Source organism: Paenibacillus sp. 37 (assembly GCF_008386395.1).
In the GTDB taxonomy this organism is placed as follows: Bacteria; Bacillota; Bacilli; order Paenibacillales; family Paenibacillaceae; genus Paenibacillus; species Paenibacillus amylolyticus_B.
The window spans coordinates 2,476,231-2,591,573 of the sequence record NZ_CP043761.1; the positions used below are offsets into that span (position 1 = coordinate 2,476,231).

General features: G+C 45.6%; 112 protein-coding genes and 1 other annotated feature (2 of these 113 only partly in view). Of the genes, 110 read left to right on the top strand and 2 right to left on the bottom strand.

Going from position 1 to position 115,343, the window contains the following annotated elements; translation table 11 throughout:
* Positions 1 to 1,175 carry the 5' portion of a YifB family Mg chelatase-like AAA ATPase gene (locus tag F0220_RS11160; RefSeq protein WP_105598202.1) on the bottom strand. 436 nt of this gene lie to the left of the window's left edge, so 1,175 of the gene's 1,611 nt are visible here — the first part of the coding sequence; its start codon is at positions 1,173 to 1,175; its stop codon lies beyond the left edge, outside the window.
* Positions 1,176 to 1,654: 479 nt separating this feature from the next.
* On the opposite strand from F0220_RS11160, the gene F0220_RS11165 reads away from it, so the two are divergent.
* The 105 genes from F0220_RS11165 to F0220_RS11680 all read left to right on the top strand — a co-directional run bounded on the left by F0220_RS11165 (position 1,655) and on the right by F0220_RS11680 (position 109,311).
* Positions 1,655 to 2,110 (top strand): MarR family winged helix-turn-helix transcriptional regulator, encoded by a 456-nt coding sequence (locus F0220_RS11165; RefSeq protein WP_036609387.1) that lies wholly within the window; start codon positions 1,655 to 1,657, stop codon positions 2,108 to 2,110.
* A gap of 243 nt (positions 2,111 to 2,353) precedes the next feature.
* Entirely contained in the window at positions 2,354 to 3,514 is a 1,161-nt protein-coding gene (sucC, locus tag F0220_RS11170) for an ADP-forming succinate--CoA ligase subunit beta (protein WP_036609384.1), read from the top strand.
* 63 nt (positions 3,515 to 3,577) lie between these two features.
* Positions 3,578 to 4,507, top strand: coding sequence for a succinate--CoA ligase subunit alpha (gene sucD / locus F0220_RS11175; RefSeq protein WP_036609382.1), 930 nt, complete (start codon positions 3,578 to 3,580; stop codon positions 4,505 to 4,507).
* Positions 4,508 to 4,751: 244 nt separating this feature from the next.
* Positions 4,752 to 5,882: a DNA-processing protein DprA gene (dprA, locus tag F0220_RS11180; protein ID WP_105598204.1), complete on the top strand. Its 1,131-nt coding sequence runs from the start codon at positions 4,752 to 4,754 to the stop codon at positions 5,880 to 5,882.
* Between the two features lie 116 nt (positions 5,883 to 5,998).
* Entirely contained in the window at positions 5,999 to 8,098 is a 2,100-nt protein-coding gene (gene topA / locus F0220_RS11185; RefSeq protein ID WP_091017309.1) for a type I DNA topoisomerase, read from the top strand.
* Positions 8,099 to 8,154: 56 nt separating this feature from the next.
* Positions 8,155 to 9,498, top strand: coding sequence for an FADH(2)-oxidizing methylenetetrahydrofolate--tRNA-(uracil(54)-C(5))-methyltransferase TrmFO (gene trmFO, locus F0220_RS11190; protein ID WP_370511405.1), 1,344 nt, complete (start codon positions 8,155 to 8,157; stop codon positions 9,496 to 9,498).
* Between the two features lie 26 nt (positions 9,499 to 9,524).
* Positions 9,525 to 10,067, top strand: a complete 543-nt coding sequence (gene hslV / locus F0220_RS11195) for an ATP-dependent protease subunit HslV (protein ID WP_076208907.1) — start codon at positions 9,525 to 9,527, stop codon at positions 10,065 to 10,067.
* 116 nt (positions 10,068 to 10,183) lie between these two features.
* Entirely contained in the window at positions 10,184 to 11,584 is a 1,401-nt protein-coding gene (hslU, locus tag F0220_RS11200; protein WP_036609375.1) for an ATP-dependent protease ATPase subunit HslU, read from the top strand.
* Between the two features lie 981 nt (positions 11,585 to 12,565).
* Positions 12,566 to 12,973 (top strand): flagellar basal body rod protein FlgB, encoded by a 408-nt coding sequence (flgB, locus tag F0220_RS11205; protein ID WP_036670359.1) that lies wholly within the window; start codon positions 12,566 to 12,568, stop codon positions 12,971 to 12,973.
* 6 nt (positions 12,974 to 12,979) lie between these two features.
* On the top strand, positions 12,980 to 13,429 hold the full coding sequence (gene flgC / locus F0220_RS11210) for a flagellar basal body rod protein FlgC (protein WP_017689191.1): 450 nt from the start codon (positions 12,980 to 12,982) through the stop codon (positions 13,427 to 13,429).
* Positions 13,430 to 13,487: 58 nt separating this feature from the next.
* Positions 13,488 to 13,799 (top strand): flagellar hook-basal body complex protein FliE, encoded by a 312-nt coding sequence (gene fliE, locus F0220_RS11215; RefSeq protein WP_017689190.1) that lies wholly within the window; start codon positions 13,488 to 13,490, stop codon positions 13,797 to 13,799.
* A 137-nt stretch (positions 13,800 to 13,936) separates the two neighbouring features.
* Positions 13,937 to 15,520: a flagellar basal-body MS-ring/collar protein FliF gene (gene fliF / locus F0220_RS11220; RefSeq protein ID WP_091017304.1), complete on the top strand. Its 1,584-nt coding sequence runs from the start codon at positions 13,937 to 13,939 to the stop codon at positions 15,518 to 15,520.
* Between the two features lie 11 nt (positions 15,521 to 15,531).
* On the top strand, positions 15,532 to 16,548 hold the full coding sequence (fliG, locus tag F0220_RS11225; RefSeq protein WP_047842476.1) for a flagellar motor switch protein FliG: 1,017 nt from the start codon (positions 15,532 to 15,534) through the stop codon (positions 16,546 to 16,548).
* Positions 16,541 to 17,404: a FliH/SctL family protein gene (locus F0220_RS11230; protein ID WP_091017302.1), complete on the top strand. Its 864-nt coding sequence runs from the start codon at positions 16,541 to 16,543 to the stop codon at positions 17,402 to 17,404. Before fliG ends, F0220_RS11230 begins: the two co-directional genes overlap by 8 nt.
* Positions 17,391 to 18,710, top strand: a complete 1,320-nt coding sequence (gene fliI / locus F0220_RS11235; protein WP_036609365.1) for a flagellar protein export ATPase FliI — start codon at positions 17,391 to 17,393, stop codon at positions 18,708 to 18,710. The genes F0220_RS11230 and fliI overlap by 14 nt, the downstream gene beginning before the upstream one ends.
* Before the next feature lie 11 nt (positions 18,711 to 18,721).
* On the top strand, positions 18,722 to 19,174 hold the full coding sequence (gene fliJ, locus F0220_RS11240) for a flagellar export protein FliJ (RefSeq protein ID WP_036670362.1): 453 nt from the start codon (positions 18,722 to 18,724) through the stop codon (positions 19,172 to 19,174).
* Positions 19,175 to 19,217: 43 nt separating this feature from the next.
* Positions 19,218 to 20,159, top strand: a complete 942-nt coding sequence (locus tag F0220_RS11245) for a MotE family protein (protein ID WP_091017300.1) — start codon at positions 19,218 to 19,220, stop codon at positions 20,157 to 20,159.
* A gap of 39 nt (positions 20,160 to 20,198) precedes the next feature.
* Positions 20,199 to 21,587 carry a flagellar hook-length control protein FliK gene (locus F0220_RS11250; RefSeq protein WP_105598205.1) on the top strand — a complete coding sequence of 463 codons (1,389 nt, stop codon included), beginning with the start codon at positions 20,199 to 20,201 and terminating at the stop codon, positions 21,585 to 21,587.
* Positions 21,588 to 21,606: 19 nt separating this feature from the next.
* The gene (locus tag F0220_RS11255) at positions 21,607 to 22,164 is read left to right on the top strand and encodes a flagellar hook capping FlgD N-terminal domain-containing protein (protein WP_047842480.1); all 558 of its coding nucleotides are present in this window, start codon (positions 21,607 to 21,609) and stop codon (positions 22,162 to 22,164) included.
* On the top strand, positions 22,161 to 22,544 hold the full coding sequence (locus tag F0220_RS11260; protein WP_047842481.1) for a TIGR02530 family flagellar biosynthesis protein: 384 nt from the start codon (positions 22,161 to 22,163) through the stop codon (positions 22,542 to 22,544). The genes F0220_RS11255 and F0220_RS11260 overlap by 4 nt, the downstream gene beginning before the upstream one ends.
* 81 nt (positions 22,545 to 22,625) lie before the next feature.
* Entirely contained in the window at positions 22,626 to 23,441 is an 816-nt protein-coding gene (flgG, locus tag F0220_RS11265; protein ID WP_091017297.1) for a flagellar basal body rod protein FlgG, read from the top strand.
* Positions 23,442 to 23,509: 68 nt separating this feature from the next.
* Positions 23,510 to 23,731 carry a flagellar FlbD family protein gene (locus F0220_RS11270; protein WP_017689179.1) on the top strand — a complete coding sequence of 74 codons (222 nt, stop codon included), beginning with the start codon at positions 23,510 to 23,512 and terminating at the stop codon, positions 23,729 to 23,731.
* Complete coding sequence (locus F0220_RS11275) at positions 23,731 to 24,192, top strand: flagellar basal body-associated FliL family protein (protein ID WP_105598206.1); 462 nt, start codon at positions 23,731 to 23,733, stop codon at positions 24,190 to 24,192. Before F0220_RS11270 ends, F0220_RS11275 begins: the two co-directional genes overlap by 1 nt.
* Positions 24,193 to 24,232: 40 nt before the next feature.
* On the top strand, positions 24,233 to 25,231 hold the full coding sequence (gene fliM, locus F0220_RS11280) for a flagellar motor switch protein FliM (RefSeq protein WP_074094566.1): 999 nt from the start codon (positions 24,233 to 24,235) through the stop codon (positions 25,229 to 25,231).
* Positions 25,221 to 26,495 carry a flagellar motor switch phosphatase FliY gene (gene fliY / locus F0220_RS11285; protein ID WP_105598207.1) on the top strand — a complete coding sequence of 425 codons (1,275 nt, stop codon included), beginning with the start codon at positions 25,221 to 25,223 and terminating at the stop codon, positions 26,493 to 26,495. Before fliM ends, fliY begins: the two co-directional genes overlap by 11 nt.
* A 28-nt stretch (positions 26,496 to 26,523) precedes the next feature.
* Positions 26,524 to 26,889: a response regulator gene (locus tag F0220_RS11290; RefSeq protein WP_017689175.1), complete on the top strand. Its 366-nt coding sequence runs from the start codon at positions 26,524 to 26,526 to the stop codon at positions 26,887 to 26,889.
* 11 nt (positions 26,890 to 26,900) lie between these two features.
* On the top strand, positions 26,901 to 27,437 hold the full coding sequence (locus F0220_RS11295) for a flagellar biosynthetic protein FliO (RefSeq protein WP_091017292.1): 537 nt from the start codon (positions 26,901 to 26,903) through the stop codon (positions 27,435 to 27,437).
* A complete protein-coding gene (fliP, locus tag F0220_RS11300; protein WP_036609355.1) occupies positions 27,434 to 28,189 on the top strand; it encodes a flagellar type III secretion system pore protein FliP in 756 nt (251 codons plus the stop codon). The genes F0220_RS11295 and fliP overlap by 4 nt, the downstream gene beginning before the upstream one ends.
* A gap of 25 nt (positions 28,190 to 28,214) precedes the next feature.
* The gene (gene fliQ, locus F0220_RS11305; protein ID WP_017689172.1) at positions 28,215 to 28,484 is read left to right on the top strand and encodes a flagellar biosynthesis protein FliQ; all 270 of its coding nucleotides are present in this window, start codon (positions 28,215 to 28,217) and stop codon (positions 28,482 to 28,484) included.
* 10 nt (positions 28,485 to 28,494) lie between these two features.
* Entirely contained in the window at positions 28,495 to 29,283 is a 789-nt protein-coding gene (gene fliR, locus F0220_RS11310) for a flagellar biosynthetic protein FliR (protein ID WP_017689171.1), read from the top strand.
* Between the two features lie 23 nt (positions 29,284 to 29,306).
* Positions 29,307 to 30,389, top strand: a complete 1,083-nt coding sequence (gene flhB / locus F0220_RS11315) for a flagellar biosynthesis protein FlhB (protein ID WP_188310541.1) — start codon at positions 29,307 to 29,309, stop codon at positions 30,387 to 30,389.
* Positions 30,390 to 30,414: 25 nt separating this feature from the next.
* Complete coding sequence (gene flhA, locus F0220_RS11320; RefSeq protein ID WP_091017288.1) at positions 30,415 to 32,448, top strand: flagellar biosynthesis protein FlhA; 2,034 nt, start codon at positions 30,415 to 30,417, stop codon at positions 32,446 to 32,448.
* Positions 32,445 to 33,797, top strand: a complete 1,353-nt coding sequence (gene flhF / locus F0220_RS11325; protein ID WP_091017286.1) for a flagellar biosynthesis GTPase FlhF — start codon at positions 32,445 to 32,447, stop codon at positions 33,795 to 33,797. The genes flhA and flhF overlap by 4 nt, the downstream gene beginning before the upstream one ends.
* The gene (locus tag F0220_RS11330; protein ID WP_149846520.1) at positions 33,794 to 34,681 is read left to right on the top strand and encodes a MinD/ParA family protein; all 888 of its coding nucleotides are present in this window, start codon (positions 33,794 to 33,796) and stop codon (positions 34,679 to 34,681) included. Before flhF ends, F0220_RS11330 begins: the two co-directional genes overlap by 4 nt.
* 32 nt (positions 34,682 to 34,713) lie before the next feature.
* Positions 34,714 to 36,156, top strand: coding sequence for a protein-glutamate methylesterase/protein-glutamine glutaminase (locus tag F0220_RS11335; protein ID WP_149846521.1), 1,443 nt, complete (start codon positions 34,714 to 34,716; stop codon positions 36,154 to 36,156).
* A 32-nt stretch (positions 36,157 to 36,188) separates the two neighbouring features.
* Positions 36,189 to 38,261, top strand: coding sequence for a chemotaxis protein CheA (locus tag F0220_RS11340; RefSeq protein ID WP_149846522.1), 2,073 nt, complete (start codon positions 36,189 to 36,191; stop codon positions 38,259 to 38,261).
* A 41-nt stretch (positions 38,262 to 38,302) separates the two neighbouring features.
* The gene (locus tag F0220_RS11345; protein WP_036609340.1) at positions 38,303 to 38,764 is read left to right on the top strand and encodes a chemotaxis protein CheW; all 462 of its coding nucleotides are present in this window, start codon (positions 38,303 to 38,305) and stop codon (positions 38,762 to 38,764) included.
* Positions 38,765 to 38,774: 10 nt separating this feature from the next.
* Complete coding sequence (locus F0220_RS11350) at positions 38,775 to 39,395, top strand: chemotaxis protein CheC (RefSeq protein ID WP_091017763.1); 621 nt, start codon at positions 38,775 to 38,777, stop codon at positions 39,393 to 39,395.
* Positions 39,388 to 39,885 carry a chemotaxis protein CheD gene (locus tag F0220_RS11355; RefSeq protein WP_017689162.1) on the top strand — a complete coding sequence of 166 codons (498 nt, stop codon included), beginning with the start codon at positions 39,388 to 39,390 and terminating at the stop codon, positions 39,883 to 39,885. Before F0220_RS11350 ends, F0220_RS11355 begins: the two co-directional genes overlap by 8 nt.
* 4 nt (positions 39,886 to 39,889) lie before the next feature.
* Positions 39,890 to 40,333 (top strand): hypothetical protein, encoded by a 444-nt coding sequence (locus F0220_RS11360; protein WP_105598211.1) that lies wholly within the window; start codon positions 39,890 to 39,892, stop codon positions 40,331 to 40,333.
* A 15-nt stretch (positions 40,334 to 40,348) separates the two neighbouring features.
* Positions 40,349 to 41,137, top strand: a complete 789-nt coding sequence (locus F0220_RS11365) for a FliA/WhiG family RNA polymerase sigma factor (protein ID WP_017689160.1) — start codon at positions 40,349 to 40,351, stop codon at positions 41,135 to 41,137.
* A 62-nt stretch (positions 41,138 to 41,199) separates the two neighbouring features.
* Positions 41,200 to 42,609, top strand: a complete 1,410-nt coding sequence (locus tag F0220_RS11370; RefSeq protein WP_105598212.1) for a flagellar assembly protein A — start codon at positions 41,200 to 41,202, stop codon at positions 42,607 to 42,609.
* A 52-nt stretch (positions 42,610 to 42,661) separates the two neighbouring features.
* A complete protein-coding gene (locus tag F0220_RS11375; RefSeq protein WP_036609332.1) occupies positions 42,662 to 42,976 on the top strand; it encodes a hypothetical protein in 315 nt (104 codons plus the stop codon).
* Between the two features lie 65 nt (positions 42,977 to 43,041).
* Entirely contained in the window at positions 43,042 to 43,626 is a 585-nt protein-coding gene (locus F0220_RS11380) for a hypothetical protein (RefSeq protein WP_105598213.1), read from the top strand.
* A 3-nt stretch (positions 43,627 to 43,629) separates the two neighbouring features.
* Entirely contained in the window at positions 43,630 to 44,256 is a 627-nt protein-coding gene (locus F0220_RS11385) for an endolytic transglycosylase MltG (RefSeq protein WP_105598214.1), read from the top strand.
* 294 nt (positions 44,257 to 44,550) lie between these two features.
* A complete protein-coding gene (gene rpsB, locus F0220_RS11390) occupies positions 44,551 to 45,249 on the top strand; it encodes a 30S ribosomal protein S2 (RefSeq protein WP_047842496.1) in 699 nt (232 codons plus the stop codon).
* Between the two features lie 115 nt (positions 45,250 to 45,364).
* Positions 45,365 to 46,015 (top strand): translation elongation factor Ts, encoded by a 651-nt coding sequence (tsf, locus tag F0220_RS11395; protein WP_036609326.1) that lies wholly within the window; start codon positions 45,365 to 45,367, stop codon positions 46,013 to 46,015.
* Positions 46,016 to 46,247: 232 nt separating this feature from the next.
* Positions 46,248 to 46,976, top strand: coding sequence for a UMP kinase (gene pyrH / locus F0220_RS11400; protein WP_017689153.1), 729 nt, complete (start codon positions 46,248 to 46,250; stop codon positions 46,974 to 46,976).
* The gene (gene frr / locus F0220_RS11405) at positions 46,976 to 47,530 is read left to right on the top strand and encodes a ribosome recycling factor (RefSeq protein WP_091017272.1); all 555 of its coding nucleotides are present in this window, start codon (positions 46,976 to 46,978) and stop codon (positions 47,528 to 47,530) included. Before pyrH ends, frr begins: the two co-directional genes overlap by 1 nt.
* Positions 47,531 to 47,619: 89 nt before the next feature.
* On the top strand, positions 47,620 to 48,387 hold the full coding sequence (locus tag F0220_RS11410; RefSeq protein WP_017689151.1) for an undecaprenyl pyrophosphate synthase: 768 nt from the start codon (positions 47,620 to 47,622) through the stop codon (positions 48,385 to 48,387).
* A 16-nt stretch (positions 48,388 to 48,403) separates the two neighbouring features.
* Positions 48,404 to 49,198, top strand: coding sequence for a phosphatidate cytidylyltransferase (locus F0220_RS11415; protein ID WP_105598215.1), 795 nt, complete (start codon positions 48,404 to 48,406; stop codon positions 49,196 to 49,198).
* A 70-nt stretch (positions 49,199 to 49,268) separates the two neighbouring features.
* A complete protein-coding gene (locus F0220_RS11420) occupies positions 49,269 to 50,408 on the top strand; it encodes a 1-deoxy-D-xylulose-5-phosphate reductoisomerase (RefSeq protein ID WP_105598216.1) in 1,140 nt (379 codons plus the stop codon).
* Between the two features lie 113 nt (positions 50,409 to 50,521).
* The gene (rseP, locus tag F0220_RS11425) at positions 50,522 to 51,793 is read left to right on the top strand and encodes an RIP metalloprotease RseP (RefSeq protein WP_091017268.1); all 1,272 of its coding nucleotides are present in this window, start codon (positions 50,522 to 50,524) and stop codon (positions 51,791 to 51,793) included.
* 62 nt (positions 51,794 to 51,855) lie between these two features.
* Complete coding sequence (gene proS, locus F0220_RS11430; protein ID WP_091017266.1) at positions 51,856 to 53,310, top strand: proline--tRNA ligase; 1,455 nt, start codon at positions 51,856 to 51,858, stop codon at positions 53,308 to 53,310.
* Positions 53,311 to 53,653: 343 nt separating this feature from the next.
* A complete protein-coding gene (locus F0220_RS11435) occupies positions 53,654 to 57,973 on the top strand; it encodes a PolC-type DNA polymerase III (protein WP_105598217.1) in 4,320 nt (1,439 codons plus the stop codon).
* A gap of 256 nt (positions 57,974 to 58,229) precedes the next feature.
* On the top strand, positions 58,230 to 58,691 hold the full coding sequence (gene rimP / locus F0220_RS11440) for a ribosome maturation factor RimP (RefSeq protein WP_091017262.1): 462 nt from the start codon (positions 58,230 to 58,232) through the stop codon (positions 58,689 to 58,691).
* Between the two features lie 123 nt (positions 58,692 to 58,814).
* Positions 58,815 to 59,912: a transcription termination factor NusA gene (gene nusA, locus F0220_RS11445; protein WP_062833827.1), complete on the top strand. Its 1,098-nt coding sequence runs from the start codon at positions 58,815 to 58,817 to the stop codon at positions 59,910 to 59,912.
* A gap of 25 nt (positions 59,913 to 59,937) precedes the next feature.
* A complete protein-coding gene (gene rnpM / locus F0220_RS11450) occupies positions 59,938 to 60,243 on the top strand; it encodes an RNase P modulator RnpM (protein ID WP_017689143.1) in 306 nt (101 codons plus the stop codon).
* Complete coding sequence (locus F0220_RS11455) at positions 60,236 to 60,565, top strand: L7Ae/L30e/S12e/Gadd45 family ribosomal protein (protein ID WP_017689142.1); 330 nt, start codon at positions 60,236 to 60,238, stop codon at positions 60,563 to 60,565. Before rnpM ends, F0220_RS11455 begins: the two co-directional genes overlap by 8 nt.
* The gene (infB, locus tag F0220_RS11460; protein WP_105598218.1) at positions 60,558 to 63,140 is read left to right on the top strand and encodes a translation initiation factor IF-2; all 2,583 of its coding nucleotides are present in this window, start codon (positions 60,558 to 60,560) and stop codon (positions 63,138 to 63,140) included. Before F0220_RS11455 ends, infB begins: the two co-directional genes overlap by 8 nt.
* A 25-nt stretch (positions 63,141 to 63,165) precedes the next feature.
* A complete protein-coding gene (gene rbfA, locus F0220_RS11465; protein ID WP_017689140.1) occupies positions 63,166 to 63,525 on the top strand; it encodes a 30S ribosome-binding factor RbfA in 360 nt (119 codons plus the stop codon).
* Between the two features lie 19 nt (positions 63,526 to 63,544).
* Positions 63,545 to 64,522 carry a DHH family phosphoesterase gene (locus tag F0220_RS11470; RefSeq protein ID WP_105598219.1) on the top strand — a complete coding sequence of 326 codons (978 nt, stop codon included), beginning with the start codon at positions 63,545 to 63,547 and terminating at the stop codon, positions 64,520 to 64,522.
* Positions 64,516 to 65,439, top strand: coding sequence for a tRNA pseudouridine(55) synthase TruB (gene truB, locus F0220_RS11475; RefSeq protein WP_076318528.1), 924 nt, complete (start codon positions 64,516 to 64,518; stop codon positions 65,437 to 65,439). The genes F0220_RS11470 and truB overlap by 7 nt, the downstream gene beginning before the upstream one ends.
* 70 nt (positions 65,440 to 65,509) lie before the next feature.
* Entirely contained in the window at positions 65,510 to 66,448 is a 939-nt protein-coding gene (locus F0220_RS11480) for a bifunctional riboflavin kinase/FAD synthetase (protein ID WP_374954376.1), read from the top strand.
* 47 nt (positions 66,449 to 66,495) lie between these two features.
* Positions 66,496 to 66,630, top strand: a complete 135-nt coding sequence (locus tag F0220_RS33235; protein WP_256719971.1) for a hypothetical protein — start codon at positions 66,496 to 66,498, stop codon at positions 66,628 to 66,630.
* Positions 66,608 to 66,877, top strand: a complete 270-nt coding sequence (rpsO, locus tag F0220_RS11485; protein WP_036609297.1) for a 30S ribosomal protein S15 — start codon at positions 66,608 to 66,610, stop codon at positions 66,875 to 66,877. Before F0220_RS33235 ends, rpsO begins: the two co-directional genes overlap by 23 nt.
* 259 nt (positions 66,878 to 67,136) lie before the next feature.
* Positions 67,137 to 69,239: a polyribonucleotide nucleotidyltransferase gene (gene pnp, locus F0220_RS11490; RefSeq protein WP_091017255.1), complete on the top strand. Its 2,103-nt coding sequence runs from the start codon at positions 67,137 to 67,139 to the stop codon at positions 69,237 to 69,239.
* Positions 69,240 to 69,414: 175 nt separating this feature from the next.
* Positions 69,415 to 70,410, top strand: a complete 996-nt coding sequence (locus F0220_RS11495; RefSeq protein ID WP_091017253.1) for a polysaccharide deacetylase family protein — start codon at positions 69,415 to 69,417, stop codon at positions 70,408 to 70,410.
* A gap of 99 nt (positions 70,411 to 70,509) precedes the next feature.
* Positions 70,510 to 71,793: a M16 family metallopeptidase gene (locus F0220_RS11500; RefSeq protein WP_105598220.1), complete on the top strand. Its 1,284-nt coding sequence runs from the start codon at positions 70,510 to 70,512 to the stop codon at positions 71,791 to 71,793.
* The gene (gene dut, locus F0220_RS11505) at positions 71,753 to 72,199 is read left to right on the top strand and encodes a dUTP diphosphatase (protein WP_017689132.1); all 447 of its coding nucleotides are present in this window, start codon (positions 71,753 to 71,755) and stop codon (positions 72,197 to 72,199) included. Before F0220_RS11500 ends, dut begins: the two co-directional genes overlap by 41 nt.
* Before the next feature lie 157 nt (positions 72,200 to 72,356).
* Complete coding sequence (dpsA, locus tag F0220_RS11510; RefSeq protein WP_076208873.1) at positions 72,357 to 73,256, top strand: dipicolinate synthase subunit DpsA; 900 nt, start codon at positions 72,357 to 72,359, stop codon at positions 73,254 to 73,256.
* The gene (locus F0220_RS11515; RefSeq protein WP_062833836.1) at positions 73,253 to 73,849 is read left to right on the top strand and encodes a dipicolinate synthase subunit B; all 597 of its coding nucleotides are present in this window, start codon (positions 73,253 to 73,255) and stop codon (positions 73,847 to 73,849) included. The genes dpsA and F0220_RS11515 overlap by 4 nt, the downstream gene beginning before the upstream one ends.
* Positions 73,850 to 74,225: 376 nt before the next feature.
* Entirely contained in the window at positions 74,226 to 75,443 is a 1,218-nt protein-coding gene (gene dapG / locus F0220_RS11520; RefSeq protein WP_017689129.1) for an aspartate kinase, read from the top strand.
* A 47-nt stretch (positions 75,444 to 75,490) separates the two neighbouring features.
* Complete coding sequence (gene dapA, locus F0220_RS11525) at positions 75,491 to 76,369, top strand: 4-hydroxy-tetrahydrodipicolinate synthase (protein WP_091017250.1); 879 nt, start codon at positions 75,491 to 75,493, stop codon at positions 76,367 to 76,369.
* Positions 76,370 to 76,844: 475 nt separating this feature from the next.
* Positions 76,845 to 78,524 carry a ribonuclease J gene (locus tag F0220_RS11530; RefSeq protein ID WP_076208870.1) on the top strand — a complete coding sequence of 560 codons (1,680 nt, stop codon included), beginning with the start codon at positions 76,845 to 76,847 and terminating at the stop codon, positions 78,522 to 78,524.
* A gap of 221 nt (positions 78,525 to 78,745) precedes the next feature.
* Entirely contained in the window at positions 78,746 to 79,519 is a 774-nt protein-coding gene (locus F0220_RS11535; RefSeq protein ID WP_146117090.1) for a ClpP family protease, read from the top strand.
* The gene (locus F0220_RS11540) at positions 79,516 to 79,746 is read left to right on the top strand and encodes a YlzJ-like family protein (RefSeq protein WP_105598221.1); all 231 of its coding nucleotides are present in this window, start codon (positions 79,516 to 79,518) and stop codon (positions 79,744 to 79,746) included. The genes F0220_RS11535 and F0220_RS11540 overlap by 4 nt, the downstream gene beginning before the upstream one ends.
* Positions 79,747 to 79,836: 90 nt before the next feature.
* On the top strand, positions 79,837 to 82,572 hold the full coding sequence (locus tag F0220_RS11545) for an FtsK/SpoIIIE family DNA translocase (protein ID WP_105598222.1): 2,736 nt from the start codon (positions 79,837 to 79,839) through the stop codon (positions 82,570 to 82,572).
* Between the two features lie 198 nt (positions 82,573 to 82,770).
* Positions 82,771 to 83,598 carry a spore cortex-lytic enzyme gene (gene sleB / locus F0220_RS11550; protein WP_091017245.1) on the top strand — a complete coding sequence of 276 codons (828 nt, stop codon included), beginning with the start codon at positions 82,771 to 82,773 and terminating at the stop codon, positions 83,596 to 83,598.
* A gap of 126 nt (positions 83,599 to 83,724) precedes the next feature.
* The gene (gene yfmF / locus F0220_RS11555) at positions 83,725 to 85,005 is read left to right on the top strand and encodes an EF-P 5-aminopentanol modification-associated protein YfmF (protein WP_091017243.1); all 1,281 of its coding nucleotides are present in this window, start codon (positions 83,725 to 83,727) and stop codon (positions 85,003 to 85,005) included.
* A 3-nt stretch (positions 85,006 to 85,008) separates the two neighbouring features.
* Positions 85,009 to 86,289 carry an EF-P 5-aminopentanol modification-associated protein YfmH gene (yfmH, locus tag F0220_RS11560; RefSeq protein ID WP_105598223.1) on the top strand — a complete coding sequence of 427 codons (1,281 nt, stop codon included), beginning with the start codon at positions 85,009 to 85,011 and terminating at the stop codon, positions 86,287 to 86,289.
* A 1-nt stretch (position 86,290) separates the two neighbouring features.
* Entirely contained in the window at positions 86,291 to 87,061 is a 771-nt protein-coding gene (gene ymfI / locus F0220_RS11565) for an elongation factor P 5-aminopentanone reductase (protein WP_076326809.1), read from the top strand.
* 163 nt (positions 87,062 to 87,224) lie between these two features.
* The gene (locus F0220_RS11570; protein ID WP_017689119.1) at positions 87,225 to 87,488 is read left to right on the top strand and encodes a DUF3243 domain-containing protein; all 264 of its coding nucleotides are present in this window, start codon (positions 87,225 to 87,227) and stop codon (positions 87,486 to 87,488) included.
* A gap of 197 nt (positions 87,489 to 87,685) precedes the next feature.
* Entirely contained in the window at positions 87,686 to 88,453 is a 768-nt protein-coding gene (locus tag F0220_RS11575; protein ID WP_036609270.1) for a DUF3388 domain-containing protein, read from the top strand.
* Between the two features lie 66 nt (positions 88,454 to 88,519).
* Entirely contained in the window at positions 88,520 to 89,581 is a 1,062-nt protein-coding gene (locus tag F0220_RS11580) for a helix-turn-helix domain-containing protein (protein WP_105598224.1), read from the top strand.
* A gap of 37 nt (positions 89,582 to 89,618) precedes the next feature.
* Entirely contained in the window at positions 89,619 to 89,819 is a 201-nt protein-coding gene (locus tag F0220_RS11585; protein ID WP_133384340.1) for a hypothetical protein, read from the top strand.
* A gap of 155 nt (positions 89,820 to 89,974) precedes the next feature.
* Complete coding sequence (locus F0220_RS11590) at positions 89,975 to 90,466, top strand: YajQ family cyclic di-GMP-binding protein (RefSeq protein ID WP_047842512.1); 492 nt, start codon at positions 89,975 to 89,977, stop codon at positions 90,464 to 90,466.
* A 319-nt stretch (positions 90,467 to 90,785) separates the two neighbouring features.
* Positions 90,786 to 91,373, top strand: coding sequence for a CDP-diacylglycerol--glycerol-3-phosphate 3-phosphatidyltransferase (gene pgsA / locus F0220_RS11595; protein WP_017689114.1), 588 nt, complete (start codon positions 90,786 to 90,788; stop codon positions 91,371 to 91,373).
* Between the two features lie 107 nt (positions 91,374 to 91,480).
* On the top strand, positions 91,481 to 92,737 hold the full coding sequence (locus tag F0220_RS11600) for a competence/damage-inducible protein A (RefSeq protein ID WP_091017238.1): 1,257 nt from the start codon (positions 91,481 to 91,483) through the stop codon (positions 92,735 to 92,737).
* Between the two features lie 242 nt (positions 92,738 to 92,979).
* Positions 92,980 to 94,044, top strand: a complete 1,065-nt coding sequence (gene recA, locus F0220_RS11605; RefSeq protein ID WP_091017235.1) for a recombinase RecA — start codon at positions 92,980 to 92,982, stop codon at positions 94,042 to 94,044.
* Positions 94,045 to 94,340: 296 nt separating this feature from the next.
* The gene (locus F0220_RS11610; RefSeq protein ID WP_091017233.1) at positions 94,341 to 95,078 is read left to right on the top strand and encodes a regulatory protein RecX; all 738 of its coding nucleotides are present in this window, start codon (positions 94,341 to 94,343) and stop codon (positions 95,076 to 95,078) included.
* A gap of 310 nt (positions 95,079 to 95,388) precedes the next feature.
* Positions 95,389 to 96,930 carry a ribonuclease Y gene (gene rny / locus F0220_RS11615; RefSeq protein ID WP_036609258.1) on the top strand — a complete coding sequence of 514 codons (1,542 nt, stop codon included), beginning with the start codon at positions 95,389 to 95,391 and terminating at the stop codon, positions 96,928 to 96,930.
* 154 nt (positions 96,931 to 97,084) lie between these two features.
* The gene (locus tag F0220_RS11620) at positions 97,085 to 97,879 is read left to right on the top strand and encodes a TIGR00282 family metallophosphoesterase (RefSeq protein WP_017689109.1); all 795 of its coding nucleotides are present in this window, start codon (positions 97,085 to 97,087) and stop codon (positions 97,877 to 97,879) included.
* 117 nt (positions 97,880 to 97,996) lie between these two features.
* Positions 97,997 to 98,257 carry a stage V sporulation protein S gene (locus F0220_RS11625; protein WP_007430104.1) on the top strand — a complete coding sequence of 87 codons (261 nt, stop codon included), beginning with the start codon at positions 97,997 to 97,999 and terminating at the stop codon, positions 98,255 to 98,257.
* Between the two features lie 86 nt (positions 98,258 to 98,343).
* On the top strand, positions 98,344 to 99,345 hold the full coding sequence (locus F0220_RS11630) for a dipeptidase (protein ID WP_374954378.1): 1,002 nt from the start codon (positions 98,344 to 98,346) through the stop codon (positions 99,343 to 99,345).
* A 193-nt stretch (positions 99,346 to 99,538) separates the two neighbouring features.
* Entirely contained in the window at positions 99,539 to 100,111 is a 573-nt protein-coding gene (pduL, locus tag F0220_RS11635; RefSeq protein WP_017689107.1) for a phosphate propanoyltransferase, read from the top strand.
* Positions 100,112 to 100,422: 311 nt separating this feature from the next.
* A complete protein-coding gene (miaB, locus tag F0220_RS11640) occupies positions 100,423 to 101,979 on the top strand; it encodes a tRNA (N6-isopentenyl adenosine(37)-C2)-methylthiotransferase MiaB (RefSeq protein ID WP_105598225.1) in 1,557 nt (518 codons plus the stop codon).
* 300 nt (positions 101,980 to 102,279) lie between these two features.
* The gene (locus F0220_RS11645; protein WP_197997748.1) at positions 102,280 to 102,693 is read left to right on the top strand and encodes a YlbF/YmcA family competence regulator; all 414 of its coding nucleotides are present in this window, start codon (positions 102,280 to 102,282) and stop codon (positions 102,691 to 102,693) included.
* 209 nt (positions 102,694 to 102,902) lie between these two features.
* Positions 102,903 to 103,307, top strand: a complete 405-nt coding sequence (locus F0220_RS11650) for a PaaI family thioesterase (RefSeq protein ID WP_091017230.1) — start codon at positions 102,903 to 102,905, stop codon at positions 103,305 to 103,307.
* A 78-nt stretch (positions 103,308 to 103,385) separates the two neighbouring features.
* Positions 103,386 to 104,189: an NUDIX hydrolase gene (locus F0220_RS11655; protein WP_036609248.1), complete on the top strand. Its 804-nt coding sequence runs from the start codon at positions 103,386 to 103,388 to the stop codon at positions 104,187 to 104,189.
* A 68-nt stretch (positions 104,190 to 104,257) separates the two neighbouring features.
* Positions 104,258 to 104,815, top strand: coding sequence for a cysteine hydrolase family protein (locus tag F0220_RS11660; RefSeq protein WP_091017228.1), 558 nt, complete (start codon positions 104,258 to 104,260; stop codon positions 104,813 to 104,815).
* 199 nt (positions 104,816 to 105,014) lie between these two features.
* On the top strand, positions 105,015 to 106,469 hold the full coding sequence (locus F0220_RS11665; protein WP_091017227.1) for a nicotinate phosphoribosyltransferase: 1,455 nt from the start codon (positions 105,015 to 105,017) through the stop codon (positions 106,467 to 106,469).
* 428 nt (positions 106,470 to 106,897) lie between these two features.
* Positions 106,898 to 107,551, top strand: coding sequence for a hypothetical protein (locus F0220_RS11670; RefSeq protein WP_105598226.1), 654 nt, complete (start codon positions 106,898 to 106,900; stop codon positions 107,549 to 107,551).
* Between the two features lie 111 nt (positions 107,552 to 107,662).
* On the top strand, positions 107,663 to 108,682 hold the full coding sequence (locus tag F0220_RS11675) for an oxidoreductase (protein ID WP_105598227.1): 1,020 nt from the start codon (positions 107,663 to 107,665) through the stop codon (positions 108,680 to 108,682).
* A 116-nt stretch (positions 108,683 to 108,798) separates the two neighbouring features.
* Positions 108,799 to 109,311, top strand: coding sequence for a hypothetical protein (locus tag F0220_RS11680; protein ID WP_143786531.1), 513 nt, complete (start codon positions 108,799 to 108,801; stop codon positions 109,309 to 109,311).
* A gap of 68 nt (positions 109,312 to 109,379) precedes the next feature.
* On the opposite strand, the gene F0220_RS11685 is transcribed toward F0220_RS11680, so the two are convergent.
* On the bottom strand, positions 109,380 to 109,898 hold the full coding sequence (locus F0220_RS11685) for a MogA/MoaB family molybdenum cofactor biosynthesis protein (protein WP_091017221.1): 519 nt from the start codon (positions 109,896 to 109,898) through the stop codon (positions 109,380 to 109,382).
* A 171-nt stretch (positions 109,899 to 110,069) separates the two neighbouring features.
* Between F0220_RS11685 and F0220_RS11690 the strand changes: the two genes are divergently transcribed.
* From F0220_RS11690 to F0220_RS11710, 5 genes are all read left to right on the top strand, one after another.
* Positions 110,070 to 111,188 (top strand): CobW family GTP-binding protein, encoded by a 1,119-nt coding sequence (locus F0220_RS11690; RefSeq protein ID WP_105598229.1) that lies wholly within the window; start codon positions 110,070 to 110,072, stop codon positions 111,186 to 111,188.
* Positions 111,189 to 111,261: 73 nt separating this feature from the next.
* Positions 111,262 to 111,597 (top strand): four-helix bundle copper-binding protein, encoded by a 336-nt coding sequence (locus F0220_RS11695; RefSeq protein WP_105598230.1) that lies wholly within the window; start codon positions 111,262 to 111,264, stop codon positions 111,595 to 111,597.
* 179 nt (positions 111,598 to 111,776) lie between these two features.
* Positions 111,777 to 112,069: a binding site (T-box leader), on the top strand.
* Positions 112,070 to 112,133: 64 nt separating this feature from the next.
* Positions 112,134 to 113,864, top strand: a complete 1,731-nt coding sequence (gene argS, locus F0220_RS11700; protein ID WP_105598231.1) for an arginine--tRNA ligase — start codon at positions 112,134 to 112,136, stop codon at positions 113,862 to 113,864.
* Between the two features lie 5 nt (positions 113,865 to 113,869).
* Positions 113,870 to 114,925, top strand: coding sequence for an ATP-binding cassette domain-containing protein (locus F0220_RS11705; protein WP_105598232.1), 1,056 nt, complete (start codon positions 113,870 to 113,872; stop codon positions 114,923 to 114,925).
* On the top strand, positions 114,922 to 115,343 hold the 5' portion of the coding sequence (locus F0220_RS11710) for a hypothetical protein (protein WP_105598233.1). Its footprint extends 289 nt past the window's final position; 422 of the gene's 711 nt are visible here — the first part of the coding sequence; it begins with the start codon at positions 114,922 to 114,924; the stop codon falls past the right edge of the window. Before F0220_RS11705 ends, F0220_RS11710 begins: the two co-directional genes overlap by 4 nt.

Consider the following 115,343-nt stretch of genomic DNA (forward strand, 5'->3'; position numbering starts at 1 on the left):
CGTTGCTCCTCCGAATGAGCGGACAAATATCCGCAGGGACAGGGATTCATGGAACATGCAAGCATGAACTGGGCCGGAAAGGTGAATGCAGCGCGAGCCCGACTAATTGTCACTGTGCGATCCTCTAACGGCTGCCTTAATACCTCCAGCACTTGGCGCTGGAATTCAGGTAATTCATCCAGAAACAATATGCCCCGGTGGGCAAGGCTCACTTCACCCGGTTTCGGGATACCACCGCCTCCAATCAGACCAGAAGTGGATATTGTATGATGAGGCGAGCGAAAAGGTCTGTCTGCAATCAGGCCTTGAGGCGCTTCTTTCAATTTGCCTGCGGCACTTAATACTTTGGTGACTTCCAATGCTTCATCTTCTGACAAAGGAGGAAGGATGGAAGGCAGACGTTTGATTAACATCGTTTTGCCCGTGCCTGGCGGTCCAACGAGCAATATGTTATGCATGCCTGCTGCTGCAATCATAAGCGCGCGTTTTACATGATGCTGCCCCAGAACATCGCTATAGTCATCTGCAAATAATGGTGTTTGTCTTGGCTTCCTATCCGCCATCTTATGAGTCATATCCGTTATAGGAGCAGCGAGGTGTACATAATTTTTCAACACGACTGGTCCTGCATTCGAATTATTTGGTATCCTCACTGAACTAGCGGGTTGATCTGGGTTTTCTGGAGCAATATCTTGTAAATGACGAATGCCAAACACCTGGATACCTCGAATCAGTGACGCTTCCTCCACGTTATCCAAAGGCAGGAGCACGGACGTAAAGCCTTGTCGTTTGGCCAGATCCACCATGGATAAAATGCCGGGCACGGACCTGATCGAACCGTCCAACGCCAGTTCGCCAACCACTAGTGTCCGTTCCTTGGGAGGGAGTACAAGCTGGCCGCTTGTCATGAGTAAACCAATAGCAATAGCTAGGTCAAAGGAGGATCCCTCCTTGCGCAGATCAGCGGGGGCCAGATTGATTGTGATCCGCTGTAAAGGATACTGATATCCGCAGTTTTTAATCGCTGCACGGACACGTTCAACGGCCTCACGAATGGCTGAATCCGGTAATCCGATGATGGACGTCTGTGGCAGACCATTGGATAAATCGGTTTCCACCTCGATCAGAACGCCATCGATTCCGTACAAACACGCACTGTGCAATTTTCCGTACATAACAAAGAAACACCTCACTCGATTCTTGACTCCGCATAATACGGGTCAGTCTACGAATTAAGGTGCTTCCTCAGCTTCTACTAAGCATTTTATATAAAAGGAATCATGGAGTCAACCTGTCATTGTCATTGCCGCAGTCATCTTTCCTGATCCCTGAATTTTATTTCTGGAAGGAAATCATTAAATTACTTTGGCGAAAATGGTTACGTATAAACTTTCATTATGTTTATTAGATTTGACTCGAGAAAGCGTGGATCTGTTCGATGGACTTATCTATTATTGTTGTTAAATCATGGGGATGAACTGCTGATTATCTAATCATATTTATGTTTTACACAATCTAATTTATCATAATTAAATTGATTAGTAAAATCATTTGTGCTCAATTATTCTGTTTTTTTTCTATTTTGTGATAGTATAGAACTATAGTTCCTGTGTTATAAGGAATAGAATGCACAATAGGCAGGTGAGAAAGACATATGCAGACTGACAGTTTGAAGCTGGATAACCAATTATGCTTTGCCATATATGCTTGTTCACGTGAGATTACGAAGATGTACCAGCCTTATCTGGAGGTGCTCGGCGTAACGTATTCCCAGTATTTGGTGTTGATGGTTTTGTGGGAACGTGAAGAATGTACGGTTAAAGAGATCGGGGAGGCTCTCTATCTCGATTCGGGAACGTTGACACCCCTTCTCAAACGTTTGCAGTCAGCAGGACTTATTAATCGCGAACGCTCGGCTCAGGATGAACGAAAAGTATTAATTACACTAACCGACTCGGGCCGTGAGTTGCGGAACAAGGCATTATCCATACCTGAATCCATTCAGGGAGATGCGTGTTTGAACAGTACAGAGTTTGAAACATTGCTGGGTCAGTTCAAAGGATTGCTGGAGAAAGTTCACGAAACCAACACGAACGCAGCCAAAAAATAAAATGTAGTTTTACATCAAGGAAACCTCAGTTTTTAGCTGAGGTTTTTTCCATATATACCCAAGCATTCACAATATGGGATCATACTCATATCAAAATACTGTCTATTAAACATTAATTTTTTAAGGAAAGCGTTTTAAAAACGTGTTACAATGAATTGGGTTTAAGTGAAAATAGTCAACATTTGTCTTTTGTTAGTCTACCAACCCGCCTTGTTGCAGTCATGTTGATAGGAGGATTCGAGAATGAATATCCATGAATATCAAGGAAAAGAAGTACTGAAACAGTATGGAGTTACCGTTCCAAACGGAAAGGTTGCTTATACAGTCGATGAAGCGGTTGCGGCCGCAGAGGCATTGGGCAGTCCGGTGACTGTTGTTAAAGCACAAATTCACGCAGGTGGCCGGGGTAAAGCCGGCGGCGTAAAAGTGGCAAAGAGTACGGATGAAGTTCGTGCCTATGCTTCCGAAATTCTGGGCAAAGTATTGGTAACACACCAGACTGGACCAGAAGGCAAAGAAGTGAAACGTCTTCTGATTGAAGAAGGATGCGATATCCGCAAAGAGTATTATGTGGGTGTTGTTGTGGACCGTGCCACAGGCCGTGTAGTTATGATGGCTTCCGAAGAAGGCGGTACTGAGATTGAAGAAGTAGCTGAAGCTACACCTGAGAAAATTTTCAAAGAAATCATTGACCCTGCCATTGGATTGCAAGTGTTCCAGGCCCGTAAACTGGCTTACAGCATTAAGATTCCGAATGAACTGGTGAACAAAGCTGTTAAGTTCATGCTCGCGCTGTACACTGCATTTGTCGAAAAAGATTGCTCTATTGCCGAGATCAATCCTCTCGTTGTTACCGGAGATGGAAACGTTATCGCGCTAGATGCAAAATTGAACTTTGACTCCAACGCCCTGTTCCGTCATAAAGACATTTTGGAACTGCGTGACCTGGATGAAGAGGATGAAAAAGAAATCGAAGCTTCCAAATACGACCTCAGCTACATAGCACTTGATGGCAACATCGGCTGTATGGTCAATGGTGCGGGACTTGCGATGGCAACGATGGACATTATCAAATACTACGGTGGAGACCCGGCCAACTTCCTTGACGTTGGGGGCGGTGCGACAACGGAGAAGGTGACTGAAGCATTTAAGATCATCTTGTCCGATGCCAAAGTAGCTGGGATCTTCGTTAACATCTTCGGTGGCATCATGCGCTGTGATGTTATCGCCAATGGTGTTGTTGAAGCCGCGAAGCAGCTTGGCCTGACCAAACCGCTGGTTGTTCGTCTTGAAGGAACTAACGTGGAGCTTGGCAAACGTATTCTGGGTGAATCTGGCCTGAATATCGTTCCTGCTGATTCCATGGCCGATGGTGCACAGAAAATTGTTGCCCTCGTAAAATAAGTTCATTCCTTAGTACCGGAGCTGTCCGGGAATTGAAAAATAACCGTAAGGATGTGAAGCAACGTGAGTATTTTGATCGATAAAAATACAAAAGTCATTACGCAAGGCATTACGGGTTCAACGGGAATGTTCCACACGAAGGGCGCATTGGACTACGGAACCCAGATGGTAGGCGGAGTTACACCGGGTAAAGGCGGAACTAATGTGGATATCACGTTGGAAGACGGCACAGTAGCTAGTCTGCCGGTGTTCAACACTGTGCAGGAAGCGAAGGAAGCTACAGGCGCAACAGCGAGCGTCATTTACGTTCCTCCTGCATTTGCAGCAGATTCCATTATGGAAGCTGTTGATGCTGAGCTGGACCTCGTAATCTGTATTACAGAAGGTATTCCGGTTCTTGACATGATCAAGGTTGACCGCTTCATGGAAGGTAAAAATACCGTCCTGATCGGACCAAACTGTCCAGGTGTCATTACACCAGGCGAATGTAAAATCGGTATCATGCCTGGTTATATCCATATGGCAGGGCACGTAGGCGTTGTTTCCCGTAGTGGAACACTTACCTATGAAGCCGTTCATCAACTGACGACACGTGGCATTGGACAATCTTCTGCTGTAGGAATCGGGGGAGACCCTGTAAAAGGCTCCGAGTTCATTGATATCCTCAAACGGTTCAATGAAGATCCACAGACTCATGCGGTCATCATGATTGGTGAGATTGGTGGTACAGCTGAAGAGGATGCTGCAGATTGGGTACGTGAAAATATGACCAAACCGGTTGTTGGCTTTATCGGTGGCGTAACAGCGCCTCCAGGCAAACGGATGGGCCATGCTGGCGCTATTATCTCTGGTGGTAAAGGTACAGCCAAAGAGAAAATTGCGAAGCTGGAATCATGTGGAATCAAAGTAGCACCAACTCCTGCTGAGATGGGTTCGACTTTGGTGAGTGTACTTGAGGAACGCGGTATTTTGAATTTGTGCACGACACATTAATTCTTTTTCGTTATAATAGAAGAAACGGATCGGAAATGATTTATTTCTGGTAGTCCGACTATTATGGTTACGGAAAAGGTAAGCAACCTTTTGTCCTTGAACAGGGCGAAGGGTTGCTTTTTTGCGTTTTTTTTACGGGAAAAGGGGGAGGAATTGTCTCTCATCTGCGTAAACGCTTGCATTCCGTGGTCACTTAACACACAATATGAGGGAAGATCTCTTCCCACTTTGGGAGGTTTATGGTATGGAAGAACGATGGATCTTGTTTGGGTTGCATGAGATGGAGGGTATTGGCAAGAAAACAATCTCGAAACTGATTTTGGGACAACATGAATTAACCGAACTATTGAATTATGGGGAAAGCGACTGGGTCGCAGCAGGCTTGCGCAAAGATCAGGCTGCCCGTTTGGCTAGCCAATTTACTATCGACTGGATTGAGAGTAAAAGAGAACACGTTTACAATCAGGGGATAGAGGTTATTACTTATCTGGATCAGAATTATCCCATTTTAATGAAGGAAACCGTTCAGCCTCCCTGGGTAATGTATGCTCGAGGGGATGTTAGTTTGCTACACGATTCGTCTATTGCCATGGTGGGAACTCGTATGCCAACCGTGTATGGACGCAAAGTTGGGGAAAAGCTTGCAGAGCAATTATGCAATGCAGGACTGACGATTGTAAGCGGGCTTGCTCGCGGTATTGATAGCGTATGTCATGAGGCAGTACTACGTGCAAAGGGAAAAACGATCGCAGTATTCGGAACAGGGATTGATAATATATACCCTTCCGAAAATACAAGTCTCGCTGAGCGAATCGCAGAGACGGGGCTGCTTTTGTCGGAGTATCCACCAGGTACGAGAGCGCGCCAGGGATTATTTCCGGAACGGAATCGAATCATTGCCGGTCTGACACTGGGAACATTGGTTGTTGAGGCTGACATTCGCAGTGGTTCACTCATTACAGCAGATGCTGCGCTTGAAGCAGGCAGGGATGTATTTGCAGTCCCTGGACCTATTACATCGCCGAAAAGTCGGGGAGCACACAATCTTATCCGTCAAGGGGCCAAATTGGTCACTTGTGCAGCAGATGTATTGGAAGAGTATCGATTGGGCTTGCCAAATGAAGAACAACTTCCTTACAATAGAGGACGTTCGACCGAAACAACCGAGCCTTCCGGGCGAGGGATATTCGCTGAGGTTAAGCTCTCTCCAGATGAACAACGCGTGATTTATCTGTTGGAACAGGGAGAACAATCATTGGATCAAATGGTTGAGCTGCTTGGTTGGGATTTTGGACATTTGCATTCAGTTCTGTTATCTTTAATCATAAAAAAGCAGATTAGCCAATTACCAGGCACTAAATACGCGAGGGTATGACGAAGCTACAACCTACGTAGTGCGTGGAAATATATAATTAGCAGAAGTTATTAACTATGCATAAGCTTACAGAAACAGTTTCATGACAGTTTCATGACTGAGAGGAGGATGAACCTATGGCGGATGCACTCGTAATCGTGGAGTCGCCCTCAAAGGCGAAGACGATAGGCAAATATTTAGGCAGCAAGTTCATCGTAAAAGCTTCGATGGGGCATATTCGCGATTTGCCAAAGAGTCAGATCGGCGTTGAGGTGGAGAATGATTTTAATCCGAAATATATTACGATCCGCGGCAAAGGTTCAATTCTGAAAGAACTGAAGGATGCACGTAAGAAAGTGAAAAAAGTGTATCTCGCAGCTGACCCGGATCGCGAAGGTGAGGCTATCGCATGGCATTTAGCCCATGCCCTTGAACTGGACGATACGGCAGATTGCCGGGTAGTATTTAATGAAATTACAAAACAGGCGGTCAAAGATGCGTTCAAAACGCCGCGGAAAATCAATATGGATTTGGTTAACGCGCAGCAGGCAAGACGTATTCTGGATCGGCTCGTTGGATATAAAATTAGTCCGTTATTATGGAAGAAAGTGAAAAAAGGTTTGTCAGCAGGCCGAGTTCAGTCCGTGGCTGTTAAAATCATTTTAGATCGTGAAAATGAAATTGATGATTTTGAGCCGGAAGAATACTGGAGCATTACCGCCAAACTGACAGCAGACGGCAATCCGTTTGAAGCCAAGTTTCATAAACTGAACGGGGCCAAAACAGAGCTGGGCAGTGAAGCGGAAGTGCAAGAGATCCTGAAACAGATCGAAGGTGCAGACTTTACGATCAAGGAAGTTAAAGAGAAAGAACGGAGCCGTAACCCCTCCGCCCCGTTTACGACAAGTTCTCTGCAACAGGAAGCGGCACGTAAATTGAATTTCAGAGCTTCCAAGACGATGTCGGTCGCCCAACAACTATATGAAGGTGTAGACCTTGGAAAAGAAGGCACAGTAGGTCTCATCACGTATATGCGTACGGACTCCACACGAATTGCGACATCTGCACAAGAAGAAGCCAAAGAATATATCGTTGGTAAGTATGGTGAGCCATTTGCACCTGAGACTCCACGAAACTATTCCAAAAAAGCAGCTAATGCTCAGGATGCGCATGAAGCGATTCGTCCAACTTCAATTCTGCGTGACCCTGACTCAATCAAGTCATTCATGAGTCGCGATCAGTTCCGGTTGTATAAACTGGTATGGGAACGTTTTGTAGCGAGCCAGATGTCTTCGGCTATTCTGGATACACTCTCTGTAGATATTGCTGCGGGGGACACCATTTTCCGTGCAGCAGGTTCGAAGGTACGATTCCAAGGTTTCATGAAGGTATATGTTGAAGGAAACGACGATGGTACAACCGATGAAGATCGTCTGCTGCCTCCGTTGAAAAGTGGAGATGTGCTTGAGAAGCAGGAGATTGAGCCAAAACAGCATTTTACACAACCACCACCCCGATATACGGAGGCAAGGTTGGTTAAGACGCTTGAGGAATTGGGTATAGGGCGTCCGAGTACATATGCGCCAACACTGGAGACCATTCAGAAGCGCGGATATGTTGCAATTGAGGAAAAGAAATTCATGCCAACGGAGCTTGGTGAACTGGTCATCGAACAGATGGAAGAGTTTTTCCCGGAAATCCTGAATGTAGAATTTACCGCAAACATGGAAGGTGATCTTGACCATGTGGAGGAAGGTTCGGAGGATTGGGTCAAAGTACTCGCAGAATTCTATGAATCTTTTGAGAAACGGCTTGAATTTGCGGAAGAAGAAATGAAAGAAATCGAGATTGAAGACGAAGTATCGGATGAGATCTGTGAGAAGTGCGGCAAACCGCTGGTTTATAAACTCGGACGTTTTGGCAAGTTTCTTGCGTGCTCTGGCTTCCCTGATTGCCGGAATACCAAACCGATTATCAAGGATATCGGCGTGACTTGTCCGAAGTGTAAGGAAGGTCATGTTGTAGAGCGTCGTAGTAAAAAAGGACGTATTTTCTACGGTTGTGACAAATATCCTGAATGTGATTTTGTCTCATGGGACAGACCTTCAGCCAAACCATGTCCAAGTTGCGGATCGCTAATGATTGAAAAGCGGAACAAAAAGGGAGCACGATTGCAGTGTACTTCATGTGATCATCAGGAGCCGGTGGATGAACCGGATGACGAATCAGCAGATTAGTATATATGTGAATCAATTCAATTATAGTGAAATATGAAATTGCTTTATGGGGGTAAATGATTTTGACGAATGAACAACAAGTAACCGTTATTGGTGCCGGGCTGGCAGGAACAGAAGCGGCCTGGCAGATTGCAAGTCGCGGCGTACGCGTAAAATTATACGAGATGAGACCTGTTGTGAAAACGCCAGCTCATCATACGGATAAATTTGCAGAACTGGTATGTAGCAATTCGCTGCGTGCGAATGGATTGACCAATGCAGTGGGTGTGTTAAAAGAAGAAATGAGAATGCTCAATTCTCTTGTATTGTCAGCAGCAGATAAACATGCGGTTCCCGCAGGTGGGGCACTTGCTGTGGACCGGGATGGATTTTCAGGTGAGATTACATCCACGTTGCACCAGCATCCGCTCATCGAAGTGGTGAATGAGGAACTAACCTCTTTGCCGGAAGATGGCATCGTTGTTGTTGCAACGGGGCCGCTGACTTCACCTGCATTGTCTGAGCAAATCAAGGCACTAATGGGGGAAGAGTATTTCTACTTCTATGACGCAGCTGCACCGATCATCGAAAAAGATTCAATTGATATGAATAAAGTGTATCTGGCTTCCCGTTATGATAAGGGTGAAGCGGCATATCTGAACTGTCCGATGACAGAAGAAGAGTTTGATGTCTTCTATGAAGCTCTCATTACTGCTGAAGTCGCTCAATTAAAAGAGTTTGAGAAAGAAATCTACTTTGAAGGCTGTATGCCAATCGAAGTGATGATGAAACGCGGAAAACAGACGGCTCTGTTTGGTCCAATGAAACCGGTAGGTCTGGTTAATCCTCATACAGGAGAGTTGCCACATGCGGTTGTTCAGCTTAGACAGGACAATGCAGCTGGAACCCTGTATAACTTGGTGGGCTTCCAAACGCATCTGAAGTGGGGAGAACAGAAACGTGTCTTTTCTCTTATTCCTGGACTTGAAAATGCAGAATTTGTTCGTTATGGCGTAATGCACCGAAATACATTTATTAACTCTCCTAAACTGCTTCTTCCGACGTATCAGTTTAAAGAGCGTCCTAACCTGTTCTTTGCAGGTCAGATGACGGGTGTAGAAGGATATGTGGAATCTGCTGCATCAGGGCTGATTGCCGGCATGAACGCAGCCAAAGCAGCACTTGGGCAGGAACTGGTGGTATTGCCGGTAGAAACAACACTTGGCAGTATGGCTCAGTATATTACAACTGCTGACTTCAAGCACTTCCAACCAATGAACGCAAACTTTGGTTTGTTGCCGAAGCTTGAAACGAAGATCCGTAACAAAAAGGAAAAAAATGAAGCTCTTGCACAGCGTGCACTGGATGGCATCACTAGTTTTGCTGCGGCAGAAGGTCTAACTGTTCCAGAACGCGTATAAATTATTCGTGGGAGGATGCTGATATCATGGATATGTCATTTCATGCTACAACGATCTGTGCTGTTCGTCATAATGGTAAGGCAGCAATCGCAGGAGATGGTCAGGTGACCATGGGCCAAAGTGTTGTGATGAAGAATACAGCCAAGAAGGTAAGACGTTTGTACCGCGGACAGGTTGTTGCTGGCTTTGCTGGTTCTGTGGCGGATGCGATCACCCTGTTTGAGAAATTCGAAGGTAAGCTGGAGGAGCACCATGGTAACTTGCAGCGTGCCGCGGTAGAGCTTGCCAAGGATTGGCGTCAGGATCGGATCTTGCGTAAGCTTGAGGCGCTCTTGATTGTGATGGACAAATCAGGTATGCTGCTCATTTCAGGCGGCGGGGAGATTATCGAACCGGATGATGACGTTATTGCTATCGGATCAGGTGGAAACTTTGCCTTATCTGCTGCGCGTGCGTTGAAACGTCATGCAGTAAACCTGGAAGCGAAAGATATTGCGCGTGAATCGCTTCAGATTGCATCGGAGTTATGTGTATATACCAATAGTAATATTATTGTAGAAGAGTTATAAGCCAAAGAAATCTCCCGTAGTGGAGCATGATTCTGTAATCTGCTCCAGGACGTCTAGGGGATTCTTTGTCCTTGTTAGGAAAAATAAATTCAACATACTGGTAGGAGGGAAGCAATATGAATACTCAAGCGTTAACACCGAGACAGATTGTTGCAGAGCTTGACAAGTATATTGTAGGTCAAAAGAAAGCTAAAAAATCGGTAGCGGTAGCTCTTCGTAATCGTTATCGGCGTAGCCTTTTGCCTGAGCACACTCAGGACGACATTGTGCCTAAAAATATCTTGATGATTGGACCTACCGGTGTGGGTAAAACGGAAATCGCTCGTCGCCTCGCTAAACTGGTAGGTGCGCCATTTGTGAAAGTGGAAGCTACCAAGTTCACGGAAGTAGGTTACGTTGGCCGTGACGTTGAATCGATGGTGCGTGATCTGATTGAGACATCATTGCGGATGGTGAAGTTGGAGCGGACTGAAAAAGTGAAGGACAAAGCTGAAGAAGCCGCCAATGAGCGAATTGTACATATTTTGGCTCCTTCACAGTCTAAGTCCAAGAGTCAGCGTAATCCCTTTGAGATGATCTTTGGTAATAATGGCAACAACGTTCAGGAACAGGATGAGCCAGAACCGGATACTGGGGTTGCCGAACGCCGCCGTAAGATCAAGTTTGATCTGTTGTCCGGCAAGTTGGAGGATGACATCATTGAGATTGATGTCGAAGACACTGCGCCTAACATGATGGACATGTTTGCTGGACAAGGTAATGATCAGATGGGCATGAATATGCAGGAGATGTTTGGCAGCCTCTTACCTCGTCGTACGAAAAAGCGCAAGCTCGCTATTAAAGAAGCGCGCAAAGTGTTGACCCAGGAAGAAGCAGGCAAATTGATCGATATGGATGATGTTACACAAGAATCCATTCGTCGAGCAGAGCAGACAGGTATCATTTTCATAGATGAAATTGACAAGGTTGCCAGTCAAGGGCGCGGTAGCGGACCGGATGTATCCCGTGAGGGTGTACAACGTGACATATTGCCTATCGTAGAGGGCTCTACAGTAATGACGAAATATGGCCCTGTCAAAACGGATTATATCCTGTTTATGGCAGCTGGTGCATTCCATGTCGCCAAACCCTCTGATCTCATTCCCGAGCTTCAGGGACGCTTCCCAATTCGTGTGGAACTAAGCAGTCTAACACTGGAGGAGTTTGTATCCATTCTGACTGAACCCCAAAATGCACTGACCAAGCAGTATGTTGATCTGTTGCGGACAGAGAATATTGAGATTGAGTTCTCGGATGAGGCCATTCGCGAGATTGCCAAATTGGCTGAATCCGTCAATCAAAATACAGAAAATATAGGCGCTCGTCGATTGCATACGATTCTTGAAAAGCTTTTGGAGGATTTATCCTTTGAGGCACCTGAGCTTACACTGGAACGTATGGTTATCACTCCTGAGTATGTCCGGGAGAAATTAAATGATATTGCGCTTGATCGTGATTTGAGTCAGTATATCCTGTAACATGCGGCTAGCAATGTAGCTGTTAAAATGATGTTATAAATGAACGGTATGCAAGAGAGTAGAGAACATTTGTGTGATCGACAAAGGGAAGCAATCCTTTAGCGATTCATAAAGGCCCTCTTACTTGACGCATATCGTTTATTTTTGTTTCTATCTAAAGGATTTTGAAGTTACAACCGATAAAAGATGTGTGGTTGTTATACGGATCGACAAAACCTAGGACTTGTGCCGCATGTATACGAAGTTAAAACCTATAGGAGTGGTAGTTATTCTTCAGTTCCATACCCAATGATTCCCATTAAAAGAATTTTTCTTATTCCAAGTCTGGTCATCGGTTTAGTCGATAGATTGGTAAATGTTGCGTAAATGCGCAAAATGATGAATTGTTGAAAAGTGTGAAGCCACTAATTGTTTTCTTAGAATTAAAATATATAGACCCCACTTAATTGTTAAGAAAGTGTTGTGTGGGCAAGACGAGTTTTCTTCATTCTTGAAAGATAACTTGTCAATTGATTAATATACAGCTTTGTATGTATACCCATCATAATGTTCATAAAACCTTAGTATAACGGCAAAAAATTCTAACATTCTCAACTAAAAAATATTCGGAAATATACATAATTACGGGCGTTATAAGCTCATATTGAGACTTGAAAGTTTCTTTTTATTTAAAGAATGTTTAAGAACAATAAGGGAGAGTATTAACATACTTTTGTTTTGGGCCCGAACATTTACGAAAAAATTCATAATTTGCAGAAAATACACAAAAAGCCCCGTCTTTCAGAAAAGATAGGGCTTTTTTCTTATTGTAATAAATCCCAAACTCGAAGAAACTTATGTTATACGACAACATCAGAGTTAATTCTACTTAAGTCCTAGAAAACCGTGTAAAGACGAATGTTTTTGTCGAAAAAAACATAAGAATTTTCAAGGGAAAAGATTCAATCTTTTTCCATTACTTCTAAAGAGAGGAGGGGGATTGTGAATCTTTTAAACGATATCAGCTTTAAAAGATTGCAAGGTGCACTCGATGCGTCCAATATCAGACAACGAACAATTGCTGACAACATCGCGAACGCCGATACCCCGTATTTCAAGCGCTCCGACGTTTCTTTTGAAGAAATGTTGCAAGGGCAAATGAATGGAGATATGCCTGTTCTTAAGGGTAAAGTAACTGATGCAAGGCATTTTGTCATAGGTCCTTCCTCTTCCGTACCAACGCCAGTAGTTAATATGGACCAGTCAACTTCCATGAATAACAACGAAAACAATGTCGATATAGACAGAGAAATGAGTCTTCTGGCGGAGAATCAGTTGCGTTATAACGCTTATATTCAGCAAGTGAACGAACAAATTAAAATCATGCGTGTTGGAGTGGAAGGGAGATAACCTAAATTGAACATTAGTAATAGTTTTAGTATCAGTAGCTCAGCGCTGACAGCCCAACGGTTGCGGATGGACGTTATATCTTCCAACATTGCCAACGCAGAGACGACGCGCGCGAGCGTATCCAATGGTGAAGCGGTCCCTTACAAACGTAAAATGGTTGTGCTTGAGCCGAATAAAACGTCATTTGGTACGATGCTGCAAAATCAGATGAGAGGTAGCGGTTCAGGAGATGGCGTAAGAGTAACAGAGATTCGCGAGGATCAGTCACCTTTGAAGCCTGTGTATGACCCTTCTCATCCGGATGCAAACGCAGAAGGATATGTATTTATGCCTAATGTGGATATTGCGAAAGAAATGGTTGACATGATTTCTGCCTCGCGTTCCTATGAAGCAAACGTAACAGCACTGAATTCAACCAAAGCGATGATCTCCAAAGCTTTGGAGATTGGAAGATAATCTGCTTAGAAATGAAAATAAGAAAAATAAAAACCAGGGATGAAGGGGAGGGACATTAATGATTCAGAACAACATGTTTAGCACACAGGGGATACAACCGCTACAGATGAAGAGTGCAACCGAAAGTAAGCCTTCTACACCAGCCGAAACCATTCAGAGCTTCGGTACATACTTACAGAATGCATTAGGGTCCGTTGCAGCACAGGAGGCTCAATCGCATGAAATGTCGAATCAATTTTTGGTCGGCAAAGCGAATGTGGATCAGGTGATGATTGCTTCAGAACAGGCCTTGTTAAGCCTACAACTCACAACTCAAGTCCGAAACAAAGTGGTCGAAGCATACCAGGAAGTTATGCGAACGCAGTTATAAAATAACCTACTTGCGCTTCGATAATAGCGCTGATCATTACAACAAAGCAGCTGCGATGCTGCTCCTGATCGTCAACCTATGAAACGGCTGGGGTTGAGTAAGGACAGACTAAGCAAAGTTTCGGATGGGGTGACAGAGTGAATGAGAGAATCGCCCAGTACAGGGATAAGGCATCCCAGTATTGGAATAGTTTTAGCAAAAAGCAAAAAGTATTATTTATATCCACCTTCCTGTTTCTGATTTTGGCTGCAGTTGTACTCACGATGCAATTGTCAAAAACGGAATATGAAGTTGCTTTTACAGATTTGAATGCAAGTGATTCAGCGGGCGTAATCAGTTATCTCGATTCATCTAGCATTCCATACAAATTAAGTTCAGATGGCAAGACCATATCTGTACCGAGTACAAGTGTTGCAATTGCAAAGGTGAACGTTGGATCTCAAGGGATTATTCAGAATGGTTCATTAGGGTATAAGTCATTCGAGGAGTCATCATCCCCCATCGGGATGACGGATAAAGAGTTTGATGTAAAGTACAACAACGCTATAAACGGAGAAGTTGAACAGTTACTTCAGCGGATGCAAGGGATACAGGATGCTAAAGTACTGGTTAATATGCCGAAAGATAACATCTTTGCTGGTTTAGAAGAACAAGACAAAGCATCAGCATCGGTAGCTCTCCAATTCAAACCGGGTTATCACCCAAATCAGGCAGCGGTAGATGGATACTTTAACTTGGTCAAAACTGCAATTCCTAATCTGCCTGTTGAGAATATCACGATTACAAACACAGATGAAGCAGAATTGATTCCAACTGCCCGAGGTGGCAGTGGCGGGTTGTCTTCCGAAGTTCAAGAGAACATGGCACTACAGAAAAAGTTTGAAAACGATGTCCGTAATAACGTGAAGCAATTCCTTTCCCAGATTGTAGGCGAAGACAAAGTTAATGTTTTGGTAGCCTCCAAGCTTAATTTTGACAAAGAAACACGTAAGGAAAATCTGGTCACACCTGTTGATGTAGATAATATGAAAGGCATCGAGATCAGTGTGCAGGAGATTCAAAAGAGCTACACTGGCGCAAGCAATCCAACAGGTGGTGTTGCTGGCACAGGACAAGAGGAAGTTCCGGGTTACCCATCATCTGATGCAGCCGGTAACTCTACCTCTGAAGAATCATCAAGTACTATAAACTACGATGTTAATCGAATCGCCAAGGATATCATTTCCAGTCCGTATACTGTAAAAGACTTAACCATTAATGTTGCAGTTGAACCACCGAATGGAGAAACAGAATTACAGGGACCGGTTCAGGACGCAATTGAGAACATTTTGGTTAACATTGTTCGTGCTTCACTGGCAGACTCAGGCACTATAATAAGTGACGCCGATCTGACAAAGAAAGTTTCAGTCATGTCACAAGGATTCCAGTCTGCCTCTGCAGACAATACAGGTTTCCAGCTTTCCTCAACGATGATGTGGGGTGGAGGCGCACTCATAGCGGCATTGATCGCAGCGGTAGTTATTTTGTTAGTACGCCGTCGCCGCAAACAAAACGAAGTCGAAGAAGAAGAGATTCCTCTTCCAATAGCAACAGAGTTCCCGTCCATTACGCTGGACAGTGTAACGAACGAAAGTCAGGTGCGCAAACAATTGGAGAGTTTGGCCAAGAAAAAGCCAGACGAATTCGTCAATCTGCTGCGTACATGGCTGGCTGACGAATAGAGGTGAACGCATTGGCGAAGGCAAGCAGTCAAGGTTTGACTGGCAGACAAAAAGCAGCAATTTTGTTGATTACATTAGGTCCGGAAGTATCAGCTCAGATCTTCAAACATCTGCGTGATGAGGAGATTGAGCAACTTACGTTGGAGATTGCCAACGTTCGCAAGGTTGATTCTTCCGAAAAAGACATGATCATGGCCGAGTTTCACCAGATCTGTCTGGCGCAGGAATATATCTCACAGGGCGGTATCAATTACGCCAGAGAAATCCTGGAGAAAGCTCTGGGTTCTTCAAAAGCACTTGAAGTCATTAACCGTTTGACAGCTACGCTGCAAGTCAGACCGTTTGACTTTGCACGCAAAGCGGATCCGAACCAAATTTTGAACTTTATTCAGAATGAAAGCCCGCAAACGATTGCCCTGGTTCTGTCTTACCTGCAATTCGAACAGGCAGCAGCGATTCTATCATCCTTGCCACAAGAGAAACAGGCAGATGTCGCTCGCCGGGTGGCTGTTATGGATAGTACTTCGCCGGAAGTCATCTCTCAAGTGGAGCGGGTTCTGGAACAGAAACTATCTTCTACCGTAACGCAGGATTACACGAATGCGGGTGGTATTGAATCGATCGTTCAGATTCTGAACGGAGTCGATCGGGGTACAGAGCGTACCATTTTGGACTCGCTCGAGATTCAGGATCCTGAGCTTGCAGAGGAAATCAAAAAACGCATGTTTGTATTCGAAGATATCGTCAATGTGGATGATCGTTCGATTCAGCGCATTATTCGGGATATCGACAACGCAGATTTGCAGCTGGCACTCAAAGTGGCAAGCGAAGAAGTTCGGGATGCCGTGTTCCGGAATATGTCGAAACGGATGTCCGAGACATTCAAAGAAGAGATGGAATTCATGGGACCTGTGCGATTGCGTGATGTTGAGGAAGCTCAGACACGTATCGTAGGAACGATACGCAGATTGGAAGAAGCCGGTGAGATCATTATCGCACGCGGTGGAGGAGATGATATCATTGTCTAATTTGATTAAGTCTTTCCAGTATGTACCCGTTGATGACCGTAAAAAACTTGAAAATCATCATCATTATGGTGGTGCTGAGGAGTCTGAAGCGGAATTATACGGTGATAGTGCTGAATGTTCTGAAGCAGAAACGCTTCAAGCACGCGTGGACGAAGAAACACAACGTCTTACCGCAGAGATGCTGGAAGATGCCAAGGAGTTTGCAGAAAAGCAAGTACGTGAAGCTTCAGAAGAAGCAGAGCGCATGCTTCAAGAAGCCCGTGAACAGATCGATAGCTGGTGGCAGGAACAACGACAACAGGATGAACATCTGACCGAAGCACTTCGTTCACAAGGTTTCCAACAGGGTTTTGAAGAAGGCAAAGTACAAGCTGAACTGGATCTCCAGGTGCAGATCGAAAAGATGATGAATGAAGCCCAGGAAGTGCTCAAGGAAGCTTATGTAGCTAAAGATCAGATCATTCAGGAAGCCGAACCGTTCCTCGTGGAGCTCGCTTGCGGGATCGCTGAGAAAGTCATTGATAAGCAACTTACCATTGAACCCGATCATACATTGGAACTGATCCGACAGAGTTTGTCACGTAAACGGGAGCAGGGTTTGATCACACTCTGTGTGGCACCTGATCAGTTTTCATTTGTACAGGCAGCTCGTGAAGAATTATCTCTGTCCATTGACTCTCAGGCAGAATTGCAGATTTTGCCTGATTCAACGGTCAAAGATAAGGGTTGTGTCATTCGTTCTTCGTTCGGAAGTGTAGATGCGAGAATTGATACACAGCTTGCTGAGATTAAAAAAGAACTGGTCCGCATAGCACTTGAGGATGAGGAGCGAAAAAATCAACATGAAGGTTCTTAGTTCACAGCGATATATGGAACATCTGCGCCAATTCGATCCTGTTCGTATTAACGGCAAAGTTACTCAGGTCATTGGTCTTATGGTGGAGTCAGAAGGGCCAGATGCAAGTATCGGTGACGTATGTTATATCTATCCTGGTAAATCGGCCAAACCTCTACAAGCCGAAGTTGTTGGGTTTCGAGATAACAAAGTGCTGCTTATGCCACTGGGTGAACTTCAATCCATTGGTCCTGGTTGCGATGTAGTAGGTACGGGTAAACCACTCGGCGTTCAGGTAGGCTCCGAATTGCTCGGTAAAGTGCTGGACGGACTTGGGCAGCCGCTAGACGGTTCCCTTCTCCCATCCAGAATGCCGATGTATTCTACCTCCAATACTCCGGTTAATCCAATGGATCGTCCACGTGTACTTGAAACGATGGGTGTTGGTGTAAGAGCTATCGACGGATTGTTGACCGTAGGTAAGGGACAGCGTGTAGGTATTTTTGCCGGTTCTGGTGTTGGTAAGAGTACGTTGATGGGTATGATCGCTCGTAATACGGCAGCAGATGTCAATGTCATCGCGCTTGTAGGTGAGCGTGGACGTGAGGTTCGCGACTTTATCGAACGGGATCTGGGTCCAGAAGGACTGGAACGCTCCGTAGTCATTGTTGCAACTTCAGATCAGCCTGCCCTGATTCGGATTAAGGGAGCAGTTATTGCGACCACTATTGCAGAGTATTTCCGAGATCGTGGAATGAATGTGATGCTCATGATGGATTCGGTAACCCGATATGCGATGGCACAAAGGGAAGTGGGTCTGGCCGTAGGTGAACCTCCGGCAATGAGAGGATATACGCCATCGGTTTTTGCAAGTTTGCCCAAACTGCTTGAACGGGCGGGTACAGGACCTACCGGTTCGATTACAGCCTTTTACACCGTTCTGGTCGATGGGGATGACATGAATGAACCGATCGCGGATGCAGTAAGGGGTATTCTGGATGGACATATTGTGTTAAATCGATCCATTGCAAATAAGGGTCATTTTCCAGCGATTGATGTGCTAGCCAGCATAAGCCGTGTTATGAAGGATATTGCTCCGGAAGAGCAGTTGGAAGCCGTTAATAATATGAAACGTTTGATGGCTGTGTACAAAGAATCGGAAGATTTGATCAATATTGGAGCTTACCAGCGGGGATCAAATGCAGCCATAGATGAATCGATAGACCAGATTGATAGTATATGGAACTTTACCAAGCAGAAAGTCGACGAGAAAGTCACTTTAAGTGAAGTACAGGAACGTTTGATTCTTGAATTTGCAAGGAGATGAATGGGTAAACGATGAAATTTCGATATCATTTCCAGAAAGTTGTTGACCTGAAGAGTAATGAAAAAACACAGGCAGAGTGGATGTTATCCACAGCGATCGGTAAACTTCAGACGGAGGAAGAACATCTGATACAACTTCTTAATGATAGAAGTAATCTGATCGGCATTATCCAATCCGCTACGGAAAATACAGCGTCTGTAAACAGTCTGCAGGAGATGCAGCGTTATGTACATCACCTTGACGAGTGCATTTCACGCAAAAACAGTGATGTTAAACATGCTCAGGTCAATGTGCAACGGAATCAGACGTTTCTGAACGGTAAGATGGTTGATGAAAAAGTATGGCTTGGAGCGAGAGACAAGGCAAAAATCAAATTTCAGCAGGAGATGCTCCTCCGGGAACAGAACGATCTGGACGAGATGGCTACTGTACGCTTCGCTGCCAAAGCCGGACGCGCGAATTGATGTGAGCCGGACGCGAAGTTGTCTCGTGAAGGAGGAATGAACGATGGCTGTTAAAGATGATAGCGACATGGAAAAAGAGTCGGGAGGCGGTTGGGAAAAATTTCTCATGATTTCAATCCCGATTGTATTCACCGTAGTATTGCTAGGTGTACTACTAACGCTATTTAATGTAGATATTCGTAATAATTTGTTTGAATTCGCCAACAAGATACCGGTAGTCAAGGAATGGGTACCTGATCCTGTATTGGATCCGGAGAAGGAGAAGCTGGAGAAGAGTGAGCAGCAGGTTGAAAGTGCTGAAGCCACAATCGAAAAGCTGAAATCCCAAGTAACCGCCAAAGAAACAGAGCTCAAGGCAGCACAGGAAGCAACAACAACCGAAGCAAAGAAGGCCACGGACCTTCAGAAGAAGTTGGATGATGCGGAAAAAGCGGCTGAAACGGCTACAGCAGCAACGCCCGAAACGGAATCTGATTATCAGAAACAAATCAAGGATTTGGCTAAAATGTATGCTGACATGAGCCCAAGCAAAGCTGCACCGATTTTGCAAAATATGACGAATGAGGAAATGGTATTGTTGTTGAATGCCATGCAGTCATCTGCTCGGACCAAGGTGCTTGAAAAGATGGACCCTAAAACTGCAGCCGACGTCACCATGATGATGAAGGATGCTAAACCGTCCGGAGATCTGGCACTGGATGCGCTGCAATCCAGATTGAAGAAAGAAACCGCAGCAACTTCAACTGCATCCACAACCACAAGCAAAAACCTGGATAAAAACCAGCTTAGTCAAACATTTGCTTCGATGTCTGCTTCAAGTGGTGCCAAGTTATTATTGGAAACATACAAGTTAAGTCCTGACAAAACATTGACCATCCTGAATTCAGTAGATGATGCAACACGCTCTCAATTGCTTGAGAACATGTCTTCAGAAGACTCGGTTGAAACTGCAAAAATTTTGAACAGATTAATGGGCAACAAGTAGAGCTGATTACACTGTATAACCGAGAGGAGGTGAAAATAAATGTCGATTGTATATCAAATGGCATCCACAGCATCTGCAAAAGCAACGGGAGCAGGTCAGACGACTGGAGCACAATCGAAAGGTTCAGCTGCAGGTGCTAGCGGTGAATTTCTCCAAACTCTTGCACAATCGTTATCTGGAGGAAATACAGAAGGTGATAGTTCAAGCGCTACTGGAAGTTTAACTGCCAATCCGTTGGTGATTTCCTTTGCTACAAGTGAAGAAGGAGAAGCGGCATCAATCACGGCTGTACTGAATTCGTTGTTCACGGACTTGGATGTGCTTGACGAAGCTTTGGAAAATGACCCAGCTCTGCTTGCAGGTTTGCAAACTCTGATCCAACAGATGTATACACAATTAAGTAATCCTTCAGGTACTAATGCAGAAGGTTCCGACGAGTCTTCGAACGGAGCGGAAAGCATAAAAACAGTACCCGCAATTGAATTGTCGCAGCATCCGGCAGCAGTAGGTTTTGTTCTGCAAGATATGCTTACACAATTAGTAGCTGGAATGAATGATCCTGAGAGTAACGTTGCGAAGAACGCTCCTGAATTCAAACATTTGTTACAATCTCTGCAGAGTCAGCTTCAAGAGGCTGGAGTGGATACCACTAGTAACAAAGGATGGACTGAACTGAAATCCATACTGGATACATTGACTGCAGTTAAGGATCAGACTGCACAGGTCGCTCCAAGTACTTCGCTTCAAACATCCAAACAGGATTCGGTCGTACCACAAGTTCTTGTTGCGGCAGTGGCGAATTCTGGAACCCAGGTGAAAGCTGAGGCTGAGACAACATCTGCTTCAAATGCAGGTGGAGAAGTGGAACACTCAACCATCATTACTGCAGGAGAGCTGTCCTTGCGTTCATCAGGTACAACAGTAGGAAAACCGGCTGAACCTGTAATGCAAACATCACAGTTTGCCAAGGAAATGACACAGTTTGTTGTTAACAAGCTGGATATTGTCCAGCAAAAAGGATTTTCCGAGGCAACCATATCACTTCGGCCTGAGCATCTAGGTAAATTGGATGTTCAAATTACCTTGCAGAACGGGCAGTTGGTTGCACGGTTTATGACTGAGCATACGATGGCTAAAGACATGCTTGAACAACAAATGACGCAGCTGCGTTCTTCCCTTCAAGCCCAGGGAATTCAAGTGGAACGACTTGAGGTTACCCAGAACAGTTCAATCGGATCACAGATGTATCAGGACGGAGGCCGTCAGCCGGGAAGTAACTCTCAACAACAACGCCGTTCGCGTGAGCGTGAGGAACAATCGGATGATGCTATAGCTACAGCAGGGGTTCAAGAAGAATTGCGTAACTGGCGTAGCGAGCAAGTCGAAGGAAATGAATTACAGAGAGATACGTTTAGTGCTAAGGCTTAAACAGAAATGAGGTGAGCATATGGCTAATGAAATTGTCTCAACGAATAATACCTGGCCGAACTATTCGGCAGCCAATAAAGCAACCACAAGTGCTGCAACAAAAGAATTGGGTAAAGATCAGTTTCTAAAAATCCTGATTACCCAGCTGCAAAATCAAGACCCGATGCAGCCGATGGAGGATAAGGAATTTATCGCTCAAATGGCACAGTTCAGCTCAGTGGAACAACTGGTCAATATTTCTACGCAGCTTAAAACATTGAACCAGTCCCTTGGTGCTGTATCCGGCATGATTGGCATGGAGGTAAGTTGGCTTTCTTCTAATAAAGATGATAACGGAACTCTTCGTCAGGGTATTGTAGATTCCATCATTGTAAGAGATAGCGTCCAATACGCAAAAGTAGGCAACGACGAGATTAAGCTGGATGAGATCATTCAGGTGAATTATCCAAAACAGGCAGAAGAGAGCCAAACTCCGGTACAGAACGTTCAGGATGTAACCCCTGAAACGAACGAGAGCCAGGAAGTTGAATCATCCGCTGAAACGGGTGATACGGAAGATAGCGGGAAAACGATATGAGTGATCGCATAACGGTTGGACAATTATACGCAGGCCCGATTACACCGAATATGCTTCAAAGACCCAAAACGGGAGAAGCTTCGGCTATACCCGAAAAACCTTTTGCAAAGGTGCTGGAAGATAATCTTCTGAAATTGAGCAATCATGCTGCCAAACGATTGGAACAGCGTGGTATTGAACTCAAGACTGAGCAAATGGAACAGATTGGTTCTGCTTTGGACAAAGCTGCTGCCAAAGGAGCCAAAGAGTCATTGATTTTAATGCAGGATATGGCTTTTATCGTCAATGTCAAAAATCGTACTGTGGTTACAGCTATGGATAGTGAGAGCATGAAGGATAATGTGTTCACTCAGATTGATAGTGCCGTAATCATTTCTTAACCGGCTGGCCCTTCTCGGGAGCCGGAATGCCGCTGACCGACTGATGCGGTAACCATATGAAGACTGGGAGGATTTTTAAAAATGATAAAATCAATGTACTCAGGCGTTTCCGGGATGCGGGGTTTCCAAACAAAACTCGACGTAATTGGTAACAATATTGCGAACGTAAACACGGTTGGCTTCAAAGGCAGTCGGGTTATGTTCAAAGATATTATGAGCCAAACAACGGCAGGGGTAACTGCCCCTGGCGATGCAAGTGGTGGTGTCAATGCGAAACAAATCGGTCTTGGTGTAACGGTAGGTTCAATTGATACGCTGCATCTGGCAGGTAGCCCAATGACAACGAATAATCCAACAGATCTTCGGATTAATGGAGATGGATTCTTCTTGGTACGTTTGAGTGAAGATCAGGAAGTACCTTACCTGACTCGTGCGGGGGATTTTCATGTCGATGCTGCACGTAACCTTTTGACATCGGATGGATTGTTTGTTCTGGATAACGGTGGCGGAAATATTACCATTCCAGATGACGTCGTTTCCTTTACGATTGGTCAGGATGGAACGATTAACCAGACCATGGCAGACGGAACTATCGAAGCGGGAGCACAACTTGGTATCGGAAAAGTGGTCAATCCAGAAGGTCTTGAGAAAATTGGGGGCAACTTGTACCGTATGACAGCAAACGCGAATCCGGATGGGGCACTGGAACCATTGACAGCGAACAGTGCTGAGGACGGAACGGGAGCAATCATTGCTGGACAGCTCGAAATGTCTAATGTGGATCTGACCGGTGAATTTACTGAGATGATCGTAGCTCAGCGTGGATTCCAGGCCAACTCCCGGATCATTACAACGTCGGATGAAATACTTCAGGAAGTTGTTAACCTGAAACGTTAATAGCTGATTAATGAATTTTTAAAACGTGGGGGAGCTTGCTCCTCCCACTCTGATCAAGGGGGCTTAGCATGATTTCGGTTACGCGGTTAAATGGTTCTCCCATGTGGTTAAATGCGCTGATGGTTGAAATTGTGGAAGAGACGCCGGATACGTATATTACTCTGGTAACTGGAAAGAGACTGATTGTGCTTGAAAAAGCCGCTGACGTTATTTCCAAAATTAAAGATTACAACCGTGAAATCGGGGTTCAGGCAGCCACTATTAAAGTGCAGCAAACGGAGGAATCCTGATGAAAAAAATGATGCCCTGGCTTGCAACAATGTTGCTGGCGATAACACTCATTGTGGTGGTTGTGTTTGTATTTATGCAAGGACAGAACGGGAATAAGGACGACACACATACGGCGGCAGCTTCAGAAGCCAAGAAGATGACTGCGGATGAGATTGTAGAAGTTTCCTCTGAGCTTGGAGAAATTAAAACCAATTTGGCTGATACAGATCATGTTATTGTCGGTAGCTTCTCATTCAAGTTGGCTGACGTAAAAGCCAAGGAAGATTTCGAGAAAATTAAAGAAATTGTCGTAAAACCGATTATCATTCAGACGCTTGCAGATACGAAGTCTGATGAACTGGCTACAGCAAAGGGTCGGATACTATTTAATGAGAAATTAACAGGTCTTATTAATGAAGCTTTACCAGAAAGTAATTTAAGTAGTACGAGCTTTTCATCCATTGTGATAGCAACGATGTAAATGAACAGAACATGCTGTAGACCTGTAAGGGGGTGAGAACATGGTGGATGTATTATCACAAAATGAGATTGATGCCCTATTAGCAGCCCTTTCCTCTGGTGAGATGGATGCTGAGGAATTGAAGAAGGAAGAAACTCAGAAAAAAATCAGATCGTACGATTTTAAGCGGGCAGTGCGTTTTTCCAAAGACCATATCAGAAGCTTGACTCGTATTCACGAAAACTTTGCACGCTTTCTCACCACTTATTTTTCAGCCCAACTGCGGACGTTCGTTCAAATCAATGTCGTTCAGGTCGAACAGTTGCCTTATGATGAGTTTATCCGTTCTATTCCTAAGATGACGATATTGAACATTTTTGAAGCGGAGCCACTACAGGGACGAATGGTGATGGAAGTCCATCCAAACGTGGGATATGCGATGTTGGATCGCCTGCTTGGTGGAACCGGAACTGCTCCAACCAAGATCGCATCGATGACGGAGATTGAGACGACCATCATGGAGCGGATATTCAGCCGAGCATTTGAAAGTTTGCAGGAAGCATGGAAGACTGTGTTGGATATTTCCCCAAGGATGGAAGCGCTCGAGACCAATCCGCAATTTATGCAGATTGTATCTCCCAATGAGACCATTGCTCTGATCTCGCTCAGTACCAAAATTGGTGACACGACAGGCATGATCAATCTATGTATACCGCATGTCGTTCTTGAACCTATTATGTCACGGTTGTCAACTCATCAGTGGTTTGTTTCGGAGAAGAAAACGAGAGCTCCGGAGGAGTATGATGCTCTAAAAGAGCGTGTGAACAAAGCCAAGTTACCAATCGTTGCGGAATTGGGAGAATCGAGAATTTCAATTGCAGAATTTCTGGGTTTGTCCGTTGGTGATGTCATTACGTTGAACAAACCAGTTGATGAGGGACTTTCCATTAAAGTGGGTGACAAACTGAAATACATGGGCAGTCCGGGGACAATCAAAGACCGTGTGGCTGTGCAAATAGACAAGATTGTCACCGAAGGAGTTGAAGAATTTGACGAGTAAGGATTATTTATCCCAAGAAGAAATCGATGCTTTGCTCAGGCAATCGGAATCGATAAACAGCTCGGAACCCGCTGAAAAGACGGTTGATGATTTTTTGACCGAGCTGGAGCAGGATGCCTTGGGGGAGATTGGTAACATTACATTTGGTAGCGCGGCAACAGCCTTATCCACGCTATTAGGCCTCAAAGTAGATATTACAACACCTAAAGTTTCTATTATTAGTCGAACGCAGTTTGAAGAAGCTTTTCCTAAGCCGCATGTTGCTGTTCATGTGAATTACGTGGATGGATTCGAAGGCATTAACTCACTTGTTATCAAGAAGAGAGATGCTCAAGTCATCGCTGATTTGATGCTGGGTGGCGAAGGAAATCCGGTCGATGAAGAACTGAATGAAATCCATATTAGTGCAGTACAGGAAGCAATGAACCAGATGATGGGTTCCTCTGCAACCTCAATGTCCACCATTTTTAATCGTTTTGTGAATATTTCCCCTCCAGGAATCGATATTCTCAATCTGGAGAGTGGAGAGGGTGTAAGTAATCTTCCAGCAGATGAGACCCTTATCCAAGTTTCATTTCGTTTGTTAATCGGGGATCTGATCGATTCCAATCTGATGCAGTTGCTTCCAGTACATTTTGCCAAAAACATGGTAGATATGCTGATTGGAGGCGCTCAGGAGTCAACTGCAAGCGCACCAGTGGCATCAACACCTGAACCTGCGCCAGCAGCTGTACCAGCAACGCCAACACCGGTTGCGGAGCAGCCGCCCGTTCAGCACCAACAGGCTCCACAGGCTCCACAACAACCTGCGCAGGACTATAACGGATATGGACAGGCCCCGATGGGTATGCCTCAAGGAATGCCGCCACAGCAGCCGTATGGCACGCCACCGCAGCAACCTTATGGTGCACCTCAACATTACGGTGGAATGCCAAATAGGAATGTTAACGTACAACCAGTTCAATTCGCCAATTTGCAAAATGGGGCGTATGGTCAGGTAGACGAAAACAATTTGAATTTATTGATGGACATTCCCCTTAAAGTCACCGTAGAATTAGGAAGGACCCAGAAGCAAATTAAAGATATTTTGGAACTGTCACAGGGTTCGATTGTCGAACTGGATAAGTTAGCCGGGGAACCTGTCGATATTTTGGTAAATAACAAACTGATCGCCAAGGGAGAAGTTGTCGTTATTGACGAAAACTTTGGTGTTCGTGTTATAGATATCGTTAGCCAATGGGACCGAATTCAGAAATTACAATAAGCACAATTTAGGGAGGACTTGAATCAAGATGGCAAACCGAATTTTAGTCGTAGACGACGCTGCATTTATGAGAATGATGATCCGGGACATTTTGTCCAAAAATGGATATGAGGTTGTTGGTGAGGCTCAGGATGGCTCACAAGCAATTGAGAAATTTAAAGAGCTTCGTCCGGATCTGATCACAATGGATATTACGATGCCTGAGATGGACGGCATTGCAGCTTTGAAAGAAATCAAGAAGATTGATGCTAACGCTAAAGTAATTATGTGCTCCGCGATGGGTCAACAAGCGATGGTAATCGACGCTATTCAAGCAGGTGCTAAAGACTTTATCGTTAAACCGTTCCAATCTGACCGCGTTATCGAAGCGATCAGCAAGACACTGGGCGTTTAAGAGACATGATGATGGCTCAGGGTGATATTCCAGGAGGAGCTGGCGTGGGAAGTAATTATTATTTACAGCTTGTATGGGTGATTGTTGTCCTGGCCGTCATCCTGGCCCTTATTGTTTACCTGATCCGTTTTCTAAACAAACGGAATCAGCAAATGTTCCGGCACGGCACAATTCGTACCCTGGGTGGAGTTGGACTGGGGCAAAACAAGTCGTTGCAAATTATGGAAATTGGTGGATGTGTATATCTGCTTGGTGTAGGTGAAGACATCCAGTTGATAGATAAGGTTTCGGATCTGGAAGAGGCCCAAAGAATCATTGATTCCTTTGAACGAGATGCTGCTGCACAACAAGGAAATCTCTCACCTCTCATTGCCAAGCTGACAAAACGTTTCCGTAGAGAAGAACCGCCGCGGGAAATGGAACTAGAGGACACAACTTCTTTTCACGAAATGTTTGAATCCAAACTTCGGCAGATGCCTAACCGTAAAGAGAAGATGGAAAAGCTCCTGGATAAAGACAATACTACAGATCGGTCGAGGGATTCATGAAGAAAAAGATTTGGTTAGCGTGTTGTTTATTAGGACTTATCAGTCTGGCATCTGTAACGGTTGCCTTTGCCGAACCCATTCCGAATATTGATATTCAGATTGGAAACGGTGATGGAGGGACACCAAGCACGAGTTCACTGTCCATCATTCTGTTAATTACGGTGCTTAGTATTGCTCCAGCAATGCTTGTACTGATGACCAGTTTTACTCGGATTGTGATTGTGCTCGGTTTTATACGTACATCTTTGGGTACACAACAAATGCCACCCAATCAGGTGCTGGTCGGTTTGGCGCTATTTCTGACACTTTTCATTATGTCGCCGACATTGTCTTCCATAAATCAGGTAGCGCTTCAGCCCTATCTCCAGGGAGAGCTAACGCAAACCGAGGCACTTGAAAAAGCAGCGGATCCCATGAAGAAATTTATGTTTAGTCACACCAGAGAAAAAGATCTTCTGCTGTTTATGAAGTACAATCAGACTGAACAACCAAAGACCTATCAGGATATCCCAATTACTGTTATGGTGCCGGCATATGTAATCAGTGAGTTGAAGACAGCATTCCAGATGGGGTTTATGATTTTTATTCCGTTTCTGGTTATAGACATTGTTGTCGCGAGTACACTCATGGCAATGGGGATGATGATGCTTCCGCCGGTCATGATCTCATTACCTTTTAAAATACTGCTCTTTGTCCTTGTGGATGGGTGGTATCTGGTTGTCAAGTCACTGTTACTGAGTTTTAACACTTGATCCGGAAAGTTAAAGGAGGACGGTCATGACTTCGGAATTTATTATCGGTCTGGCCGGGAAAGCGGTATACACGTCATTGCTGGCCAGTGCACCCATGCTTATACTAGCTCTGGTTGTAGGACTTGCAATCAGTATTTTTCAAGCGACAACTCAAATTCAGGAACAAACATTAGCTTTTGTACCCAAGATTGTTGCCGTACTTCTGTCAGTACTTTTGTTTGGACCTTGGATCTTAAATATCTTGGTCGATTTTACGTTCAACATTCTCGATAATCTATACAGATACATAGGGTAGGCTTTAGCAGATGGAGACATTGTTGCAAAGTTTCCCTGTCGCTCTGCTTATGTTTTGTCGAATCACATCATTTTTTGTAACTGCGCCAGTTTTTTCGGCTCGAAATGTGCCGACTTCAGTTAAAATTGGTATCTCTGCATTTGTCACATTGTCTGTCTATCTGATTTACGGAATAGACCAGACCGTACCCACCGATCTGAGCTATGTTTTATTGATCATCAGAGAGATTCTAATTGGCCTGCTTTTAGGTTTTGTGGCTTATCTTTTGATGACGGCTGTTCAGACTGCGGGAACCTTTATCGATCTACAGATCGGTTTTGGTATGGCCAATGTATACGATCCAATGACAGGTGCTTCAGCGCCACTTACGGGTAACTTGAAGTATGCATTTGCTATGCTTCTGTTTCTGACGATGAATGGACACCATTATTTGCTGGATGCGATCGTTTACAGTTACCGGTGGGTACCATTATCGAATGTGTTTTTCCTACGGTTGGCAGATGGAAGTATTGCTGAATTTTTGATTCAGACCTTAGGTCAATCATTTATGCTGGCTTTTCAGATGTCGGCTCCGATTGTAGTTGCGTTGTTTTTGACGGATGTTGGATTAGGTTTTTTGGCCAAAACTGCTCCTCAATTTAATGTATTTGCAGTTGGGTTGCCGCTTAAGTTACTCGTTGGTCTTGCTATTTTGCTTTTGCTGGTTCCCAGTTTCTCCTTTGTATTTAGTCAATTGTTCGAAGCGATATTCAGATCGATGGAAAAATTGCTTGGAACCATTGGACAAAGGCCCGGCTGAGTGAAACGGAGGAAAAGACACAAATGAAACTTCAACTCGACCTCCAGTTGTTTTCAGGGGAGAAGACGGAGAAAGCTACCCCGAAAAAGAGACAGGATACACGAAAAAAAGGACAGATTGTCAAAAGCGCTGAACTATCTGGCGCATCCATTCTCCTAATCGTGTTTTTGATCATGATGGTATTCAGCAATTACTATAAAGAACGTATAGTTCGTCTGTTTACAGATATCTTCATCAATCGATTGAGTATGGATATCACCGGAGAGAATGTGATGGCGCTTATGATGCGCTATGGTATTGAAGTTTTGTTATTGATCGCTCCCGTTTTGCTGGGTGCGTTACTGGTTGCTTTGATCGTTAACTACATGCAAGTTGGTTTTCTTCTTGTAGGGGAAGGTTTGAAGCCAAAACTTGAGAAACTGGACCCGATTAAAGGTTTCAAAAATATATTCTCTCTCCGCTCATTAGTGGAATTTGCTAAATCCATTTTGAAAATGTCGATTATCGGTTATCTCGTTTACAGTACAATTAAAGGCTACCAGTCAGATATTGCTTCACTTTCTCATTTTTCATTGGATGCTATTTTACATTTCGCTGCGTCGATCACTTTAAGTCTTGGGATCAAGATTGCAGTGGCATTAATGATACTTGCGATATTTGATTACATGTATCAGAAGTATGACCATGAGAAGAAGATTCGTATGTCCAAGCAAGACATCAAAGACGAGTACAAGAAAATGGAAGGTGATCCGCTGATCAAAGGTAAAATCCGGGAACGCCAGCGTCGTATGGCTATGCAGCGTATGATGCAGGAAGTGCCGAATGCGGATGTAATCATTACGAACCCAACTCACTTTGCGGTTGCGTTAAAGTATGAAGGTTCCGAGATGGAGGCACCACAGATTATTGCCAAAGGTCAGGATTATGTCGCCTTGCGTATTAAGGAAATTGCCAAAGAAAACGGTGTTATTACGATGGAAAACAAGCCGCTGGCACGGGCATTGTTCCAGAGAGCCGAGATTGGTGACGCTATACCGGCCGATTTGTTTCAAGCGGTAGCTGAAGTGCTGGCTTATGTATATAAACTAAAGGGCAGAACGAAATAAAAGGGGATCGGAGGCCGTACATTCATTGAAGATTAAAGATATAGCTGTCCTTGCGGGTATCATTGGCATTGTGTTAATGATGATTCTCCCGATCCCGCCCTGGCTGTTGGACTTGTTGCTCGTCGTCAACATTTCAATTGCACTGATGATACTTCTTGTTGCCATGAACAGCAAAGAAGCGTTGCAGTTTTCTATTTTTCCAGCTTTGCTGTTGATCACTACACTATTCCGACTGGCACTGAACATTTCGACAACCAAGCTAATCCTTGGTGATGGGGATGCGGGAGCCGTTGTTGCTACCTTTGGTAGCTGGATTGCCGGAGGGCAAATTGCGATTGGATTTATCGTGTTTTTGATCCTCGTTGTTGTTCAGTTTATCGTTATTACAAAGGGGTCTGAGCGCGTAGCTGAAGTTGCTGCCCGATTCACCCTCGATGCGATGCCTGGTAAACAAATGAGTATCGATGCGGATCTGAATGCGGGTCTAATCAACGAGCAACAAGCTCGTGAGCGTCGTTCCAAAATTGAACGTGAAGCCGATTTCTATGGAGCGATGGATGGAGCAAGTAAATTCGTAAAAGGTGACGCTATTGCAAGTATTATCATCCTCCTGATCAATCTCATAGGTGGGTTCATTATCGGTATGACTGTGCATGGGATGGCTTTTGCAGATGCAATGTCAACGTACTCTGTACTGACTATCGGAGATGGATTGGTAAGCCAAATCCCGGCTCTGCTTATTTCCACAGCAGCAGGACTTATCGTCACCAGAGCGTCTTCAGAAGGAAACCTGGCAGATGATATTACGGGGCAACTGTTTACATATCCAATACTTATTTATATCGTAGCTTTCGTTATTGCCATGCTCGGTTTCTTCACACCCATTCATGTTATTACTACGCTTCCATTGGCAGGTGTGTTGGCATATGCCGCGTGGCGTATGCAGAATAATCTGAATTTGAAACAAGTAGCGGAAGAACAGTTGGAAGAAGAACAGCAGATTGAAGAGGTTAGAAGTCCTGAAAGTGTAATTAACCTGCTTCAGGTGGACCCTATTGAGTTTGAATTTGGTTATGGTTTAATCCCGCTTGCTGATAATCAGCAGGGTGGGGACTTATTGGATCGGATCATTATGATTCGGAGGCAGTGTGCTCTTGAACTGGGGTTAGTCGTTCCGGTCATACGGATTCGAGATAATATCCAGCTCAGACCCAATGAGTATGTTATCAAAATCAAGGGTAATGTGGTAGGTGGCGGAGAACTGTTGTTGAATCATTACCTTGCCATGAGTCCTGGCTATGATGAGGAGTCTGTAACAGGTATTGAAACGACAGAACCTGCTTTTGGACTTCCAGCACTATGGATTGATGAAGTAACCAAAGACAGAGCCGAACTTGCAGGATATACGGTCGTTGATCCGCCTTCCGTTGTGGCTACACATCTGACGGAACTGATTAAGAAACATGCGCATGAGTTACTTGGAAGACAAGAGACAAAAGCACTTGTGGATAATCTCAGAGAGAACTATTCTGCCCTTGTGGATGAACTGATCCCTTCTCTACTTTCCATTGGTGATGTACAGAAAGTGCTTGCTAAGTTATTGCGTGAGAAAATATCTATTCGGGATATGGTGACCATCTTCGAGACACTGGCTGACTATGGTACGTATACGAAAGATCCTGATGTGCTGACTGAATACGTCAGACAATCCCTCTCGCGTCAGATTACTCAGCAGTTCTCACAGAAAGGTGAGACACTTCGAGTGATCACGGTTGGACCTGGTCTTGAGAAGAAAATTGCTGAAAGTGTGCAACAATCGGATCAAGGCAGTTATCTTGCGTTAGACCCTGTTTCTACACAAAGTGTATATCAGAAGCTCAGTGAACAAGTAAACCGTTTGATTCAATCAGGTCAACAACCTGTTGTATTAACTTCTCCAACCATTCGGATGTATCTGCGTCAGGTTATTGAACGTACTATGCAGGACATTCCTGTGCTTTCCTACAGCGAGTTGGAGCCGAATGTTGAAATTCAAAGTATCGGGGTGGTGAACTTATGAGAGTAAAACAATACGTTGTTGAGACCATGCCCGAAGCTATGCTTCAAATTCGCAAAGACCTGGGAAGTGATGCTGTTATTCTGTCCACCAAAGAGATTAAGGTGGGCGGAGTGATGGGAATGTTTCGAAAAAAAAGGATTGAAGTTGTAGCTGCAGTGGATAAGGAAGAAAACAAGCAAACAACAAAGCCAGTACAAAATCAATTCACACCTGTACCTCGTGCATTTGTACCTGAGGCTTATCGGCAAACAGCTCGTTCGTTTGTTGCGGCTTCTGATGAGTCGGCTACAACGAATACAGCTGATCAAAGTGTACAGGACCAATCTGCTGCTGCTCCGTCTGTGTTTGAATCGCGTAATATCGGTTCAGACATAGACAGCAGCTCAGGTTCTTCGAGCATGGATCATAAACCGCGACCGCAAGGGGCGGATTTTTCGGGTTCAACAACTGGTCCAAAGCCAACAGGTTCAGACCTGCAGCAGGATAAGTTGATGACTGAATTGCAGGATCTTAAACAAATGGTGACCAGGCTTTCAAAGCAAGGTACTTCTGCAGACCCTGTGCCAGAGGAACTGCAACCGATCCGAGAGCGTTTGACAGAACAAGATGTCTGGCCTGAAGTATGGGAATCCTGGTTTGATTCAATTCAAGCAAAATGGTCTGAGGATGGATTGAAAGAACAGGATGTAGAACAAGCGGTGAAACTTGAGGTCATGCACTTTTTGGAGCAACGTATTGAAGAAGGCATTCTTCCAACCACTCGAATCGTCTATGTAGCTGGACCAACCGGTGTAGGGAAAACTACGACGATTGCAAAATTGGCTGCTGAACAAATGTTCAAAAAACAGCGTAAAGTTGGATTCATTACATCAGACACGTATCGGATCTCGGCGGTAGAACAGCTTAGAACATATGCTTCTATACTGAATGTTCCACTTGAGGTGGTACAATCGCCCGGTGATACACAACGTGCCATTTCTCGATTAGAGAATTGTGATTTGATCTTTATGGATACAGCGGGTAGAAACTACAGAAATGAATTACTTGTTTCAGAACTGCAAAGTTTGCTTGCTCCTGTAGAGAATAGCGAAACCTTTCTGGTCATGAGTATGACTTCCAAAAGTGCTGATATGGTGCAGATCACGGAACATTTCAGTAAATATGGACTGGATAAGGTGATTTTTACCAAAATGGATGAGACTGGGAGTTGCGGTCCGCTATTTAACTTGTTACACCGTTTTCCACTCAAGCTCGCATATGTGGCAAATGGACAAAATGTTCCGGACGATTTGTTGAAACCAGATGCAGATTCGTTGTCTAAACAGTTGCTGGGAGAATGGTCACAATGAAGGATCAGGCAGCTGCACTTCGAAGTATGGTCTCCGCGCCATTGGAATTGGAAGGCATTGAGCGAGATATTCGATCCTCGAAAATCATTACTGTGGCCAGTGGTAAGGGAGGTGTTGGTAAATCCAATTTCACACTGAACTTTGCCTTGGCGTTGCAGGCTTTGGGGCAAAAGGTACTTGTATTTGATGCTGATATTGGAATGGCTAATATTGATGTTCTTATGGGTACGTCTTCTTCCTATAATCTTTACCACCTGTTGTACCGACAAAAAACCATAAGGGAAATCATACAACTGGGTGCCAGTAGCTTGCCTTACATTGCTGGAGGATCGGGCATGAAAGAGTTGTTCTCATTGTCAGATCGTGATCTGGAGTTTTTCGCCAGTCAAGTCGAGGATATTGCCCAGGAAATGGATTATGTCATCTTTGACACTGGGGCAGGACTCTCCAGAGAGAATATGAAGTTCATCGGTGCTGCTGATGAATGCCTGATTATAACTACACCTGAACCGACTTCAATAACCGATGCTTATGCTTTAGTCAAAGTTATGCACGGCCAGGAAAATGCTACGCCCTTTCGGATGATCGTTAACCGGGTGGAAGACGAACGAGAAGCGGAACGGGTGGCAGAAAAAATAGCTGGAGTGGCGAGGCGGTTTTTGCAGACGGATATTCCGCTGCTTGGGTATATTTCAGAAGACGCCCAGGTAGTCAAGGCGGTTAAAAGGCAAATGCCCTATAGTCTGGCTTATCCGAATGCCAAAGCCTCTAAAGATATAGAGAAACTTGCTCTTCGTTATCTGGCTGTACCTGCAACTCCGGGATCCGGAACCTTGACAGGAATCAGGGGATTTATGAATAAGTGGCTTAAACGGACAACGTGATTTCTGAATAAAGGAAACAGGGGTGACACAACATGGCGGCGTATCAAGTATTGGTTGTCGATGATTCCGCTTTTATGCGTAAGATTGTTACGGATTTGATCCAAGCGGATCCGGAATTCAAGGTTACGGCAACGGCATCAAACGGTAGAGAAGCGATTCAAAAATCACTAGAATTGAAACCCGATATTATTACAATGGACGTTGAGATGCCCGAAATGAATGGGTTGGATGCATTAAAATCAATTATGAAGGAATCTTTCGTTCCTGTGATTATGCTCTCTGGTATCAATGAACAAGGCATGAAAGAAACCATTATGGCGCTTGAAGCTGGGGCATTTGACTTCATTCGCAAACCATCTATTTCACATGACCAGGATATTGCTCAAGTTGGTAAAGCCTTGGTTGAGCGCATGCGAGCTGCGATGAATGAGATCAAAAGAAAAGCTGATCGTGAGTTATCCATGAAAAATAGAGACATGTTGCGAGGAGCAGTTGCTCCCCCAACTCAGCCATTGCAGAAAGAACTGCCAGCCAGGGATCGAGCGGAGCCCGTGAAAAAAACGATCGAATCTGTCGAGACGATTCAACGCTCTATTCGAGAGCGGACTGAAGCCTTTCAGGCCAAAGCAAAGAAACCCATTGAACCATTGTCACCTTCAAAACCAGATCGCGTAGAGAATAAACCGGAGCGTTTGCCAAAGGCTGAGCGTAATTTGGGGACGAAGGCAGAAAAAGCAGTGAGGTCAGCTAATCCAGTACAGACTCCAAAGGAAGTTCGACTACCTAATGCAGCTAGAGTGGCAGCTGATCAAATAGCGGCAACTTCTGCCTCTGCAAAAGCCAAGGATGTAATCAAGCCTAATCCTGTTCCCAAAGGTGGAGGGGGGCTGGAAGGACCATTCAACAAACTTGTGGCAATAGGTTGTTCTACGGGTGGACCGAGGGCTCTCAAAACTTTGCTTGAGCAGTTGCCTGCTGATTTGCCTGCACCGGTCATTATTGTGCAGCATATGCCGCCCAATTTCACACGTTCTTTGGCTCAACGATTGAATACATTCAGTCCACTGCATGTGGTTGAAGCTGAAGATGGAATGGTTCTGAAAAAAGGAACCGCCTATATAGCACCCGGTGGATTCCATGTGAAAGTTAACAAAACAGCAGACGGGAAGTTTATTGTGAAATTGACTGAAGACCAACCAGTGAATGGACATAGACCTTCAGTGGATACGATGTTTGAGTCACTTCTGCCGTTTACATCTTTACAAAGGCATCTTGTTTTGCTAACGGGAATGGGAAGTGATGGAGCACGTATGATGAAGAGATTATACGAAGCTGGAGTTACATCAACCTTTGCCGAGAATGAAGAAACATGTGTTGTATATGGTATGCCGCGCTCTGCTGTAGAGCTGCAATGCGTTCGTCATCTTCTGCCATTGCAGGAGATTGCTTCTAAACTAGTTCAAGCAGTGAAATAACGGAGTGTAACTCACGGAGGAGGTGCCTCACAATGGACATGAACCAATATTTATCCATGTTTATTGATGAGTCTAATGATCATCTGCAATCGCTTAACGAAAACATGCTTCAACTTGAAGGCAATCCGGAAGACCTGGGCATAGTTCAGGTTATATTCCGCTCTGCTCATACCTTGAAGGGTATGGCAGCAACTATGGGCTTTGAAGATTTGGCATCACTTACACATAAAATGGAAAATGTGTTGGATCTGGTTCGTAATGAGAAATTGAAAATGCAGGATTTCATTTTTGATACCATGTTCAAGAGTCTGGACGCTTTGGAAACCATGGTTCAGGATATTACCGAAGGTGGACAAGGTAAAGCAGATGTGTCGTCAATCGTAGCTTCACTTCAAGCCATTGAAAATGGTGAAATGACAAACGGAAATGGACCTGTTACAGAAACAAACAAGCCGGCTAACGCTTCAATCTCTTCGGCTGTGGAGCTGGATGAATTCCAATATTCAGTGCTGGATCAGTCGATCGCCGAAGGTCATCGTGTGTTCTACGTGGATGTGCTTGTTAGCGAGCATAGCCAGTTAAAAGGTGTACGGGCTTATATGGTCTTTGATATGCTGGAACGTTCGGGTGAAGTCGTTAAGGCTTACCCATCCGTTCAGGATATTGAGCAGGAGAAGTTTGAGCGCAGTTTCTCGTTGTATTACATAACAACTAAAGAGGCGCACGAACTGGAAGAAGGCATCATGAGTATCTCTGAGATTGAAAGTGCAAAGCTCATTCAACTGGATCAGGAGACTCTTCAGCAGATGGCTAATCAGGTAGCAGCTACGGTTGAAGCGCCACCCGCACCAACAGCTTTAGCTGAGGTTGCTTCGCCGGATAAGAATTCTGTACCCAAAGAAGAAAACACAACGGCACCAGCTAAAACAGCTGCACCGAAGCAAGCTGCTGCACCTTCACGTACCATTCGTGTGGATATTGAACGTCTCGACGTATTGATGAACCTGTTCAGTGAATTGTTGATTGACCGTTCACGTCTGGAGCAACTGGCGAGTGAGACAGGCAACAATGATTTATCCGATACAGTAGCTCATTTAAGTCGAGTTAGCACAGATTTGCAAAATATTGTACTGAAATTGCGGATGGTTCCGGTAGATACCGTATTTAATCGATTCCCGCGCATGATCCGTGATCTGGCTAAGACACTTGATAAAAAAATCGATCTGGTGATTACAGGTGCTGAGACGGAACTGGATCGTACGGTAATTGATGAGATTGGTGATCCGCTTGTGCATTTACTGCGTAACGCGGTTGACCATGGTGTGGAATCCATTGCAGAGCGTGTAGCTGCAGGTAAACCAGAGATGGGTACAGTAAACCTGCGTGCCTTCCACAGTGGAAATCACGTATTTATCGAGATTGAAGATGATGGTAAAGGTATCTATCGCGACAAGCTTTTGAAAACCGCGATCAAACGTGGTGTTGTAACCGAAGAACAAGGTGCCAAGATGAGTGACGATGAAGTGAATCAACTGTTGTTCGCACCTGGTTTTAGTACTGCTGATATTATCTCGGATATCTCTGGCCGGGGCGTTGGCTTGGATGTAGTAAAATCGAAGATCACTTCGCTTGGCGGTAATGTAACGATTCATTCAACTCCAGGCAAAGGCACGAACTTCTCTGTTCAGCTTCCGTTGACACTATCCATTATTGCTGCAATGCTTGTACGACTTGGTTCAGAGAAATATGCTGTTCCGTTGTCCTCCATTGTAGAGACGGCCATTGTACAACGTGAGCAAGTTCGTAATATTCACGGCAATAAAATGATCACGTTCCGTGAGTCACTGATTCCGTACTTGTCTTTGAGCGAAGTATTCTCTGTACCGGATTTCAATGACGCTGATGAGCAAGAAACAGAAATTGTCGTGATTCGTAAAGGCGACCGTCTTGCAGCCGTAGCTGTTGAAGAATTTATTGGACAAAGTGAGATTGTTCTCAAATCAATGGGAACCTATCTTCCTGCTATTGAAGGAATCTCTGGAGCAACCATTCTCGGAGATGGACAAGTAGCCCTGATTCTTGATCCTAATGCATTTATTAAATAAGCATAGAGCTAAGTCTTACATTTAATAGGGAGGTTTTTTACATGGAAGAAGAGTTGAAAGTCATCGTCTTTAAATTGGGTTCCGAAGAGTATGGTATTGAGGTAGACAAGGTTCAGACGATTGAGCGCATGATGCCAATTACCCGTGTTCCCAAGACACTTTCCTTTGTAAAAGGAGTTATTAATCTACGCGGTGTTGTAATTCCAGTCATTGATCTGCGCGGTCGTTTCTCCCTTCCGGAAACGGAATACACGGATCAGACTCGTATTGTTATCGTAGGTGTAGACGACATGCAAGTTGGCTTTATCGTAGATTCTGCCAATGATGTTATTGATATCAAGAGCAGTGCGATCGATAGCCCACCAGAAGTGGTTGGCGGCGTCAAAGCGAGATACCTGCGAGGTGTTGCTAAATTGGAGGATTCACGCTTGTTGATCATGCTCAACCTAAACGAAGTATTAAATAAAAGCGAGATTGTACAGCTGGAAAGTGTTGAGGGCTAGTACCGTGGAGATGTTCAACCGATTTGAGGTATTCCAGATGGATGTGCTCAAAGAGGTCGGTAACATTGGAGCAGGCAACGCCGCAACGGCGTTGTCTCAACTCCTCAACAGACCGATTGACATGGGTGTACCTACAGTACAAATGCTCCCTTTTGAAGAAGTTGCCGAAAAAGTGGGCGGAGATGAACGCATCGTGGTTACCGTGTTTCTTCGTGTAGAAGGCGAAGCACCGGGAAATCTTTTCTTTATGATGACACCAGAGGCTGCTAAAATGTTGTTGAATAGACTTGCCGGGTTTGATCTGAAAGAAGGGCTCGATTTTACAGATATGGAACAATCAGCGCTTTCCGAGATTGGAAATATTTTGGCTGGATCCTATCTTTCTTCTCTGGCAGATTTCACGAAGTTGTCTATGTATCCAACTGTCCCTGGACTTGCCATCGACATGGCAGGTGCCATTCTAAGTTATGGCTTGCTGCAATTTGGCGAGATGGGTGACGCTGCATTGTTGATTGACACATCTTTCTTTGAAGGTGAAGATCAAGTTGAGGGTCAGTTTTTCCTCATTCCGGATCCACCATCCTTTGCAAAGATATTTGAATCGCTAGGGGTGCCACTGAGCCATGATTGAGGACAAAAGCGTCGTTAAAGTCGGTATGGCGGATTTAAACATCGCTCATCTTCCTGGTGTAATCCGTACGACTGGCTTGGGTTCGTGTGTGGGATTAACAATGTATGACCCACATTTGAAGCTGGCTGGAATGGCGCATGTCATGCTTCCTACTTCAGAGATCGCCCGTGAAGGGAAACTGAACACTGCGAAATATGCGGATACGGCGTTGCCTGAGCTTTTGGAAAAGATGATTAAACTGGGCGCTTCACACTCACGTATTGTGTCTAAAATGGCCGGAGGCTCTCAGATGTTTGCCTTTGCTGGCGCTGGAGATACAATGCGTATTGGACCAAGGAATGCAGATTCTTGTCGAGAGTGGCTTCAAAAACTCAATATCCCTCTTCTAGCAGAAGATACGGGTGGGAATTATGGACGAACGATTGAGATGGATTGTGAAACTGGACTTTTGACTATTCGAAGCGTACAAATGGGTGTAAAGGAACTATAAGACTATGATAGGAAACTACCGCATTAATCTTGGAGCAGGCATCGTTGGGTTTATTCTTACTTTTTTTGTAGCATACAGCAGCAATGTGCTGATGACCAGTTTAATTCGCGGATTGATCGGATTCGTAGCCTGGTTTGTCCTTGCATATGGTTTACGCTGGGGATTGGGATTGCTGCTGAACCCTCAGATCGAGGGAAATGGGTATGGTTATGATTCACCAAGTGCTCAAGATCAAAGAGGTTCACAGGTGGACATTAAAATCGAAGACGATGGACAAGAGCTGAATGATTTGCTCAAGAATGGACAGAACGATTCATCTGGGGACGATCTTCCGCCATCTGAGACGAAAGCTCCAACGGGATTCGCCCCTTTGGATCCGCCTAAACTTGTCCGGACCAAGGATCCGGAGGAATTGGCGCAGGCCGTTCGTCACCTGACAGACAAATAAGGAGGGTGAAAGCAATTGAACGAGCGTAAAGCTTCACATTTGAACCATTCTGATCTGTGGGAAAAGTGGAAAGAACATGGAGATCTTGAAGCCAAGAAAACTTTGATTGAAAAGTATCTTCATATTGTAAATTATGTATCCGGTCGACTGGCTGTTGGTTTGCCCAAAAATGTTCCCAAGGATGACTTGGAAAGCAATGGAGTTATGGGTTTAATTGATGCATTGGAGAAGTTCGACTATGAACGTGGTCTGCAATTTGAAACTTATGCATCATGGAGGGTCCGCGGAGCCATTCTTGACGGTCTGCGTCAAGGTGATTGGGTTCCGCGTTCTGTGCGTGAGAAGGCCAAGCGAATTGAAGACGCCTATCAACAGCTGGAACAAAGTTATCTCAGGTCTGTTAGTGATGAGGAAATGAGCGAGTACTTGGACGTATCCACTAAAGATTTTCAACATATGCTTCAGGAAGTGGCAGTCATGTCACTTTGCTCGCTGGAGGATCCAATTCGTGAAGAAGAGTCTGAGACTCGTCTGTCTTTGATGGTGGATGAGAAAGCCAAAAATCCGGATTATAAAGTGAATGAGTTTTATTTGAAGGAAGCTTTGGTGCAAGGGCTTGACAAGTTGACGGTAAAAGAGAGAACGGTTGTTTCACTATTGTATTACGAAGATCTTTCTCTTAGTGAAATTGCTGAGGTTATGTCCCTTTCTCCGTCTCGTATATCCCAGTTACATTCCAAGGCAATATTACGATTACGCGGCACGTTGGACAAACAGAAAGATTTGTTGATGCGTAAAGATTAATAGAGAGAAGTAATATCATTGGAGTTTGGGGAGTGGAAAGTCTAAAAGGGGGAAGAATTGCGGTGACACAGCGGACTGCTTTGGAACAATGTTTAAACATTGTTTTATCGGACGACAAATGCACAGCCTACCTTGAATTTTCCAAAGAGGAAGAAGGCTTTGCCTGCACGATTGATGAACTTGAACAATTTGTGGCGGACAAGGGCATCAGACAAGGTGTATCGCGAGAGGCATTATTACTTTTTGTGAGCAACCCTGAAACCTATTTAAAAGATAAATACAAGATTGCCGAAGGTATCACTCCCATTCAGGGAACAGATGGATTCATCAAGATCTTGGTTGGAATGGACGATACGAACGAACGACGACCGCTCGAATCGGAAGATGGAACCGTCGATTACAAAGAAGTGACCCGGTTAAACAATGTCCGTAGTGGTCAGATCATTGCAGAGCGGATCGCTCCTAGCGATGGCATATCCGGCAGGGCAGTAACGGGTGAGGAAATTCCTTATCGTCCGGGAAAAGAAGCTCGGTTTAAAGTTGGGAAAAACGTTGTGATTAACCCGGATGGCTCTGCGATGTATGCTGCACTGGATGGGCTGGTTACCAAAACGGACGGTAACAAACTGAATGTGTTTCCTGTTTATGAAGTCAATGGTGATGTTGACTACAATAACGGTAATATCGACTTTGTAGGCACAGTTGTCATACGAGGCAATGTACTTACCGGATTTAAAGTAAAAGCAGCAGGTGACATTCGTGTCGTCGGAGGTGTCGAAGGAGCTGAACTGGAAGCAGGCGGCTCAATCGAAATTACCGGTGGTATTATTGGTTATAACAAAGGACTGGTACAAGCAGGCCATAATGTTAAATGTACTTTCATTCAAGAAGGCAACGTAGATGCCGGTGAAGATGTTCTGGTTTCCCAAAGTATTATGCACTCCAATATTCGTGCTGGCCACGGTGTCATCTGTGCGGGAACCAAGGGTCTTATTGTTGGTGGCTCGATCCAGGCTGGTCAGAACGTCTCAGCGCGTGTTGTGGGCAACAGCATGTCCACGGTCACTTCCATTGAAGTTGGTGTGCTACCAAAGTTGCGTAATGAACTCAATGATTTGCGCAAGGAAGTCAGAGAGCAGATGGATTCCTTGGACAAAACGAAGAAAGCTTTGACATTGCTGGATCAATTGGCTGCCGCTGGACAACTAACTCCAGATAAGATGTCGATGCGAATCAAGCTGAATGCTACGCAGAAATCTGCTCTTCGTATAAGTGAAGAAACGAAAATGCGTATCTTTGAAATTGAAAAGGCACTTGAAGATACAAGTAAGGCTCGTGTTGATATTCTGAAGATGATTTATGGAGGCTCTAAAATAGTTATCGGCAGATACACGAAATTTATTAAAGATCCAGTGAGTCGAATTTCATTTTATTATCACGATGGTGATATTACGATGGTTCCATACGTTTAAGTACAGCATTCAGGCACAGGAAGAAATCCATTCGAAACCGTGAGGTGAGCGTATGAGTTTCAAAGCAGTGGAGTTGCAGATTGCGGTACCACGAACAAGTGAAGCGGGACGTTATCAAAGTGAAGCCCAGCAGCGACCGATTACGGATCAGAATCTTTTGGCAGAGCAAACGTCGAAAGAAGCAAATGAAGCAAGGCAACGAAGTGAAGCAATGGACGAAACTTCACAGACTTCGGTGCGTGATGGTCATAACCATGATGGGGATCAGCAGAGTGGTTCCGATGGACAGGAGACTGCTCAGGCTCAAGAAACTGTCAAACCTGCAGAGCACCCGTACAAAGGTAAACACATAGATTTGTCATTATAATAGATGGTTGTTATAGACATGAAGCCTTGCGCACCGATGGTTGAATCAGAAGGAGAGAACCCAATTTGTCACCATGGATCATTATTGTCATATTAGGGGGCTGCGCCATCGCCTACGCTTATATTATGCCTCGGAAAAACAAGGCGCAAGAGCCCGGGCATCAATTGGTGCAGGAGATGGAATCTACGCTTGAACATTACATGACCGAGATCGAAAATGATAATGATGCTCTTATTCAACGTGTGGCTGAAATGAAGGGAGAAGCGACAGCAGCAGATCAACGTATGCAATTGCAACTTCAGGAATTACAGCAGCGGTTGGATCAGCTGGAACAGAGCAAAAAGAACGAACCTGTCGCATCAACTGTGCCACACTCAGGTAATGTACCTGTGCAAGCTTCCGAAGGTTTGCAAGCTCAAGCGCTCGTGAAAAGTGTACAAGCAGAGGCGGCCCAGCAGGCGTTAGAAGCAGACCTACAGACCAGCAAGGTCGAAACTTTGCCTGAGCGTGAATCGATTAAAGATAGATACCCAGAACTCTTTAATTTACATGCTGAGGGTAAATCGATGGATGCCATATCCAAGCAGACAGGCATTCAGCGTGGTGAGGTACAGTTAATACTTCAATTGGCAGAACGGGAGGAAAGCTAAGTCATGGACAAGCGATCCTTATGGATTGGTCTGGGGAGCGGCATGATTATTGGTGCAGTTTTGCTTCAACTGGCCACAGTCGGACAAAATGCATTATCGGATAGTAATCTGGCCCCTGAGCAGACTGCCAATATGACCAAAGAACAGCTTGAAACAGCGGCGAAAAGCCTGGATATGAAGGTGGTCGGTTCTGAAGAGGAATTGTACACAGAAGCTGAGTGGATAGAGAAGAAAAAGCAGGAAAGCAGTGAGTTGCAAGGGGAAACAGCAACACCACCTGAGACAGTAACCTCTACGGAAACACCTGCAGAGCCTGAGAAGCCACAAGAGCCTACTGCAAGTGAAGGTGAAGGGCAGAAAGAGATAACTGAGCCGAAGACAACAGAACCTGTAACGCCGAGCAATCCGAAAGGCGCAACAGTATCATTCAAAGTACGTTCAGGCAATAGTCTGGCGATCGTTGCAGCAAACCTAAAAACCGCGGGAATCGTAGATGATGCTCAAGCATTCATAAAGGCTGGCAAGGCTGAGCGAATCAATACCAAAATCCAGGTGGGTACCTATGCGCTTGAAAAAGGGGAAAGTTTCAAATCCATTATCGCAAAAATTACGAAAGAACCGTCAAACTGAGCATGCTCGGACAGGACGGTTTTTGCGTATTAAACGGTACATTTTCAAAGCTTGATAATAATTAGCTCTGAGTTACATATCAAGTTTAAATGATTCGATACTAGCAAAAAATGAAAAGTAGATTTTAGCTTCAAAGACTGTTGCATCGGACAGTCAGTTATGCTATATTAGATAACGGTGTTAAAACACACGCATGTGCTAATTTTGTTGAGGGTGCTTTCCTTATGGAGAGTCTTGGCGAAAAATGATGCCGGCGGAGGACACAATAAAAACCATATTAGGAGGTGTGTGAAGATGGCAGTAATCTCCATGAAGCAGCTTCTCGAAGCTGGGGTACACTTCGGTCACCAAACTCGTCGTTGGAACCCAAAAATGGATCGTTATATCTTCACTGAAAGAAACGGAATTTATATCATCGACTTGCAAAAGACGGTGAAAAAAGTCGAAGAGGCTTACAACTTCGTTAAAGGAATCGCAGGAGAGAATGGTACAATTCTTTTCGTGGGTACTAAGAAACAAGCTCAAGATTCCGTTAAAGAAGAAGCTGAACGTGCTGGTCAATTTTACATTAACCAACGCTGGCTTGGCGGTACCCTGACTAACTTCCAAACTATTCAAAAACGTATTGATCGTTTGAAACAGTTGGAAGCTTGGGAAGAAGACGGTACATTCGCTGTATTGCCTAAAAAAGAAGTTATCTTGCTTCGCAAAGAAAAAGATCGTCTGGAGAAATTCTTGGGCGGTATTAAAAATATGAAAGGCCTGCCAAGCGCCCTGTTCATCATCGATCCACGCAAAGAGCGTATCGCTGTTGCGGAAGCTCGCAAATTGGGTATCCCAATTGTTGGTATCGTTGATACTAACTGCGATCCGGATGAGATCGATTATGTTATCCCAGGTAATGACGACGCGATCCGCGCTGTTAAATTGCTGACAGGTAAAATGGCTGATGCTGTAATCGAAGCTAACCAAGGCGAAGAAACTTCCGCTTAATAGATTCGAACATATGTTATAAACTAAATGAAAAGGGTGGTTGGCAGGTGGATAACCTCTCACTGCCCTTTTTTTAGAGTGTACGTACAATACTTAATGTTGGAGGGAATTTATAATGGCAGTTAATGCGAGTGCAGTAAAAGAACTTCGCGAAAGAACGGGCGCTGGTATGCTCGATTGCAAAAAAGCACTGGAAGAAGCAAACGGTGATGTAACAAAAGCAGCTGAATTGTTGCGTGAGAAAGGTCTTTCTGCAGCAGCAAGCAAAGCAGGCCGTGCAGCAACTGAAGGCGTTGTTGAATCTTACATCCACGCTGGTGGACGTATTGGTGTCTTGGTTGAAGTTAACTGTGAAACAGACTTCGTTGGTAAAACGGATCAATTTAAGGATTTCGTTAAAGATGTAGCTATGCAAATTGCTGCAGCTAATCCTAAATTCGTTACACGCGAAGAAGTTCCTGCAGATGAGCTGGAAAAAGAAAAAGAAATCCTGAAAGCTCAAGCTCTTAACGAAGGCAAACCAGAAAAAATCATTGAAAAAATGGTTGAAGGCCGTATCGGTAAATACTACGAAGAGTACTGCCTGCTGGAACAAACTTTCGTTAAAGATCCAGACAAAACGATCTCTCAATTGCTGAACGAAAAAATCAGCCAAATTGGTGAAAACATCTCCATCCGTCGTTTCGTTCGTTACGAACTGGGTGAAGGTCTAGAGAAAAAAGTAGACAACTTCGTAGAAGAAGTAATGTCCCAAGTAAACAAATAAGACGGTTTCTATAAACCGGCGAGCAGAATTGATTTTCGAAGATATAAGAATGATGAAACTTCGAAGCGTAAACTCCCTTATATCTCAGGAAAACAATGCCTTACCGGTTAAACGTTTTTCCTAAAAGAGCGGAACACAACTGTGTTCCTTTCTTTTTAAGCAGGAGGCCATGCGCGAGAAGTTTTGTTGGTTGAACACCAAGCGTGTTCGATTCAAAGTGGAGGGTGAATAATTGGAACAGCCAGTATTTAAACGTGTTGTCTTAAAGGTCAGCGGAGAATCTCTTTCCGGTCAAAACGGCTACGGTATTGATGCAGATACGATCTCGTCGATTGCCCAACAGGTAAAAGAGGTTGTTGCACTTGGTGTACAGGTTGCTATTGTATGTGGCGGCGGAAACATCTGGCGTGGAATTGCCGGTAGTGAAAACGGCATCGATCGTGCAACTGCCGATTATATGGGTATGCTGGCGACAGTAATGAATTCGCTGGCACTGCAGGATGCTTTGGAACAGATTGAAGTGCCTACGCGTGTACAGACATCTATTGCAATGCAACAGATTGCAGAGCCTTATATTCGTCGTAGAGCTATTCGCCATCTGGAGAAAGGCCGGGTCGTTATTTTTGCAGCAGGTACAGGTAACCCGTTCTTTTCCACGGATACAACAGCAGCACTGCGCGCAGCGGAGATTGAAGCAGAAGTTATCTTGATGGCCAAAAATAAAGTTGATGGTGTATACTCAGCAGATCCGTTTAAGGACAGTACAGCTGTGAAATTTGATCAGTTGACTTACATGGATATTCTTAACAAAGACCTTGGTGTAATGGATTCGACGGCATCCTCGCTTTGTAAGGACAACAACATCCCGTTGATCGTATTTGCCATTACTGAACAAGGTAACATCAAACGTGTTGTTCTGGGCGAACGCATCGGAACAATCGTTAAAGGGAGTGTAGATTAATGCCACAAGCGGTTAAACAACATGCCGAAGAGCGTATGGAAAAAGCAATTCAAGCATTGCGTCGTGACCTGGCTACTTTGCGTGCAGGCCGCGCAACTCCAACTCTTCTGGACCGAATTCAGGTAGAGTATTATGGAGCAATGACGCCATTGAATCAACTCGCTAATATCAGTACTCCGGATTCCCGTACACTGATGATTCAGCCTTGGGACAAATCCTCCATGGGTGACATCGAGCGTGCCATCATGAAATCGGATCTGGGTCTTACTCCAGCCAATGATGGCAGCATGATCCGTTTGTCTATTCCGGCATTGACGGAAGAACGTAGAGCGGAACTTGTTAAGCTGACCAAGAAGTTCGGTGAAGAAGGTAAAGTAGCGATTCGTAACATTCGCCGTGATGCGAATGATGACATCAAGAAAATGGAAAAGTCAGATATTTCCGAGGATGAATCCCGGAGACATCAGGATGATATCCAAAAATCGACCGACAAGTTTATTGCTGAAGTCGATAAGGTACTCGCTGCCAAAGAAAAAGAAATTATGGAAGTGTAAGACAAGCGCAGCCCCTCCAATACGGTGGGGTTTTGTCTCTTTTTCCAAGCTTCAGATAAAGAAACTTCAGGGATTTTGGAGGAACAGGAATGATCAAACGGGTTCGGTCGTGGTGGAATGGGGCTGACAAGCAGGAAACGCTGACTATATCCGAGGACAATATCCCGCAGCACGTCGCCATCATCATGGACGGCAATGGACGATGGGCCAAACGTTTGGGACTCCCGCGTATAGCCGGGCACCAAAATGGCATGAAGGCGGTCAAACGTGCGACCATCGCGGCGGATGAACTGGGCATCAAATATCTGACGATGTACGCTTTTTCGACAGAAAACTGGACGCGTCCAAAAGAAGAAGTGGATTTTCTGATGCGACTTCCGCAAGAATTTCTGGCTATAGAGCTGGATGAACTTATAGAAAAAAATGTGCGCATTCGCATGATGGGGCAAGAGGAACATTTACCTTCTCATACCATCAATGCCTTGCGGGAAGCCATTCGTCTTACGGAACATAATACAGGTCTCGTTTTGAACTTTGCAATGAACTATGGAAGTCGTCGTGAAATGACGGACTGTGTTAAACAGATCGCTCTGCAGGTGAAATCGGGGGAACTATCGGCAGAGGACATAACACCTGAACTCATTGATAGACATATGCTGACGGTTGACATGCCTGATCCGGATCTGCTGATCCGGACGAGCGGAGAGTTGAGATTAAGCAACTTTATGCTTTGGCAGCTTGCATATAGTGAATTATGGTTTACGGATATATACTGGCCCGAATTTGGCAAAAAGCATTTGCTTGAAGCAGTAGCCGAATATCAGCGCAGAACAAGGCGTTACGGCGGTTTGAAATAGATGGAGGATGAAGCCGTTGAAACAGCGATTAACGACAGGAATCATAGCAGGTGTGTTGTTTTTAGGTTTTTGCATGCTGGGCGGACCCTGGTACCATGGTTTGGTATTGCTTATGGCTCTCATCGGTTATTATGAATTTGTTAAAATGACCGGGGTGATGCCTTTTTCAGGTGTGGCCCTGATTGGATATGCTGGTGTTTTTGCCATTGTGTTTCCTTGGGAAATGCTGTGGGAGGCAAGACCGCTATCCTTATTTCAGGTCATCTGGATAGTAATGCTTGTACTGATGACAGCTTCGGTTGTTACTAAAAATAAGGTTCCCGTGAATACAGTGGCCATGCTTTTCCTCGGCGTGTTGTATATAGGGATCGGTTTCTATTACATTGCAGAATCCAGACATCTGCTTCATGGGTTGTTCTGGACGTTCCTGTTGCTGGGTTCCATATGGGCCAGTGATGCAGGAGCTTATTTTGTAGGGAAATTCATTGGTAAAAACAAACTGTGGCCTTCCATCAGTCCAAACAAGACTATAGAGGGCGCACTGGGTGGCATCGTAATTGCAATTGTTACTTCTGTTATTTTTGCATTAGTATCAGATGGTTTGCTTTCCTGGCAGAGAGCGATTGTAATCGGAATTGCCTGTGCAGTTGTAGGTCAGATGGGTGACTTGATCCAGTCTGCATACAAACGTGTATATAATATCAAGGATTCAGGCAGTCTTCTCCCTGGGCATGGAGGCATTCTTGATCGGTGCGACAGCTGGATTGTTGTTTTTCCATTCGTACATATACTAATGCTACTGCCCTACTAAAGAAGAACATGAGTCTGAGATAACAGCATTGTTCGCCGTAGGCATTGGATAATTAAAGATGAGGTGCAGCATGAAAAAAATTGCGATTCTCGGGTCAACCGGTTCCATTGGAACCCAGACACTGGATGTAGTTGACATGCATCCAGAACTCTTTCAAGTGGAGGGACTGGCTGCCGGAGGCAATACAGACCTGCTGATCGAACAAACCAAACGTTACCGGCCGAAGAAGGTATCGGTGGGGTCTAAAGAACTGGCGGAGAAGGTAGCTCCACATTTGCCAGCAGGAACGCAACTATTTTATGGCAACGAAGGACTCGTAGAAGTTGCGGCAGGAACCGATGCACATACGGTTGTTACAGCGGTGGTGGGCAGTGTCGGATTGGAGTCAACGCTTGCTGCCATAGACGCAGGCAAACAGATCGGACTGGCCAACAAGGAGACATTGATTACAGCCGGGCATATCGTCACGACAAGAGCGGCTGCCAAAGGAGTCTCTTTACTGCCCGTTGATAGTGAGCACTCTGCCATATTCCAATGCTTAAATGGTGAAAACAGAGAACGCCTGACAGGCATCACGCTCACCGCTTCAGGTGGATCATTCCGTGATCTTACCCGTGAACAGTTGAAGAACGTGACTATAGAGGATGCGCTTAAACATCCGAATTGGTCAATGGGCTCCAAAATCACGATAGACTCGGCAACGATGGTTAACAAGGGACTTGAGGTCATTGAAGCACATTGGTTATTTGGTCTTCGATATGATCAGATTAATGTATTGCTTCACCCGGAGAGTGTTATTCATTCATATGTGGAATTTGATGACACAAGCATCATCGCACAACTGGGGAATCCGGATATGCGAGTTCCAATTCAATATGCACTGACTTACCCTGACCGCTTGCCATCACCGGCACAGCGTCTGTCTCTTGCTCAAGCTGGGAAATTACATTTCCGTGAGATGGATATGGAACGGTTCCCGTGTTTAAGAATGGCGTATGAGTGTGGTAAAATGGGAGGAACCGCAACAACGGCGTTTAATGCAGCCAACGAGGTTGCTGTAGCCCGTTTCTTGCGTAAAGAGATTTCATTCCTTAAAATAGAAGATATTATTGCTTCTGTGCTGGAAGCACACCACAATGTGGACGAGCCTGATCTGCAGGAGATCGCACGTTGTGATCAGGAGAGCCGTAAGCTTGCGGCCAGTCTGTAATCTCTTTTTTCATAACAAATTGGAAGAAGTGATTCTCTTGTGCGGCATCAGAGAATAATGATAATCTAGAGGGACAGACTGCGGTATGTGCCGTGAAGGAGGATGGATAGGGATTGGAAACCATACAAGTGGTATTTCTAACGGTGCTCATGTTCTTTGTCATCGTGACGGTTCATGAATGGGGGCATTATTATTTTGCCAAACGCGCCGGTATTCTTGTACGGGAGTTTGCGATCGGTTTTGGTCCCAAATTGTTCTCATATAAAAGAAACGAGACCCAGTTTACATTGCGTTTGTTGCCTTTTGGTGGATATGCACGGATGGCAGGGGAAGATCCGGAACTGGTAGAGATCCAGGAAGGACAGACCATTGCGGTAAGATCAGCGGATGACCAGGTGAAGATGATCTATCTGGACCAGCTGGATAACCGTAAAAATGTAATACGTGGTGAAGTCATCTCCATTGATATGGAGAGAGCGTTGAAGCTTCAACTCGATGTAGATGGAGAGATTCAGGAGTATCGTATACATCCCCAAGCGATGTTGGTTAGTCGTGGTAAACAAACGCAGATTGCACCGAAAGATCGTCAATTCGGCAGCAAAACCGTTGGACAGCGTGCATTAGCTATTTTTGCGGGCCCACTCATGAACTTTATCTTGGCCTTTGTGCTGTTTGCTGTATATGCGCAGATGGCAGGAGTTCCGGTGGAAAACCCGAAGAATCTTGAAATTGGTGAAGTGCTTGAAGGTGGGGCAGCTGATCAGGCGAACCTGCAAAAGGGCGATATTATCGAAACCATCAATGGTACTGCAATTGGTACGGATTCACAAAAAATGGTGTCCATGATTGCCGATTCCAAAGACAAGCCGATGGAATGGACGCTGCGCCGGGGTTCGGATACGTTTAATATAACGATTACTCCACGCGCTGTAGAAGGACAAGAGGGCGGTAAAGTGGGAATCGTACCTACGTTACCAACCCGATCTGTTGGATTTGTAGAGACATTTAAAGTTTCAGGCGTGGCCATGGTTGATACAACCAAAATAATATTTGAAGGTTTTAAACATTTGATCAATCAGTTCAACATGGATGATATTGGTGGCCCAGTTCGTACATTTGAAGTGACAGGGCAAATTGCTAAACAAGGGATTGAACAGTTAACGAGATGGGCAGCAATTCTGAGTCTGTACCTTGGGATTTTTAACCTGCTACCAATACCTGCACTGGACGGCAGCCGTCTGGTATTTTTGGGAATTGAAGCGCTGCGCGGCAGACCTGTTGATCCCAATCGCGAAGGCATGGTGCATTTCATCGGATTTGCGATGTTGTTTGTGTTGATGCTGGCAGTAACTTACAATGATATATTACGTTTAATTAACGGATAATTACGGTTGGACTACGCTCTGAACATTCAGAGATAGTCGTTATGGGAGGACGCTGGAGTCTTATGTCAAAGGAAAATGATAAACAGTTCGTGACTGAAATCACACCACAGGGTGAGGATTTCTCACGCTGGTACATTGATGTTATCAAAAAAGCTGATCTCATGGACTATGCACCCGTACGCGGTTGTATTGTGTTCAAACCAGACGGTTTTGAAATCTGGGAACATATTAAGGATGAGTTGGATCGTCGTTTCCGGGAAACGGGTCATCGCAACGCATACTTCCCGATGTTCATTCCTGAGAGCTTCTTTCAAAAGGAAAAAGAGCACGTGGAAGGTTTTAACCCTGAATTACCATGGGTTACGGAAGCTGGCGGAGAGAAACTGGAAGAACGTCTGGCAATCCGTCCTACATCCGAAACGATTATTGGTCACATGTATTCCAAGTGGATTCAGTCTTATCGGGATCTTCCGGTACTGATCAACCAGTGGGCTAACGTAGTTCGTTGGGAAAAAAGAACGTTGCCTTTCCTTCGCACAAGTGAGTTCCTGTGGCAGGAAGGTCATACAGCGCATGAGACGGAAGAAGAAGCACGTGAAGAAACGATGAAAATGCTAGAGATTTATCGTGAAGTGGTTGAGGAATACTTGGCTATTCCTGTAATTGTAGGTCAGAAAACCAAGTCCGAGAAGTTTGCGGGTGCGGTGGATACGTACTCGATTGAAGCCATGATGAAGGATGGACGTGCAGTACAAGCAGGTACATCTCACTACATGGGGACGAACTTTGCAAAAGCATTTGAAATCCAGTATCTTAGCCGGAATAATGTGCTCGAGCTGGCTTACACCACTTCATGGGGAGTAAGCACACGTTTGATCGGTGCATTAATTATGGTTCACGGAGATGACCGTGGTCTCGTACTTCCTCCTAAGGTAGCACCGACACAAGTGGTCATGATTCCAATTGGACCTCCGAAAACGCGTGATGCTGTAGTTGGGCGTGCAGATGAGTTGTTCACTGAGTTGAAAAAAGCTGGAGTCCGTGTGAAAATGGATGATCGCAGCGATGTTCGCCCAGGTTGGAAGTTCAATGAATACGAGATGCGCGGTGTTCCGATTCGTCTGGAGATTGGTCCACGTGATATGGAAAATGGCGTTTGTGTACTCGTATCACGCATCACAGGTGAGAAGAAAGTGGTAGAACAAGCAAACCTGGTAGAAGAGATCCAGGCTATGCTGACACAGATCCAGGTAGATATGTTAGAGCGTGCTCGCACATTTATGTCGGATAACTTCTACTCCGTGGATACACTCGATGAGATGAAAGAACTGATGGAAAATAAACGCGGGTTTACACTGGCTGGATGGTGCGGTTCAGAAGCTTGCGAAGATAAAGTAAGAGAAGTCACTGGTGCAACAAGCCGGAACATTCCGTTCCAGCCTGCGGAAGAAAAGCATACGTGCCTGGCTTGTGGTGAAAAGGCTGAACACACGGTTGTGTTTGCAAGAGCGTATTAAGTCAGGATAACCTGACTATATACATTGAACTAAACATTTACATGAGAACGTAGAGAACAGAAATAACCTGAAGAAGCAAAGCGTTCGCCTTTATCCCCGGATTTTCACCTTTGTAAAAGGGAATCAAAAAATCTGGGGATAACAGCGATCTGAAGGTTGTTCTGTTATCGGAGTGGTAAGTGTAAATATCTCTTTGTTCAATTTATATAATGACACGTACGGACTGTAAGAGTAATGAATGGAGAGCTTCTGTCGGATAAAATGAGTCGGTGCGAGTTCGGATCGGTGACATTTTTGAATGCAGGGGCTTTTCATGCTTTAAGGGGGTACAAGGAGGAACACGATGAGCGGATTCGAGGAGAAGAGAAAACGGTTTGAGTTGTTGATGAAACAGGCAGAGCTTCCGGCTGGTCTGTTAGAGCCCTATTTTTTGGATGGATGGATTGAACAAGTAGAGACCAATCGAAGTAATCGGGAATGGAATATTCTGATTGCAAAGGATACGTTGGTACCCGCTCCAATCTATCGCACATTTTGCCTGCATATTCAAGAGAAGATGAATCATATCGCCAAAATTTCATTTGGCTTCAAATACACGGACCAAGTACAAAATGGTGATATCGTCACTGAATATTGGAATCTGTTTCTGGAGTGGGTTACCCGTGAGATTCCATCTGTAAATGGTTGGATGAACCGGACAACCTTTGAATGTGAAGAGGATCTTCTACAACTGACAATGAGTGATGCTACGTCGATGGAATTGGCTCGTAAGAAACAGATTGATCAGGCTATTACGAAATTCTATGACAAGTACTTTCATCTACCTCTTCGCATCAAGATGCAAGTGGGCGAAGTGGGAAGTAATAAAGAGGCCATGGAACAGTTCCAGGCCCAAAAACGTGTAGAGGAACTTGAGGTCATCGAGAAGATGATGAGTGAAGTGGACACAGAAATCCCGGTGGATGAGGAGCAGGGTGATCTGCGTTTGCAAATGGGTTATGACATCAAGGAGCCAGCAGTACCCATGCAGGAAATCCAGGATGAAGAGAAAAAGGTCACGCTTCAAGGTTCAGTGTTTGGACTGGATCGTAAAGAATTGCGAAACGGTAATACGTTGTTTACCTTCTACCTGACCGACTTCACGGATTCCATGCAAATGAAGATGTTTGCCAAAACAAAAGAGGATGTTAAAATTCTCAGTTTGTTGGCTAACGGTAAATGGGTGAAAGTGCGTGGTCGTGTAGAATATGACCGGTTTATGCAAATTCCTGAACTCGCCATGATTCCTTCGGATTTGATTGAAGTTAAAGCACCGCCGTCTCGCAAAGACAATGCACCAGAGAAACGGGTGGAGTTCCATTTGCACTCTACAATGAGTACGATGGATGCTGTAACTTCAATTGACAAATACGTGAAAATGGCAGCAGAGTGGGGACATAAGGCGATTGCTGTCACTGATCATGGTGGGGTGCAGGTATATCCCGAGGCTTCCAAGGCTGCTAAGAAAAACGGGATTAAGATGATCTACGGCCTTGAGGCCAATGTCGTGAATGACTCTGTTGCCGTTGTAATGGCTCCTCAGCCATTGGATCTCCAAACAGCAACATACATCGTATTTGATATCGAGACCACAGGTTTGTCGGTAACACAGAACAAAATCATTGAGATTGCAGCCGTGAAGATGCAAGATGGTAAAGAAATCGACCGGTTTGCAACGTTTGTGAATCCGCATGAACGCATTCCCTACAACATTCAGCAGTTGACCAATATTAATGATGACATGGTAAAAGACGCACCTGAGCTGGAGCCTGTTATCCGTGATTTTGTGCAGTTTGCTGGTGATGGTGTGCTTGTTGCGCATAATGCACGCTTTGACATGGGCTTTATCCAGGCTTCTCTGAAGCAAATTGGATTGCCAGAGCTTCCTAACCCGGTCCTTGACACATTGGAACTGGCGAGATTGTTATTTCCAAAAAACAAGAACCACCGTCTGAATACGATGGCTGATAAATATAAGGTTGGACTCGAAAGTCATCACCGTGCCATTGATGATACGGTTGCACTCGCGGGTATACTGATCGGATTATTAAATGATGCTGCTCAGATGAAAGGATTAACGAGACTTGATCGCTTGAACGATTATGTAGGTGTCGACTTGTCGAATACAAGACCTTTCCATTGTGGCATCTATGCATTGAATGATGTCGGTAAGAAAAATCTATATAAGCTGGTATCTCTCTCTCATACGGAACATTTCAAGCGGGTACCGTGCATTCCCAAATCAAAACTGATAAATTTGCGTGAAGGTCTTGTTATTATATCGGGCTGTGAAAAAGGGGAGTTTTTCGAAGCGGTGCTTAACAAATCACTCGAAGAAGCGGAAGAGATCGCTGAGTTCTATGACATACTGGAGATTCAACCACTTACGATGTATATGCATTTGGTGGATAAAGGGTTGGTAGCTACACCCGAAGAAATCAAAACAGCGATCCGTAAAGTCATCGATATAGGTGCGAAACTTAATAAACCGGTCATAGCTACAGGTAACGTGCACTATTTGGAACCACGTGACAAGTTATATCGGGATATCACCATTCACGGTATTACAGGATTTAGTCCACTGAAAGATCAGCGTAAACCGGATGCACATTTTAGAACGACAGAGGAAATGCTGGAAGAGTTCCAGTTCCTGGGTCAAGAGAAAGCATACGAAGTCGTTGTTACAAATACGGTGGAGTTGTCTGACCGATTTGAGGAAATTAAGTTATTCCCGGACAAACTGTTTACTCCGATTCTGGAAGGTGCGGACGAAGAAATCCGTAATACCTGCTATAACACTGCCAAGTCCATCTATGGCGAGGAATTACCAGAAGTAATCGTGGCACGACTAGAGAAAGAGCTCATTCCAATTATTAAATACGGTTTTTCTGCCAACTATCTGATTTCGGAGCGCTTGGTTAAAAAATCGAATCAGGATGGTTATCTCGTAGGTTCGCGGGGATCGGTAGGCTCCTCTGTTGTTGCTACATTCCTGGGTATATCCGAGGTTAATCCACTACCTGCTCATTATATTTGCGTAAATTCAGAATGCAAACACAGCGAGTGGTTCCTGGACGGCAGCGTTCGGAGTGGATTTGACCTTCCAGAGAAAGAGTGTCCGGATTGTGGTGGCACACTTAAAGGAGAAGGCCAGGATATTCCGTTTGAGACCTTCCTTGGGTTTAAAGGAGATAAAGTTCCCGATATTGACTTGAACTTCTCTGGAGATTATCAGCCTCACGCACATAACTACACGAAAGTGCTATTTAGTGAGAAAAGTGTTTTCCGTGCGGGGACCATTGGTACGGTGGCTGAGAAAACAGCATTTGGTTTTGCCAAGAAGTATGAGGAACAGCATCAGAAGAAATGGCGTGGAGCTGAATTGAATCGTTTGGCCTCTGGCTGTACTGGGGTGAAACGGAGTACTGGACAGCATCCTGGCGGTATTGTCGTGGTACCTGATTATATCGAAGTCGAAGACGTTACACCTGTTCAGTTTCCGGCTGACGACGTTAATGCGGAGTGGAAAACGACACACTTTGATTATCATGCTTTTGAAGAGAACTTGCTGAAACTTGATATTCTGGGGCACGATGACCCAACGATGATGCGGATGTTGCAGGATTTGACAGGTGTCGATCCAACAACCATTCCGATGAATGATCCGAAAGTCATGAGCATGTTTAACTCAACCGAAGCTCTGGGTGTTACACCGGAACAGATTAGGTCGCCAGTCGCGACGTTTGGCGTGCCAGAGATGGGGACGAAGTTTGTACGTCAGATGCTTGTTGAATCCCAGCCGACGTCTTTTGCCGATTTACTTCAGATTTCCGGATTGTCCCATGGTACAGGGGTATGGCTTGGAAATGCTCAGGATCTGATTAAGAACGGAACGTGTAACATTAAGACGGTAATTGGTTGTCGGGATGACATTATGTTATTCCTGATTTATAAAACGGGAATGGACGCAAGTCTGGCATTTAAGATTACCGAGAGTGTTCGTAAGGGACGGGGTCTACCACAGGAATGGATTGACGAGATGAAAAATTGTAAAGTGCCTCAATGGTACATTGATTCTTGTCTCAAAATCCAGTACATGTTCCCGAAGGCTCACGCGGCCGCTTATGTTATTTCGGCAGTACGTACGGCATTCTTCAAGCTGTATCATCCGATTGAATATTACGCAACTTACTTTACCGTTCGGGCGGATGAGATTGATATCGAACTCATGTGTCAGGGATACGACGCGATCTATCGCAAAATTACGGAAATTGAGCAATTAGGTTTCCAGGCACCTCCAAAAGAGAAAAACATGTTACCTGTCCTGGAAATGGGTCTGGAAATGGCAGCGCGCGGATTCTCGCTGAAATCCATTGACTTATACCGTTCGGAAGCGACAAAGTTCATCGTTGACGGAAAAACACTAATCCCTCCATTTTCGGCGTTGGCAGGAATCGGGGATAATGCTGCTCGCAATATTGCTGCAGCACGTGATCATGGTGAGTTTCTATCGGTTGAGGACTTCCAGCAGAAGTCGAAAGCAAGTAAGACCATTGTTGAACTCCTGTCGAATATGGGATGTTTCCGTGGCTTGCCAGAGAGCAATCAGCTTTCCCTTTTCTAGGATTGAATTTGGATCTAACCTTAGCGATTGTTGGGGGAACGTAATTTTTCCTTCATTAGTAAGTAAACTGCCTGAAGCATCGCTTACTTGTCACTATTACCAGACTATGTTATAATTTTTGAAGTGAACGAGATAGTACGAATTTCTAAAGAGTGGGGAAACCCACTCTTTAGTCTTTGGTATACAAGAATCTTGGGTATTGAATAATCTGCCAGTGCTTTTTTGCTGGTGTAACCTAAGTTGGAGGTTATTGGTTTTGAGCACAACGAACATTAAATCTACCGTGGAAGAAATGATCCAACCCTACTTGAACGAACAAGGCTTCGAGCTGGTTGACATCGAATACGTCAAAGAAGGCAGCAACTGGTTTTTACGGGTGTATGTCGACAAAGAGGGTGGCATCGACATCGACGATTGTGTCTTGATCAGCGAAAAGCTGAGCGCCAAGCTGGATGAGAACGATCCGATTCCAACCATCTATTTCCTTGAAGTGTCTTCTCCCGGTGCGGAGCGTCCACTGAAAAAACCTGAGGACGTTACCAAATCTGTAGGCAAAAATGTTTTTGTTACAACCTACGAGCCGGTGAACGGATTGAAGGAATTTGAAGGCAAGCTGCTTTCCTTTGATGACGGGGAACTCGTGATCGAAGCAGGCAAAAAACAGCATGCCATTTCTTATGATAAGGTTGCCAGTGCGCGCCTAGCTATTTTGTTTTAAGTGCCTTGTTCACTTTATTAATGAAAAAGACACATCTCACGATAACGGCAAGGTGCTCATGAGTTCAGAGCCTTTCGCCGTTTTACGTATGAGATGCCATGTTTGAAAGGGGGATCAACATTCATGAGTATGGATTTTATTGAAGCAATGAATGAATTGGAACGGGAAAAAGGGATCAGCAAGGATGTGCTGTTTGAAGCGATCGAGGCTGCACTAATTTCCAGCTACAAGCGGAATTTCAACACGGCCCAGAATGTGCGTGTTGACATGAACCGTAATACGGGAGTTATTCGGGTGTATGCCCGTAAATTGATCGTGGAAGAAGTCCTGGATTCACGTACCGAAATTTCATTGCCTGCTGCACGAGAAATCAACCCACACTTCCAGCTGGAAGATATTGCGGAGATTGAAGTAACGCCGCGTGATTTCGGACGTATCGCGGCACAAACTGCCAAACAGGTAGTGACCCAGCGGATTCGTGAAGCCGAACGCGGCCTGATCTACAACGCTTTCGTAGATAAGGAAGAAGATATCGTTACGGGAGTGGTGCAGCGTCAGGATTTGCGCAATATCTACATCGATCTGGGCAAAATCGAAGCGGCTTTACCGCTGACCGAATTGATGCCGAACGAGAAGTTTGTTCATGGTGACCGTATTAAGGCGTATATCACCAAGGTCGAGAATACGACAAAAGGGCCGCAAATCATTTTGTCCCGTACCCATCCGGGCCTCTTGAAACGTCTCTTTGAACTGGAAGTGCCTGAGATCTTTGACGGTGTAGTTGAAATTCGCTCCGTCGCTCGCGAAGCAGGGTTCCGCTCCAAGATTGCCGTTCATTCCCGCAACGAGGAAGTTGATCCAGTTGGATCTTGTGTAGGTCCTAAGGGAATGCGCGTGCAGACCATTGTGGGTGAGCTGCGCGGTGAAAAAATCGACATCGTTCGTTTTTCCGATCAGGTAGACGAATATGTTGCTAATGCACTGAGTCCTTCCAAAGTATTGGAAGTTCATGTATTTGAGGAAGAAAAGATGGCTCGGGTTATCGTTCCGGACTATCAACTGTCGCTCGCAATTGGTATCAAAGGCCAAAATGCCAGATTAGCAGCCAAATTAACCGGTTGGAAAATCGACATTAAGAGCGAGAGCCAGGCGGAACAGGAATTCGGCAGAGAAAAAGATTCTTCTTCTGAAATGCATCAGGATTCCGTCTCCGTCGACTAAAGTAAAGTACGGGGGGCGCTGACGTATGAAACCAAAAAAAGTGCCGCTGCGCAAATGTGTGGCATGCCAAGAAATGATGCCCAAAAAGCAGCTGATTCGCATTGTTAAAACGCCAGAGGATGAAGTGCTGATCGATTTGACTGGCAAAAAATCCGGACGTGGTGCCTATTTATGCGGCAAAGAGTCCTGTTTTAAGCTCGCACTCAAAAACCGGGCTTTGGATCGGGCGTTAAAAGGCAAAGTCTCACCTGAAATTTACGAGCAATTAGCAGCTGACTTCATTGCGGTTGAGGATGAATTCAAAGCAGCACAGGAGCGTGAACATGACTAATATTAAAACGCTGTCTTATTTGGGACTCTCTATGCGTGCAGGTAAACTTGTAACAGGTGAAGAAATTGTACTTAAAGCGATCCGTTCTTCCGAAGCTAAAATGGTTATTGTTGCGGGTGACGCCTCAGCCAATACACAAAAGAAATTTCGCGATAAATGCGGAACTTATAAGGTTCCTCTGTTGATCGGATTTGACCGGGATAGCCTGGGATCAAGTATCGGTAAAGACACGCGTGTTGTTCTTGCAGTAACGGATCGAGGGTTTGCAAAAATGATCTCCAAGCAAGTCGGTATAATGTCGGAGGTGGAGTATATTGAGTAAACAGGAAAACAAGGATAAATTGCGAGTTTATGAATATGCGAAGTCCCTTAATATGAGTAGTAAAGAAATTATAACCATTCTTAAAAAGCTGGAAATTCCCGTAAACAATCATATGAGTGTCATGGAGAATGGTTCAGTCGGTAAGGTGGAACAATTTTTTAAAGATATAAAATCCACTGCTGCTTCGAAACAAGGCAACGATGCAAAACCAGTTGCTACTTCGGCAGTGCGCAGTGACAAACTAGTGGACAGCAACCAGCCGGCCGGCGGAGTGAACACGCCGAAGAGTAGTAACCCATCCGGTAGTCCCGTACAAACAAAAATACAACAGGAAAAGCAGGTAGGTATGAACAATAGACCAAATTCCAACAATAACAATGGCACCCAAAGACCCAGCGGCCAAGACAGCCGCAACAGAACGAACTCTTCCCAAGGCTCAAGCCAAGGAGGACAATCAACTAACCGTCCAAGACCAGCTCAAGGTGGACAAAGCAGTACTGCATCCCGTCCGCAAGGAACGGGTCAACGTCCGAATAACAGCGGTGGCGGTCAAGTAAGAACTTCAGGCCCTAACAGCGGTGGTAATACAGGTACTGCTGGCAACCGTAGCGGTGGCCAAGGTCAGAGCCAAGGACAAGGCCAACGTAGAAGCGGCCCAGGTGGTACTACTGGCAACAACAATAGTGGTAACCGTTCGAACAGCGGTGGCGGTGGACGTCGTTATGATGACAACCGTGGAGGCAACTTCCGTGGTAACCGTGGTGGCAAGAATAACCGCAACAGAAATCAACAACAGTACCAACAACGTGAGAAAATTGATAACACACCTAAGAAAATCATCGTTCGTGGTGATATGACCGTTGGTGAAACAGCGAAGTTGCTCCATAAGGATGCTTCCGAAGTTATCAAAAAGCTCATCGCTATGGGCGTTATGGCAACAATCAACCAAGAGCTTGATATCGAAACGATCCTTCTGCTTTCAGGTGAATTCGGTGTTGAGGTTGAAGTGAAGATTGTGCTTGAAGATGACCGTTTCGAAACACTGGAAGAGAATGATGATGCTGCTGACTTGCAGGCTCGTCCACCAGTAGTTACGATCATGGGTCACGTTGACCATGGTAAAACTACTTTGCTGGATGCTATTCGTTCCACGAATGTATCCGATGGCGAAGCAGGCGGAATCACGCAACATATCGGTGCATATCAAGTTGAAATTAACAACAAAAAGATCACGTTCCTGGATACTCCGGGTCACGAAGCGTTTACAGCAATGCGTGCACGTGGCGCACAAGTTACGGATATGACGATTATTGTCGTAGCTGCGGATGACGGTGTTATGCCACAGACCATTGAGGCGATTAACCATGCCAAAGCTGCCGGGCTACCAATCATCGTGGCTGTCAACAAAATTGACAAGCCGGGCGCTGATCCAGACAAAGTGAAACAAGAATTAACCAGCTATGAACTCGTTCCTGAAGAGTGGGGCGGAGATACCATCTTTGTTAACGTGTCAGCGAAACAAAGAATGGGTCTGGAAGGTCTGCTTGAAATGATTCTGCTGGTTGCAGAAGTGAACGAATACAAAGCGAACCCGGACAAACGTGCCCGTGGTACAGTGATTGAAGCCGAACTGGATAAAGGACGTGGCCCAGTTGCACGTATTCTCGTACAGCACGGTACATTGAAAGTCGGCGATGCTTTCGTTGCAGGTAACTGCTTCGGTCGTGTTCGTGCGATGGTCAATGACAAAGGTCGCAAATTGAAAGAAGCTGGACCTTCAACACCTGTAGAAATCACAGGTCTGACTGAAGTTCCAGGTGCGGGAGATCCATTCATGGTGTTTGAAGATGAGCGCAAAGCGCGTTCCATCGCTGACAAACGTTCGATCACGCAACGTGAATCCGATCTGGGTACGCATACTCGTGTGACATTGGATGATCTGTTCCAGCACATCAAAGATGGCGAGATCAAAGATCTGAACGTAATCATCAAAGGTGATGTACAAGGTTCGGTTGAAGCATTGAAAGGTTCCCTTGCGAAGATCGAAGTTGAAGGTGTACGCGTGAAAATTATTCATAGCGGCGCTGGTGCAATCACAGAATCCGACATCATTTTAGCTGCAGCATCCAATGCTATCGTGATCGGTTTCAACGTTCGTCCTGATAACCAGGCGAAATCAACTGCAGATCAAGAGCAAGTAGACATTCGTCTGCATCGCGTGATCTACAGTGTTATCGAAGAAATTGAACAAGCGATGAAAGGTATGCTTGATCCGATCTACAAAGAAAAAGTTATCGGTCATGCTGAAGTTCGTAGCACGTTCTCCATCAGTAAAGTGGGTACCATCGCTGGTTGTATGGTTACCTCGGGTAAAATTACGCGTTCTGCGGAAGCACGCCTGATTCGTGATGGCATCGTCCTTTACGAAGGTAAGCTGGATTCCCTGAAACGTTATAAAGATGATGCCAAAGAAGTAGCACAAGGTTACGAGTGCGGTATCACACTTGATAAATATAATGATCTCAAAGAAGGCGACGTTATCGAAGCTTTCATTATGGAGACAGTACAACGATAAGCAAGGAAGCATGAGGTGAACAACGATGGCTAAGATTCGTACAGGTAGAGTGGGCGAGCAGATCAAGAAAGAAATAAGTCTGCTCATCCAGTCTGAACTGAAAGATCCACGTATCGGCTTTATTACGGTAACGGGAGTCGAAGTGACAGGAGACTTGTCGCAAGCCAAAGTTTATCTGAGTGTCTTCGGTGAGCAGGAACAAAAAGATAACACGCTCAAAGCTCTGGCAAAAGCAAATGGATTTTTGCGTTCCGAGCTGGGCAAACGTATCCGGTTCCGGCATGTTCCCGAGTTGATATTTAAGATTGACGAATCCATCGCTTATGGCAGCCGAATTGAGAAGCTGCTTGGCGATATTGGTTCCGACAAGAACGAATCCCAGTAACAGAATAGAGGAGACGGCAATGCACACTTATGAACAGGCGCTCCAGGCCGGAAAGCAATTTCTGCTGGAGCATGATGATTACCTGGTCGTGTCGCATGTACAGCCGGACGGTGACGCAGTCAGCTCGACGGTAACGGTGGGCTGGCTGCTGTCATGTCTGGGTAAGACATTCACGATGATTAATGAAGGTGAAATCCCGCATCGCATGCAATTTTTGTGGGAAGCAGGCAACATTGTGAACATGACCGAACAACCACCGCAGCGAAAATATAAAGCTGTTATCTGTGTGGATTGTGCAGACTTTGCCAGAGTAGGTTTGACACGTCATTATTTCGAAGACGATGCTGTTATCTTGAATATTGATCATCACCCTACAAATGACGGTTATGGTACAGTTAACATCATTAAGTCAGATGCTGCTGCAACGGCTGAAATCTTGTTCGATTTTCTTAACCTGTTCCAAGTAACATGGGATAAAGATGTTGCGACGGCAGTTTATACAGGATTGCTTACGGATACAGGTGGATTCCGCTATGCCAACACCAGCCCAAATGTAATGACAACGGCCTCCAGACTGCTTGAACATGGCGTGGATGGTCCCTATCTCGCCCAGACCTTGTTGGAGCAGGTGACTCTTCCGCAAGTTCGGATTTTGAATCAGGCACTATCAAGCCTGCAGATGACAGATGATGGAAAGATAGCCTGGGTTGTTATTACACCAGATGATATGGTGGCTTGTGGAGCAGCTAATGAAGATCTTGAAGGGGTAGTGAACTATCCGCGCAACATTCAGGGCGTGGAAGTTGGTATCTTTTTCAAAGTCATCAACGAGAATGCAGTCAAGGTTTCTTTGCGTTCAGCTGGTAAGATTGATGTTGCTGCACTAGCACAGACCTTTGGCGGAGGCGGGCATGTGCTCGCAGCCGGATGTCGTCTGGAAGGCAGACTTGATGATATTATCCCAAAAGTACTGAAGCAGGTGAATTCGCAATGGTAAAGCCATTTGAAGGTGTACTTCCGGTATATAAACCGGCGGGATTTACTTCTCATGATGTTGTAGCCAAAATGCGTCGCATTCTCAAAATGAAGCGCATTGGGCATACGGGCACACTTGACCCACAAGTTACAGGTGTTCTGCCGCTCTGTCTTGGACGGGCGACACGTGTGGTGGAGTACATGCAGGAGCTTCCGAAAGAATATCTGGCTACGCTGAGATTGGGACTGTCTACTGACACAGAGGATATGACAGGGGAAGTCATTGAGCGGGCTGAAACGACTGTGGAAGTAACACAGGAACAGGTTCAACAGGTGCTTGAGCAGTTTCTGGGCACGATCTCACAGGTACCACCTATGTATTCTGCGGTAAAGGTAGACGGCAAACGTCTTTATGAGCTTGCTCGTGAAGGCAAGACGGTAGAGCGTAAGAGCCGCGAGGTCACAATCTATGAGCTCGAACTTACTGGAATTGAGACTCAGGGTGAGACCACCGATATATCCTTCCGGGCCTTATGTTCAAAAGGTACTTATATTCGGACATTGTGTGTAGACATTGGGCGGCAACTCGGATATCCATCCACCATGGTTCAACTGGAGCGTACGATATCTGCAGGTATCTCTGCAGATCGTTGTCTTCGTATTGAAGAAGTGGAACAACTTATGGCTGACGGGACATTGGCGGAGGCGCTGATTCCTGTTGACGAGGCTATTGCTTCAATTCCGGCTCACAAGGTTGGAGAAGAACAGGCCAAAGGAGCACTGCAAGGTCAGAAACTGTCTGCACGTCTTCTGGAACCGCCTGTGGAGCAACCAGGTTTGCTGCGGTTGTATGCTCAGGATGGTACGTTTCTGGGGATATTTGAACGGGATGAACTAAAACCAACGGTAAGGGCAGTTAAAGTCTTTTTGCCGGAATAAAGAGGTTTCGGGCTTGGAGTTGTGGTAATGCTCAAGCTTGGCCTATCTAGTGAAATGCAGGTGAATGATTGTGAAAACCGTAATGCTAACCTATCCGCAGACGTTACATTCGACTGAGCTGAGCACACTGCCCCAAGTGCTTGCGATTGGTCAATTCGACGGACTGCATCTCGGACATGCAAGTGTCATTTTATCAGCTGTCCGCATTGCGCGGGAAACGGGCATGCAGGCAGCGGTCATGACCTTTCATCCACATCCGAAGGAAGTTATGCGCAAAGGGGATTACGAGGGTTATTTAACTCCCTTGAGAGATAAAGAAGACATCTTGGCAGGAATGGGCGTTGATGTACTCTATGTGGTGGAGTTCAATGAAGATTTCTCACGGTTGACGCCGCAACAATTCGTACACGACTTGTTGATTCCACTTCAAACACGAACAGCGGTGGTGGGTTTTGACTTCCGTTTTGGTCACAAGGGTGCAGGGGATGAACAACTTCTTCGTACTTTGGGAGAAGGAGAGATGACGGTGGAAACCGTTCCTCCTTTCTTGTTAAATGGTGAAAAAGTGAGCAGTTCTCTCATTCGTGGCCTATTGAAGCGTGGGGAGATGGATGAGGCCAGTCAGTGGCTTGGCCGACCTTACAGCATCAGAGGAACTGTCATTCACGGGGAGAAGCGTGGACGAACGATTGGATTTCCTACAGCCAACCTTGAACTCACGGATCATTACGTTACCCCGTCGAAGGGTGTTTACGCTGTTCGTGTGCAGTATGGCGAACAGGAACTGCCTGGCGTAATGAATCTCGGTGTGAAACCTACGTTTCACGAAAGCGGGATGAAACCTACGTTTGAAGTGCACCTGCTTGATTTTGATGGACACTTGTATGACCAGGAACTAAAGGTTGAGCTCGTTCACTATATTCGTGCAGAACGAAAGTTTGACTCCATTGATGCATTGATTAGCCAGATTCGTGAAGATGCATTAACTGCCGGCCGCCTGTTATCTTAAAGGCTCAGGATTAAATGCATGTTTACATTTACTTTAACTAGGCAATTATGATATACTGTACTACGTTGTCGATTGAGACAACATTAACCTTGGCTTGGTTGCTTGCTCTCACCGGCGGTGACGAGGCTAATGGCGATTATATTGAAGGAGGTGAACAGGATGGCATTGACTCAAGAACGTAAACAACAACTGATCGACGAGCACAAAACTCACGAGTCCGATACAGGATCTCCAGAGGTGCAAGTTGCTATCCTTACGGAAAACATCACAAGTTTGACAAACCACTTGCGTACGCATAAGAAAGACCACCACTCACGTCGTGGACTTTTGAAAATGGTAGGTCAACGTCGTAAGCTTTTGGCTTATGTGAAAAACAAAGATGTTAAACGTTACAGCGCACTGATCGAAAAACTCGGATTGCGTCGTTAATTATCGTACATGTTTTCAAAATCAACCTGGCTGTTATCCGTCATTCTTTTGTCTAAAAGGACAAGCGGAACTTACAGCCGGGTTGTTTTGTAGATGAACATGTTGCCATATATTTGTAGATGGGGCTCCGTGAGGAGCTTTTGTTGTGCAGGTTAGCATGTTGAAAGTTCCATACATAGCTAATGAATGCAGGACAAGCAGGAAATACTGTGAATATGCAGAATCCATTGAATTAGGAACGATTAAAAGGAGGGGTTTCATGGAACAGCGTGTTGAAATGCAGCTTGGTGGAAGAAAGCTTACGCTTGAGACCGGGCGTTTGGCCAAGCAGGCTAATGCTGCCGTTAAGGTAACATACGGGGATACCGTGGTATTGTGTACCGTGACAGCATCAAGTGAGCCGAAAGATCTGGACTTTTTCCCATTAACGGTGAACTATGAAGAAAGATTGTACGCCGTAGGTAAAATCCCGGGAGGATTTATTAAACGTGAAGGCAGACCGAGTGAGAAAGCGATTCTTTCAAGCCGTCTGACAGACCGTCCAATTCGTCCTTTGTTCCCGGAAGGCTTCCGGAATGATGTACAAGTTCTGAATATCGTTATGAGTGTAGATCAGGATTGCGAACCGCAAATCGCTGCAATGATTGGTACATCAGCAGCATTGAGCATTTCGGATGTTCCATTCAGCGGACCGATTGGTGGCGTGAAAGTGGGACGTATTGATGGCGAGTTCATCATTAACCCAACGATTGCACAGCTTGAAGTCAGTGATATTGAACTGGTCGTTGCAGGAACCAAAAATGCCATCATGATGGTTGAGGCCGAAGCTAACGAAGTGCCGGAAGAAGTGATGCTCGAAGCAATCATGTTTGGACATGATGAGATCCAAAATATTATTGCTGTAATCGAACAACTTGTACAAGTTGCTGGAAAAGAAAAAATGGCTGTTAAGTTGCGTACCGTTAATGCTGAAGTTAACAGCAGTGTGCGTGAATTCGCGAGCGCTCGTCTGGTCGAAGCGGTTAAAATCGCTGAGAAGCATGCTCGTCAAGATGCAATCGATGTAGTGAATGACGAAACCGTTGCTCACTTTGAAGAAAAATATATTGAAAGTCCGGAATTGTTCAAAGACGTGAAGGAAGTTCTGCACGACATCGTCAAAGAAGAAGTCCGCCGTTTGATCACGCATGATAAAGTTCGTCCGGATGGACGTGGACTTGATGAAATTCGCCCAATTGAATGTGATACATCTCTGCTGCCACGTGCACATGGTACAGGACTGTTTACGCGCGGTCAAACGCAAGCACTTAGCGTTTGTACACTTGGTGCACTGGGTGATGTTCAGATTTTGGACGGAATCAGTCTTGAAGAAACGAAACGTTTCATGCATCACTATAACTTCCCACCATTCAGCGTAGGCGAAGCGCGTCCATTGCGTGCTCCGGGTCGTCGCGAAATCGGACATGGTGCATTGGGTGAGCGCGCTCTTTCCAAAGTGATCCCTTCCGAAACGGATTTCCCGTACACGATTCGTTTGGTATCTGAAGTTCTGGAATCCAACGGATCATCATCTCAGGCAAGTATCTGTGCCAGCACTTTAGCTATGATGGATGCAGGTGTTCCAATCAAAGCTCCGGTTGCGGGTGTGGCTATGGGTCTGATCAAAGATGGTGACCATGTATCCATTCTGAGTGATATTCAGGGTATGGAAGATCACCTGGGTGACATGGACTTCAAGGTAGCAGGAACACCTGAAGGTGTAACCGCGATTCAAATGGACATTAAAATTGCTGGTATTAATCGTCAAATTTTGTCTGATGCATTGGCGCAAGCCAAAGAAGGTCGTATGCACATTTTGGGCAAAATGAACGAAATTCTGAAAACTCCACGTGAGCAGTTATCACAATATGCACCTAAAATTACAACGATGCATATCAATCCGGACAAAATCCGTGATGTGATCGGTGCAGGTGGTAAAATTATCAATAAAATCATCGAAGAAACCGGTGTTAAAATTGATATTGAACAGGATGGACGTGTCTTTATCGCTTCTTCCAACCAGGAGATGAATGATAAAGCCAAAGCGATCATCGAAGGTATTGTGCGCGAAGTATTGGTCGGCGAGATTTATGTCGGCAAAGTAAAACGCGTAGAGAAATTCGGTGCATTTGTTGAAGTACTTCCGAACAAAGAAGGTCTGGTACACATCTCGCAACTGTCAACTGAACGTGTTGCCAAAGTGGAAGATGTTGTAGCTATCGGTGATTCCATTACGGTAAAAGTAACGGAAATTGACCCACAAGGTCGAATCAACTTGTCCCGTAAAGCAGTTTTGACTGCTGAAGCTCCGGCTCAATCCTAGGATACCGAAGCGACAGGTTATAAATGGATAGATTGAATGAAGAGACAGAATGTGAATTTCTGGCTCTTTTTTTAACGTTTAAATATGTATAGCAAGGATGAAACCATGGCTTAGCATTCATATTTTTGCCCTTGTCCTCATATGATGGGGACAAAGACGGCGGGAGGATGGAGCTGTGGGAAACCAATCCAAAAAGCTGGCGGCTGTTCTGGCGGGTGTGACTGCGGTCATATTGATCGGACAAGTTGGCAGTGTACGTACATACATTACGGAGATCCGTGATGGGCCAGGTACGCAAAATGCTTTTGACATGTTTAAGGAAGCAACGGGAGAAGATGCGCTGTTGTCTGCGATTCGGGATAAAGCGGCTGAAACGAAAATTGCTCCGGTGAATGCCAGAGTGGATCGGGTATGGAAAGCGATTCCTGGTTATAATGGCATGGAGATTGATGTGGAAGCGACATACCGTAAGGCGCTGAGTGGAACGTTGAATACCAAAATAGCGTATGTCTACCGTCAGATTGAGCCGGAGATTCAGCTTAAAGATTTGGGTGCACATCCGATCTATCGGGGCAATGCAAACAAACCGATGGTTTCTTTTATGATTAATGTGGCCTGGGGGAACGAGTACATTAAACCGATGCTGGATACGCTTGATGCCGAGAAAGTGAAGGCTACTTTTTTTCTGGATGGAAGTTGGTTAAGCAAAAACGTTGAACTGGCCAAAGAAATTCAGAAACGTGGGCATGAGATGTCCAACCATGCATATTCTCACCCTAATATGAGTCGATTGAGCGCAGAACGGGCCAAGCTGGAAATTAGCAAAACCCAGGATCTGCTCCATAAAACACTGGGTGTAGAGAATCGTTGGTTTGCTCCGCCTTCCGGTGACTTTAATCAGAAGACCGTTGACATTGCTTCATCCATGGGACTGCAAACCGTGTTATGGACAGTAGATACTGTGGATTGGCGTAAGCCAAGCCCGGATGCCGTTGTTGCCAAGATTGCTAAAAATACCGAGGCAGGCACATTGATTTTAATGCACCCTACAGCTGCTTCTTCGGGAGCTTTAAAGGGCATGATTCAATCCATACGGGCCAAAGGTCTGGTGCTCGGAACAGTAAGTGAGACGCTGTCTTCTGAACGTGTAAATACCCCTGCGGTTGAGTGAACGTTATTTTTTTGTTAATATCAAACAGTTGGAACCAAATGTCGATTTCAATTTCAAGGTTGAGATCAAGGCAATTATAGAGATGTAGGAGGGCCAACCATGAAAAAAATTCAGCTGGGCAATGGCCTCAGAGTTGTCATGGAACAGATACCGACCTGCCGTTCTGTGTCTTTCGGAATATGGGTCAAGACAGGTTCGCGCAATGAGCAACCTGCAAGTAACGGAGTATCACATTTTATTGAACACATGTTATTCAAGGGAACAGATCGTTATGATGCCAAGGCGATTGCGGAGCAGTTCGATGCGATTGGCGGTAACGTGAATGCATTCACTTCCAAAGAATACACGTGTTATTATGCTAAAGTGTTGGATGAACATTTGCCGATTGCAGTTGATGTATTGTCTGATATGTTTTTCCGCTCCAAAATGGATGATGGTGAATTGATCAAGGAGAAAAACGTCATTCTGGAAGAAATCTCGATGTATGAAGATACGCCTGATGATATGGTTCATGATCTGATGGCCTTGGCCGCCTATGGTGAGCATCCACTCGCATACCCAATCCTGGGTACGGAAGAACGTCTCAAAGCGATGGATTCCAGTCATCTGCGTGCATATATGAAACAGCACTACACGATTGAGAACACGGTCATTAGTATCGCGGGTAATATTGATGACAGTGTAATCGATCTGATGGAGAAACATTTTGGTGCTTTTGATGTAAATGGAGTAACGGAAGCAGTCACGATGCCAGCCTTCCAAAGCGGACAGCTCTTTCACAAAAAGAAAACGGAACAGAATCATATCTGTATCTCGTTCCCAGGCTGTAAAATCGGAGATCCCCTGCAATTCGCTATGGTTGTTCTGAATAACGCCATTGGTGGAGGCATGAGCTCCAGACTGTTCCAGGAAATTCGTGAGAAACGGGGTCTTGCGTACTCCGTGTATTCCTATCATAGTTCTCATGCAGACAGCGGACTTTTCACGATATACGCGGGTACAGCACCAAAACAGACCAAAGAAGTGCTTGATCTGACCAAAGAGGTTCTACGCGACTTGGCTGTAAACGGCTTGTCCGAAGATGAGCTTCGTAAAGGAAAAGAACAGCTGAAAGGTAGCTTGATTCTGAGTTTGGAAAGCACAGGCAGTCGTATGAATCGTCTGGGTAAAAACGAACTCATGCTGGGCAGACACCATACGCTGGATGAAATGATCACCAAAATTGAGCAAGTGACCATGGACGATATTAACGCGGTACTTGATCTGATGTTTGCTGAACCTTTTGCACTTGCTATGGTTGGCGCTTCAGATAAGACGATCGCTGGATTGAGAAGGGATGATTTTGTTGCATTACGTTCAAATACAGAAACTGCCGGGCAATGAAGATATTAAACTGCCTCAAAAAATGTCGGAGCTGGCATCCGGCTTTGATGTAGTAGCTGCACTTCAGGAAGATGTTGTATTGCAGCCGGGTCAGCGTACGCTGATTCCTACCGGACTTGCGATGGCAATGCCAGCTGGATTGGAAGCACAGATTCGTCCTCGGAGCGGACTGGCTTTCAAACATGGTATTACTTGCCTCAACACACCGGGGACCATTGATGCGGATTATCGCGGAGAAGTTAAAGTTCTGTTGATTAATTTGGGTCAGGAACCGTTCACGATTGTACGGGGAGAGCGCATCGCACAGATCGTCTTCCAGACCGTGCCTGCGGTTGAATTGACGGAAGTGAATGAACTATCGGAAACGGTACGTGGTGAAGGCGGATTCGGTCATACCGGGAAATAAGCAACGTAAATATACTCATTCTTTAGAGTCGTCCCTGACAGGGGCGGCTCTTTTTTACATTCGAGAAACGGAAGGAGGAATGCAATTATTGTTTTCACCCCCCTGTGGGCCCCTGCATACGATAAGGCATACATGTGGTGAAAGGAGTGACGTCCCGATGCTGACCGGAGTCCGGATTGTAGTCCTGGGCGGAGATGCGCGGCAGCTTGAAGTCATTCAAAAGTGCGCTGAGCTGGATGCAACGGTAAGTGTAGTGGGTTTCGATAAAATAGAGCGTTCCATTCCAGGGATTGAGCACCAGGAACTGGAGGATGAAGTGTTTGCTTCCGCAGATGTACTGGTACTACCTGTCGTCGGTTGCGATGACCAGGGAAAAGTAAGTACTTCGTTCAGTGACACACCGATCTATTTGAAAAAGGAACATATTGCAGCATTACCGGAGCATTGTATTGTGTTCACAGGTATGGCAAAGCCGTTCTTGCGCGAACTTTGTCTTGAAAATGGGCTGCGACTTGTTGAAGTACTTGATCGTGATGATATTGCACTTTACAACTCTATTCCAACAGCTGAGGGAGCCATCGCCATAGCTATTCGGGAGACGGACTTCACAATCCATGGTTCGGAATGCATTGTGCTTGGCATTGGTCGAACAGGATTCACAATGGCCAAAACACTGCAGGGACTTGGAGCAAATGTACGGGTGGGAATCAGGCGAGAAGAGGATGCTGCCCGCGCTACAATAATGGGCTGGAAGCCTTTCATGACAACGGATTTGGCCGCTCAAACCGGGGAAGTTGACTTGCTTTTTAATACGATACCGACTATGATAATCACAGCACAAATCCTGTCCAGAATGCCGCAAAAGGCTGTCATTATCGACCTCGCATCCGCTCCTGGCGGCTGTGATTTCAGGTATGCCGACAAACGCGGTATCAAAGCGCTACTTGCGCCTGGCCTCCCCGGCATTGTTGCTCCCAAAACGGCTGGCGGCATTATTGCCGACGCGTTGATCCGTTTGCTTTTGGAAGAACAGAACGCACGGGAGGTTAAATCATGAACTGGCAGGGAAAAACGGTAGGTTATGCAATTACGGGTTCTCATTGTACGTTTGAAGAGGTTATGCCGGTAATTAGCCGCTTCGTAGCTGAAGGTGCCAACGTCATTCCGATTATTTCGAATTCGGTTCTGACGACGGATACACGCTTTGGTACGGCGCAAAATTGGCAAAAACAGTTGAAAGATATAACAGGTAATGATATCATTTCTACAATTGTTGAAGCGGAGCCACTAGGGCCTTCCAAGCTGCTTGATGTGCTGGTTATTGCTCCATGCACAGGGAATACAACAAGCAAGCTGGCTAATGCGATGACCGACAGTCCAGTGCTAATGGCAGCCAAAGCGCAGATGCGCAATCAGCGTCCGCTTGTGCTCGCGATTTCCACGAATGACGGTCTGGGCTTGAATGCTGCGAATATCGCCAAATTGCTCGTGGCTAAATACTTGTATTTTGTGCCATTTGGGCAAGACGATCCAGTGAAAAAACCAAACTCGTTAGTCGCCAAAATGGAATTGATTCCAGAGGCTTGCTGGAGTGCTCTTGAGGGCAAACAGTTGCAGCCGATGATTGTGGAGCGTTCTTCACAGGCTTGATGGAACAATGATTCGGTGACAACGTTTATGCGCTTGGAGAAATGAAGAAGGGTTCGAGAGACAAAGAAAATCATGGGGGACGATATGCTGGATTGAACAGCTACTATGTCCACGTTCCTGTCTATAAGGCATTCCTGCTTGCGGGCAGTACAGGTTAAGCAAGCGGGAGAGGTCTATTGTGAATGTATGCGTCATGACCTCGCTAACAACCGCGACCTTTGATTTGCGATTGTCCCAGACAATTACAAGAAAAAGGAGCGGCATGGAATGCCGTATAAAATGCTGAAATTATCGCATCAGAACGCTCCCTAGAGTGATCCATTTGTTGATTTGACCCGTGTCCAGTCTTCTTGCGTACACAAATGGAGGAATAAAGATGCGTATCATGGTACAGAAATTCGGAGGCACGTCTCTCTCCACTGTTCAGGCGAGAGAGCATGTGCTCCGTCACGTTAAACGTGAACTTGAAGCAGGATTGAGTCTGGTCATCGTTGTGTCTGCGATGGGACGCCGCGGCGAGCCATATGCGACTGATACGTTGCTGGACTGGGCTGCACAGAACGGAAACGCACTATCCGCACGCGAAAAGGATTTACTGCTGTGCTGTGGTGAAATCATATCTGCGACAACGTTGAGCAGTTTACTCGAACATGAAGGCATTCCAACTACAGTGCTGACCGGTGCACAAGCAGGTTTTGTGACGGACGACAATTTCGGGAATGCCCGGATATTGGATGTCCGTCCTGTTCGTGTGTTGGAGCAGCTTCAGCTCGGCCGTGTCGTTGTTGTAACCGGATTCCAGGGGCAGACAGAGAACGGAGACTTCACGACACTGGGTCGTGGGGGAAGCGATACGTCTGCTACAGCTCTGGGTGCAGCATTACGTGCTGAAATGGTGGATATCTACACCGATGTGAACGGGATACTCACTGCCGATCCGCGAATTGTTGAGGATGCACGTCCACTGACTGTTGTGAGTTATGCAGAGATCTGTAACATGGCCCACCACGGGGCCAAGGTAATCCATCCACGTGCGGTTGAGATTGCGATGCAATCCCAGATTCCAGTACGGGTAAGATCTACTTTTGCAGACACGGAAGGAACGCTGGTTACGCATCCGGAAGGATTCCAGGATGTGCAGACAGGCATTGTTGACCGTTATGTAACAGGCATCGCCTACGTGAGCAATGTAACGCAAATTACGGTGGATGTGCCTGGTGGTGCAGATCGATTGCAACTAAAAGTGTTCAAAACCATGGCTGAGAATTCAATCAGCGTTGATTTTATTAATGTTACCCCCTCGGGAGTTGTCTATACGGTTTTTGACAGTGATTCCGAGAAAGCCATACAGGTATTGCAGGAGATAGGTCTCAAGCCACAAAGCCTGTCCGGTTGTGCCAAAGTGTCCGTCATTGGCGGAGGCATTAATGGTGTACCTGGAATCATGGCTCGAATCGTGGAGTCCTTGACACTGGCAGACATTCAGATCCTGCAATCGGCAGATTCGAATACAACGATCTGGGTACTCGTAAAAAAAGAAGATATGGTTCAGGCCCTGAGGGCACTTCACGCCTCATTCGAACTTCATTTGTAAATAACTGAAGTTAGAGGAGCCAAACCTGTTTTGAAGGAGGAATCGAATTGGACTTTGGAAGATTGATTACAGCAATGGTCACTCCGTTCAATGAACAAGGAGAGATTCATTGGGAGGAAACGGCACGTCTAATCGACTATCTAATTGTAGATCAAAAGTCGGAGACGCTTGTGGTTTCTGGAACAACAGGGGAGTCTCCAACACTTAGTGATACTGAGAAAGTTCAATTATTCGAATTTGCAGTGAAACATGCGGCCGGTCGGTGCAAAATTATAGCCGGAACGGGAAGCAATAACACGGCACATTCCATCCATTTGACACAGGAAGCTGAACGTGCCGGAGTGGATGGCATATTGTTGGTTGTTCCGTATTACAACAAACCTAGCCAAGAAGGTTTGTTCAAACATTTTGAAGCGATTGCAGGCTCCACCACGCTGCCAATTATGCTCTACAACGTGCCTGGGCGTACTGTAACCAGCCTGTCAGCAGAGACAACGCTTCGTCTTGCACAGATTCCTAACATCGTCGCTACGAAGGAATGTGCGTCTATGGAGCAGGTTACTTTGATTGCAGCAAGTGCTCCAGAAAATTTCAGAGTTTATTCCGGTGATGATGCTTCAGGCTTACCAGCGATTGCGGTTGGAGCACATGGAATTGTCAGCGTAGCCAGTCATGTCGTAGGGGCAGAAATGAAGAAAATGATTGACGCCTTCTATGGCGGAGCACCTCTTCAGGCTGCTCAGATTCATCAGCAGTTGTTCCCGGTGTTCAAAGGCCTGTTTGAGTGTCCACAGCCTCTACCAAACCCCGTAGCGGTGAAATATGCGCTGACATTGCGTGGTCTAGACGTTGGTTCGGTACGATTACCACTTATTCCGCCAACGGAAGAGGAGCAGGTTTATATCAAAGGTTTGCTTAATTTGTAATCATTTTGGTTGTATATGGACTATTTTATTAATCATGGAAATATCCTTCAGATCAGCAAAAGAACCGCTCCTCTTCGTAGAGGCTGCGGTTCTTTTTTTACGAGTAATGTGAGGTTTCTTTTCCACTGCCAAGGGGAAACCTACAGGTTAACGAGAGAGTGACTTGTTTTTTTTGTTTTTAATCATGTATAATGATGTCAAGTGACTGGGTGCGGTATTTTTTTGAAATTGAAAGCGACATCGTTTCGTGGTGTAGCTTTGCGGTGAAAAAGGAAGGAACGGCTAAGAGGGAATTTCAACTCCAACATGTTGGTCAAAGGGAATAACTTCGAAGAACTTCTTCCAAATATCGTGAATAAAGGTGTTCTTTTGCATTCATCCCGATAGGTGGGTATGTGATGTATGGACTACTTTTCTTAACTTACAATAAATAATAAGGTACGACGTCCAACTACCATAGGAGGTTTAGATTCATTTGTCTAAGAAAAATAATAACGATAAACTGATGATTTTTGCTTTGGGCGGCGTAGGCGAGATTGGTAAAAATATGTACGTCATCCAATACGCCAACGACATTGTAGTCGTAGATGCTGGTCTTAAATTCCCGGAAGAAGATATGCTTGGTATTGATATTGTCATCCCTGACATTTCTTACCTGACTGAGAACCGTGACAAAGTAAGAGGAATCATCCTTACTCACGGACATGAGGATCACATTGGTGGTCTGCCATATGTTCTCAAACATCTGAATGTCCCTGTATACGGAACAAGACTTACGCTTGGACTTGTAGAAAACAAGTTGAAAGAAGCGAATTTGCTGGGTGAAACAAAACGTATTCTGATTGATGCTGATTCCGAGATCCAACTTGGATCTGTTCTGAAAGCATCCTTCTTCGCTACTAACCATAGTATTCCGGATTCTGTTGGTGTATGTGTCGAAACACCGGAAGGTGCAGTTGTTCACACAGGTGACTTCAAATTCGACCATACTCCAGTCAATGGTCAATATGCAGATCTTCAGCGTATGGCACAGATCGGAACAAATGGCGTGTTAGCGCTGTTGTCCGACAGTACGAACGCTGAAAAACCTGGATTCACACCATCGGAGAAAAATGTGGGTATCGTGCTGGAAGATATTTTCCGTAAAGCAAGTCAACGTGTTGTTGTAGCGACATTTGCTTCCAACGTACACCGTATCCAGCAGGTGATCAATGCAGCAGAAGTGACTGGACGTAAAGTTGCAGTTATCGGACGCAGCATGGTGAATGTGGTTGGTATTGCTTCAGAACTGGGTTATCTTGAGATTCCGGATGGCATGATCATTGAACCTGAAGAAGTAGGCAAGATGGCAGCTGATCGTGTCGTGATTCTCTGCACAGGAAGTCAAGGAGAGCCAATGTCAGCACTGACACGTATGGCTCGTTCCACACACCGTAAAGTGGACATCCTGCCAGGTGACACCGTCATTATCGCAGCAACACCTGTTCCAGGTAATGAAAAATATGTAGGCCGTACGATTGATGAACTGTTCCGTCTGGGTGCTAACGTGCATTACAGCGGTGCTAACAGTGGCGTCCACGTATCTGGTCACGGTAGCCAGGAAGAGCTGAAACTGATGCTCAACCTGATGAAACCTAAATTCTTCTTGCCAATTCACGGTGAATTCCGTATGCAGCGTCGCCACGCGGTTCTTGCTGAATCTGTAGGGGTAGAACCTGAGAACATTTTCATCACGGATATCGGTGAAGTGATAGAAATTCAAGGTGGAGCAGCACGTAGAGCAGGTAAAGTTACTGCAGGTAATGTGTTGATCGACGGCCTGGGTGTAGGCGATGTGGGTAACATTGTACTTCGTGACCGCAAATTGTTGTCACAAGATGGTATCCTTGTTGTTGTGGTAACACTGAGCAAACAGGATGGAAAAATTGTTTCCGGTCCTGACATCATCTCTCGCGGATTTGTGTATGTACGTGAATCGGAAGGACTACTGGATGAGGCCAACCGGATCGTTAGCAGCACATTGCAGAAGTTAATGAGTGAGAACGTTAACGAGTGGGCTTCACTCAAAACAAATGTTAAAGATGCACTGGGACGCTTCCTGTATGAGCAAACTCGTCGTAGACCGATGATTTTGCCAATCATTATGGAAGTTTAAAATAAGCTAAACAAAAACATATATTCAGGCACACAGTCGCCCCTTCTCTACGAGTAATATTGGACGGTTCCTCGTAGAGAAGGGGCTTTTTTTGCGTTTTCAGGAAGATCTGCAATAGCGTCAATATGTGAAGCAATTTGATGTAGCGGGTATAAGGCGGTTGGAAAAATCCCCATACTAAGGAAATACATTAAATGTTTCTGGAGAAGGGGATTATTAAAATGAATGAACGTATGAATGACAAGCAGACGTCAAGATCCAATCAACCGGAAGTTGAAGCACCGGAGATTCCGATTCAGGAGGACAAGGCCATCTCTCCCGTGACAGAGACTATTCAGCAATTTGGGCAGACACAGTCGCCTGCAGGTGAATCGAATATTTTCTGTATGACCATTATTGGACAGGTCGAAGGGCATTTGATTTTGCCACCACAAAATAAAACAACAAAGTATGAGCACATCATTCCACAGCTGGTGGCCGCAGAACAAAATCAGCGTATTGAAGGTATACTGATCATTTTGAACACGGTAGGTGGAGATGTAGAGGCGGGTCTGGCCATTGCAGAGATGATTGCTTCTCTAAGCAAACCTACGGTGACTGTTGTCATTGGAGGCGGGCATAGCATTGGAGTACCGATTGCTGTAGCTTCAACATATTCCCTGATTGCCGGAAGTGCAACGATGACGATCCATCCGATTCGGATGAACGGCCTTGTCATTGGTGTACCTCAAACGTTTGAGTATATGGAGAAAATGCAGGAGAGGGTTGTTCGGTTCGTGACTTCTCATTCGAATATCTCTGAAGAGATGTTCAAAGAACTGATGTTTAAGACCGGTGAGTTAAATCGGGATATTGGTACAGCTGTAGGAAGCGCAGATGCAGTGAAATATGGATTGATGGATGCAGTAGGCGGAATTGGGCAGGCTATTACTCAGTTAAATCAGCTCATAGGAGACAAGAGACAGACTCTGCAAGCGGGAGGTTATACCCAATGACATTATATACAGTGATGCCCCCGGAACAACTCTGGTCGGGAATGTGGAAAGAGGACGAAGATACAAAGGAGATCAAGATGAATGGTTTATTGATGCAGGTGAGACCTGTTAATGACAATGAAGCCGTTATTGTACGTTTGCTGGATTGTCCACTTGAAGCCTATCTCAATCCTGCTAATATGCCCGGTTCGACCATTCCGCTTTCGGGTAACTTGGGATCAGCATAACGCGACGAATTCAGACAAATTGAGCAGAAAAAGAACATATGTACGGATTATATTTGTATGGTATAATATTCTTCTGGGGGTGACCTGATTTTGGCCAGAAGAAAAAAGAGGAAAAAAAAGGGCGCTGGTTTTAGTGGCGTTTTAAAATATGAAATTTACGGGATTGTGCTTATTACCCTTGCTGTCATAGCATTATCGGGTGAAGCCACCGTTGGACGTTCGCTTTCCAAGATGTTCGGACTGATGCTTGGTAAGTTTTATTTTGCGATTCCACTTGTTGGTATTTATTATGGTCTCATGGTGATGATTCACCGGAAATGGCCGAGTGGCTGGACCACACGCAAGACAGGACTTGTTTTGCTGGTCTTTGCCTTAACTCTGATGAGCACTGTCTCTGCAATGCACCAGAGGCTCATTCCGGTTGGTGCGCTTGAGCCTGGTGCTGTGATTACGCAGGTACATAATGATATGCAAACCGAGTTGCTAACCCCTGCTGCGCCAGGGGAGAGGGACTCCATGCTTAACAAGGACATCAGTGGTGGTTATCTCGGAGCTGGGCAATTTGCTCTTTTCCTGTGGCTGTTTGGCAGCCTTGGGGCGAGACTCATCATGATTGTCATGTTTATCATCAGTTTTATGCTGATTACGAGTCTATCTTATGTGGATTTGATACGAATATTCCGAACCAAGATCTGGGATGCCGGGAGTTCGATGTACAAAAAGCTGGAGTCTAGACCCACTGCACGTTCTTCTTCAGCATCTGATGGAAGGAAGAAAGGTAACGCTCGTAAAGTGGTGCCTGTTCCTGTTGAAGATGACGAAGACGAGTATGAGGATGAATTAGAGGAACAGCATCTGCCAAAACGAAAAGCGCCCATCTTCTTCCAACTTTTCGGAAAATGGGGAGCTAAACGGGAACAGGCGACATCAGGACGTGAAATGGATGAGGTCGATTCGGCAGAAACAGAACAAATTTTATACCGCGCCGAACAAGATCATAATCTAGAGGCTTGGCAGGATGCAACAGAAGACGTAGCGAACAAATCAGCTTCATCACGTGTTCCTGTTCAGGCTAAACCTAATTCAGCGCCGATCATTCGAGACTTTTTTGAGCACGTCAGAACAGAAGAGGCAAGCATTGAAGATGATCTGGACGATGCTTATCCTTTCCCGGATAATCTGTCCGATCCAAACGTAGTACAACAGGGCGAGCATGCCATTAAAATAACGGATGAACTGGTAGAGACGGAGTGGTCTGCATCCGATACGGGTACAAACGGGGTGAATGCTGTGGATGAGATTCAGAGTGGAGAAGAAGTATTTAATGATGCACAGGGAACAGATACTCCAATTCCTGAAGGGCAGAACACACAACCGGTGAAACCACCACCGCCACCTCCTAAGCCGTACAAGCTGCCATCATTCCGTCTCCTTGCCAAGCCGAACAATGGGGGCAAGGCGGGTGACCAGAAGGATTATATGCAGACAGCACGCAAGCTGGAAGCTACACTGGAGAGTTTCGGTGTTCGTGCCAAAGTGCTTGAAGTAGTCCGGGGCCCTGCCGTTACAAGGTATGAAATTCAACCTGATATTGGTGTTAAAGTCAGCAGAATTGTCAGTCTAACTGATGATATCGCGTTGGCTCTGGCGGCAAAGGATATTCGGATGGAAGCACCGATTCCCGGAAAGTCTGCGATTGGTATCGAAGTACCTAATGGTGAAGTATCCGTTGTAACGATGCGGGAAGTAATGGAGACAGCAACGTTCCAGGATGCAGAATCCAAAGTGACCATTGCATTTGGCCGAGATATCTCGGGTCAGACGATTATTGGTAACTTGGCTCGTATGCCCCATTTGCTGGTCGCGGGTGCTACGGGTTCTGGTAAGTCGGTGTGTATTAACGGAATTATTACCAGCATATTGTACAAAGCCAAGCCGGATGAAGTGAAGTTCCTGATGGTCGATCCCAAGATGGTTGAGTTGAACGTATATAACGGAATTCCACATCTGATGGCGCCAGTAGTAACTGATCCTAAACGAGCGTCACTTGCTCTCAAAAAGATTGTGGTTGAGATGGAGAAACGATATGAACTGTTCTCCAAATCAGGCACGCGTAACGTCGAGGGTTACAATAATCTGATGAAAGATAATCCTGCGGCTGTTCTGCCTTATATCGTTGTCATTGTGGATGAGCTTGCAGATCTGATGATGGTTGCTGCCGGAGATGTGGAGGATGCCATTGCACGACTCGCTCAGATGGCTCGTGCAGCCGGAATCCATCTGATTATTGCCACACAACGTCCTTCTGTTGACGTTATTACCGGGGTAATCAAGGCTAACATTCCATCGCGGATTGCCTTCGGCGTATCCTCCCAAGTCGATTCCCGAACGATTCTGGATATGGGTGGGGCTGAGAAACTGTTGGGCCGTGGAGACATGTTGTTCATGCCAATGGGCGCATCAAAACCGGTTCGTGTACAAGGTGCATTTATGAGCGATGAAGAAGTCGAGAATATTGTAAACTACGTACGTGGTCAAGGTGAAGCGCAGTATGATGAGTCCATTGTACCTGAAGTGGATGATTCCATTCAGGCAGCAGAGGAAGTACAAGATGAGTTATATGAGCAAGCTGTACAGATTATTTTGGAGGCAAAACAAGCTTCAGTCTCCCTGCTGCAACGTCGTATGCGGGTTGGTTACACACGTGCAGCGCGTTTAATTGACTCCATGGAAGCTCGTGGTGTAATCGGTCCTTATGAGGGCAGCAAACCAAGAGAAGTACTGGTTTCACTTGAACAGTATCAGCAGAATAAAATAAGCTCATAGTGTAACATGTAACATGGTTACAACGAATTATTTAAGCCCTCAACCGTATTGGTTGAGGGCTTTTTGCTTGCTGGGCAGACTGAAGTTTTGCCATCTACTCCAAAGATCGGATGATTTGGTGCATAGGAAACAAGCCGGCTTGTCATAATAACCTTAGCGATTCTGTTAATCCCACAAGAGAAAGGTAGAGCACAGTCGATGCGAAAAATGAACCTATGGCTTTTCACTGCTATTTTGCTGATATCCGCATTGGGAATTCGTTATTTGCTTCCTGGGAATACAGCAACTGAAAGTTCAGCCGAGCGTACACCGCAGGTAGAAGAAAAGGCCTTGCCTACGTTTAGCAGCAATACAGTGAAATATGGAAGTTACGGTCAGGATGTATATGAGCTTCAGGGGCGTCTGAAGTACCTGGGATTTTACAATGGTAAAATTGACAGTAATTTTGGCAGCAGCACACTGAAATCCGTTAAATGGTTTCAATCCGAGTTTGGCATGAAGGCAGATGGTGTGGTTGGAGCAGAGACCAAACTCAAGCTGTACAATGCGTCAACCAAATGGTCGCCAACAGAGCCGCCGTTACACAAGGAATCCTCAGGTGGGGGTGGAGACAGCAACAATACCGCCGATAAAGAGCAAGACAATATGGGATCTGCCAATGCCCTTGGTCTCTCAGAGAATGAACTCAAGATTATGGCTAACGCTGTATATGGTGAAGCCCGGGGTGAACCGTTTGAAGGTCAAGTAGCAGTAGCAGCAGTAATTCTGAATCGCGTAAATTCACCAAGCTTTCCGAGTACACCTTCTGGTGTGATTTTTCAACCAGGTGCATTTACGGCTGTAGCGGACGGACAGATCTATCTGGAACCAAACGCACAAGCCAAAAAGGCAGTCGAGCAGGCCTTAAATGGATGGGATCCGTCCGGTGGATGTCTCTATTATTTTAACCCGAAGACAGCAACATCCAAATGGATCTGGACCCGTCCACAAGTGAAAACAATCGGACAGCATATCTTTTGTATGTGATGATGTTGGAAGCAACCAGAAGGCGTGACTTCGGTTGCTTCTTGCCTTTTGAATGGGTTAAAATGGTTGTTACGTTTAGCTTAATACGATTGCATGATAAATGACGCCGTAAAGGGGTTTTGACATTTGAATACATCAGGATTCGAACGAGGTAGCAAGAGAGAGTTTCGTATACATGTGCTTCCGACTAAACGTTTTAAAACGTTTGCTATATCGCTATATGCAGGAGTTCCCTTACGGGAAGATACAGTAACCAAAGTAGCGCTGACACCTTTTGTTCTGCGACGGGGCACGGAGTCCTATCCGGAAACAACGCAATTTCGTGAGCAACTGGAGCATCTGTATGGAGCAGGTTTTGGTTTTGACGTCTATAAACGCGGGGATTACCAGATTGTACAGTTCCGAATGGATACCATTAATGATTCCTTTGTTGGAGGAGATGAGCAGCTACTGGATCGTTCATTTGCCTTCCTTGGAGAGGTTCTTACACGACCTGTACAGGAGAATGGACATTTCAGGACGTCTTATGTACAAGCAGAGCGAGAGACTGTTCGCAAAAAGCTGGAGTCCATCGTGAATGATAAAATGCGCTATGCCGCTGAACGCAGTATTGAGGAAATGTGCAAGAATGAGCCGTACCGTCTTCATCCACTGGGTGAGCGAAAGGATCTTCCCGGGATTGAGCCCGACACACTGACTGCGTCTTATCAGGAGTGGCTGCAGCAGGCGAGTATGGATCTGTACGTGGTAGGGGATACGACACTGGAGGAGGTCGAGAACCTTGTTCAGCGTCATTTCAATGTAAATCGAACGTCCTCCTCTGATTACCAGACACAGGCAGCGGTTCGAGGAGATAAGGAAGTGGAGACCGTTGTTGAGCGACTGAATGTGAGTCAGGGAAAACTTAATATGGGACTCCGCACATCTATCACTTATGGAGATTCTCAGTATGCTGCAGCACTACTGTACAACGGGATTCTCGGTGGTTATCCTCATTCCAAACTGTTTGTCAATGTTCGTGAAAAAGAAAGCCTGGCGTATTACGCGTCTTCACGATATGACGGACATAAGGGCATTGCAACGATTCAATCCGGGATTGAAATCCCTAATTATGAGAAGGCCGTCACGATCATCAAGCAGCAGCTGGAAGAAATGAAAAGCGGTACAATCAGTGATCTGGAAATGTCCCAGACCAAAGCAATGATCCGTAACCTGCTTAAGGAAATGCAGGATTCTGCTTTTGAGATGATCGCTTATGACTTCAATCGACAGTTGTCTGGCAAAGAAAGAACGGCTGAAGAACTGTTGGCTCAGGTAGAACATATTAGCAAGGAAGATGTGCGTGAGGCGGCAGAACAATTCCGTCTGGATACGATTTATTTCTTGCGGGATGAGAAGGAGGAATAATCGGTGGAGAGCATTCGGTATGAGCATTTGCAGGAGACACTATATTACGAAGTAATGGATAACGGACTGCATGTCTATATTTTGCCAAAACCGGGATTCCAGAAAACGTATGCTACGTTTGCAACCAAGTATGGATCGGTGGATAATCATTTTCAGGTTGAAGGACAGGAAGAAGTTAAGGTTCCGGATGGGATTGCCCATTTTCTGGAGCATAAAATGTTCGAAGAACCAACAGGCGATATTTTTGCCACGTTTGCATCTCATGGTGCTTCAGCTAACGCATTTACGAGCTTTGATCAGACAGTTTATTTGTTTTCAGCGACCGAACATGTGAATGAAAATATACAAACATTAGTCGACTTTGTGCAAAATCCTTACTTCACGGATCAAAATGTGGAAAAGGAAAAAGGCATCATTGGACAGGAAATTGACATGTATGCTGATAATCCAGATTGGCGTGTTTATTTTGGATTGATCGAAGCCATGTATCAGAAACATCCGGTGCATATCGATATTGCAGGAACGGTGGAATCCATCCGTACGATTACCAAAGAGATGTTATATGAGTGTTATAACACCTTTTATCACCCGAGTAATATGCTCTTGTTTGTGGTGGGTGGTGTAGATCCACAAGAAGTCATTGATATGGTTCGATCGAACCAGGAGCGTAAGAATTATAAGCCACAGGGGAGTATTCAACGTTTCTTCGAAGCGGAGCCTGAGCAAGTAGGAGAAGCCAGACGGGAAGCGAAACTGGCTGTTTCACTGCCCAAATGTCTGTTTGGATTCAAGGAGTCGGACGTTGGACTTACCGGGGAACAATTGTTACGGCGAGATATGACAACGCAGCTGATGATGGATCTATTGTTTGGCTCAAGCACACGATTATTTCAGAAGCTCTACGATGAAGATCTGATCTCCGACAGCTTTGGACATGAGTATAACAGTTCACCGCAATATGCGTTTTCAGCCATTGGTGGTGATACAAAAGACCCGGATCAACTGCTCGCGCGTATACGTGAAGAAGTGGATGCCATTGTAGAAAAAGGGTTCGAATCCCCGGATTTTGAACGTGCACGCAAAAAGAAAATAGGCGGATATTTGCGTATGCTTAATTCTCCGGAGAACATTGCGCATGAATTTACACGTCAGCAATTCCGTGGCGGTGATTTTTTCAATATGCTCCCGCTCTATGAATCGATTACACTGGAAGATGTAAATCTCAGACTGAGAGAGCATATTCGCTGGGATCAACTGGCTGTATCGCTAGTCGTGAGTCCTTGATATGGAGAGGGGAACAGGACAATTGAAGGCAATCGGGGAAATGACTGTACTGGTAACTGGAGCAAGCGGTGGCATTGGAGCGGCTATCGCAGAACGCTTTGCCAGAGTGGGAATGAATGTTGTTATACACTATATGAAATCGCATGAAGCAGCGAATGAAGCCGCCAGACGGTGCATGGAACAGGGCAGTGGAAAAATCATGACCGTGTCTGCGGATCTTCGCAGCCGGGAACAGATTGAGCGCATGCGTGAGAAGCTCGAGTCGCATAATCTCATGCCAGATATTCTTGTGAACAATGCAGGAATCTCGCACTATGGGATGTTGGCTGATGTTACAGAGGAGATCTGGGATGAAGTGATGGCAATTAACCTCAAAGGCACGTTTATGTGTACACAGGAAATGATGCCTCACATGATCTCCCAAAGGTATGGCCGAATCATTAATGTATCGTCGATCTGGGGACTGTCTGGTGCTTCTTGTGAGGTGCTGTATTCCACAACCAAGGGTGGGGTGAATGCATTCACCAAAGCGCTTGCGAAAGAACTCGCACCTTCCGGAGTAACCGTAAATGCCGTTGCTCCTGGTGCCGTTCAGACATCCATGCTGAACCATCTGGATCAGAGTGAACTGAAGATGCTGGAAGAGGAAATTCCGGCAGGAAGGCTTGCTCAACCTGATGAAATCTCATCATTGGTTTATTTTCTGGCTCTCCCTGAATCGGGTTATATCAATGGGCAGATCATCAGTCCAAATGGCGGTTGGTTAACGTAAAAAGTAAGAAAAACTTGACTGGCTGTGAACAAAACAGGTGAAGGTTGCTGAGAAGCAGTCGTCTTCCGGATTATTTTCAAAATGCTCGTATATAAAATGCCTCGAAAGCACATATTACAACTGTTGATTTTAAATCTCATGCGTCATCTAAGGAGGATTTATCATGTCAACAGAAAAAACAGTGCTCTCCAGTTTTGACACATGGAAGAAGTTCCTGGGTGACCGCGTACTGCAAGCAGAGAAGATGGGGATGAGTGAAGAAACCATCAACAAACTTGCGTATGAAATCGGCGACTTCCTTGATGAGAAAGTCGATCCGGCGAACCATTCCAACCGGGCATTGAAAGAGTTATGGGATGTCGGCGATGCAGATGAGCGTCGTACGATTGCGTGCCTGATGGTCAAATTGGCCAAACAAAACGCATAAGATTACAGATGAAGAGCTCCCGCAAGGGGGCTTTTCTCTAATGATTACAAACGGATTACAGAGCTGTTCTTGTAATTCATTTTCATTTTATATATCATTAACGTGACCCATTTTTAGAAGATGTCTCAGATTGTTGTCCAGTGGACACGTTCTGTTGCTGTCGAATAATGTGGAATAATGCATTACGGGGTGTTGAAATGGAATCTAAACAATGGTACATGGAATATAAAATACATAAGAACAGACCTGGTTTGTTAGGCGATATTGCCTCTATGCTGGGGATGCTTGAAGTGAATATATTGACCATTAACGGTGTTGAAGGCAAAACTCGAGGCATGCTGCTTGAATCGGATGATGATGAAAAAATCCGTTTGCTTGGTGAAATGCTTGGCAAAGTAAACAGCATCACCGTATCGGCTTTGCGTCAACCTAAATTGGTGGATATTTTGGCCGTGCGTCATGGCAGATACATTGACCGTGACTCGGATGATCGCAAGACATTTCGTTTCACACGAGATGAACTTGGGTTACTTGTGGACTTTTTGGGTGAAGTATTTAAGAGGGAAGGCAATCAGGTCATCGGTTTGCGCGGAATGCCTCGTGTTGGTAAAACGGAGTCTATTATTGCGGGCAGCGTATGTGCAATGAAGCGATGGACGTTTGTTTCCTCCACACTTCTTCGTCAGACGATAAGGAGTCAAATGTCCGAAGACGAATTGAACCCGAACAATGTCTTCATCATTGACGGAATTGTAAGTACGATTCGTTCCAGCGAGCGGCATTACAATTTGTTGCAGGATATTATGTCGATGCCAAGTACCAAAGTTATTGAACATCCGGATATTTTTGTACAGGAATCCGAATATGATTTTAATGATTTTGATATTATTATTGAATTGCGTAACATTCCCAATGAAGAGATTATTTATGATACGTTTACGGCTAGCTACACCGACGAATTGTAAGGAACCGTACGGAATCATGAAATAGATTAGCAACAACTCAAGAGATAAACATAAGGAGGAGATGGCATGTCTGAACTGGGTCAGCAGTTAAGGGAGGCCCGGCTGCAAAAAGGGATGAGTCTTGACGATGTACAGGAAATGACAAAAATTCGCAAGAGGTATCTGGAGGCCATAGAAGCAGGAGACTATAAAGTGCTGCCGGGTAGCTTCTATGTGCGTGCTTTCATCAAAACCTATGCGGAGACCGTGGGACTGAACCCTGATGAGCTGCTGGAGGGACACAAAAAAGACGTACCCGAAGAAGAAACGGAAGCAACGATGGAACCGGTTATTCAGAAGCGTTCCAGCCGTCCGGTTGAGCGTAGTAATCGGTGGATGTCTGTCGCGCTGATGTGGACATTCCCTGTTTTGATCGTAGTACTGTTGTATGTATACGTGGTGTATAACAATGGTGATGAATCAGATAATCCGGGTCTTGATCAGGTCAAAATTACAGACAGTCAACAACAGCCTGAGGATAAACCGGATCCACCTGCCGACAACGGACAGGCATCTAATCCGCCTGCGACAGATTCAGGTACTGACGGTACTGGTAAGGGCGACGCTGGCGGTAATGGCGGCGGTACAGACACGGAAGGACAGACGGACGGTCAAACTGATGGCAAAACTGATGGTCAAACCGACGGACAAACGGGAGAAAATCAGGAAGAACCGACAGACAATTCACCGTCTAATGTGACTGTTGCAGAAGATGGGAAATCAGGAAATATTACGAACTTTAAAGTTAACGGTAGTGCAGGGCAACCTGTAACGGTTACGATCAAAGCAACAGGTCATAGCTGGCTGGAAGTGTACAAAGGCGAAAACTCCAGTGGAGAGAAGTTGGAGTATGGTAACACAGCCGAAGGTGACAGCTATACCTTTGAGTTGGATAGTACAGGCATGTATATTAAGTCCGGTTACGCTGCAGCGACCACGATTGAGGTTGGCGGGCAAGTTGTAACGGATGGCAAGGCGACCAATCGGATCCGTCTGAAGCTTGGTGAAGACAGTAGCAACACTACTTCTTCCACAGGTGTTGAAAATGGATCAACGGACGGTACAGGGGGTACCACGGGTAGCGAATAACCGGGTCAACTGCAGGAGACAATAATCGTGTCTTAACTTGCAGTTAACTTTTGGTGAAGTGAGGTGGATGGCTGTGACAGTCAGCTGGATCGTAACAGGTTTAGGGATCATTGTCAGCCTCCTGGGTTATTACCTGACTCCAAGTGCCTGGGGTTACGGAATATTGGGTTTTGGACTTGCACATGTACTTTTGGGTGTGCTCGATATGTTCAGACAGCCCAACCGCAGCCGCTATTAGGTTGGAAGCTGGACCAGCAAGCATTTTTGGCAGCCACTTGAAGTGGAGGCCAAAAATGTTTTTTTCTTTGTGTAAAATAGCTAGAAATTAGACTTTTGCTTAGGGTATCCTCTATAATGTTACAGTACATACGATTAACTGAAAGGGTGACTGGTTTGAGCTCAGAAAATTCATTTGATATCGTGTCCAAAATGGACTTGCAAGAACTGACAAATGCCGTTACACAAACCGAGAAAGAAATTGGCGCTCGTTATGACTTCAAGGGCAGCAAGAGCAGCCTGAAATTGGATAAGGATGCGTTAACGATCGTATCTGATGATGAGACCAAACTCAAGGCTGTCATTGACGTGCTGCAATCCAAAATGGCGAAGCGTGGTCTACCATTGAAAAACATTGATTACGCAAAGGTAGAGCCAGCGTCTTCTGGTACAGTCCGCCAGCGTTTGAATTTTAAACAGGGGATTGATCAGGACATCGCCAAGAAAATCAATATTCTGATTCGGGATTCCAAGATGAAGGTGAAGAGTCAGATTCAGGGAGATCAACTTCGGGTAACTGGTAAGAGTAAAAATGATTTGCAAGCTGTCATGCAGCTGCTAAATGGTGCTAACCTACCTTTGGATTTGCAATATACAAATTTCAAGTAATATGGCCTTTCTGTAGCAAAAGTGTTTTTTGACACGGTATTGGGCGTATATTATACTAAGTGTGCATTGCTGGCAGTCAAGCATCAAGTCCAGTCCTCATCGTTTGCTGACTTTGTGAAAAGCAGTACATCTTCTGGAAGTCACCGGAACGTTTAAAGCGTGTTGCTTTTGAGCGGTTGACTTTATTTTTTGCGTTTCTACATAGTGGGATCATGTTAATCTGGATTGACATTGAAACTGTACATTTCATGTTCCGGATGATGATAACGGGATTATGATGATTGTTTGGAGTAATGGAGGATATGAGGGAGGGCGTCTTGTGAATTTACCCAACCGGATTACGCTTGCACGAATTTGCTTAATCCCTTTTTTGATGGTGTTCCTGCTCGTGGATTTTCCATTTTATCCTGAGCCGTTGCAGCTTGGAAGCTTGTCGCTTCCGTATAATCAACTGATTGCTGCTGTTATTTTTATCATCGCCGCAAGCACAGATGGAATTGACGGATACCTTGCGCGGAAAAATAACATGGTTACCAATCTGGGGAAACTGCTCGATCCACTCGCAGACAAGTTGCTGGTTACTGCAGTTTTGATCTCGCTTGTGGAGATGGGCAAGCTGGATTCCTGGATTGCAGTTGTGATTATTAGTCGTGAATTTGCAGTTACCGGCTTGCGTCAAATTGCATTGCTGGATGGTTCGGTTGTTGCCGCAAGTGCTTGGGGCAAGCTGAAGACTGTAGTGCAGATTGTGGCGATTGTGCTGTTGCTGTTGAACAATTTCCCGTTTTCATACACGGGTATTCACGTCGATATTATCGCGGTATGGGCAGCAGCGCTTATTACTATCTGGTCGGGTATCGATTACTTTATCAAAAACAAAAATTTGCTTCATTTAACAAAAGCATAATGGTTTGTTCTTAAATGGGTAATCATGAAGGAAGCATTGGGTCAGGGGCAATAGGAAATTATCCTATTGCCCTTTGATCACTCACCACGTGTACAGGAGGATGCTCAATGAAGGCAGAAATCATTGCAGTTGGCACAGAGCTACTGCTTGGACAAATCGTCAATACCAATGCCAGATACCTATCCCGTGAATTGGCTGCGATGGGGATCGATGTATATTTCCAAACGGTGGTTGGGGATAACCTGAATCGACTTAGTGAAGCTATTCGCATTGCGCAGGGCCGTGCAGACGTTATTTTATTTTCCGGTGGCATCGGACCTACCCAAGATGATCTGACCAAGGATGCGCTCGCAGCTGTTCTTAACCGGAAACTGCATACAGATCGAATGGCGATGGACAAAATTGAGAGCTTTTTCAGAGATCGTAATGTGGACATGACAGAGAATAACCGACGTCAGGCGATCGTTATTGATGGCGGAACACCTCTGGCCAATGAAACGGGCCTTGCGGCAGGAAATGCGATTTCTGACAATGACAAATATTATGTTGTGATGCCTGGACCACCTAAAGAGTTGATTCCAATGTTTGAACAGGAAGTCAAACCTTGGCTGTTCCAGCATGTACTCACAGAAGAGATGCCGATCTATTCCCGAATGCTCAAATTCGCAGGTATTGGTGAATCTGCTCTGGAAGATCGACTATTGGATCTGATTGACGCGCAGACAGACCCTACGATTGCTCCTTACGCGAGCGAAGGTGAAGTTACGGTACGTGTCTCCACGAAGGCTGCGAGTGAGGGAGAGGCGAAGCTGAAGCTGGATGCGATGGAAGTTCAGATTCGCGAGCGTTTGACAGAACATCTCTACGCGAACGAGGATGTGCCTATAGAGTACACGATTGTAACCATGATGTCTGACATGGGGCTGACGCTCAGCGCTGCTGAGAGCTGTACAGGGGGGCTTGTCATGCAAAGTCTGACCTCTGTACCCGGAAGTGCGTCAATGCTCAAAGGTGGAATTGTTTGTTACTCCAATGAAATTAAAGAAAAGCTGCTGAATGTGCCTCATGATTATCTGGAAGGTGAAGATGCACCTGGAGCGGTAAGTCCAGAGGTTGCAAAAGTGCTTGCTGAGCAGATCCGCATGATTGGCGATGCTGATTTTGGCTTGGCTGTTACCGGTGTAGCTGGACCGGGATATTCGGAACGTAAACCACCCGGACTTGTCTTCATCGCTCTTGCTGAACGTGGAAAAGAGACGGAGATTCATGAGCTGCGTATTAATGGGAATCGTGAGACAGTTCGCATTCGTTCAGCCAAAGCGATTCTCTATCGCTTATGGCAAAAACTTGTGGCGATGGATTGATTAGTTAATAGCTTCGATTGCATTTACAGTTCCAAGCAAGTATAATTAAGGAAGACGGAAGAACCGTAGAATTAGGCTTTACAGCCTTGTTTACGGTTCTTTTTTCTGTTTAATGGAAAGTTTCCTTGAGGAAGAGGCGCCTCGGCCTTCACAAAAAAACGAATGTATGTTCGAAAAAAAGCTTGGCAAACGTGTTAAAACAAGGTATCATTATCTTATAAACAGTAAAGGGTGTGAGCTTATTGTCAGACCGTCGTGCCGCGCTTGATATGGCGCTCCGTCAAATAGAGAAGCAATTTGGTAAAGGATCCATCATGAAACTGGGTGAGTCCACTCATATGAATGTGGAAATAATTCCCAGCGGTTCCTTGGCTTTGGATATTGCATTAGGAACAGGCGGCTTGCCTAAAGGCCGTATTGTTGAAATATATGGACCTGAGTCTTCGGGTAAAACAACCGTAGCATTGCATGCTATCGCTGAAGTACAACGAGCGGGTGGACAAGCTGCATTTATCGATGCCGAGCATGCTCTTGACCCACAATACGCAAGCAAACTTGGTGTTAATATTGATGAATTGCTTCTGTCTCAGCCAGATACGGGTGAGCAAGGGTTGGAAATTGCAGAAGCTCTTGTACGCAGTGGTGCAGTAGATATCGTTGTTATTGACTCTGTAGCCGCATTGGTTCCAAAAGCAGAGATTGAAGGCGAAATGGGCGATTCACACGTTGGTTTGCAAGCGCGTTTGATGTCTCAGGCGCTGCGTAAACTGTCTGGTGCAATCAGCAAATCCAAAACAATCGCAATCTTCATTAACCAGCTTCGTGAGAAAGTCGGCGTTATGTTTGGTAACCCAGAAACAACACCTGGTGGTCGTGCTCTGAAGTTTTATTCCACAGTACGTCTGGATGTGCGTCGTATTGAGAGTATCAAATCAGGCAATGACATGATTGGTAACCGTACTCGTATTAAAGTCGTGAAAAACAAAGTGGCACCTCCGTTTAAACAAGCGGAAGTGGATATCATGTATGGCGAGGGTATTTCGAGAGAAGGCAGTATCATTGACATTGGTACAGAGCTGGACATCGTTAATAAAAGTGGTGCATGGTACTCCTACGAAGGCGAGCGTTTAGGACAAGGTCGTGAGAACGCAAAGCAGTTCATGAAAGAGCATAAAGATATTGCTGACATCATTGAACAAAAAATTCGTGTAGCCAGTAACTTGGTTACTGCAGTTCCTGCGCCAACTACTGAAGAGCAACAAAAAGAAGCAGCAGAAGAACAAGAATTGTTTGAAATCAACGAGTAATCTCTCAAAACCTCCCATGTAGGGAGGACCCTGAGGGTGTTCCCCTCTGGACTCTGTAAACTTGCCTGATTGAGCTTGGCTCGATTTGGATAAGGAATTATGGTGGGAGTGCTCTCGGTGTCCAACAGCCCCTGTCCCAATGGACAGGGGCTGTTGGCACGCTAACTGTCAGAGATAACTGTGGAGATAAAGGCCGGGCTGACTTCCCGGCCTTTTGTATTAATAGTGTTCTTTGTCTTATGTGAAGATGTGCTTGGCGTAGTCAGAATGAAAATGTTATGAAAGGGGAGACCTGAATGGATCAACATGACGAGGATTTGTATGAAGAAGCAGAACAGGATGGCCTATCCCAATTTCCGGACAACGAAGAACTTATTATTACACGTGTAGAACGAACGAAGAGCAGGCAAGCTCGTTATCGAATCACTTTTGGTATCCACTCTATTACGGTTCTTGAAGATGTGATGATTAAATACAGGATGACTCAAGGTAATACGTTTATGAAGAAGGATCTGGAGGAAATCATTGTAGCTGACGAGCGACAGCGGACGTATGCACAGTCTCTGCGCTTTTTGGAGCATAAACCGCGCACACGCCATGAATTAAGTCAGAAACTTCGTCAGAAGGAGTTTGCTGCACCTTTGATTGAAGAGGCGCTGGATCGGCTTGAGCGGGAGAACCTGGTGGATGACGATCTATTTGCGAAGGAATGGACAAGACAGCGTATGGAGGGCAAGCGGAAGGGAAAACTGTGGATAAGGCAAGAGCTACGTCAAAAGGGCATTGCCAATGATCTCATTGTTGAGGCACTAGAAGGGATCAGTACAGATGCAGAATTTGAGACTGCCTTGAGTGCAGGACGCAAAAAATGGAATCAGGTCAAAGGGGACGTCAAAGAGAAGAAAAATAAAACGCTTCCCTTCCTAATGAGACGAGGTTTTTCAATGGATATGGTGCGCCGGGTCGTGAATTGTTTAATTGAAGAAGATGAGGCTGGGGACTCTGAAGATGACGAAGCGTTGTTATGGGATTAGCAGCCTAGAGTCTCTATACTGCATTCTCTTGACAATTTCTTTCGTCAAATACTAAAATGGACATGAGTCTGTAAGAAATGGACAACCCTTTTTCCTTCCAAAAAAGCGGTTTCGGTTTCTTAAGATTTATACCATTCTTAATTATGGGTTCGCTGGAAACAGTGAATAGTACGTGGAAACATGTACATGTGAAATGAAAATCGGCGGGGGATCGCCGTGAGTATTCGTTATTCCCAAACATATGTAAGGTTTGAAAACTGCAAATTGACCCAAGGAATGCCTTGGAGGAACCAACGAGGAGGTGAACAGTATGAATCCTGCAATCACGATCGCTCTCGTTGTGGCCGCGCTAATCATTGGGTTCGGAGTAGGGTATTTTATTCGCAAATCTCTTGCAGAGGCTAAAATCTCTAGTGCGGAACAAGCTGCCGTACAAATCGTGGAGAACGCGAAGAAAGAGGCAGAGGCACTGAAGAAAGAAACGGTGCTGGAAGCGAAGGATGAAATCCATCGCATTCGTGCTGAAGCTGAAAAAGACACTCGTGAACGTCGGAATGAAATTCAACGACAAGAAAGACGATTGTTGCAAAAAGAAGAGTCGCTGGATAAAAAATTGGAATCACTCGAACGTAAAGAAGAGCAAGTGGCTAACAAAGAGAAACGAATTGATGAGACTCAGCAGCAGATCGAAATGATTTACAAAAACCAGGTGACAGAGTTGGAACGTATATCCAACCTCACCATGGAAGACGCACGCAGTATCATACTGTCCAACGTAGAACAGGAAGTTCGTCATGAGACGGCTCAAATGATCAAGGACATTGAACAACAAGCGAAGGAAGAAGCGGACAAAAAGTCCCGCGAGATTATTACACTCGCCATCCAACGCTGTGCGGCTGACCACGTAGCGGAAACAACGGTATCTGTTGTTACCCTGCCAAATGAAGAAATGAAAGGCCGGATTATCGGTCGTGAAGGACGTAACATCCGTGCGCTTGAAACCCTTACAGGGATTGACCTCATTATCGATGATACGCCAGAAGCTGTTATTCTGTCGGGCTTTGACCCGATTCGCCGTGAGATCGCCCGTACTGCCCTGGAGAAACTGGTGGCTGATGGACGTATTCACCCGGCACGGATTGAAGAGATGGTTGAGAAATCCCGCAAAGAAGTGGATGAGCGCATCCGTGAATACGGTGAGCAAGCTACCTTTGAAGTGGGCGTGCATGGTCTGCATCCGGATCTGATCAAAATTTTGGGCCGGTTGAAGTTCCGTACAAGTTACGGTCAGAACGTCTTGAAACATTCCATGGAAGTCGCTTATCTGGCTGGACTGATGGCTGGCGAACTTGGAGAAGACGTAACTCTGGCAAGACGTGCAGGTCTATTGCATGACATCGGTAAAGCGCTGGATCACGAAGTGGAAGGATCACACGTCGAAATTGGCGTGGAACTGGCGAAGAAATACAAAGAACATCCGGTTGTAATCAACAGTATCGCGTCCCATCACGGAGATTGCGAAGCGACTTCGGTCATTGCCATGTTGGTTGGCGCAGCAGATGCGCTCTCCGCAGCAAGACCAGGCGCACGCCGCGAAACGCTGGAAACGTATATCAAACGACTGGAGAAGCTGGAAGAAATCTCAGAATCCTTCGAAGGTGTCGAGAAATCGTACGCCATTCAGGCCGGACGCGAAGTTCGCGTTATGGTACAGCCTGAGAAGATCGATGATGCTGAAGCCTTCCGCTTAGCCCGTGACATCACGAAGATGATTGAGAATGAACTCGACTATCCGGGTCACATCAAAGTCACCGTCATCCGGGAAACCCGTGCGGTTGAATACGCAAAATAGAGCAATACGGAAAAGTGGCCGCGGTAGTGGGCCACTTTTCCTGTTGATAGCCTGTTAAAAGGCAACTATACATTATGGAGCATAAGATAGAGTCCTGCAAAGGTTCAACATTTGAAAAAAGAGAACTTTGCAGGAATTGAGGAGGCAGTAATCAGTGAAAGTTTTGTTTATTGGTGACATTGTAGGCAACGTGGGACGTAAGGCATTAAAGGAAAATTTACCGTACCTAAAATCGAAGTATAAGCCACATGTGGTGATTGTGAATGGTGAAAATGCGGCAGCAGGTCGCGGCATTACCGGTGCAATCGCAAATGAGTTTTTCAACTGGGGTGTACATGGTATTACACTTGGTAATCATACTTGGGACAATAAGGATATTTTTGATTTTATAGATGATGAGCCCCGCATGATTCGTCCAGCGAACTTTCCACCAGGCACACCAGGGCGAGGATACACGGTTGTCAAAGGCGAAGGGAAAGAGCTGGCGATTGTCAATCTGCAAGGAAGAACGTTCCTGCCTGCTCTGGATTGTCCATTCCGTGTAGCTGATGAAATTGTAGACGAGCTGCGCCAAGACCATAAATGTATTTTGGTCGATATGCATGCGGAAGCGACGTCAGAAAAGATTGCCATGGGATGGCATCTGGATGGACGTGCGTCTCTCGTTGTAGGTACACATACGCATGTACAGAGTAATGATGATCGGATTTTGCCTGGAGGAACGGCTTACTTGACGGATGCAGGCATGGTAGGGCCTCGTGACGGTATATTGGGTATGGAGCGTGAGGCCGTGCTGCGTAAGTTCTACACCCAGCTACCTGTACGTTTTGTTGTAGATGATGGCAAATGGCATTTCCATGGTGTTTTTGTTGAAATTGATGAAGCTACAGGTGCGGCAACACGCATCGAAAAAATTCGTCTGATGGAGGACGAGTGGCGCATGGAATAGGGGCATTGTCCCATTTTGCAGGGAAACCCGTCTAAAAAGAAGGAATTTTTTTGCCTCCCGCGAATAACATCTAGTAAGTGGAAACAAACTTTCAACATTCCCAGGGAGGTACTTACCATGGATGTATTAAAAGTTTCAGCAAAGTCCAATCCTAATTCTGTAGCCGGCGCTCTTGCAGGGGTTCTTCGTGAACGTGGAAATGCTGAACTGCAGGCAATTGGAGCGGGAGCACTGAACCAAGCCATTAAAGCGGTAGCGATAGCCCGGGGATTTGTAGCACCAAGCGGAGTTGACCTGATTTGTATTCCAGCTTTTACAGACATTGTGATCGACGGCGAGGACCGAACGGCCATTAAGCTGATTGTGGAGCCCAGATAATACATGCAGTATGCATTGAACCTGTTTACGATGTAGACAGGTTTTTTTGCGTTTTCTTAGCAATAACATATTGAGGAGGGTATAAGATGTCCATGTCTGATTGGCGTGTAGCTGATTTTCACTGTGATGCACTGAGCAAAATTTTGATGCAGCCTGCTCTTTCTTTTGAAGATGCTCCACAACTGGATGTGAATTTGCAACGCTTGAAAGAGGGGAAAGTAGGGTTGCAGGCGTTCGCCATCTATTTACCCGAAGTACTTGGCAGAGGCAAGTTTGAACATGTCATGGGGCAGTTGGAGATTTATCGTAGACGTGTGGAGAGAAGTCAGGAGCGGCTTGGCGGCACACAGACGTTGTTATGGCGTGAACAGGTGGCTCAGGTGGGGCAAACAGAGGGGCCGTGGGGATTAATCACACTGGAGGGTGTGGACGGCCTGGAGGGCAACCTGTTCTATCTGGAGTTATGTTATCAGATGGGCGTTCGAATAATCGGACTAACGTGGAATTATGCCAATTGGGCGGCTGACGGAGTCATGGAGAAGCGTGGGGCAGGTCTGACCGAGAAAGGGAAAGAACTGGTGCACCAGTGTAATGAAATCGGAATGCTGTTGGATGTGTCACATCTGACGGAGAAAGGGTTCTGGGAACTGGCTGACTTGAGTAAGCGTCCTTTTATCGCCTCCCACTCCAACAGCTATAGCGTATGTCCCCATGTGCGTAATCTGAAAGATGATCAGATTCAGGCTATCATTGCCCGGGAAGGGCGGATTGGACTGACGTTTGTACCCTGGTTTGTAAAGCAGGAGGGTGAGGTACGTATAGAAGATCTGCTGCCTCATATTGAGCAATTCTGTTCTCTAGGCGGGCAGCACCATCTGATGATGGGGTCTGATTTTGATGGAATTTCAAGGTATATTCAGAAACTTGAACATTCAGGACATTATCCGAGACTGATGGAAATCCTGCTCAAACATTATGATGAACATCTGGTTCGTGGCTGGTTGTGGGGGAATGCAATGAGTTATCTGGGGGAACACTTGCCAGAGAGCAATCCGAAGATGCAGATGAAGGGGAATTCCATGAAATAGTGAACTGGTGTGTGCGTTGAATGGGTTGAATGAAACTTGTTTTCCAAATAAAGGAGGGGAATTATGGTGAAATAAGTGTATTTCATGAATTTTCACCAGTTCGTTTTCATTTCACTCCAAAAAGGGGTATAATACCATTGGATTGTTAAGAGCCTGAGTACAGGCCATAGATAAACAAGGAGTGAAATTTACAATGAGTAAAACAGTACCTGTGGGCGTATCTGCCCGTCACATTCATGTATCCCAAGAGCACGTTGAAATTTTGTTTGGCAAAGGTTATGAACTGACTGAATTTAAACCTCTGTCCCAGCCTGGCCAATACGCTGCTAACGAAACAGTAGCGGTAATTGGTTCGAAAGGACAGTTTGATAAAGTGCGTATCCTCGGACCTGTTCGCCCTGAAACGCAACTGGAGATCTCCATGACAGATTCATTTGCGATTGGTGTTAAAGCACCTGTACGTGAATCTGGAAGCATTGAAGGTACACCAGGAATCACAATTAAAGGTCCTGCTGGTGAAGTAACGATTGATAAAGGTGTTATCGTTGCTGCTCGTCACATTCACTTCCATACTTCTGATGCTGCTAAATGGGGTATTGAGGACAAACAAATGTTGAAAGTTCGTCTGGGTGGAGATCGCGGTCTTGTACTGGAAAATGTACTGGCTCGTGTATCCGATTCTTTCGCACTGGACATGCATATTGATACAGATGAAGCTAACGCTGCTGGCGCTCGTAATGGCGACACTGCTGAAATCATCGATTAATGACATGTATAGCTTCAGCCCCCAATTTTGGCGGTCTGAATAACATATAAACCTGAGCACAGCCAACAGGGGTCGGTTAATTCCAGCCCTGACGGCAAGGCTCAGGTTTTTGTGTTTTCTGAGTGCTCTTCTGAGCATGGCATGTTTCGGATTAGACGAAGGGAGATGCGCTTTGGATGTGGAACTACAGCCCAATTCATGCTATAATTTGCTGTAATGCTCTTTTAATGTTCCAAGCAAGGAATTCACGTGGAACAGGGATGAATGAACGATTTTTTATTAATAGAGGCTGTAAGGAGTGACCGAAGGAAATGGCTAAAGACTCAAAAAAGGATTACTCCCAATATTTTGATTTCTCCGATGCCAAAGTAATTTCGCAAGATGAATTCAGCAAAAAGATAAGAATCCGGGGCCGTGAGATTAACATCAAATCGGAACCCAATCATCGTCAGGAGAAACAGCGGGGCAAGGAAGACGTCCAGGTGCTTTACGAAAATGCCGTTCCCAATGAACTGAAAAACATAGGGAAAGGCAAACATTATATTGTATATACGTATGGATGTCAGATGAACGAGCATGACTCGGAGACCATCAAAGGACTTCTAGAGTCTATGGGGTATCAGGCTACAGAGGATCGCAAAGAAGCTGATATTATTCTGCTCAACACATGTGCCATACGAGAAAATGCGGAAGATAAAGTATTTGGTGAGCTTGGTCACCTGAAAACGCTAAAACTCGAACGTCCGGGATTGTTACTTGGTGTATGCGGGTGTATGTCCCAAGAAGAAGGCGTCGTCAACCGAATCATGCAGAAGCATGGCTTTGTGGATATGATCTTTGGTACACATAATGTGCATCGACTGCCACATCTAATCCAGGAAGCGCTGTTCAGCAAAGAAATGGTTGTTGAGGTATGGTCCAAGGAAGGCGACATTATTGAGAACCTGCCGAAGAAACGTGAGGGTATGCGCGGCTGGGTGAACATTATGTATGGCTGCGACAAATTCTGTACATATTGCATCGTTCCGTTCACGCGGGGCAAAGAACGCAGCCGTCGTCCGGAAGATGTCATTGCCGAAGTACGTGATTTGGCACGACAAGGTTTTAAGGAGATCACGCTTCTTGGTCAAAATGTGAATGCGTACGGCAAGGATTTCACCGACCTGAACTACAGTTTTGGTGACTTGATGGATGCCATTCGCCTTATTGATATTCCGCGAGTACGGTTTACAACCAGTCACCCACGTGACTTTGATGACCGCTTGATTGAAGTACTGGCCAAGGGCGGAAATTTGGTAGAGCACATTCATCTACCGGTGCAATCTGGCAGTTCGGAAGTACTCAAACGTATGAGCCGCAAGTATAACCGGGAACACTATCTGAAACTGGCTGACAAAATTAAAAAGGCCATCCCGGATGTTGTGTTGACAACGGATATTATTGTTGGTTTTCCAGGGGAAACGGAAGAACAGTTTGAAGATACACTTTCCCTTGTCCGTGAAGTAGGGTATGATTTTGCCTATACCTTTATTTATTCCCCGCGTGAAGGTACACCGGCTGCAGTGATGGAAGATAACGTACCGATGGAAGTGAAGAAGGAACGTTTGAAGCGCTTGAACGAAACGATCAACGAATACAGCCACCGAAGCAATGAAGAGCAACGGGGCAAAATCGTTGAAGTGCTCGTTGAAGGCGAGAGCAAACGGAATTCCGAAGTTCTGGCAGGACGTACGCGCAGCAACAAGCTGGTGCATTTTGAAGGACCTAAAGATTTGATCGGTACTTTCGTACAAGTGGAAATCACCGATCCGATGACTTTTTATATTCGGGGCAACCTGCTCTCAGAGCCGGTAGCTGCCAATCAGTAATACACACACAATAAGATGAATGATTTTTGCACTTAGTGGGGTTGCAGCCGAGCGTAGCGAAGGTGACGGAATCGATTCTGTAGAAGCGAAGCGTGCGCCTTTGTCTCCGAATTTTAACCTTGAACAATTTTCAATCGAAAAAATCCGGAGACAACAGCGATCAAAAGAACGATCCGACACCGCAGCGGTCACTCAGCAGTCGAATGAGCTTAGTGCAACATCCAGTATTCATCTTATATCATCTCATAGAATGGAGCGATTTCAGTGGCGCAGGAAGAAGTGCAGTACAACCATTATGGAATGCCAACCTACGATACGCGCAATCTGGTCATACGCGACGACATTATGGGAAAAGCCAAAGAATTGGCTGATATGCTCGGAACGAGTGAGGAAGTTAGACAGTTTCAACAGGCTGAAACCAAAATTCGGGATCATGAGCGCATCCAGCAGTTGATTGCAACGATTAAGAAAAAACAAAAAGAGATTGTTGCTTTTGAAAGCTTCAAAAATGTGGAGATGGTCAGTAAAATTGAACAGGAAATTGAAGATTTGCAAAGCGAACTGGACAGTATTCCATTGGTTACGGAATTCCAGCAGAGTCAGAGCGACATCAACTACTTGCTTCAACTCGTGATTTCGGTAATCCGGGATACAGTTTCCGAAAAAGTAAACGTGGAGGCTGGAACGGATTCACCTCCGACCAGTTGCGGTTAAATGACGGAAGGGTGCGGACGCTGTCCGCGCCTTTTTTGACATTGCATAACTGTTAACGTGGAGTGGCTATCGCCAAGTACCCGGAATATAATTCCAAGCAAAGCTCCACGCTGTGGGGTTATTTTGTGTGGCGTAGCTGATTTTTAATGATAAAGGCACATGACATCAAGAGAGCTTGATACGTACAGTAAATAAAGGAGAAATGAATAATGAGTATTTTGGACAAAATGGTGGAAGACGGAGACGGACGATTCTGGGGATTTCTCGGCTGTCGTTATATTAAAGGAGACGGCAAAGAAGTACAGATCGCGTTGACAGCAGGCGAACATCATACCAACTCCATGGGGATTATACATGGGGGTGTACTGACTTCACTGATGGACCAAGCGATGGGGATGGTTGCAACAGCAGCAATGGAAGTAGATGGCTGTGTGACAACGAATCTGAACGTACATTTTCTCGCACCGATGAGACAAGGGGAATTAACGGTGACGGCTACGGTACTACATCAGGCTGGACGCAGTGTTACGACTCAATCGGAGGTTCGTGATGCATCGGGCACGTTGGGATGTATGGCTACGGCGACATTCCGCATAGCACGCCCGAGAACGTAACGCACGAATCCTACGGTTGACAAAAGATATTATTATGTCATAATGAAATTATCAAAATGAAAATAGTCGGTGGTGCCCATGAGCGAAAACTACGAACACTTCAATGCAGAGAGCGACGAACAAGCAGCACGTGCTTATAGTTCCCAAAAATATCGTACCCCCGATGGTGTTCCTGCGGATATCGTTATGTTCACCTTGACCAAGCGGGAACGCAAGACAGTGACCAAGACACTTCCCATTCGGGAACTGAAAGTGATGCTGATCAAGCGCAAAGGCTGGCCTTTTGCAGGTAGATGGGCATTACCCGGTGGTTTTTGTCAGGAGAATGAATCCATCTACGGAGCAGCAAAGCGTGAGCTGATGGAAGAGACAGGTGTAGACGGTGGACATCTGGAGTACTTGAATGTATACAGTCAGCCGGGTCGTGACCCGAGGGGCTGGATTATTTCTCACGCATTTTTCGCGCTTGTGGAAGAATGGATGCTGGATCAACGCCAAGCAGCAGATGATGCCGAAGATGTTGGATTGTTCACCATTCAGGAGGCGCTGCAAGAATTGGAACTGGCCTTTGATCACAGAACAATCATCGAAGATGCTTATCGACGTATTCAACAGCAGATGCTGGAAACGACGATTGCTCGTCAGTTCCTGCCACGTGATTTTACATTAAGTGAATTATATCAGGTTATTCAAAGTGTTGTACCGGATTTTGAAGAACCAAACTTCATTCGCAAGATTACGTCTACCCGCAGTCGCAAAGGCATTGTGGAAGAGGTACGGGATGAAGAGGGGAACTTGGTGAGTTCCAACCAGTACTCGCAGCGTCCGGCGCAGCTATATCGTTTTACAGAACTCGTACCACGACTTTCCATCTATACGTAATAAGGTGTAGGTGCGTCAATTGGATTGAATCAGAATCAACCATTTCTGGGATAAAGGGAGTGTTGACGATGAAAGCACTGATTGTCATTGATTTTACGAAGGATTTTGTGACAGGTTCTTTGCCTGTAGGTCAGCCGGCAGTAGAGATCGAAGAGACGATTGCAGCTGTAACCGAGGCCTATTGTAAGAACAAACATGAGGTAATCATGGCTGTGGATCTGCACGAAGAAAATGATCCGTACCACCCGGAGACTGTACTTTTCCCACCTCATAACATCAGAAATACGGAGGGAAGACAGTTATATGGACGTCTTGCCCAAGTGATGGAAGAACGAAAAACCGATATTCGGTGGATGGATAAGACGAGATATAGTGCATTCTGTGGGACCGATCTGGAACTCAGACTGCGTGCACGTGGTATTACGGATATTGCACTGATTGGGGTATGTACGGATATTTGTATATTGCATACCGCAGTGGATGCTTACAATAAAGGTTTTCATATTACGGTATATGAAGATGCTGTTGCCAGCTTTAATCCGGCAGGACATGAATGGGCGCTAGGACATTTTCGTTCCAGCCTGGGTGCTTCGGTGGTTAAGGCGAGTGAGACAGTCCTTGCGTAATTTAATCGATAATCCTGTTGGGTTGACCTCCCTGTTAGGAACCGGATGAATGTGGTGAATGGTGTATATAGTTTTGTTACGGGAGACTTGTTTGTTTAATACGGATGAACAGAATCATGAAGAATAAGTCTCCATATGTTAACCCGTGTCCACAGATGAAACCTGGGGGCACGAGCGGAAGTCAGAGAGGATGAGACAAATGCAGACAACTAGCCTGGCTTTACATACGGATAAATATCAGATCAATATGATGTACGCCCATTGGGTGAATGGTACTCACAAGCGGAAGGCGGTATTTGAAGCCTATTTCCGTAAGCTTCCTTTTGGCAACGGATATGCGGTATTTGCCGGATTAGAACGGATTGTGAACTACATCAGCCAGCTTCGGTTTACGATGGACGACATCAAATTTTTATCCAAACAAGAGGAAAATTACGATCCGGTCTTTCTGGAAGAGTTGCTCCAGTTTTCATTTCAGGGGACGATTCATTCCATGAAGGAGGGCGCAATTGTTTTCCCTGACGAACCGCTCATTCGGGTAGAAGGCTCCATTATGGAGACACAATTGGTGGAGACGGCGATACTTAACTTCATGAATTATCAGACGTTGATTGCAACCAAGGCTTCGCGGATCAAACAGGTGGCACAACAGGATACGTTGCTCGAATTCGGTACACGGCGTGCACAGGAAGCGGATGCTGCCATCTGGGGCGCACGAGCTTCGTATGTAGCAGGCTTCCATGCAACGTCCAACATGCTGGCCGGAGAGCGCTTCGGAATCCCAACAGCAGGTACACACGCCCATTCCTGGGTACAGAGCTTTATGAGTGAGCAGGAGGCGTTTGACGTGTATGCCAAAGTGTTGCCTGATCAGGTTACGCTGCTGGTTGATACCTTTGACACGTTGAACAGTGGAGTACCTCACGCCATCAAGACAGCCAAGAAGTTGGAGAGCCAAGGCAAAAAGATGAACGCGATTCGTCTGGACAGCGGTGACCTTGCGTACTTGTCGATTCAGGCGCGTCAGATGCTGGATGAGGCTGGGCTGGATTATGTGAAAATTGTAGCATCCAATGATTTGGATGAAAATACGATTTTCAACCTGAAAGCTCAAGGAGCACGGATAGATACATGGGGTGTTGGTACACAGTTGATTACGGCTTCTGACCAGCCATCTTTGGGTGGAGTGTACAAATTGGTGGAACGTGAAGTGGACGGTGCCATGCTGCCTACGATCAAAATATCTGCCAATCCTGAAAAGGTGTCCACTCCAGGTAAAAAGGAAGTGTTCCGGATCATTGATCCGAAACATGGCAAAGCGATTGCAGATTATATCTGCTATCCAGATGAAGAGCAGCCGCTACAGGGCGGACCGCTCAAGCTGTTCAACCCGCTACACCCTTACCTGAAAAAGACGGTTACCCGCTACGAAGCGGTCAATATGCTGGAGCCAATCTTTGTGAATGGACGCAAAGTGTATGAACTGCCTAATCTGGATGAGATTCGGGCGTACCACCGGGAACAGATGAACCTCTTCTGGCCGGAATACCAACGGAAACTGAACCCGGAGATCTACCGTGTGAACATCAGCCCTGCGGCATGGAATATGAAGCAGAAGCTCATTGCGGAACATGTGAAATCCACAGAGGAATGATCTACACATAAGAATTACAAAGAGGCATAACCAGTGAGGGATACTGGCTTATGCCTTTTTGATGCCTATAAAATGTATACGTTCTTAGCGGATTTGAACGATTCAATGATCGCAAGCAAAATTTCCCGCTATACGCGTTCTGTCTTCTGTGAAAGTACGTCGATAGTTGATAGACTTTATTCTTATATGATCCCGATGAGATGGACCAGGGATGTAAGAAATCTCATGGACAGACTGCCCAGGTAGCAGGCTATACTGGAATTTGTCTTGTTCAGTTCGAGAGATTGTTCAAAAATAGACTTTTGAACATGTATTTACAGGGGGAACAGCAGTTATTATTTCTCGGGAAAGCGCAGGAGACGCCAAATTCTGCAACTATTGATTCAATCCCGCAGCTGCAGGGGATGAAAGTAAGAGGAGGTGCAGACATGAGATGGATACTAGGACTGGTCTGGATCGCTTTTATTGCCTATGCATTGTTGTTGGCACCGGGGCAGTCACCTGGAAGTGATCCAATTTTCAAAGAACTGATTACCATGCAAAGCAAAGAACCTTGGTTACTTACGGTATTTTCGTGGTTAGGTATTTTCCCGGCAGTTTATACTTGTATGCTGTTAAGAACATCTGTGAAAGAACGAGGTGGCCGTGTACCGGCTTGGCCTTTTGTTATACTTTCTTTCGGACTTGGTGCTTTTGCGCTGCTTCCCTATTATGCATGGTCGTCATCCGCGAATAGAGCTTCGGGTTACGCAAGCTTGCACTTTGGTCGTCAGCGGGAGTCGGGAATTGGACGGGTAGCAGCTCATAAGTTGACGCATGTAGTCCTTCTGCTGTTGACGCTGGGTACGGCATTCTATGCCGTGACGCAAGGTCATCCGGATGAATATATGGACGCGTTCAAGCAATCTGACTTTGTACATATCATGACGATTGATTTTGTACTGCTGACCTTGCTTTCCGTGATTGCGATATACAGGGATGCCAAAGGCAGTCGACGTTCACCAGCTTGGGCCGCGGCAGGCATCATCCCTATTGTGGGTCCGCTAATCTATCTGTTGACGCTCAGGAGAGACAGAGCTTGATCATCAACATCTGAAGAATCCAGAAGTAAAAGGTAGCCGTTAAGCCTGAATACGAACAATTCATGTGCTTAATGGGAAAATATATAAAATCCAAATAAGGAGTGGCTATTGATGAAAAAACATTTTAACGCATATGTTGTCCGTAAAGAAGAACAGGGAGGAGTGAAAGCTGCTATAGAGCAACTGAAGAAGGAAGATCTGCCAAATGGAGATGTAACGGTACAGGTGCAATATTCCAGTGTCAATTATAAAGACGGACTCGCGACTCTTGAAAAGGGTGGTGTCGTTCGTGAGTACCCGATGGTACCGGGAATTGATCTGGCCGGAACGGTAGAGGAGTCGGTCAGTGGACGTTTTGCACCAGGAGATCGGGTGATCAGTACAGGATTTGAACCTGGCGTATCCCATTACGGAGGGTACAGCGAGTATGCTCGTCTGCGCAGTGAATGGCTGGTGCCTCTGCCACTGGGTCTCAGTGAGAAAGAAGCCATGGCAATTGGAACCGCAGGATTTACGGCTGCACTTTCGGTAGATGCGCTGTTACAGGCTGGAGTGACACCGGAGATGGGCAAGGTTCTGGTTACGGGTGCAACGGGTGGCGTTGGCAGTATGGCAGTTGCCATTCTGGCGAAACTTGGCTTTGAAGTAACAGCCAGCACAGGCAAGAAGGAGCGGGAGGAGCCCTTGCTTCGAAACTTGGGGGCCTCAGAGGTTATTACTCGTGAAGAAGCCGATGCTCCAGCTAAAGGAGCCATGGGTAAACAGCTATGGGCGGGAGTGGTTGATCCAACAGGAGGCCCGGCTCTCGCGGAGCGATTGAAACAGATTCAATACGGAGGAGCGGTTGCGGTATCCGGGTTAACTGGAGGCGCAGCTTTTGAATCGACGGTACTTCCATTTATTTTGCGTGGCATCCAGCTTATTGGTATAGACTCTGTATATTGTCCGATGGAACGTCGGGAACGGGTATGGAAACTGCTCGGCGGAGAATGGAAACCGGAGCGCGCGCTGGAACTGGGAATCCGCGAAATTTCTCTGGACCAGTTGCCTCATACGCTTGAGACGATACTCCAAGGCGGTGCGGTAGGTCGGACTGTGGTCAATACAATATCAGATCTGCCATCCGCATAAGTTTCCAAGTCCTAAGACATGCTAATTCTACCTGATTGGGTCACAGTACATGTGACTGGAAAGGAAGGATTGGCATGTGTTTTGATAGAAAAGGACGAAGTCTGGTTCGAAGAACAATGAAGTCGATACTTGTAAGTGGTGTGTTGATCACAAGTGTCTGGTCCCTGGTGGCTTGTTCGGCATCATCCATTGAGCAGGAGCGGAAGGTCTACACCCGTGAAGCGACAGATGAAGGAAATATGCGGGCACAGAGTCAGGGACACGGATTAAACGGTGAATTGGTGAGTGAGATCAGTAAGAGTTTTGAAGCAAAAGGCATTCAGCTGATGAATAATATGTCTGCCGATGATGGGCATGGTGGGATCTCTTATATGTATTTGTTGAATGGAAGTGGCAGACACATCGTGAAAGTCCATATTTTCAGTGATGCAGCTACCCGGGCTGCGAGCATGAAACAAATGTATAGTGAGAATCGTGATGAGGCTGTCTTGGAGAATGCGCTTGGCCGGACAACGATTCGCAGCAAAGGATACGTCTCACTTGTTTATACAGCTTCGGGTGGGGAAAAGGACAAGTATGAACAGGATGTTATGCAGGTGTTCCAACATGTGCTGGGGCAAATAAGGTAAGTTGAGCGAGATCCCCTTCGTACTTTATTATACAGCTGAAAATAAACCCGAAAAACCCGTCTGATCTTTCAGACGGGTTTATATATTTCACGCATCACATGCCGCAGCTCAGGCAAAATGAGTTTTTCCATGGCCAATTTGACAGCTCCTTTGGAGCCCGGCATGGAGAAGACGGCTGTGCGTCCAATCGTTCCGGCGACGGCTCTGCTCAGGATGGCAGCGGAACCGATATCCTCGGTGTAACTGAGAAAACGGAAGATCTCACCAAAGCCCGGAAGTTCCTTGTCGAGTAGCGAGGATACCGCTTCGTAGGTTGTATCTCGGGGTGCAATTCCTGTTCCCCCGCTGAGCAGCACGGCTTCGATATCATCACGAACAGCTGCATCTTGCAGGATGCTTCGAATGTTCTCCGTTTCATCTGGAGTGATGATGTATTCAACAATCTGATAACCCGCTTCACTCAGAAGCTGGTGCATGAGCTGGCCACTGGTATCGGTGTCTTTGGTGCGTGTGTCCGACACTGTAACTATCATGCACGATACCGTGGTCGGAGCTTCCTGGCGATGTTGTTCCACTGAATTAGTCATGAAACTTCCTCCTTCAATCAACATGTCCTCATAGCATAGACCATCCGTTAACATCAGGCAATGTACTGGGGAAGAATTGAACATGATTGCATAACGAATGCGGGATGGTGTACACTCGCTAGATATAGATAGACTAGGTTACAAGAAGGACAATCAGAGAGGTGTATACGCATGAATGAAACAATTTTAAAAGAACAATCCATACCTGTATATATACTTTCAGGTTTTTTGGGAAGTGGAAAAACAACACTGCTTGTTCAGTTGATCGAACATTGGCAACAGCAGGGTTTGCGTCCCGCAGTGGTTATGAATGAGTTAGGCGAAGTCAATCTGGATGGTCAGATTGTGGATTCCACCGTTCCGATGACCGAGATGTTAGGTGGCTGTATCTGTTGTACCGTACGTGGTGACTTGGGATTGCAACTTGCTGATCTCGTTCAAGAGGAATCACCGGATGTGATCGTTATTGAAGCAACCGGTGCGGCAAATCCAATGGAGATTCTGGATGCGGTAACGGAAACCTCGCTCTACATGCGACTGGAACTGAAAAGTCTCATTACCGTTGTGGATGCGGCACATCTATCTGGTTTGTATCAGGAGCAGAAGGGGCAGACCTTTAAACTGATGCAGGAGCAGATTCGCTGTGCGTCTGTGCTTCTCTTGAACAAAACGGATCGGGTGAGCGCACAGGAACTGAAGGATCTGGAACAGCTTTTGGCAAAATGGAATGGCTTCGCACCTGTAATCCCTACAGTCAAATGTGAGGTGGAGATGGATCTGTTGCTTCGCAGTGGGGCAGACGTGCATGTACGTGATTCAGCTTCTGAAGCAGGTAAGCCAGCTCACCAAGAGCATCATGTGCATACGGAAACCTGTGGTACACATGGCTGCAATCATGGACATGAACATACTGATCATACAGTCCAAGGCGATGATACGAATACTGACGCATCCCATAGCCCTGTCCATGCCCACAGTCACGAGCATTCCGCTCCTCATGCATCACATGAACATGTCATGGTATATACGCATTATTTCAGTCAACCGGTGAACAGCGAGGCGTTTGAACAGTTTGTATCTGCTTTGCCACGAGACGTGTATCGAGCAAAAGGCATTTTATCGTTTAGTGACACGGCGAGTCGCTTCTGGTTCCAGTATGCCTACCGTGAATCGGACTACATGAAGATCACACCTCAGGGAGATGTCCCTAATGTTGCTGTGTTTATAGGTGAACATTTTGACCAAACTGTCATTCGTGACCAATTACTGGAATTGGAAGCGATAAAGTAGGTTAGATGATTCAATATTCCTCCGAACTGGGTATTAAGATGCATAGCAAACTTTGCCTGGGAGGTAACTTTAAATGACACAACAACAATATCAACAATGTATCGATGCTTGCCTGGAGTGCATGAATGCATGCAATGTATGTTACATATCGAGTCTGAAAGAATATGATCTGGCGATGTTGCGTGATTGCATTCGTTTGAATCGGGAATGTGCGGAGATCTGCAGTTTTGCTGCACAAGCGATGACACGTGGAAGTGATTTCATTGCTGAAATATGCGAATTGTGTGTGAAAGCTTGTGAAGCTTGTGCCGCAGAGTGTGGCAAACACAACCACGATCACTGCCAAGCATGTGCAGAGGCTTGCCGCAGCTGTGCAGAAGCTTGCCGATTGATGGCAGCAGTAGCGTAAATATTATTTCACTGGAATATATAATTAAAACCGATAATGACCGTTGTCCCCTAAGGGAAGGCAGTGTACACAAGCATCTGAGACGATGTGCCTATGTGTTGCCTTTCAGTAGGGGATTTTTAATGCAGGTTGCCAAGTCTGATCGTGGTATGTATAATGATGGCAATGAATTGAAATGAAGAATATCAATGATCGGGAGAGTAGCCAGATCCATACATGACAGCGAGCCGGGAGAGGTGGAAGCCGGTATGACATGACCTGAGTGAACCGCACCCGTGAGATGGTTATCCGAAAAGATGTACGTATCCCAATTGGGGATAGGCCAGATCTGTCTGAGGGTAACCCGGCTTGCGACCGTTATACGCATCGAGCGGAACAGGTTCTACGGGTATGCATGTTGATGCATATGAAGAGCAGCCTGTTCACCTAGAGTGGTACCGCGGGAACTGTTAAGTCAGCTCTCGTCTCTTATGTAGAGACGAGAGCTTTTTTGTGTTTATTTTTAGCCACTAATGAATGGATAAGGAGTGTTAGACATGTTGATGAAGCAGGCTGCGGCCGATATTGCCCCTTTAACGGGATTGAATGAACAAGAGGTTATGAGATTATTGGAAGTTCCACCACAAGCGGAGATGGGTGATGCAGCATTCCCTTGTTTTGCATTGGCGAAGTCATTAAAAAAAGCACCGGCAGTCATTGCCACTGAGCTCGCAACGGGATTACAGGCATCTGGAATTGAAGCGACTCCCGCCGGGCCGTATGTAAATATCCGTTTCAATCGGGAGAAGCTCGCGCCGAATCTGCTTAAAGAACTGGGGAATGCGGCATTTGGTAAGCTTCAGCTTGGTCAAGGTTCGCGTGTTGTGATTGATATGTCTTCCCCTAACATCGCAAAACCCTTCGGAATCGGACATTTGCGTTCTACTGTAATCGGTGCAGCACTGTATCGGTTGTATAATGAAGCAGGTTATACCTCCGTAAGTGTGAATCATCTGGGAGACTGGGGAACCCAGTTTGGCAAGCAGATCGCAGCATACAAACGGTGGGGCAATGATGAAGCGCTGCAGGCAGACCCGATCCGTACTTCTCTGGAGCTGTACGTGCGCTTCCACGATGAGGCGGAGAACGATCCTTCACTGGAGATTGAGGCACGCGAGTGGTTCCGCAAGCTGGAGCAAGGAGATGATGAAGCACAGCGGTTATGGGCATTCTTTGTGGAAGTGAGCATGAAGGAATTCAACCGGATGTATGAACGTCTGAATGTACAGTTCGACCATACGCTGGGAGAGAGCTTTTACAATGACAAGATGGGCGCAGTGGTTGAAGAACTCAAGACAAAAGGTTTACTTGAAGAGAGTGACGGAGCACTCGTGGTACGCTTAGAGGATGAGAACATGCCCCCGTGTCTGATTATCAAAAAAGATGGCACAACGATCTATCCTACACGGGATTTGGCTACGGCGGTTTATCGTCATGATGTGATGAAGGCAGATCGGTTGTTATACGTGGTCGGAGGCGAGCAGAAGTTACATTTCCGTCAGGTATTTGCGGTCCTATCCCGGATGGGTCATGAATGGTCTGCGAAGTGTGAACATATCCCGTTTGGCCTAATGCGTTTTGAGGGACGGAAAATGTCTACCCGCCGCGGTAAAGTTGTCTTTTTGCAGGAAGTGTTGGATGAGGCAGTTGCTCGTGCTTTGCAGATTATTCAGGAGAAAAACCCGAATCTGGAGAACCCTCAGAAGGTGGCTGAGGCTGTTGGTGTAGGTGCCATTGTCTTCGGTGATCTGCGGAATAATCGGTTAAACGATGTGGACTTCTCCCTGGAAGATGCGGTGAGTTTTGAAGGGGAGACCGGACCTTATGTGCAATACACCCATGCTCGGATTCAAAGTGTGCTTGCCAAGGCAGAAGAGGCGATGCGTATGGAAAATGAAAACCCATTGACTAAACCCAACCTTGCGGAAGGTGAGAATAACACAGAAACCACTTCATCCCTTATCGGAGATACCTCATGGGCATTGCTGAAACTGCTTGGTGATTATCCCGAGTATCTGGAAAAAGCAATTCATCGGAATGAGCCTTCGGTCATTGCCAAATATACAATAGATGTCGCTCAAGCGTTCAACCGCTTCTATCACGCCGAACGGATTGCGGATGCGTCATCTGATGTAAGATCCTTCCGGGTGGCATTGGCCAAACGGACTGCCGAACGACTCGCGTACAGTTTACATTTGCTAGGTGTGCAGGCCCCGGAACGGATGTGATCCCAATGACATGGAGTACACGTGGTATTTTCAAGAAGTCGGATCAAGCTACACCAAACTCATCAGTCCGAGGTATATTGCTTCAACAAGTGAGCAAGAGATTAGGTCATGCTCAGGTACTGAATCAAATTAATCTGGAAGTGGAACAGGGTGAATGTGCTGTGCTTGTTGGCAGAAACGGCTCGGGAAAAAGCACGTTGCTACGTATGTTGGCAGGTATTTTGTTACCCGATACAGGATCGATCCAGCGCACAATGAAGGGTTCTGATGGGTATGCAGTAGATGGCCTGCCACGTTTACCCTTTACATCTAGGGAGTACTTGTGGGACATGGGTCGGATTCGGGGCATTCGCCCCGAAATACTGCGTGAGCGGATTAGAGAACTTAGTGAACTTTTATATCTGGATACCGCGATCGATCAGAAGTTACCCCTATTATCCAAGGGCACATTGCAAAAAGTAAATTTGATTCAGGCCCTGTTACCTGGACCGGGTGGTCTTTTGTTGCTGGATGAACCGTTGTCAGGCTTGGATATTCCAGCTCAAGAGGGCATTGTATCCTTATTGGGGCAATGGAAGGATGAAGGGACATCCATCGTTACAGCTTGTCATGAACCGTTGCTTATTGAACGTTTGGCAGACCAGGTGATTGTGTTGAAGAAAGGCCGCGTGCTCCGCTACTGGAGTCGTGAAGATATACTACAAGCTGGCGAACCCGCTGTACGTATTCAAAGTCTGACGAAAGCTGGAGAGGATCTCGCTAACGATCTATCGATTGTACAACAACCGGGAGTACTGTCTTTGGTTCGTAATACAAGCTCGGGGAAATCCAATTCTTGGTTGTGGGATTGGAAAATAGTTCAACAATCAACAGATGATGTCCTCAAAAGAATTTTGGCATCCGGAGGTTCGGTTGTGTCTGTACAACAGGAGGAAAGTCAATTACATATGGAAAGTCTGCTGGAAGGACAACATCCAGCTGTACATACGAGTCTTAGAGGTGTCACAGAATCTGTCGACTTAAGCTCTTCCATGGATGATGCGGGGGGAGAAGCCAAATGATCTATCTGACCCGATATTTGTTAAGGCATCACATTCGCTCACAGAAATATTTTGCACCGGTTATCTTTTATATCATCGCCATGCTGCTGATCTATTCTTACAAACCCAACCCAATTGCCGACAGTTACAGCGTTACGGCTATGCTGTTATTTCTGGCAGCTGCTTGGCTCGGAGTAATGGTGATGAATACCGAACCTGCAAAGCAGGTTCAATTACTTGTCCTTCATGCAGGAAGCAGGCGTAAGGTGGTAACAAGTCAACTCATCTGTGCCTGGATCATGCAATTCATGCTCACCGTAATCACTGTGCTGTATCCCGTGTTCGCGGGAATGTTCGAGAGACAACTCACAGGTGAGGAGTGGATGATGACTTGGTTAGGACATCTGGGGTTATCACTGCTGGGATTAGGCATTAGTGT

Excerpts from the sequence above, each read along its gene's own strand:
- F0220_RS11165 (WP_036609387.1), top strand. The coding sequence starts at position 1,655 with ATGCAGACTGACAGTTTGAAGCTGGATAACCAATTATGCTTTGCCATA.
- sucC (WP_036609384.1), top strand. The coding sequence starts at position 2,354 with ATGAATATCCATGAATATCAAGGAAAAGAAGTACTGAAACAGTATGGA.
- dprA (WP_105598204.1), top strand. The coding sequence starts at position 4,752 with ATGGAAGAACGATGGATCTTGTTTGGGTTGCATGAGATGGAGGGTATT.
- topA (WP_091017309.1), top strand. The coding sequence starts at position 5,999 with ATGGCGGATGCACTCGTAATCGTGGAGTCGCCCTCAAAGGCGAAGACG.
- trmFO (WP_370511405.1), top strand. The coding sequence starts at position 8,155 with ATGATTTTGACGAATGAACAACAAGTAACCGTTATTGGTGCCGGGCTG.
- hslV (WP_076208907.1), top strand. The coding sequence starts at position 9,525 with ATGGATATGTCATTTCATGCTACAACGATCTGTGCTGTTCGTCATAAT.
- hslU (WP_036609375.1), top strand. The coding sequence starts at position 10,184 with ATGAATACTCAAGCGTTAACACCGAGACAGATTGTTGCAGAGCTTGAC.
- fliE (WP_017689190.1), top strand. The coding sequence starts at position 13,488 with ATGATTCAGAACAACATGTTTAGCACACAGGGGATACAACCGCTACAG.
- fliI (WP_036609365.1), top strand. The coding sequence starts at position 17,391 with ATGAAGGTTCTTAGTTCACAGCGATATATGGAACATCTGCGCCAATTC.
- fliJ (WP_036670362.1), top strand. The coding sequence starts at position 18,722 with ATGAAATTTCGATATCATTTCCAGAAAGTTGTTGACCTGAAGAGTAAT.
- F0220_RS11245 (WP_091017300.1), top strand. The coding sequence starts at position 19,218 with ATGGCTGTTAAAGATGATAGCGACATGGAAAAAGAGTCGGGAGGCGGT.
- F0220_RS11250 (WP_105598205.1), top strand. The coding sequence starts at position 20,199 with ATGTCGATTGTATATCAAATGGCATCCACAGCATCTGCAAAAGCAACG.
- F0220_RS11255 (WP_047842480.1), top strand. The coding sequence starts at position 21,607 with ATGGCTAATGAAATTGTCTCAACGAATAATACCTGGCCGAACTATTCG.
- F0220_RS11260 (WP_047842481.1), top strand. The coding sequence starts at position 22,161 with ATGAGTGATCGCATAACGGTTGGACAATTATACGCAGGCCCGATTACA.
- flgG (WP_091017297.1), top strand. The coding sequence starts at position 22,626 with ATGATAAAATCAATGTACTCAGGCGTTTCCGGGATGCGGGGTTTCCAA.
- F0220_RS11270 (WP_017689179.1), top strand. The coding sequence starts at position 23,510 with ATGATTTCGGTTACGCGGTTAAATGGTTCTCCCATGTGGTTAAATGCG.
- F0220_RS11275 (WP_105598206.1), top strand. The coding sequence starts at position 23,731 with ATGAAAAAAATGATGCCCTGGCTTGCAACAATGTTGCTGGCGATAACA.
- fliM (WP_074094566.1), top strand. The coding sequence starts at position 24,233 with ATGGTGGATGTATTATCACAAAATGAGATTGATGCCCTATTAGCAGCC.
- F0220_RS11290 (WP_017689175.1), top strand. The coding sequence starts at position 26,524 with ATGGCAAACCGAATTTTAGTCGTAGACGACGCTGCATTTATGAGAATG.
- F0220_RS11295 (WP_091017292.1), top strand. The coding sequence starts at position 26,901 with ATGGCTCAGGGTGATATTCCAGGAGGAGCTGGCGTGGGAAGTAATTAT.
- fliP (WP_036609355.1), top strand. The coding sequence starts at position 27,434 with ATGAAGAAAAAGATTTGGTTAGCGTGTTGTTTATTAGGACTTATCAGT.
- fliQ (WP_017689172.1), top strand. The coding sequence starts at position 28,215 with ATGACTTCGGAATTTATTATCGGTCTGGCCGGGAAAGCGGTATACACG.
- fliR (WP_017689171.1), top strand. The coding sequence starts at position 28,495 with ATGGAGACATTGTTGCAAAGTTTCCCTGTCGCTCTGCTTATGTTTTGT.
- flhB (WP_188310541.1), top strand. The coding sequence starts at position 29,307 with ATGAAACTTCAACTCGACCTCCAGTTGTTTTCAGGGGAGAAGACGGAG.
- flhF (WP_091017286.1), top strand. The coding sequence starts at position 32,445 with ATGAGAGTAAAACAATACGTTGTTGAGACCATGCCCGAAGCTATGCTT.
- F0220_RS11330 (WP_149846520.1), top strand. The coding sequence starts at position 33,794 with ATGAAGGATCAGGCAGCTGCACTTCGAAGTATGGTCTCCGCGCCATTG.
- F0220_RS11335 (WP_149846521.1), top strand. The coding sequence starts at position 34,714 with ATGGCGGCGTATCAAGTATTGGTTGTCGATGATTCCGCTTTTATGCGT.
- F0220_RS11340 (WP_149846522.1), top strand. The coding sequence starts at position 36,189 with ATGGACATGAACCAATATTTATCCATGTTTATTGATGAGTCTAATGAT.
- F0220_RS11345 (WP_036609340.1), top strand. The coding sequence starts at position 38,303 with ATGGAAGAAGAGTTGAAAGTCATCGTCTTTAAATTGGGTTCCGAAGAG.
- F0220_RS11350 (WP_091017763.1), top strand. The coding sequence starts at position 38,775 with ATGTTCAACCGATTTGAGGTATTCCAGATGGATGTGCTCAAAGAGGTC.
- F0220_RS11355 (WP_017689162.1), top strand. The coding sequence starts at position 39,388 with ATGATTGAGGACAAAAGCGTCGTTAAAGTCGGTATGGCGGATTTAAAC.
- F0220_RS11360 (WP_105598211.1), top strand. The coding sequence starts at position 39,890 with ATGATAGGAAACTACCGCATTAATCTTGGAGCAGGCATCGTTGGGTTT.
- F0220_RS11375 (WP_036609332.1), top strand. The coding sequence starts at position 42,662 with ATGAGTTTCAAAGCAGTGGAGTTGCAGATTGCGGTACCACGAACAAGT.
- F0220_RS11385 (WP_105598214.1), top strand. The coding sequence starts at position 43,630 with ATGGACAAGCGATCCTTATGGATTGGTCTGGGGAGCGGCATGATTATT.
- rpsB (WP_047842496.1), top strand. The coding sequence starts at position 44,551 with ATGGCAGTAATCTCCATGAAGCAGCTTCTCGAAGCTGGGGTACACTTC.
- tsf (WP_036609326.1), top strand. The coding sequence starts at position 45,365 with ATGGCAGTTAATGCGAGTGCAGTAAAAGAACTTCGCGAAAGAACGGGC.
- frr (WP_091017272.1), top strand. The coding sequence starts at position 46,976 with ATGCCACAAGCGGTTAAACAACATGCCGAAGAGCGTATGGAAAAAGCA.
- F0220_RS11410 (WP_017689151.1), top strand. The coding sequence starts at position 47,620 with ATGATCAAACGGGTTCGGTCGTGGTGGAATGGGGCTGACAAGCAGGAA.
- F0220_RS11420 (WP_105598216.1), top strand. The coding sequence starts at position 49,269 with ATGAAAAAAATTGCGATTCTCGGGTCAACCGGTTCCATTGGAACCCAG.
- proS (WP_091017266.1), top strand. The coding sequence starts at position 51,856 with ATGTCAAAGGAAAATGATAAACAGTTCGTGACTGAAATCACACCACAG.
- F0220_RS11435 (WP_105598217.1), top strand. The coding sequence starts at position 53,654 with ATGAGCGGATTCGAGGAGAAGAGAAAACGGTTTGAGTTGTTGATGAAA.
- nusA (WP_062833827.1), top strand. The coding sequence starts at position 58,815 with ATGAGTATGGATTTTATTGAAGCAATGAATGAATTGGAACGGGAAAAA.
- rnpM (WP_017689143.1), top strand. The coding sequence starts at position 59,938 with ATGAAACCAAAAAAAGTGCCGCTGCGCAAATGTGTGGCATGCCAAGAA.
- F0220_RS11455 (WP_017689142.1), top strand. The coding sequence starts at position 60,236 with ATGACTAATATTAAAACGCTGTCTTATTTGGGACTCTCTATGCGTGCA.
- rbfA (WP_017689140.1), top strand. The coding sequence starts at position 63,166 with ATGGCTAAGATTCGTACAGGTAGAGTGGGCGAGCAGATCAAGAAAGAA.
- F0220_RS11470 (WP_105598219.1), top strand. The coding sequence starts at position 63,545 with ATGCACACTTATGAACAGGCGCTCCAGGCCGGAAAGCAATTTCTGCTG.
- truB (WP_076318528.1), top strand. The coding sequence starts at position 64,516 with ATGGTAAAGCCATTTGAAGGTGTACTTCCGGTATATAAACCGGCGGGA.
- F0220_RS33235 (WP_256719971.1), top strand. The coding sequence starts at position 66,496 with ATGATATACTGTACTACGTTGTCGATTGAGACAACATTAACCTTGGCT.
- rpsO (WP_036609297.1), top strand. The coding sequence starts at position 66,608 with ATGGCATTGACTCAAGAACGTAAACAACAACTGATCGACGAGCACAAA.
- pnp (WP_091017255.1), top strand. The coding sequence starts at position 67,137 with ATGGAACAGCGTGTTGAAATGCAGCTTGGTGGAAGAAAGCTTACGCTT.
- F0220_RS11500 (WP_105598220.1), top strand. The coding sequence starts at position 70,510 with ATGAAAAAAATTCAGCTGGGCAATGGCCTCAGAGTTGTCATGGAACAG.
- dpsA (WP_076208873.1), top strand. The coding sequence starts at position 72,357 with ATGCTGACCGGAGTCCGGATTGTAGTCCTGGGCGGAGATGCGCGGCAG.
- F0220_RS11515 (WP_062833836.1), top strand. The coding sequence starts at position 73,253 with ATGAACTGGCAGGGAAAAACGGTAGGTTATGCAATTACGGGTTCTCAT.
- dapG (WP_017689129.1), top strand. The coding sequence starts at position 74,226 with ATGCGTATCATGGTACAGAAATTCGGAGGCACGTCTCTCTCCACTGTT.
- F0220_RS11535 (WP_146117090.1), top strand. The coding sequence starts at position 78,746 with ATGAATGAACGTATGAATGACAAGCAGACGTCAAGATCCAATCAACCG.
- F0220_RS11540 (WP_105598221.1), top strand. The coding sequence starts at position 79,516 with ATGACATTATATACAGTGATGCCCCCGGAACAACTCTGGTCGGGAATG.
- sleB (WP_091017245.1), top strand. The coding sequence starts at position 82,771 with ATGCGAAAAATGAACCTATGGCTTTTCACTGCTATTTTGCTGATATCC.
- ymfI (WP_076326809.1), top strand. The coding sequence starts at position 86,291 with ATGGAGAGGGGAACAGGACAATTGAAGGCAATCGGGGAAATGACTGTA.
- F0220_RS11570 (WP_017689119.1), top strand. The coding sequence starts at position 87,225 with ATGTCAACAGAAAAAACAGTGCTCTCCAGTTTTGACACATGGAAGAAG.
- F0220_RS11575 (WP_036609270.1), top strand. The coding sequence starts at position 87,686 with ATGGAATCTAAACAATGGTACATGGAATATAAAATACATAAGAACAGA.
- F0220_RS11580 (WP_105598224.1), top strand. The coding sequence starts at position 88,520 with ATGTCTGAACTGGGTCAGCAGTTAAGGGAGGCCCGGCTGCAAAAAGGG.
- F0220_RS11600 (WP_091017238.1), top strand. The coding sequence starts at position 91,481 with ATGAAGGCAGAAATCATTGCAGTTGGCACAGAGCTACTGCTTGGACAA.
- F0220_RS11610 (WP_091017233.1), top strand. The coding sequence starts at position 94,341 with ATGGATCAACATGACGAGGATTTGTATGAAGAAGCAGAACAGGATGGC.
- rny (WP_036609258.1), top strand. The coding sequence starts at position 95,389 with ATGAATCCTGCAATCACGATCGCTCTCGTTGTGGCCGCGCTAATCATT.
- F0220_RS11625 (WP_007430104.1), top strand. The coding sequence starts at position 97,997 with ATGGATGTATTAAAAGTTTCAGCAAAGTCCAATCCTAATTCTGTAGCC.
- F0220_RS11630 (WP_374954378.1), top strand. The coding sequence starts at position 98,344 with ATGTCCATGTCTGATTGGCGTGTAGCTGATTTTCACTGTGATGCACTG.
- pduL (WP_017689107.1), top strand. The coding sequence starts at position 99,539 with ATGAGTAAAACAGTACCTGTGGGCGTATCTGCCCGTCACATTCATGTA.
- miaB (WP_105598225.1), top strand. The coding sequence starts at position 100,423 with ATGGCTAAAGACTCAAAAAAGGATTACTCCCAATATTTTGATTTCTCC.
- F0220_RS11645 (WP_197997748.1), top strand. The coding sequence starts at position 102,280 with ATGCCAACCTACGATACGCGCAATCTGGTCATACGCGACGACATTATG.
- F0220_RS11650 (WP_091017230.1), top strand. The coding sequence starts at position 102,903 with ATGAGTATTTTGGACAAAATGGTGGAAGACGGAGACGGACGATTCTGG.
- F0220_RS11655 (WP_036609248.1), top strand. The coding sequence starts at position 103,386 with ATGAGCGAAAACTACGAACACTTCAATGCAGAGAGCGACGAACAAGCA.
- F0220_RS11660 (WP_091017228.1), top strand. The coding sequence starts at position 104,258 with ATGAAAGCACTGATTGTCATTGATTTTACGAAGGATTTTGTGACAGGT.
- F0220_RS11665 (WP_091017227.1), top strand. The coding sequence starts at position 105,015 with ATGCAGACAACTAGCCTGGCTTTACATACGGATAAATATCAGATCAAT.
- F0220_RS11670 (WP_105598226.1), top strand. The coding sequence starts at position 106,898 with ATGAGATGGATACTAGGACTGGTCTGGATCGCTTTTATTGCCTATGCA.
- F0220_RS11675 (WP_105598227.1), top strand. The coding sequence starts at position 107,663 with ATGAAAAAACATTTTAACGCATATGTTGTCCGTAAAGAAGAACAGGGA.
- F0220_RS11680 (WP_143786531.1), top strand. The coding sequence starts at position 108,799 with ATGAAGTCGATACTTGTAAGTGGTGTGTTGATCACAAGTGTCTGGTCC.
- F0220_RS11685 (WP_091017221.1), bottom strand. The coding sequence starts at position 109,898 with ATGACTAATTCAGTGGAACAACATCGCCAGGAAGCTCCGACCACGGTA.
- F0220_RS11690 (WP_105598229.1), top strand. The coding sequence starts at position 110,070 with ATGAATGAAACAATTTTAAAAGAACAATCCATACCTGTATATATACTT.
- F0220_RS11695 (WP_105598230.1), top strand. The coding sequence starts at position 111,262 with ATGACACAACAACAATATCAACAATGTATCGATGCTTGCCTGGAGTGC.
- argS (WP_105598231.1), top strand. The coding sequence starts at position 112,134 with ATGTTGATGAAGCAGGCTGCGGCCGATATTGCCCCTTTAACGGGATTG.
- F0220_RS11705 (WP_105598232.1), top strand. The coding sequence starts at position 113,870 with ATGACATGGAGTACACGTGGTATTTTCAAGAAGTCGGATCAAGCTACA.